This is a genomic window from Cobetia sp. SIMBA_158 (assembly GCF_046566945.1).
Lineage (GTDB): Bacteria > Pseudomonadota > Gammaproteobacteria > Pseudomonadales > Halomonadaceae > Cobetia > Cobetia amphilecti.
In genome coordinates this window covers 1-115,343 of record NZ_JAWJYL010000006.1, presented here as the reverse complement: position 1 = coordinate 115,343, position 115,343 = coordinate 1, and the positions used below count along the sequence as shown (strand labels likewise).

Sequence of the window (115,343 nt, the reverse complement as noted above, 5' to 3'; positions counted from 1 at the left end):
TGGCGCGCCATGAAGCGCACCAGATGGGCATCAACGCGCCTAAGCCAGCCCAGCTCCACCCACAGTCCGAGCGTGGCGAGCAGGGTGTCGGCAGTCGGGGCGTCAGGGGCAGCGCTGAGCTGCTGCGTTGGCACAGACATGGTGTCAGACATCGAAGGCCCCCTGCTGGCCGCTTTGCGTGAGTGGCGAGGTGTCGGTGGTGCTGAGGAGCAGGCTATCCAATGCGGAGCTGTCGCCGCCCAGCCAGAGATCCAGCGCCTCGATCAGCGCCTGTGATGGCCGGCGCTGGAACACGCCGGGCGTCGCCACGCCAGGCGTCGCCATATTGCCCAGATCATGTGCCTCATCCACCGCAAGCGCGGGTGAGTCACCGCCGGCATCCAGGCCACGCAGGAAGACATACAGCACCCCGCCCATGCAGCGCTCGTAATCGTAGTCCTCACCGAGGCGCGCCTTGAGCAGACGATGCAGCGCGAGGGTGTAGAGCACGTATTGCAGATCGTAGCGGTGCTCGACCATCGCGCGGGCCAGTGACTCGCCAAGATAATCCTCGGGGCGCTCGCCCAGATAGTTGGATTTCCAGTCCAGCACATACCAGCGCCCGCCGGACTGGAAGGTCAGATCGATGAAGCCCTTGAGCATGCCGTGCATGCGGCGTGGCGCGAGCCTGGGCCGCGAGCGCGGCAACGGTTCCAGCGCGGTGACCACGGCATCCAGCGGCAGACTGCGTGCGTGCACGGCCGGCAGCCAGAATTCCAGCTCCGGCAGCCAGGCCTCCAGCCGGTTGAGCAGGATCGGCTCGCCCTCGAAGCCCTGTAGCGGGCGGGTCAACGCCTGCTCCAGCCAGTCGGTGAGGCGCGGCTGCCAGCTGGCATCGAAGCCACCGAAATGCAGCCGCGAGCCCACCAGCCGCTCAAGCTCGCCGCGATAGTCATCCGCACCGAGGCGATCGAGATCCACCGCCTCCAGCAGGCCGTGCAGGAAGGTCCCCGGGCGCGGTCCGCGCGGGAAATCATGCAGATGGATCTCGCCCACCGTCATCGGCAGGCCGCCGGCCAGCAGCGGGCCGGATTGCCCCGCCACCTCGCGGTCCGGGCGTGTCAGGCCCTGCTCGCCTTCTTCCAGCGCGATCTCGGTGGCGCCCTCGGGCACGCGGTCATCCGCGGCATCGGCGGTGTCTTCCAGCGCCGCCGTCACCTGACGGGCATCGGTGAGCAAGGCGGTGTAGGAGGCGATCCACCAGTCATCCTCGATACCGCCCGCGAAGTGGCGCGCGCCGTGGAAGTGCTGATCGCGCTCCGCTGGGGGCTGATATTCATGGCCTGCTGGTGCGGGCAGGCCGGAAACGCGCGCCAGGCCGGCAGACTGCTGATCACACCAGCCATGCAGCGCGGCCTCGATGGCGCTGGCCTCGATATCCGGGGTGTCACTCAGGCCGAGCAGGTAGCCGACGGCGGTGGACGGCAGACTGAGCTGCTTGCTGAAACCGCCCTTGCCGATGGGCGCCAGCCCCAGCCAGCAGGCGAACTTGGGACGCGTCAGCGCCACGTAGAGTAGACGCACATCTTCCATCAGGCGTGCATGGTCGGCCGCCGCGATGGCCTCCCTGGAGGGCTTCTTGACCAGGATGCTGTCATCGAGAGCGTCATCCTCCTGATCGACTCTGTGAGCAGGCACTTCCTCGTTATCGTCTTCCTCGTCAGCGCCTCCCTCGTCATCACCTTCCACGTCAGCCGAAGCCAGCCAGCGCTGCTTGAGGGTCAGCAGGCCGAAATTTTTGTCCGGCTCGGCCGCGCGGAAGCTGGCCATGAACGGCAGCAGCACGATGGGATACTCAAGCCCCTTCGACTTGTGGATGGTGACGACACGCACCAGCCCCTCATCACTTTCCAGTCGCTGACTGAGGCTGTCGCTATCCAGCGCTTCATGGCCGGATTCCAGCGCCTGATGCCACCAGCGCAGCAACGCCTGCTCGCCATCAAGGCGCTGGGCGGCATTCTGGGCCAGCTCGCCAAGGTGCAGCACGTCCGTCAGGGCGCGCTCGCCCCCGGCGCGCGCCGCCAACCGCTCACCGACCCGGAAGTCACGCATCACGCCGCGCAGCATCGGCAGCACGCCGCGCCGCTGCCAGTCGCGGTGATAGCCATCGAAGCGCTCGACCTCACGCTCCCAGGCCAGCTCATCCACCGCGAGGCGTTCGACCAGCGAGAGATCCTCGGCCAGCAGCCGCGTCGCCAGCGCCGCGCGCAGGCGGCGGTCATCACGCGGATGGGCCACGGCCTCGAACAGCTGCAGCAGCTCGAAGGCCTCCGGCGTGTCGAATACCGAGCTCTTCTCGCTCAGATAGACGCTGCGGATGCCGCCTTCGGCCAGCGCGCCACGCACCGCCGCAGCCTCACGGCCGTTGCGCACCAGCACGGCGATATCGCTGGCGGCCACGCCACGCGGCGTCGCATCCCCTTCGTCCATGAACACCAGCCCCGGCTCGCCCGCCGCCAGACGCTGCTGCCCTTCCAGCAAGGCCTGGATCTGGGCGCGACAGGCACCACTCATGGCGCGGCGGTGGTCATCGGCGCTCAGGCGCTCACCGCTGGCCCACCACAGGTTCAGCGCGCTGGCGGCCTCTTCGCGGCCATCCGCATGACGCAGCACCAGCCGGGTGCGCGTGCCCTGGGCCTCGACCGGCTGGAAGGGAATGTCCTCACTGCCGAAGGGCGCCTGATGCTGGGCGAACAGGGCATTCACCGCGGACACCATCGCGGCGCTGGAGCGGAAGTTGCGCGGTAGAGTGAAGCGCGAGCTGGTGACCTTGCGCGCCGCCAGATAGGTGTCGATATCGGCGCCGCGGAAGGCATAGATGGCCTGCTTGGGGTCACCGATCATCAACAGCGTGCTGGGCGCTTCGCCAGCATCGTTGCCGACATCACTGCTGAAGGCATCGTCGTCGGACGGGCCATCGCCCGCCGTCTGCGGATAGATGCGCCGGAAGATGCGGTACTGGACCGGATCGGTGTCCTGGAATTCGTCGATCATCGCCACCGGCAGCTCCTGACGGATCTGGCGCGCCAGACGCTGGCTGGCCTCGCCATTGAGCGTCGGGTCCAGCGCGTGATCGAGATCATTGAGCAGGTCCGAGAATTCCCACAGCCCGAGGCGGCGCTTCTCGCAGATCAGGGCACGGGCGACGCTGTCACGCGCGTGCACGGCGACCTGATCCAGCAGCACGGCGTCCGGGGCGGGCACCTCGGCCAGCATGTCCAGCGCCGCGAAGAAGGGATGGCGCGGGGTCTGGCAGTTCTTCTTGGTGCCCTTCTCGAGCTTGGCCTGACTCAGCCAGCACAGCTTCTTGCTGTCGAGCATGTCGGCAGCGAAGTCGTGCTCGCCGCTGGCCAGCCAGGCGGCCATCGCCGCCAGGCGAGGCTCGAGCTCGGCTTCCTTGTAGCTGTTGCCGTTGAGGGCCTTGCTGGCGAAGGCCTCGCCCATCACCGCGCGGATGGCCGCCTCATCGAAGCTTTCCTCGACGGCGCGACGGGCGGCCTCCTGCTGCTGACGCCACTGTTCGGCATTGCCGAGCAGCTCGCTCAGGTCATGCGGGGCCTCAAGACATTCGCCGTCGCGGTACAGCGGGCGTGGCGTGCCATCCCGCAGCAGGCCGCGCAGCTCTTCTCCCAACGCGTCGGGCCCGGCCCAGCGCCCACGGATCAAGGCCTGCCATTCGCGGGCCAGCGGATAGAACTCGCAGCGCCAGTAATCCTCGACGCAGCGCGCCAGCAGTGACTGGCCGTCCTGCAACAGCTCGGCGCCGAAGCGTCCGCCGGCATCGAAGGCATGTCGACTGAGCATGCGCTGGCAGAAGCCGTGGATGGTGAAGATGGCGGCGTCATCCATCAGGCGCGCGGCCTGATCGAGGCGCCGTGCCGCGGCAGCCTTGAGGCGAGATGCGTCCTCGGCAGGTGATGGTGTCAGCAGCGGCGCGAGCAACTCGGCCAGCACCGGATCAGGACTGGCACGCTCCAGCAGCGCCTCACGCGCCTGCTTGAGGCGCGCTCGAATGCGGTCTCTAAGCTCCGCGGTGGCGGCTTCGGTGAAGGTCACCACCAGTATCTCCGGCGGCGTCAGCGGGCGCGGATAGCAGACGCCCGCGTCCTGGCCGGGCAAGGGCCCGAGCACCAGCCGCACGTAGAGCGCGGCGAGGGTGAAGGTCTTGCCGGTGCCGGCACTCGCCTCGATCAGATGCTGACCGAGCAGCGGCAGCGTCGGAATATCGAGGGCCTGGCCCTGCTGGCTCTGATCCATCTCGTCACACATTGCCGCTTCCTTGTCCTGAGCGATGCCACTCCTCACGCCACTCTCCACACCGCGCATGTCTTCCACTCCGGTATCGCTCATGAGGTCGCCTTCCCGGTGGCAAGCTCCACCGCGCGTTCGCCGAGAATGCCCTGCCGCACACCGATCATGCTCTCGATCAGTGGCTGATAAAGCTGCACGCTGTTGAGCACGCCGCCGGCCTGTGCAAAGGCCTCGAACTCCGGCCACAGCTCGCCCAGTGCGCCTTCCTGACGCCTGAGCGCCTGAGGGCCCTTGAAGATGTCTTCGCTGAAGCGGGTTTCCATGGCGCGCGTCAGACTCTCACCAAGCCAGGGCTTGTGAATGGCCCCGAGCGCCGTCTCAAGGTTTGCGCTGCCGTCAGCGGCCTGCGCCTTGAGCACGCCGAACAGGGCATTGCGATCCTCCTCGCCCACCACCTCCCAGAGGGTGGTCGCCAGTTCCAGCGCGGCCGCCAGCGGTGCCTGCCAGCCCTGGGCATACGCCTTGACGAGGTGGCGCAGCGCGGCCTCGGCCTGCTCGATGCGCAGCGCGGGGAACAGCAGCCAGCGGTCCTCGAACACCGCAAGCCACTGATAGCCTTCACGGCTTGCGCCCTGATCACCTGCCACTTCCCCGAGGCCGGGACGCGCATTGGCCATCAGCCAGTCGAGGTAGCCGGCCAGCAGACGATGCGGCTTGCCGAGCTTCTTGTAGCGCCCTTCCTTGCCGGGCTTGAGGGTGCCGAAGTGGGTCGCCTCCAGCGTGGCCAGCAGGCGGCTTTCGCCCTCGGCGTCATCGTGCAGCTGCTGACGGCTGATCAAGCGCGTGGTGAGGGTCACACGCAGCATCTCGCCGCCCTCATCCTGCATGATCAGCGGTACCTCGAGGGTGCGCGGCGGCAGCGAGATGGCATCGCTGAGCTGGTCACGCCAGCTGGCCAACTGCTGGTCGAGACGCTTGAGGCGCGGTTCGATCAAGGCATCGGCAAAGCCCAGTGCCGGCAGCCGCCCGGCTCGGCGCAGACGTTCGGCGGCCAGCGGCAGTGACTGCCCGGCAAGCGCGGCGTCCAGCAGCTCGCGGGTCAGGGTGAAGTTCTCCAGCCCGTCGGGGGCGAAGGGTTCGTTGTCTTCATCCGGCACCTCGGCATCGCGAAAGCGCACGCCGACGCGGTCCAGCCCCAGCTGCCAGGGGCGGCGCAGGAAGCGCGCCAGCGAATCGGCACCGAGGCGCAGATGGGACTCCGGCGCCTGCTCCACCAGCTGCCTCAAGGCAGTCATTGCCGCCGCTTTCACCTGACTGGCATTGCTGGGGTTTTCCTGAGGTGTTTCAGTCACTTGAGCCTGACCCGCCGAGCGATACAGGCTCGACCAGCTGGCGTCATAGCTGAACAGATCGACGGCCGCTGCCTGGGAGGCATGGAAATAGCGCCGCGAGAACGGCTGCAGCGGGTGCTCGGTAATCAGGCGCTCACGCAGCGCCGCCTCGCGCGAACGCTTGGCGGAGTGCGGCTGCTCGGGCTCCCAGCCCAGCTCGATGTAGTCGAGCAGTTCACCGACCAGCACCGAGGGCGGCCGCTCGCCGTTATCGCGCTGGTCACGCCCGACCCACGAGATCGACAGGCGATCCCGCGCCGCCAGCAGCGCCTCCAGGAACAGGTAGCGATCATCGTCGCGCCGCGAGCGGTCCCCCGCCTGCGGGCGGCTGGCCATCAGGTCGAAATCCTGCGGCATGCGCACCCGCGGGTAGTCGCCATCGTTCATGCCCAGCAGGTGCACTTCGCGGAAGGGGATCGCACGCATCGGCATCAGGGTGGCGAAGTTGACCCGCCCGGCGAGGAAGCGCTGGGCGAGACCGCCGCTGTCCAGCTCGCCGCGTAGTGCCTCGCGCACCACCTTGAGCGACAGGCAGCCCTCGAAACCGGCCTGCTGCCAGCCCTTGTCGAGGCGTGAGAGCGCCGCCTGCAGGCGCGCCAGAATGTCGAATTCCTCGGCGCTGTCCGGGCTGAGGCTCTCCTCCCACAGCCGCTGCAGCGTGGTGGCCCAATCCGCTGGCGTGCGCGAGGTATCCAGCCAGCGCCGCCAGCGATCCAGGCTCTCGATCAGCTCGCCGACCTTGCCTGCCAGCTCGGCCTCGAGACCGGCCACTTCATCGAAAGGCACCACGCCGTCGAAGCTCAGGCCGTTCATGTCGACAAGGCCGTCCATCAGATCATCCATCTGGCCATCCATCAGGTCGGCGCTCTGCTCATCGCCAACTCCCCCCTGCGCGGGGGCGCCGGCCGCCGGAGAGCCGGCCGCCGGGGCGCCGGTGGCGTAGCCCAGCAGCATGCGCTCGAGGCCGAAGCGCCAGCTGTTCTCGTCGAGGGGCATGAAGCCGAGCTGCTCCCGGTGCTCACCGGAGAGTCCCCAGCGCACGCCGCTGTCGGCCAGCCAGCGCCGCAGACGCTCGAGCTCGCCCTCCTCGATGGCGAAACGACGCCGGAAGGCGGCGACATCCAGCGCATCCAGCACCTCGCTGACGCCGAGGCGGCGCTCCGGCAGTTCCAGCAGCATCAGCACCAGCCCGAGCAGCGGGTTGGCCTGACTGGCCACGCGGTCGGCGATGGTGAAGGGAATATGGCGCGGATTGCCCGGCGGCAGCTGACCGAACACCGCCTCGATATAGGGGGCATATCGGTCGATGTCGGGCACCATCACCAGGATGTCGCGCGGCCGCAGCGGCTCGCCCTCGCCACGTTTCTCGGCCTCATGGGCCCGCTCGAAGGCCGCCAGCAGGCGGTCGTGGAGGATCTCGACCTCGCGCAGCGCCGAGTGAGCGCTGACCAGACTGATGGAGTCGTCATCGGCCGCGAGCACCCGCGGACTGCCCTCGGCCAGCGCACGCTCGCCGGGGTGGACCAGTTCGAGTATCTCGTCCTGGATCTGCTGCAGCAGCGGTGCCTGCTCGGGTGGCGTGTCCTCGCTGATGCGCGGCACGAAGACGTCCAGCTCGAGATCGAAGCCGCTGTCGCGCCCCGACAGCGCACTCTCGAATTCATACAGGCTGACGATGAAGTCACGCCCCTGTGCGCCAAGCCCTGCCAGCAGCGGGTTGGCCTTGAGGTGCAACTCCTCCTCCGCCAGCCCGATCAGCGCCGGCGCCTCGGGGTGACGGGCACGCTGTTGCGCGAGGCGCTCGCTGTCCATGCGCAGGCTGTCTGCTCGCGAACTGCGCCGCACGGCTTCGCGGTCGGAGACGATATCGCCCCAGTAATGGCGGCAGGGATTGGTGATCATCAGGTAGATGTCCATCACCCCGGACAGCGCATGCAGCGCATCCAGCGTCTGGCCCGGCAACGCCGAGATACCGAACACGAACAGGCGTGGCGGCAGGGGATGACGACGTGTCGAGGGCAGTGTCTCCAGCGCGCGCGCCGCCGCGACGAAGCGACCATGCAGGGCGGCGCGGTGATGCTGGCGGCTGCTGGATGGCGCATCGGCCAGCACCGCGCGCCACAGTGCCGGCTGCCACTGCTGGCTGTCCGGCAGGTTGTCGGGCAGCAGATTGGCCGGCAGCTCGCTTGCGGCCTGCTGACGCGCGAAGGCATCCCGGAAGTTGTCGTCTTCCAGCCCGCTCTCCCAACTGCGCACCCACTCGGGGCGATAGTTGAGGTACTGATCGAACAGGTCCGCCAGCTGGCAGGCCAGCTGCCACTGCTGACGCTCAGCCTCGGGGCCTTCGGGCAGCGCTGGCAATGCGTCCTCACCGACCGCCTCGATCAGCTGGCCACGCTCGTCGCGACACAGGTAATCCCTGAGCGGCGCATAGCATTCGGCCTGGGATTCATCGGCCAGCAGCCCCGGCAGCAGCCGCAGCAGACGCCAGGCAAGCGGGCCCTTGTCGAAGGGCGACAGCTCCGGAATCTCGTCGCCCTGCACGCCACCCAATACCCCGCGATAGGCGCGCCATACGAAGCTTGAGGGCAGTGGAAAATCCACCGAGGCGGCGATGCCATCGGCCTCGGCCAATGACAATCTCAGCCACTGGGCCATGCCGTTGGACTGGACGAGGAAGGTTTCCGGCACCAGCGGAGGCTGAGGCGCGGCCTTGATCACCTTGAGAGCCAGATCGCGAAGGTCCTCGAGGTGATTGGCGTGAAGAACGGTAAACATGCGGGCATCCTGCTGGGAGTGACAACCCGGCCATCGTGGCCGTGGCAAGCCGCTGCGCGGAGAGACAATGAATGGCTCTATCCTAGCGTCGCCGTGGCGCCGGCCCAAACGAAAAACGCGCACCACCCAGAGGGTGATGCGCGTTTTCAGGCAGAGGCAGGCCACAAGGGCCTGCCTCTCATCCTGCGATGCCGGATACGCAGATCAGACGATGCGCATCAGTTCGCGGCCACGCGGGCTGATCGCCAGCCACAGGCCGAGCACCACGCCCATCAGCGACAGCGCCGCCACGTACCAGGTGGGCGACAGCGGCGAGACGGTCATCATCAGCGAGACCAGAATCGGCGTGAAGCCACCGAAGATGGCGTAGGCGACATTGTAGGAGAACGACAGGCCGGTGAAGCGCACCGCCGGCGGGAAGCCGCGGATCGCGATGCTCGGCACCGCGCCGACGATGCCGACGCTGAAACCGGTCAGGCAGTAGAGCGGCACCAGCAGGCTGGGGTCTGAGTGCATGGTGGCGAGGAAGACCCAGTAGGTGATGCCCAGCAAGGCGCTCCACAGCACCAGGGTGACGCCGGCGCCGATGCGATCGACCATGTAACCGGAGACGATGCAGCCGACGCACACCGCCACGATCGCCAGACTGTTGGCGGAGAAGGCCGCGGCACGGCTCAGGCCCTCGAGGCCCGCGATCAGGCTCGGCGTCATCAGGATCACGACCACGATGGCAGCGGTCAGAATCCAGGTGACCGCCATCGCCACGGCAATCGCCGGACGCTGTTCCCGCAGGATCATCTTCAAGGGCAGCTCGGCGGCCAGCGCCTTCTTCTGCTGCATCTCGGCGAATACCGGCGTCTCGTGCAACCAGCGACGCAGATAGACCGAGAACAGCCCGAACACGCCACCGATGATGAACGGAATCCGCCAGGCGAAATCACTGACCTCTTGCGGGGTGTAGACACTGTTGATGGCGCTGGCCATCAGCGAGCCGAGCAGGATCCCCCCCACCAGCCCCATCGAGAGCGTGCCGCAGGCCAGACCATTGTGACGCGGTGCGACGTGCTCGCTGACGAACACCCAGGCACCCGGCACCTCACCGCCGACCGCAGCGCCCTGGAACAGACGCAGGATGATCAGCAGCAGCGGCGCCCACATGCCGATGACGGCATAGGTCGGCAGCATGCCCATCAGCAGGGTCGGCAGCGACATCATGAAGATGGACAGCGTGAACATCTTCTTGCGGCCGAGCGTATCGCCGAAGTGGGCCATGATGATGCCACCCAGCGGGCGCGCCAGATAACCGGCGGCAAAGATGCCGAAGGTCTGCACCTGACGCAGCCACTCGGGAATGTCGGGCGGGAAGAACAGCTGGCCGACGACGGTGGCGAAGAACACGAAGATGACGAAGTCATAGAACTCGAGGGCACCGCCGAGAGCGGACAGACCGAGTACCTTGATGTCACCACGCTTGAGCGAATTTTCGTTGGGCAAATCGTGTGCAGCGGGGGCGGAGCCCGCTGCGGGGACGGAATCGTTCATGGATCTCTGTTTAGCGGGGGCTGGTGTCCAGCGATGGTCAAGGGTGATTCACGCGTCGCACATCTTGTCTTGGAGGCTTTCAGTCGGGGAGACATCATCCTGTCGAAAGACATCATCGATCACGGAGCGGAAGTCGGGCTGATGATGACTGAAAGCGCCGGGGTTGCCCCGGAGGCGTGGCGATCATGCGGAATCCTGCCAGCGTACGACGCATCACTGTATTGCAAAAAACACAATACAGATCGATGCAATCATGCGTCTCATGTATCGCGTCCAGAGTAGCAAAGGCGACCTTGGCTGGGTAGCGTTCGCTCACTGTTTGGCAGGGGTCTTGCGGGAAATCACGCCGACCTTGCCAAGAGTTGGCATGAAAAACCCCGGCACCTCGAGAAGGCGGACCGGGGTGGTGGACGTCATCCTGTGCAGTTCAAGCAATGAGGGGCGTGGTGGGTGTCATGCGGTGAGTCATCTTCCCGCGCCTGCCGAGAAACGCCCGAGACCTGGATTCAGGTTCAGGTTCATCGACAAGCGTCAGCTGCAGTAGCCCCAGCCTTCCAGGCGCTGACGAATGTCCTCGACCCGCTGGCGGTTCTTGCCGAGATCGGAATGCCCTCTGCGCGAGACGCTGCGCACATGGCAGACCCCCTCCTCTTCATTGCAGACGATTTCCACATCATCGACGAAGCCCAGCACGGGGGTGTGGAACTCGGCGTGCAGATAGCCGCCATCTTCGCTGACGATTTCAGCATGGCCCATCGATTCTATGATGCCGTGCAACTTCTCCATCGCACTGAGGCAGCAATCCTGCGGCATCGGGAGTGGCGCGACATAATGCTTGCTGTCAGTGGCCTGGGAACTGACCCCGTTGGGGGTGCTGGGGGCCGGAGCCAGCATGCCATCATGCAGGCCGAGATTGTCGGGACGAGGTGAAGCAAAAAGACCTTGGCGCATTTCGAATCCTTCCTGTCATCTCTGGGCGTCGGTAACAGCATCCTCTGTCACCAGCCTGATTGTTATCCAAGTCAGCTTGAAGACGTTGCGAAGACTGTGCGCAAGAAAGCCCCATGCGGGCTTCTCCGCTGATGTGATTCGCTGAGGCAACTCCCACACGCTGCCATCGCGTGGGCTTGTCGGTGAATGACAAGGGCCTCGACTTTCAGCGTAGCGACTTTTGTCGATTTTGCCCGTGGAAGGCCTTGATCCAGATCATCTGCCTGATAATGCGCCGCACCTTGAGCGGCTTGAGGCCGTGCCCTCTTCCGCCCCAGCGAAGCCAGACCGTACACTGGGCAGCATTTCACCCGGCCCGGCTTGCCCCAGGCGCAGCCCCAGCCACCGGCCAGACGACTTCGCAAGGACCCCATCGTGAGCTTCCGCTTTCTGCACACTTCCGACTGGCATCTCGGCCAGAGCTTTCACGGCCAGAGCCGTCACGTCGAGCATGCTGCCTTTCTCGACTGGCTGCTCGGGCAGCTCAAGACTCTGGCGCCGGATGCGCTGCTGATCGCCGGAGACCTGTTCGATGTGGTCAACCCGAGCCTGGCCGCCCAGGAGCTGCTCTACGACTTCATCGTGCGCGCCCACGAGCAGGACGCGGCGCTGGAGATCGTGATGATCGCCGGCAATCACGATTCCGGCTCGCGCATCGAGCTGCCGGCCGCGTTGTTGGCACGTCTCAAGACCCATGCGCTGGGTCGCGTGCGCTGGGTGGATGACTCCGCCGACGGCGGCGATGCCCACAGTCTCGACTGCCAGCATCTGCTGGTGCCCCTGCATGATCGTGACGGCAAGCGCCGCGCCCTGTGCCTGGCGGTGCCCTTCCTGCGCCCGGCCGAGGTCACCGGCCTGAGCAGCGGCGAGCAAGCCGAGCAGGAAGGAGAAGCAGCAGGCAAGGCCGAACGCACCCGCAGCGAGGCCTACCGCGACGGCGTGGCCCGCGTGCACCAGCAGCTGGTCAGTGCTGCGCGCGCCGCCCGCCAGCCCGGCGAGGCGCTGATCGCCATGGGCCATGCCCATATGCGTGACGGCGAGGTGTCCGAGAACAGCGAGCGCCCGATCCTGATGGGTGGCGAAGAGGCGCTCTCGACCAGCCTGTTCCCCGACGACATCGCCTATGTGGCGCTGGGCCACCTGCATCGCCCGCAACGCGTGGGTGGCGAGGAGCGCATCCGCTATTGCGGTACGCCGCTGGCGATGGACTTCTCCGAGGTCGACTACGGTCACCGCATCCTCGATGTCACGCTCAACAATGAAAGCCTGGAGAAGGTCACGGAGCATCGCGTGCCCTGCCATGTCGCGCTCACGCGCGTCGGGCCTGCGCCCCTGGCCGAGATCACCACTCAACTCACGGCGCTGGTCGCCGAAGCGCAGGCGGATCTCGAGCCGACACGCTGGCCGTGGCTGGAAGTGACCGTGCAGCTGGAAGCCCCGCTGATCGACCTGCGCGCCCGTATCGAGGCACTGCTGGAAGGCGCGCCGCTGCGTCTGATCAAGCTGGTCACCCGCTACCCGGCGCCCAGTGCCGAGCATCGCGCGCCGAAGGGCGTGAAGCTCGATGAGCTGGGCCCGATGGGGCTGTTCGAGCGTCATTATCGCGCCACCTATGACAGTGAGCCGGACCCGGCGCTGATCGAGGATTTCGCCCAGCTGCTCGAGGAGGTCGAGGCCGCGCGCGAGACGCGCCTCGAAGGCGAGCCGGCCACCCGACCCGCTCGCAAGGCCGACAAGGCGGCTTCGATAGATAAGACAGCCTCGGCAGACAAGGCCAAGGGAGGTCAGGCATGAAGATTCTCGCCCTGCGCCTCGACAACCTGGCCTCACTGGCCGGCACGCATGAAGTCGACTTCGAGAAGGCGCCGCTGTCCGATGCCGGCTTGTTCGCCATCACCGGCCCCACCGGGGCCGGCAAGAGCACGCTGCTCGATGCCCTGTGTCTGGCGCTCTATGGCACCACGCCGCGCCTGCGCCAGACGCCGAGTGGCGGTCAGCTGGAGGATGTCGGCGAGCATCAGCTGACGCTCAAGGACCCGCGCAGCCTGCTCCGGCGTGGCTGCGGCGAAGGCAAGGCCGAGGTGGATTTCATCGGCCGCGATGGCCTGCGCTATCGCGCCAGCTGGACGGTCAGCCGCGCGCGCGGCAAGCCCGGTGGGCGCCTGCAGAATGCCAAGCAACATCTCCAGCTGCTGCCCACCGGCGATGACACCCAGCCGGCTCAGACCCTCAACACCACCAGCAATGACGCCAAGGCATTGATCATCGACAGGCTGGGGCTGAATTTCGAGCAGTTCACCCGCGCCGTACTGCTGGCGCAGAGCGAGTTCAGCGCCTTCCTGCGTGCCAATGACAATGAACGCTCGGAGTTGCTGGAAAAGCTGACCGATACCGGTCATTACTCCGAGATCTCGATGGCCGCCCATGAGCGCGAGCGCGCCGCCCGCGAGACCGTCAATGAACTGGAGCGCAAGCTGGAGGGCCAGCTACCGGCCAGCCCGCAGGAGCGCCAGGCGCTCGAGGAGGAGGTGCGCCTGCGCCAGACGGCCATGACCCGGCTCAGCGAACAGCATGATGCGCTGACGGCCTATCACCAGTGGACCACCACGGCGGGCGAGCTCGAACAGGCCCAGCGTCAGGCGCAGCAGGAGCAGACCGAGGCCCACGCCGCCAGTAATGGACTTTCCCGTCAGCGCGAGCAACTCAGCGCCCTGGAAGCCCTCGCACCGATTCGCCCTGCCCTGCTGCGCCTCAAGGCGATCGCGCCGCAGCATGCGCAGCTGGTCGCGCAACTGGCCCAGCTTGAGCAGCAGCTCGGCGCCCTGTCGCCCAGGGTTGAGCAGGCCAGAGCCGCCAGGCACACCGCCGATGAACGCATGCAGCGCTGTGATACCTGGCGTGGCGAGCAACTGCCGAAACTTGAAGAGGCACGTCAGGTGGCTTCGCGTCTGGCGCAACAACGCGAAGCACACGCCAGCCAGCAGAGTGAACAGCACCGCCTGGGCGACACGCTCGGCCAACATCAGCAGGAGCTGGAGGCACAGGATCGCCAGCGCCAGCAGCTGGAGCAGCAACTTCAGCAGCTGCAGGCGACGCTGGTCGACGAGTCAGGCCAGCCGTTGCGCGATGCCGAAGACTATCGTGACCAGCTGCAACGTCAGCGCGATGCACTACTGGAGCTCAAGCCCGTACTCAGCGAGCAGATCAGTGGCCTGGCCCGCCGTGATGAGGTGCAGCAGCGTCTTGTCGAGCTGGAGCAGCAACTGCCCCGACAGCAACAGGCGTTGCGGGATGTGGCTGGCCGGCAGGCGCAGGCATTGCAGACCCGTGACCAGGCGCGCCACGAGGAAGAGGCCGAGCGCCGCCAGCAGGAGCAGGAGCGTCTGGCACGCAGCGACAACGTGATGGCGCTGCGCCGTGGGCTGGTCCAGGGCGAGGAGTGCCCGGTGTGCGGCAGCCACGAGCACCCCGCCGCCGGCCAGGCCGCACCGGCCGAGGCGCTGATCGCTCAGCTGGAACAGCAGGCCCGCGAGCGTCTTGACCAGCGCCGCCAGGCCACGGCCACCGCGCAGCAAGCCATGGAGACGGCCAGTCACGAGCATGCGCGCCTCGAGGAGCAGCTCGGCTATCTGCAGCAGGAACAGACCCAGCTGAACACGGAGCTGCAACGCCTGCAGCAGCAGGCGCAGAGCTGCCAGACGAGCCTGACCGAGCTTCTGGCCCGGCATTCGCTGTCAGAGCAACCCCAGCTTGCACCCTTGCCGCAGCTGCCAGCTGCCCACGCACTGCAACTGATCGAGCAGCGCCTTGGGGAACTGGACGCCCGCCAGAACACGCTGGTGACGACACTGCGCCAGCTGACGCCGCTGCGCGAGCAACGCCAGGCGCTGGCAACACGCCATGCCACGCTGACGACGCAATGCCAGCATGGTGAGGCACAGCTTCATCAGTGCGAGACGCAGATCACTGCGCTGGCGCGCGAGATCGAGCAACTCAGTGACACGCTCGCCCAGCAGCTGAGCGCAGACCCCAAGCGACAGCATGCCAGCGTGAGCGACTGGTCCGACTGGATCGAGTCGCTGACCACCCGGATGCGCAACGAGCAAGAGGATGCGCGGCAGGCACTGCAGGAATTGAGCGACCAGCAACAGCAGCTGACGCAGCAGCAGGCCAACCTGCAGCAGCGCCAAGCGGAGCTGCGCGAGGAGCAAGACTCGCTCGACCGCGAACGCGCGCATTGGCAGGCAGCGAATCCCGGCCTGGATGAGGCGCGCATCGCGGAGTTGCTGGCCGTCGAGGATCACGAGCTGCAGGCACTGCGCCAGCAATTGCGCAGCGCCCACGAGCGCGTCGCACGCGCGGATGCCCTGTGTGAGGAGCGCAATGCGCGTCAGCTCAAACACTGGCAGGCCGCTCGAACCTCCAGCTGGCAGGCAGCACTCGAACAGCTGGCAGCACTCGAGCAGCTGGCAGCGCCCGCCGTGGAGACGTCAGGAGCAGGTACCGCTGGAGAAGGTCCGGCGAGAGTAAGCACGGCGGGAGAAGGCACCGCAGGAGACGGTGCTTCAGGAACTGAAGAGACGGGCGTCATCCGCGCCCAGGCCCAGCAGGCCTTGGCGCTGCATGCTCGCTTGCAGGCTCATCTGCAACCCCCGCAAGAAGATGCCGCTGGTGCGCCAAAGGATGCGCAGCCACAGCCCGAGGAAGATACACACGCGCTTGGCGAGGCGTTGGCCACTTTGATCGCGGCGCTCAAGACACCGCTCACTGCCGTGCGCAAGGCCCATCAATCGGCGCAGGCGGCGATACTCAATGATGATCAGCGCCGCAGCGGCAGCGCCGAACTTGGCGAGCAGCTGGCCCGCGCCCGCGCAGTTCATGAACGCTGGGGCGCGCTGTCGGAGCTGATCGGCAGTGCCAGTGGTGCCAAGTTCCGCACCATCGCCCAGGCCTTCAACCTCGAGCGTCTGATCGAGCATGCCAATCTGCATCTGGCCAATCTGGTTCGCCGCTATCGTCTGGCGCGCGGCGCCAGCCCGCTGGGTCTGGTGGTGGTGGATACCGAGATGGGTGACGAGCTGCGCAGCGTGCATTCGCTGTCCGGCGGCGAGACCTTCCTGGTCTCACTGGCGCTGGCGCTGGGCCTGGCGGGCATGGCCTCCGGTGAGCTGCGCATCGAATCGCTGTTCATCGATGAAGGCTTCGGTAGCCTCGACCCGGATTCACTGGCCCTGGCGATGGAGGCGCTGGATGGCCTGCAGGCCAGCGGCCGGCGCGTCGGGGTCATCTCGCATGTGGCCGAGATGCATGAACGCATTCCGGTGCGTATCGCGGTGCGCCCCTCGGGCAACGGCCAGAGCCGACTGGAGATCGAAGGCTAGCGGCGGTCAGGCGTCACGAAGCCAGGTTCAGCGTAGCCGCTTGAGGCAGCTAGGCATCGCGAAGCCGCTTGAGGCGCCGGCTGGCGAGCTGGTCCGCCAGTCGGGTCGGCTCGGGCAGCTTGGTCTTGCCCAGACAGTGCAGGGTCATCGCCAGCGCCGTATCCAGGTTCATGCGCTGGCCCGGCGAGACGAACACCGGCTTGACCTTCGCGCGTGAGCGCAGCACGGCGCCCAGCTGGCTGCGCTGTTCGCGTTTGGGCAGCTCGCTATTCTCGATGATGCCGAGCTCGCCATCCACTTCACGCACGCGATCCGTCAGCGCGACCCAGTCGCCGCGCTCATCGCCCGGTTCACCATGCTTGCCGCACAGACGCTTCTTGGCCACGCCGAAGGATGGCAGGTCACACCACAGGCCGAGATGCGCCGCCACGCCCAGGCGGCGCGGGTGCGCGATGCCATGGCCGTCCACCATCAGGCATTCGGGCGCACGCTCCAGCGACTCGAGGGCGGCGATGGCGGCGGGCAGCTCCCGAAACGACAGCAAGCCCGGAATATACGGCATGCGTGTCGGCTGACGGATCAGCTGCTGCTCGAGGGGCTCCAGCGTCGCCAGATCCAGCGTCACCACCGCCGCGCGTGTCACCTCGCCCTCATCCTCGAAACCGATATCGACACCGGTGATGGTCGCTGGCCAATCGCCGGGGCTTGCTCCCCAGGGCGGCGTCAACGTCAGTCGAGTAGCCATTTCGCGTTGCTTGGCAACGGCGGCGGCAGGGTCGAGATTCCAATCGTGCAGTGCTGTCATCCACTCACTCATGCATTCCCTCTCGGTGGTTGCGGGTCTCTCTCCACCAGATGCTATCGATCGCCCTCACCTTCAAGCTGCTTGCCCAGTGAACGCAGCACCTCCGCCGCCTGATTGCGGAAGGTGTCCAGCCCGTTGCCGACCTCCCCCATGCTGCGCTCCAGCTGGCGTGACAGGCGATTGGAAAGCGGCTGGTCCGCGCGGGCTGTCAGCTGCTCCGGCGTCATGTCGAGCACCAGGCGGTAACGGATGTCGCCGGGCGCCGCGGCTGCCAGCGGGTCACTGACCGCCTCACGGGTGAAGCGCGCGAAGTCGATGCTGGCCGCCTTGTCCCCGCCGTCAGGGCGAATCAGCAGGCGATGGATCTGACCACGGGTATCACTGAGCACATCCTCGACCTTGCCCAGCGCCTCGCCCTGCGGTGAGACCACCGGCGCCAGACGCAGGGCCTCCAGCGAGACCAGCGGGACGCGAATCTCCGGCGTGGCGCTGCTGGCGGGCATGCCGGACTCGGCGTGGGCCGCACTGAGCGACAGCCAGGGTGTCGCCAGCAGAGCGCACAGCATCAGCTGGCGGGCAGGCGTGGCCTGCAGGCCACGGCGCAAGGCGTCGAGTGAAGAGATCATGTGGGCATCCTCGGGAAATGATGAGCGGTGGAGCTATGATGAGCGGTGGACCTATGATGAGCGGTGGAGCTACGCCAGCACAGGATACCAGCCCCGGTGGTGCCTTTCGTCCAGGCACAAAAAAACCGGCACCTCGTGAGAGGTACCGGTCTTTTCAGAAGCCGTGGCCAGCACTGCGATCAGTGCCGGCCCGACTCAGGCCTGATCAGGCGCGACGACGGTCGTCGTTGCCACCTTCACGGCGCTGCGGACGAGCGCCCGCACCGTCTTCTGCCAGTTCCAGCGGACGGCCAGCGACGCGAGCACGCGCCATCTTGGACACGATGCTGGTCGGCAGACCGCTCGGCAGTTCCACGACACTGTGGGTGTTGCGGATGTCGATGCGACCGATGCGTGAACCTTCGATGCCGCCTTCGTTGGCGAGAGCGCCAACCAGCTGGCCCGGCTTGACGCCGTCACGGTGGCCGACGGCCACACGGTAGAGCTTCATGCCTTCACGCGCGACCGGCGCGGAGTTGCGACGCTCACCGCGTTCCGGACGCTCGGTGCGCTCACCGCGCTCGGAACGCTCGTTGCGACGCGCACCCGGCTTCGGCAGAGACTGGATCGGCGTCTCTTCGGCGCGAGCCATCTTGACGAAGACAGCGGCCAGCTCGACCGGATCGTGACCTTCTTCGACCAGGCTCTGGACCAGAGCGCGGTGACCGTTGGAGCTGCTGCCCAGGGCTTCGACGACGCGAGCACGGAAGGCGGCGTCACGGTGGCCACGGATCTCTTCTTCGCTCGGCAGCTGGCGTTCGGTGATGCGCTGGCCCAGGGCCTGCTCCATCCAGCGAACCTTGCGCATTTCGCGACCGCTGACGAAGGTGATGGCGCGACCTTCACGACCGGCACGGCCAGTACGGCCAGTACGGTGGACGAAGGATTCGCTGTCACCCGGCAGGTCGTAGTTGAAGACGTGGGTGATACGCGCCACGTCCAGACCACGAGCGGCGACGTCGGTCGCGACCAGCACGTCGACCTTGCCACGCTTCAGGCGAGTCACGGTGCGCTCGCGCAGGGACTGGTCCAGATCACCGGACAGCGCTGCCGCGGAGATACCGCGAGCGATCAGCTGTTCGACGACAGTGGTACAGGCGGCACGAGTACGCACGAAGACGATGGCCGCATCGACGGTCTCGACTTCCAGCAGACGGGACAGCGCTTCCAGCTTGGCGCCGCCTTCGACACGCACCATCATCTGTTCGATGGTGGAAGCGGTACGCGATTCGGACTTGATGGCAACCTTGACCGGATCAACCAGGTAGCGGTTGACGATACGCTCGATCTCGGTCGGCAGCGTCGCGGAGAAGAAGACGCGCTGCGCTTCCTTCGGGGTATCGGCGACGACGCGCTTGACGTCATCGATGAAGCCCATGCGCAGCATCTCATCGGCTTCATCCAGCACGAGGGCTTTCAGGCCGTTCAGGTTCAGGCTCTTGCGGTCCAGGTGGTCGATGACACGACCCGGGGTGCCGACGACGATCTGCGCGCCGCTCTTGAGGCTACGCATCTGCTCGCGGTAGTCCTGACCACCGCAGAGAGTGGCCACTTCCAGGCCACGCATGAACTGACCGTAACGTGTGAAGTTGACGGCGACCTGTTGGGCCAGCTCACGGGTCGGGGCCAGCACGAGAACCTGCGGTTCACGGCGGTCGAGGTCCAGACGGGTCAACAGCGGGAGTGCAAAGGCAGCGGTCTTGCCGGTACCCGTCTGTGCCTGGCCGATCATGTCACGGCCTTCGAGCAGACTCGGGATGGTCTGAGCCTGGATCGGGGACGGAGTTTCGTAGCCCAGCTTCTCGAGAGAGGTCAGGACGGCAGGCAGCAGGGCAAGATCGCTGAAGCGATCGACGACGGAAGTCGTGGTCATGTATATCTCACACCTAAATGGCTACAAGTAAGGCTTGCAGCTGAAGAATGGGTCGGGTTGAACCGACACGAAGCGTAAGGGCTCCGTCTGGCGATGCAGTCAGGCACGAGGCGCTGGCATCATCAGAAAAAACGTACGAGTGCTGGACGTCTTGGCATGGACGGGCCCGGGTTGCTCTGAAGGTGGACGCAATTCCACTTTCAGGCACAACGCTGCGGCGACCGTACAGCAACCAGAGGCTCTTCTACTCAGAGTCTCGGGGCGCTCCATCATGCACACTGTGGACAGGGACGGGTCTTGCATCGCGGCGGCCGGACATCGATCGAATCGAGGGGTCACGGATGGCTGGGGCAAGCTACGCCACGCGGTCCGGGAGGCGCGAAATACCGGCTGATGGCCACAAGAAACGGCGATCACGTCGGGCTCGGCTACTCAGGATGGTGGGTCACTACATGCGAGGAGCTGGCATTCTAGCAGCCTCTCACGCATTCTGCATCCTTTCTTTTGACCTTGGTCGCAGGCCGCCCGTCCTCGGGCAGGCATGCGCCCCGCCATCACGACTCGCTGAACAGCCACCTGACAGGAGCCTGCATGACTGACGCGCAAGACCATGACGCCCCCTCCCCACAACATCCCGCCGAGCATGTCACCACGCTGTGGGTCGACGCCGATGCCTGTCCGCGCGCCGCGCGTGACATCCTGGTGCGCGCGGCGGAACGCACCGCGACCCCCACCTGGTTCGTCGCCAATCATCAGGTGCCGCTGCCGCGCTCGCTGCACGTCAAGGCGCTGTCGGTCCCACAAGGGGCCGATGCTGCCGATCAGTTGATCGTCGAGCGCGCCCACCCCGGCGACATGGTGATCACCTCCGACCTGCCGCTGGCGCTGGAGGCAATCGAGAAAGGCGCGCTGGTGATGACGACCCGCGGCGAGGCGCTGGATGGCAACAACATTCGCGCCAAGGTGCAGATGCGCGACTTCATGGAGAGCATGCGCTCCAGCGGCGAGCACACCGGCGGCCCGTCCGCCTATGGCCAGCGCGAGCAACGCGACTTCGGCAATGCACTGGACCGCTGGCTGGCGAAGATCAGACGCCCGACACCGCGCGCCTGATCCAACCGCCGCTGCTCGCCATCAACTCGGGCGCCATCAACTCAGGCGCGATCAGCTCACACTTCAAGACCTCAGGCGTGACGGCGAATGCCCTGGCCCGGCAGACGCTCGCGGTCATGGGGAGCGTCGAGCGCCAGGCTCGGGCCGAGCGGCACGATAGCGGTGGGATTGATGGTCTGCTGACTGGCGTAATAGTGGGTCTTGATATGCGCAAGATCGCAGGTCTCGGCGATGCCCGGCCACTGATACAGCTCGCGCAGATAGTGCGAGAGATTGGGATAGTCGGCGATACGGCGCTGATTGCACTTGAAGTGCCCGAAGTAGACGGCATCGAAGCGGATCAGGGTGGTGAACAGGCGGATGTCGGCTTCGGTCAGCCATTCACCGGTGAGATAGCGCGAGTCGGCCAGCCGGTGCTCCAGTGAATCCAGGCACTCGAACAGCGCCGTGAAGTGACGCTCGTAGACCTCCTGCCGCGTGGCGAAGCCGGTCTTGTAGACGCCATTGTTGACCTTGTCATAGACCTCGGCATTGATGGCATCAATCTCGCCGCGCAGGTCTTCAGGATAGAAGTCCAGATCATTGCCGGTCAGCGAATCGAAGGCGTCATTGAAGATGCGCACCAGTTCCGCCGACTCGTTGTTGACGATGCGACCGGTCTGCTTGTCCCAGAGCGCAGGCACGGTGACACGGCCGGTGTAGTGCGGGTCGGTCAGGGTGTAAAGCTGATGGTGATAGCGCACGCCATTGATCGGGTCACCGCTGGAGCCTTCTTCCTCGAGATAGCTCCAGCCATGTTCGAGCATCAAGGGGCTGGTGTAGGACATGCCGACCAGCGGCTTGAGCCCCTTGAGAGAGCGCATGATCAGCGCGCGGTGCGCCCAGGGGCAGGCCAGCGAGACGTAGAGGTGGAAGCGGTCCGCGCTGGCGGGCACGGCCGCTTGTCCCTGCGGCCCTTCGAGCGGGGCATCGGGCGCCACGACCCAATCCCTGAGCCGCGCGCTCTCGCGCTTGAATTCACCGCCGGTGCTGTCGGTGTCATACCAGCGATCCTGCCACTTGCCGTCGACCAGTAAGCCCATCTTGCACGCTCCTTATATGGCTTGAGGGGATGCCCCCAGCCTAAGAGTCGAGCGCGACAGCGCAAGCGAATTCACTGCGTGGCAACGATCGAGTTTCTCGAACGATCACGTTGTGCGATCTCTGTGCTTTTCTCAAGCTCTCACGCTTTTCAGGAACGCCGCTCGCTTGCCTTCTGCTCGACGGCAGCGTGCAGCTGCGCCTTCATCGCCCGGACGGCGGGGCCCGCGCGATCATCGTCCGGCAGATAGAGCATCAGTGACACTTCGCGTTCGCCGCCATTGGCCAGCGGCAGTGGCAGCAGCCGCCCCCGGGCCAGAGCCTCGCTCATGCGGGTGCGGGGCAACCAGGCGAAGCCCAGTCCGCGTTCGGCAAGATCGACTGATGTGGCCAGGTGGCTCACCGTCCAGCGCGCCTCGGCCTTGAGCCAGCCGGCATCCATGCCGCTGGAACGGCTGCTGTCGCGCACCACCAGCTGGCGATGCTGCACGAGATCACGCAGATCCAGCGGCCGCCCGAGGGCATGCAGCGGGTGCCCCGGCGCTGCCACGGCGATGAAGGTTTCACGCAGCAACGGGGTGCCGAGATGGCCATCCAGCATCAGGCCGCTGATCAACAGGTCCGCTTCCTTCTCCTCGAACAGCTCGCGCCCGCCGGTCAGCGTCGTCTCGTGCAGCTGGACACGCACCTGAGGGTAGGCCGTCGAGAAGGCTTCCAGCGCCCGTGCCAGCACATCCGGCGGAAACAGCTGATCCACCGCGATGGCGATCTCGCTCTCCATGCCCGCCGACAACGCATCGGCCACATCCTCGAGTGCCCGCGCATTCTCGATCAGCTGACGCGCCCGGCGCAGCAGCAATTCACCCGCCTCGGTCAGCCGGACATTGCGCCCGACCGGCTCCAGCACCTGAACGCCCAGCAAGGCCTCCAGGCGATGCACGGCGTGATTCAGGGTCGAGGGGCTCTTGTGGATCGCGGCCGCCGCGCGCGCGAAGCTGCCGTGGTCCACCACGGCGGCCAGCATCTGCCACTGAGCCAGTGTCACGCGTGACGACATCAGGATTCCTCTTGCAGAGCGTACGGGAATGCACGGGGCAATCCTGACATGCCAGACGCAAAAAACCAGACACCTGATACTGCAACCCGACGGGAGCAAAAGAGCATTCTGTGCTGTCAGACTCCCGACATCTGGTCGCAATCCTCGGACATCAGGACGGCATCCTCTGAAATGCAGGAGGCCAAATACGCTATTTTGCGTAACTTTACAAAATTTAACACCAAGCAGGATTTACTGCCTGAACAGCGTTTCCTAAGCAAAAATGGCGCTATTTTCGCCAGACCTCATGTTGCCGGTACCGCCAATTGCGCCGTCAATGATCTAAACAGGGTTGAATTACTCATACTGGACATGCGTCCAGCCTATCGAACGATGGGAACCTTGGTTAAGGTTCGAATGCCTCATTGTTGCCATCTTTTCATTTCACATAACTTTATCGGTCACATATGCTGCGAATCCTTCATTCGCTCCCTCGCGCGCACAAGTATCTTCTTTTACCTGTTGCCACCATGGTTACCGTGCTGGGTGCTCACAAGCTTCTCGAAACATTCGATGCTCCTGATGTCTCTACGGCCTCACAGTCCATCGCCATCGACCTGGCCAGTGCAAATTCCAGCACCCCGGCCAAGCTGCCGCTGGCGATTGCTGCCGCCGACGACACTCAGTCTCCCCTGAGCCCGGCGCAGCTCGCCAATCAGGCGGCGCCCAGCTCGGCCTCCGGTGACATTCCGCTGGCAGCACTGACGCCCAGCGAGATCGTCGCCATCGATTTCGACATGCCGACGCTGCTGACGGATGCCAACTATCATCCCGACAGCCAGACGGCAGGTCCGATCGTGGCACTGGCGCCGGCGGCAGTGAAGACCGCAGAAGCCGTCATCGGCACCGCGACCGACGAACAGGCCGGCGGCACCTCCTATGACGACCTCTCCGTCGACCCGGTCGAGCTCGGCGAAAGCCCGACGCTGCAGACCGAGCTGGCGGCCGAGGAAGTCTATGTGCCCGAGTGGCAGACCTATACCGTGCAGGCCGGCGATACCTTCGCCGTGATGGCGGAGCGCTCGCTGGGCCTTGGCTACAGCGAGACCACGCGCATCCTCAAGGCGCTGCCTGACAAGCGCGTGCTGACCCATTGGCGCATCGGCGACAACTTCGATTACAAGCTGGATGAAGACGGCAACCTGCTGGCGTTGCGCATCATGAAGGATGCGCGTCGCGGCTTCATGGTCAAGCGTGAGGCCGGCGGTGAAAGCTTCAATGTCGCCAAGATCGAGAAGGCAACCCAGGCCACTCAGCGCATGTTCGCCGGTACGGTCAGTGGCAGCTTCTCCCTGTCAGCGGAAGCCACTGGCCTAGGCGTCGCGGAAGTCAGCCAGCTGACCCAGGTGCTGGGCAAGAAGATCGATTTCCGTCGCGATACGCGCAAGGGTGACAAGTTCCAGGTGCTGGTCGAGTCCGACATGATCGACGGCACCAGCATGGATTCCCGCATCCTCGCCGCACGCTACGAAGGGTCTCGCAAGTCACTGACCGTGGTGCGCAACAGCAGCGACGGCCGCTACTACACCCCCGACGGCAAGGGCCTCGACCCGGCCTTCAATCGCTATCCGCTGGCGCACAAGGCGCGCATCAGCTCGCCGTTCAACCTCAGCCGTCGCCATCCGGTGACCGGACGCATCAGCCCGCACAAGGGCACTGACTTCGCGGTGCGTATCGGCACGCCGGTGCTTTCCACCGCAGATGGCGTCGTCGAGCTGGTCGGCAATCACCCGCTGGCCGGTCGCTATCTGGTGCTGCGCATGGACAACGGCTACAAGACCCGTTATCTACACCTGTCACGCCCGCTGGTCAAGAAAGGCGAGCGCGTAACCATGGGTGAGAAGATCGCCCTGTCAGGCAACACCGGCCGCTCCACCGGCCCGCACCTGCACTATGAGGTGATGGTCAACAACCGCCAGGTCGATGCCATGCGCGTTCAGCTGCCGAACAACAAGTCTCTGTCCGGCAAGGCGCTCGCCAACTTCAAGCGTCAGTCAGAGAACATGCTGGCCAAGCTGGAAGCCGCCGACAACACTGGCGCCATCGCCAAGGCCGCCACCCCGAGCCAGGGTGACGAGAGCTAGACGCGAACCCAGGCGCGGGCCCGCAAGCACAGGGCCTGCGCCTGACATGAAATACGCCTGACATGTAATGTGCCCGACAAAAGAAAAGGCCCCTCACCTCACGGTGGGGGGCCTTTTCTTTTGTCGGTGTCTCGGCCAGAGATCAGGTCACTTCTTCATGCCCTTGTTGGACGCCTGCTCCAGCAGCTCTTCCGCTTCGCTGCTCGCGCCTTCCTCTCGCATCTTGGCCACATCGGCATACAGACAGACGTAGGTACCGCAGGATGCACAGAACACCTTGTCGTCGGGATTGTGGACCTGCGAGACGCGGACTCGCTGGCTGCCACAGTCCGGGCACGGCTTGGGAATACGCAGTTCCTCGGAAAGATCTGACATGAAGCATTCTCCTGTTCAGTGTCTGGGCCGCTCGCCTTGAGGCTGGTCGATTGGCGTCTCCCCAAGACATGGGGCCACTCACACGGCATGCAACCCCGCTGGCGGGGAGTCGCTTGTCATTCGGCTCGAGCTACCTCACCGAGATACCTCGCCCAGGCACTGCCAGGCACTACGCTGAGACGCAAAGCCCCGGCACGGTGGCCGGGGCTTGAGGAGCAGACGCGAACAGACAGATATCACGCGGCACTGATGCTGCCGGCAAGCGACTCATGGCTGGTGGCGTGGCTTGCGGTGTTGGACATGCGCGCGACGGGGCGCTCCGGCACACGGTGCTGGCCGTGTGACCTGGCGCCATCACGCGTCAGGCGGAACTCTTCCTGCAGCGCCATCTCACGTGCCGCCAGGCGAAAATCGCCCATCGAACACAACGCATGGCCGTTCGGGCACTTGAGGATGTGATCATCCGGCAGATCACGGGCAGGCCAATCCAGCGCTTCGTTGCATTCGGGACACTGAGGGCCATTACGGGTCGGGACTGATGGGGTAAACATGCGCGAACTCCTTTTCGACGCAAAAGATGACGATGTCATGACCAGATTCTCAGTACAGAAAACATCAAGACGTGGCTCGGTTTGCGTGCGCATGATGGAGACAGATAGCGACAGACTCCATTGCACTTTCGGTTAGATGCCACAATTTTATCGCTGGTCAGTCTCTGCGCTCACGGCTGCGGAAGGTATCGCGCAGAGCGCGTAACACACTTCATGGCAGCGCGACCGGCAAGAGTCTGACAGCACTATCTTACAGTCTGATAACACCTCGCGAATGACGCAGATCAAACGCATACCAGATCAGGGGGTGTCCGCCGCACCGTTCTTCAGACGGGCGTCAGACGGGCATTCATGGGCTTGAAGCCAAAAAAATCCCGGCCAAAGGCCGGGAAAACACTCTCAGGCAGAACAGGACCTATCGCGGAAGCAACACGGCTCGCCGCAGGTCGACCAGGACGCTGAACAGTCGTCAGCGGTATCACGGAAATCTCGACTCCACCTGCAGTGCCAGAAATTCAGTTTCGCTGCCCCGGGCAACAAGCCCACGACCAGGGCGAAACAGCAAATCCGACTGGCACTGAGGTAAAAATTCTTGTGCGCCCTCACACGCACTGGCGAACACTGGACCTTACAGGCGCTTGCTTCAGGCCGGGGCGTCCAGCTGCTGGACCACCTTCTGCGCCATCAGGGCCGGGTCAATCGCAGCTCGCTTGCGGGCACTGACTTCAAGGCGATCACGCAACATGAACCAGACACCCAGAAACTCATCACATTCTGCACAACTGACGATGTCATCATCTGCCGGGGAATCTTCGAGGTGAACCCGGTTGCTGCCACAGCGTGAACACTCCATGGGAACCTTGCGTACTGTGTTCATCTCGATGCCCTCCATTGGATCCATGATGAAAACCTTGTGCTCGAAACCGGTGGAGCGGGCGACATGACGATGTGAAAACTTGCGGCAACCTGACAAGGGATTGAAAAAGCGACTCTGCGGCTCCATCAATGTTGTATCAGGTGATCTCCTGCCTGCCCCGCCGTGCTTCGACAGTTGCAAAGTTAGACACTTCCAAAACCGTGTACAAGTTTTAACGCGTATCAGAACGTATCTGTATAGCTAATGTAGACGCATTGGCAGGCGTTTTCGTGTGCGCTGATCAAGCGTTTACCTCTCCCCATGCGCCCGCTGTGGCACGAGAACGCCCCGCCAGAGCCGTGTAACACTTCGCTACAAAAAAGCCTCTTTTGACGTGCAAAAACATCTTGCTTCACTCTTCAGGCAGCCAATCAGCGAGCAGAAAAAGCCTTGAACGCGCACTGATTGCGGCATATCCACGTGCCTTGTCTCGACTTCTTGCCTTGAACGGCGTGAGCATTGATATCCATGCAACCCTTCAGCACCTAACCTCCCTGCTCGCCCCCTCTACTCGAACCCTTCGTCAGGCCCTGCTGCCAGAGCGCTTGCGGGCGGCCTGTTCGCGACAGGTACGGAGCACCAGAAAGCTCACTCTCTTGGCACGACGACATTGCCCCTTTACACCTTGCATGTGACAGACAGAGGAATTCTCGTACAAGTTTTTCTTTCACCCCCTTGAAACTTGTCGGTCTCGTCAGGATCTCAATGGGTAGGGTCATGGTTCTGGCGAATCATTTGCGCCACGAGCGAGAAGGAAGCGCTTGAGGGACCGGACCAGAAGTACCGATTCAACACGCAAGGAGTACGGCATGAGCAATATGAACCGCAAACAGATTCTGGGTGCGATCACCGCGACCACGCTGCTGTCCACTACCAGCATGGCCATGGCCAGTCCGCAGGGGCTCTACTCCGCAGATGAGCTGATGGATGCCGATGTCTACCTGCAGAACGATGACAACAACGTGATCGGTGAAGTCGAGGACATCCTGCTCGACGACAACATGCAGGTCGCCGCTCTGGTCGTCGAAAGCGATGACTCCATGGGGCTGGACGAGAACCAGTACGTTGTGGAAACGGGCAAGTTCACCCTCGAGACCGAACAGGGCGATGATCTGGATGCCTTGGAATACCGCATCCACCTCGACATGGATGTGAGCGAGTTCGAGCAGCAGCCGAACTACACCACCGACTGGTGGCAGGACACGCGCAAGAGCGCCGCAGCGGCCTGGGATGAAACCAAGAACACCGCTGCCAGTGCCTGGCAGGACACTCGTCAGGCGACCGCCAATGCGCTGACCACCGCCGGCAACGCCATCAGCGGTGCCGCCAATGACACTGAGCAGGAAATGGCGGAAGAGACTCAGTGATAGCGACCCTGCAAGAGATCACCCGAATCGGATGATCCGCGCCAATGCAGAGGAAAACGCCTCATGCCCCACGGCATGGGGCGTTCGTGGTTCAGGACCACGAGAAATCACGCCAAAGATGCACTGGTGGGGACAGAAGGGAAAGAAAGAACAGCAGGAGAGACCGAAGTGACTGGCACAAAAAAAGCCGCCATTGGCGACTTGTCGGGGCACTGGAGCTTTTGAGCATCAGCTGAATGTAACCCCACTGGAAGGCATGCATGGTGGGCCCAGCAGGACTTGAACCTGCGACCAATCGATTATGAGTCGAGTGCTCTAACCAACTGAGCTATGGGCCCATGCAGCGCGCATATGATAGCGAAAGCATGAGCCTCGGGAAAGCCCGAAAACTCAACAACATAGCGATTCTCCCCTCCCGGCTGCGACGCGAGATGTGCGCTGGTCATCCCCGTCAGCCTGCGGCTGCGACGAGTGTCGCGAACCCTTGGAGCCGCCGCCTGTCCAATGTCCCATCTGCAGTATCGAATCTTTTCCAGGCGCTCATGGCGGGCCTCGCCCGATCAAGCCCCTGGCCATCAGGAGTCATGACATGTCATTGCCTTTCTCTCGCTGGACCCGCGCCCTGAGTCGCACGCTTGCGCGTCGCTCGACCGGCAAACCCGCCAGCCGCCTCACCGCCACAGCCGCCAAAAGCCGCTTCGGCGCCCCGATCAAGGCCGCGGCACTGGCCTTCGCCATGAGTGGCATCGGTGTCAGCCTGCCGACACAGGCCGCCTGGCAGCTGGTGCCCGACAGCAGCGGCGCCACCGCGACGCTGACCGCGCAGGGCAGCCAGGGCAATGTGGAGCACGTGCATCACCTCAATGGCCTGAGCGGCACCGTGGGAGATGACGGCAAGATGAGCATTCCCTTGAGCGTCGGCCAGACCGATCTGCTCGACAAGGTCGGCGAGCTGCCGCCGTGGCTGTCCGGCGTCAGTCAGATGCGCCTGGCCACGCTGACCCTGAATCTTGACCCGCTGGCCATCGCGGCGCTGGAACCCGGTCAGACGACGCGCATGCAGGTGCCCTTCTCGGCCACCGATGGCAACCGCACCCACAGCGAGACCCTGCCGCTGGAGGTCACCCGTCAGGATGCCACCCACCTGACCTTCATCAACGCCGACCCCATCTCACTGGACAGTGCAGAAGTCGCCAGGAATCAGGTCGGCAGCACCCTGCTCAACCTGCTGGGCTACGGCAAGCTGGTAGGCGACATTCCCGTCACGCTGCAGGGCGAGATGGTCGACCAGTAACCTTCAGCGCAGCGCGACGCCGCCAGGCGAGCGCGGCGATCCCGTCGCGAGCACGTTCATCGCGTCATCAGAACCGCCCCATGGGGCGGTTTTTTTGTGTCGGTAGCAGCCGAGGATGAAGCCTGCGCCAGCCAGCGAGAGCGCGCATGACGGCGATGGTCAGCCCTCATGACACCACGACATAAGAGAATGATAAAAATAATTCTCATTCATGGTTCAGAAAGCTGTCACCTGAACGTCTACCCACAGGAGAGAACGACGAACAAGAATCATTCCTATATAAATCATTCCGGATGGAACACCGCGCTCATGAAAGACTCCGCCGCACATAAAGCCACTCGCTCCCTGCTGATGACCCTGCCCAGGCACCCTCTGGCACTGGCGATTGGCCTTGGCCTGCCCTTCGCCGGTCAGGCCATGGCGGCCGACCACCGTGAGTCTCAGGACGAGACCCTCGACACCATGACGGTGACCACCACAGCGGCTACCAAGACCGACACCGGCTATCTGGAAACCCCACAGGCCGTCTCCACCATCACGCGCGACGATATCGACAAGCGCGCAGCCGAGACAGTCCAGCGTGCCGCGGACTACACGCCGGGCGTCTTCACCAACCAGATCGGTGCCTCCAACCGCTATGACTATCTGGTGCTGCGTGGCTTCTCCGATGGCAGTGTCAGCAACACCTTTCTGGATGGCCTGAAGCTGATGGGCGACTCGGGCTCCTACAGCTCGATGACCATCGACCCCTACTTCCTCGACAGCATCGAGGTGGTGAAAGGGCCATCTTCCGTCCTCTACGGTCGCTCCTCCCCGGGTGGTCTGGTCGCGATGCAGTCCAAGCGCCCCGAGTTCCAGGACTCCGGCCAGGTCCGCTTCACCGTCGGCGATGACAACGAACGCAGCGCGGCCTTCGACCTCACCGGCCCGCTGGATGACGAGCAGCGCATCGCCTATCGCCTGACCGGCCTCGCCAGTGCCGAGGACACCCAGGTCGACTCCGTCGAGGAAGAGCGTTACGCCTTCTCGCCGCAGATCACCATGGACGTCACCGACGACACCACCGTCACCCTGATGGGCTACTTCCAGAAGGACCCGGAAGGCGGTTACCACTCCGGCCTGCCCTATGAAGGCACGGTGGTCAACTACAACGGCACCAAGCTAGATAATAATTTCTTCGATGGCGACGAAGACTTTGAAAAATTCGAACGTACCGAGCGTATGTTCGGCTATGACTTCGAACACCGCTTCAATGAGAATGTCACTGCACGGCAAAAATTTCGCTATCTGAGCTCAGACGTTGATTACGAGACTGTTTACCAGACAGGCTGGGTATCAGGAACGGAACTCTCTCGTGGGTATACAGCTGCCGATGAAAGCCTTAACGCGTGGACAGTTGATAATCAGATTGAAAGTCACTTTACGACAGGAAATTTTGATCACGTACTACTGGTTGGAGCTGACTATCAAAGACGTGAAAACAATGTTAACTGGTATAGCGAGACTTACGATTACTACAATGTAAATACTGGTAGCAGCTCAGATTATGATGATGATGAATATGACTCATTCACGGATGAAAAAAGACAGCTCGAGCAGGCTGGCATCTATGTGCATGAACAAATCGGGTGGGGAAACTGGAACTTAGCAGCAGGCCTAAGGAAGGATTGGGTTAGCATACACAATGAAGGCTACAATGATTACAATGAATACAAGCAAGATGGCCAGGTAAACAATTACTACTCAGAGATAGACGACTCCCTAGATGATAGTGAAATTACCGGGCGTATCGGTCTGATCTACGGTTTCGATAACGGTATTTCACCTTACATTAGCTACTCTACTTCATTTACTCCTAATTCTTATGTAGGTGAAGATGGCGATCTTTTGGATCCAAGCACTGGTAAGCAAACTGAAGTTGGCTTGAAGTACCAACCCAACGGTACGCGTGACCACTACAGCATTTCACTATTCCGTATAAATCAAGAGAATGTTGTTTCAAAAGACCCTCTTAATGATTTTTACGAAAGTACTGGTGAAATCGAATCTCAGGGAGTTGAGCTCGAGGCTCGTAGCCAGCTGACCCGCGACTTCGCACTACAGGCCGGTTACAGCTACACCGACGTGACCTATGCCAAGGCGGAAGATGGCACCGAAGGCAACGATGCCAACCAGGTGCCCAAGCACCAGGTCAGCATCTGGGGTGACTACGCCTTCAATGAAGGCCCGCTCACGGGGCTGAATGCCGGCCTCGGCGTGCGCTACTACGCCGACATGTGGGCGGATTCCGAGAACACCGAGAAGGTGCCGAGCTACGCACTGGTCGATGCCCTGGTCGGCTACGACCTGAGCCAGATCGGCTGGAGCGGCACCAGCGTGCAGCTCAACGTCAGCAACCTGTTCGACAAGGAATACATCGCGTCCTGCTACAACACCAGCTTCTGCTACTACGGTGCCGAGCGCAGCATGACCGCGACACTGACCTATGATTTCTGATTTCGAAAACTCCGCAGTCCGTCGATTCTGAATCGACCCGCACGACCCGCCGGCGGCAAGGATGTCGCCGGCACCATCGCCCTGAACCACTCATCGTCTGATAGCCCTGGCGTGCCCAGCACATGGCACCGGGGATGCCGGCCACCGGATTTGCCCGACACAGGGCGCTCGGTGACGACTCACTCTGCCGATGCCCACGGCAGACGTGACTGACCACGCCGACCGCTTTGCCAATGGCTTGACCCATAGCTTCACCAACAGCTTCACCAACAACAACGACCGCAAACGCGGCACTTGATGAATGTCCTGACTGGTCCTCGCACCTGAGCCATCTGTCCCAGCTGGCTGCGAGTCTCTTCCAAGTCTTTATCTGCGAACATTCGCATAAGGTTATGTAATGCACAGCCTTCAAGATTCCGCCGCCACCTACGGCGCTGCCGCAGGATCCTCCGTGTCTGACGCCCAGACCGACGCCTGTGCGCGCTCACTGTCCAGCTCGCCGCGCGCCGCCTTGTTCTCGCCTGCCAACATGGATGCCTGGCAGGCAGGCATGGACCGCATCAGCCAGCTGGTGGCCGAACAGCTCGACAGTGTTCAAAAGCCGTTCAGTGGCATCACCCCGGAGGCCCTGCGTCCGGCCTTTGCCGACCTCGATCTCGAGACGCCCCTCGAGAACCTCGAAGCCGGTCTGGAGGAGCTCAAGTCGCTCTACCTGAAGGATGCCGTCTACTTCCATCATCCCCGCTACATCGCGCACCTCAACTGCCCGGTCGTGCTGCCCGGTGTATGGGCCGAGAGCCTGCTGGGCGCGATCAATTCCTCACTCGACACCTGGGACCAGAGCGCCGGCGGCACCCTGATCGAGCAGCGCCTGATCGACTGGACCACCGAGCGGCTGGGGCTGGGCCCGACCGCCGATGGCATCTTCACCAGCGGCGGCACCCAATCCAACCTGATGGCGCTGCTGCTGGCGCGTGATGCGGTCTGCGAGAAGCTGCCCAACCACCCCGGTAACCAGACCCACGGCCTGCCGCCGGAAGCCGGACGCCTGCGCGTCTTCGCCTCCGGCATCAGCCATTTCAGTCTGCAGAAGGCCTGTGCCCTGCTCGGCCTCGGCCACAATGCCGTCATCCCGGTCGCCGTGGATGAGCGCCGCCGCATGGACCCCGTGGCCCTGCGTGACGCCCTCGACAACGCCCGCGCCGAAGGCCTGATCCCGATGGCCGTCGTCGCCACCGCCGGTACCACCGACTTCGGCAGCATCGACCCGCTGCAGGCCATCGGCCGTGAGTGTCACGCCCGTGGTATCTGGTTCCATGTCGATGGCGCCTATGGCGGCGGTCTGATCACCTCGCGTCGTCACGGTCACTGGCTCAAGGGCACCGAGATGGCGGACTCCGTCACCATCGATTACCACAAGACCTTCTTCCAGCCGGTCAGCTGCAGTGCCTGTGTGGTACGTGATCGCACCCAGCTGCGCCACGTCACCTATCACGCCGACTACCTCAACCCGGAGCTTCAGGCCCGCGAAGGCACGCCGGATCAGGTCAACAAGAGTCTGCAGACCACGCGCCGTTTCGACGCCCTGAAACTGTGGATGACACTGCGCCTGATGGGCGCCGATGCCCTCGGCGACATGCTCGATTGCGTGATCGACCTCACCCGCGAGGGCTACCAACTGCTCGAGGCGGCGCCGGACATCGATGTCGTCCAGGCCCCGGAGCTCAGCACCCTGGTGTTCCGCTTCCATGACGCCAGTGAAGAGACCCTCAGCGCCGAGCAGTGGGACGCCTTGAACCGCGAGATCCGCAAGCGCCTGTCACGCAGCGGTGAAGCCATCGTTGCCGCCACCAAGGTCTCGGGCCGTCAGTACCTGAAGTTCACCCTCCTGAACCCGGAAACGCGCCAGGAAGACCTGGCCGCCGTGGTCGAGTTGATCCGTCAGCACGGCCAGGCGCTGGTCAAGGCGCATCATCTGGCCGTCAGCACTACCGCCCAACCGAACCATGGCGCACCACTGGCCGACATTCCGGCCGCCAGCCGTCGCAGCCACACCACAGAAGCCAAGGAAAGCCGTCATGCATGACACCTCGAACCCTCACGTCACAGACACTCTGGAAGCGCGCGATGATGTGCTGGATTTCGTTGCCATCGGCATCGGCCCCTTCAACCTCAGCCTTGCCTGTCTGAGCGAGCCGCTGGAAGACGTCCAGGGCGTCTTCCTCGAGCGCAAGGCCGCGTTCGACTGGCACCCGGGCATGCTGCTGGAAGATGCCAGCATGCAGACGCCCTTCATGGCGGACATGGTCTCGCTGGCTGACCCGACCAGCCACTTCAGCTTCCTCAACTATCTGAAGCTGCATGACAAGCTCTACAACTTCTACATCCGCGAAGACTTCTTCCTGCTGCGTCGTGAGTACAACCAGTACTGCCAGTGGGCGGCGCGCGAGCTGAGCTGCCTGCGCTTCGATCACGACGTCCAGGACATCCAGCATGTCGGCGACATCTATGTCGTGCGCGGCACTCGCCCCAGCACCGGCGAAGCCTTCGCCTATCGCGCACGTAAGCTGGTACTGGGCACCGGCACCCAGCCCTACCTGCCGAAAGCCGCCGACGCCGTGCGTGACGCGGTACCGGTCGCGGGCAGCCGCGTGTGCCACAACGCCCACTATCTGGCGCGCAAGGAGGAGCTGACCTCCCAGCCGGCCATCACCATCATCGGTTCCGGCCAGAGCGCCGCCGAGATCTATCTCGACCTGCTGCGCGAGATCGACCAGCATAGCTACCAGCTCAACTGGATCACGCGCTCGCCGCGCTTCTTCCCGCTGGAATACGGCAAGCTGACGCTGGAGATGACCTCGCCGGATTACATCGATTACTTCCACGCCCTGCCGCGTGAGCAGCGCAACACCCTGCTGGCGACCCAGAAGGGCCTCTACAAGGGCATCAATCTCGAGCTGATCGACGAGATCTACGACACCCTCTACGCCAAGCAGCTGCAAGGCGTGGTGCCCACCACCCTGATGACCAATACCGAACTGACCTCGCTGAACAAGCAAGAGACTGACGGCGACTTCACGCTGGGGCTCTATCAGCGCGAACAGCAGCAGGCCTGGCGTCATGACACCAGCGCCGTGGTGCTGGCCACGGGCTATCACTACGTGGCGCCGCCCTTCCTGCGCAGCATCGAATCGCGCATTCGTCGTGACGAGGAAGGCCGCTACGCCGTCGGTCGCTTCTACGCCGTCGACACGCAAAGCACCGCAGACGCTGACGGCAACGAGGGCGATCAATCACCGTTCGCCGGCGAGATCTTCGTCCAGAATGCCGAGCTGCATACCCACTCGCTGGCCGCACCGGACCTGGGCATGGCCTGCTATCGCAACAGCTGCATCCTGCGCGCCATCACCGGTCGTGAGGTCTATACCATCGAGCGCCGCATCGCCTTCCAGAGCTTCGGCGCGCCCGGCTCCGAAAAGGGCTGTGGCAATGGCTTCACACCGCTGGCCGCCGCACACCTGCCCTACGGCGAGACGGATATTCACGCCGGCACCTCTTCTACCGGCCCATCCTCTGCCGGCACCGCCTCTACCGACAGCTCCTCTGCCGGCACCGTCTCTGACACCCAGGCCGACACGACTCACACCGCTGCACCGCAACACCGGGAGACCACCGCATGAACATGCCAGTCGACATCACCAGCGCCGCAAGCGCCGAACAGTCCAGCAGCGCGGCAAGTTCTCACAGTGCAGCGACCCCGTCACAGCAGCTGTTCGGGACGACCTCACTCGCGGCGCCGGCAACGATCAATCTGCTCAGCCCGGCACCGGGAACGCGCTTCACCCGCCGCGCGGTGGAGCTGGAGCAAACCCAGGCACGCCTGCGCAAGCCGCAGGACGACAGCACGAGCGAGCGAGCCGAATTCGCGCTGCGCCCACTCGACCTTGCCGCCGACATGGCGATGGTGGATGAGTGGACCAGCGGTGATCGCGCCAGCTTCTGGGGCATGAGTGATGACCTCATCACCACCAAGTACGACTTCTACCAAGGCCTGGAAGACAGCCAGCACGCCCAGGGCTGGGTCGGTTTCTACAACGACCAGCCGGCCTTTCTGGTCGAGCTCTATGACCCGGCGCACGACCCGCTCGGCAAGCATTACAGTGTGCAGCCCGGCGACTTCGGCATGCACTTCCTCGTCGCGCCGCGCAGCGAGGACCAGGCCCCCATCAGCGGCTTCTCGCGGGCGGTGATCGAATCGATCATGGCGATGATCTTCGCCGGCCAGTTCCGCGATGAGCATGCCGATGAAGGGGAAGATGCAGTCCGTCCCGTGACCCGTGTGGTGGTGGAGCCGGACAGCCGCAATCGCGCCATTCATCCGCTGAATGCCGCGGTGGGCTTCGTCGATCATGGCCCGCTGGATCTCGACGGCAAGCCGGCCCGGCTGTGCTTCTGCACCCCGCAGGACTTCCGCGCCGCCCTGGCCAGCCGCAGCCCGCGTCTGGACAACGGCGTGACCGCCAACCCGGCCGCGGCCAGCCAGCATCTCACCGGCCCGGACTGGCAGCAGGCCAATCGCCTGCTGGTGCGCAAGGCGCTGGCCGAGTTCAGCCATGAGCGTCTGATCCACCCGCAATGCGCCGATGACTGCGGCACCCGCACCGCCTGCCAGAGCCATGACAACTGGCATCACTTCCGCCTGCCGCTGGCGGCGCAGGTCAGCGACACGCCGCCGGTCAGCCGCCGCGCGGTGGAATATCGCTTCGTGGCGCGCCGCTTCCAGCTCGATCACTGGCTGATCGATGCCGCCTCCCTCCAGCGTCTGGATGCCGACGGCAACGCCCTGCCGCTGGACGCGCGTGAGCTGATTCTGGAACTCAATGACGTGCTGGAGATTCCGCCGCGTCTGCTGCCGGTCTATCTCGAGGAAGTCAGCGCCACGCTCGCCTCCAGCGCCTGGAAGATGCAGCGCGCCATGCGCGAGAATCAGTCCGCCCGCGTGCTGGCAGGTGCCTCCTTCCAGACCCTGGAATCAGCGATGAGCGAAGGCCATCCGTGCTTCGTCGCCAACAATGGCCGCATGGGCTTCGATGCGCTGGACTATCGCGCCTACGCGCCGGAAGCCGCGCAGCAGTTCTCGCTGGTGTGGATCGCCGTGCATCGCGACAACGCCCATTACTCGGCCGTGGATGGTCTCGATCCGCGCCGTCTGCTCGAGGAAGAGCTGGGTGAAGCCGAGCTGGCACGCCTGGAACGGCAGTTGACCGAGAAGGGCCTTGCGCCCGCCGACTACCTGATGATGCCGGTGCACCCGTGGCAGTGGAGCCACAAGCTGGCGATCACCTTCGCCGCCGAGATCGCCAGCCAGCACATCGTCTGTCTCGGCCTGGGGGAGGACCGCTATCAGGCCCAGCAGTCGATCCGCACGCTCTACAACCGCAATCAGCCGAACCGTCGCTATGTGAAGGTGGCGCTGTCGATCCTCAACATGGGCTTCATGCGCGGCCTGTCGCCCTATTACATGCGTGCCACTCCGGTCATCAATCAGTGGCTGCAGGGCCTGATCGATTCGGACCCATCCTTCGAGAAGTGGGGCTTCCGCCTGCTGCGTGAAGTCGCGGCCATCGGTTATCGCGATGATGTGCTGGAAGACGCGGACCCGGCGGCCGTCGGCTATCGCAAGATGCTGGCCAGCCTGTGGCGCGAGAGCCCGGAAGACGTCAAGGACGAGGGCGAGCGCCTGATGACCATGGCCGCGCTGCTGCATGTCGACAACGATGAGAAGGCCTTGCTGCCGGCGCTGATCGAGCGCTCCGGCATCGGCGCCGAAGCGTGGATCGACAAGTGGCTGACGGCTTACATGACGCCGCTGCTGCACTGCTACTTCAAGCACGACCTGGTGTTCATGCCGCACGGCGAGAACCTGATCATGCGTCTGCGCGATGGCGTGCCGTGCGGTGCGCTGATGAAGGACATCGCCGAGGAAGCGGCGCTGTTCGCCACCGAGGAGACCCGTGCACTCGAACTGCCGGCAGGGGTCGAGCGTCTGGTGGTCGAGGTGCCGGAACCGATCCGCATCCTGTCGCTGCTCACCGATGTCTTCGACTGCATCTTCCGCTTCGCGGTACCGCTGCTGGTGCGCGAGCAGGTGATGACGGAGGAGGCCTTCTGGTCTCGCGTCGCGGCCTGCATCCATGACTATCAGGATGCCCACCCGGAGATGGCCGACAAGTTCGCGCGTCATGACCTGTTCGCGCCGCGCTTCACGCTGTCGTGCCTCAACCGCCTGCAGCTGCGCAACAACCAGCAGATGGTCGATCTCACCGATCCGTCCGGCGCCCTGCAGCTCAAGGGCGAGCTGGATAACCCCATCGCGGCCTTCGCCCGCCGCTAGGCGGTGAAGCTGTCCCTCGCCGTCACGGACCCAGGGGCAGCTTCACCGGGATGAGAGGCAGGCGAGACGCCAGCCTCTCACGCATACGCCCAAGGCCGCCCTCGAGACATTCGGGGGCGGTCCTTGGCGTGTCTGACACTCAATCATTGATAATGATTCGTAACAACAATACCATTACCCTCCCATCACGACAGATCTCATTGCGAGCCGTGGATGTCCTCTCACGCCAAGCCCCCAGTTCGGCCTCATCGCGACACGGATGAGCGAACGCCTGACGCACACGGGCCAGAAGCTGAAACGCCCGCTGAGCTGCAGGCTTGTGCTGCACAGCAATACCGCCACTCGCTGGACCAGCTGTTTGCCGAGCATCGTCACGAACTGACCGGCTTTCTGGTGCGCCAGCTGGGCTCGCATGAGCTGGCGGAAGACATCAGCCATGAGGTCTATCTGCGCCTGCGCCTGACCGGAGACTGGCCCGCCAACCCGCGCGCCTGGCTGTTTCGCATCGCACGCAATCTGATCATCGATCATCACCGCCACCAGTCCCGCGCACCGGAATTCGAATCGGTGTCCGAGGGCGATGAGCGCGTGGCGGCCGCCCATCTGGACCCGGAGAGGAGCCTGGCGCGCCGCCAGAAGCTGCAGGTCGTCGATGCGGCACTCTCCGAGCTGGCGGGCCATTTTCGCCTCGCCCTGACCTGGTATCGCCTCGAGGGTCTGACCAAGCGCGAGATCGGCGAGCGACTCGGCGTGTCCGAGCGCATGGCAGGTCGCTACGTCACCCAGGCGCAGCAGCACTGCGAGATGCGGCTGGCCGCGGCGGGCTGTTATCGCAATGAAGTCAGTCGCGACTGCGCCGCCTGCCAGCAGGACACCGCGGACTCGCCGCCAGCCGTGCGCCAAACGTCAGCCGCGCCCGGCAAGGCGCGACGACGAAGCCGGCGTGATGACATCCCGACAGCAAGAGGCGATCAGCACTGATGGCCCCGCGGAGCACGGATGGGCGAACGTCTCCGCGTCATGTCGCCCAGAATGAATCGCCCTTAGCCTGACGCCCTGACCACGGATGACGATGCTTTCATGTTCACTCTCGACCACCTGCGCTTTGACCTCGGCGAGCGCTGCCTGCTCAAGACGCAGTCTCTCGATTTCGCCCCCGGCCAGGTGCATGGCCTGATCGGCCACAATGGCTCCGGCAAGTCGACACTGCTCAAGCTGCTGGCGCGTCAGAACACGCCGACCAGTGGCAAGCTGGCGCTGGACGATCGCCCGCTCTCGCAGTTCGGCAGTCGGGAATTCGCGCGGGCGGTGGCCTACCTGCCGCAGCATCTGCCGGCGGCCGAAGCGCTGACCGGCCGCGAGCTGGTCGCCTTCGGCCGTTATCCGTGGCACGGCCTGCTCGGCCGTCCCGGCCCCAAGGATGAAGAAGCCATCGAGCGCGCCATCGCACTGACCCACACCGAAGCCTTCGCCGAACAGCAGGTCGACACCCTCTCCGGTGGCGAACGTCAGCGCGTGTGGCTGGCCATGCTGCTGGCCCAGGGCAGTCGTTATCTGCTGCTGGATGAACCGCTGGCGGCGCTGGATATCGCCCATCAGATCGAGGTGATGGAACTGGTCTCGCACCTGAGCCACACCCTCGGGCTGGGCATCATCATCGTGCTGCACGACATCAATCTGGCGGCGCGTTACTGCGATCGCCTGGTGGCGCTGCACGGCGGCCAGGTGCTGGCTGAAGGCGCGCCCGACGCGATGATGAACCCCGCCACCCTCAAGGATATCTACGGCGTCGAAATGCAGGTGATCACCCCGCCGCAGAGCCAGCAGCAGATCGCGGTGCCGCTATGAAGTGGCTGTTGGCACTGATCAGTCTGAGCCTGCTGGCGGTGGGTCCCGCCAGCGCTGCCGCAACGGACGAGGCAGCTGCGGCCGTGGCTGCGATGAAACAGACAGCGATGACCGAGACAGCCCAGCCACCGGCCGGCTTCGTCGATCGCCCCATCGTGGCACTGGACTGGACCTTGGCCGAGACCCTGACCGGAATCGGAGTGCGCGCCATGGGCGTGGGCCAGGTCGCGACCTACGCAAGCTGGGTGGCCCAACCGGCGCTGCCGCAGGGCACGCGGGATCTCGGCCTGCGCACCCAGCCGAATCTGGAGCAGCTGGCCGCGCTCGCCCCCGCCGACATCCTGATCAGCCCGATGCTGTCCAGCCTCGCGCCTCGCCTGTCGGCCATCGCGCCGGTCACCAGCATCGCCATCTATACCCCGGACGCCGACACCTGGCAGACACTGGTCAAGGCGACCCGCCAGCTGGGCAAGCTGACGCAGCGCGAGCCACAGGCTGAACAGCTGATTCGCCTGAGCACCGCTCGCCTCGCCGGTTACAACGCCGCGCTGCGCCAGCAGGCGGCACGCAAGGGTCAATCGCCCCTGCCGCTGTTGATGGTGCAATTCATGGATGATCGCCATGTGCGCATCTTCGGCGACAACAGCCTGTTCCAGGCCGTGATCGAGCGCATGGGCATCGACAACGCCTGGCAAGGGGACACCAACGCCTGGGGCTTCGCCACCGTCAGTCTCGAGAAGCTGGTGACACTGAAGGGCCGCATGGTGGTGGTGGAGCCGCTGCCGCCCGGCGGACACCAGGCACTGGCACATAACGGTCTGTGGCAGGCCATGCCCGGCGTGCGCGAGAACAGCCAGGCCTCGGCGCCGCTGTTCCTGCCGCCGGTCTGGAGCTTCGGCGCCCTGCCCTCGGCCAATCGTTTCGCCGCACTGCTCGCCAGCCATCTGATTGACGACGAGGCGACACTTGAGGGGGAGACCACCGATGGCAACCACTGAGCAGGCCATGAGCGCTCGCCCCGCATCAAACCATCGCCCGCTGCACCTCACGCCGGGCCGGGCCTGCAGCCTGTTGACCCTGGCCCTTGTGGTACTCGGCAGCCTTGCGCTCAACCGTGAAGGTCTGAGCCTGATGCAGGGCCTGACCGCACTGTGGGCCTCGCCCGACTTCAGCGCTGCGACCAGTCTCGGCCAGGCAGACAGTGCACTGCTCTCCGCGCAGCTGGTGGCCCATGTCAGCTGGTGGCCGCGTCTGGTCTGCGCGCTGCTGGCCGGTGGCGCGCTGGGCATGGCCGGCGTGCTGATGCAGCAGGTGCTGCGCAATCCACTGGCCGCGCCCACTACCCTCGGCGTCGCCAGTGGCGCGAGTCTGGCGATGATGCTGGCGACGCTGTTCGCCCCGGCACTGATGGCCGGCACGGGTCTTGGGGGAGACGGCTTCCAGCTGGGCCGTGAATGGGTCGCGCTGGCCGGTGGCCTGGCGGCCATGGGGCTGGTGTTCGCGCTGGCCTGGGCGCGTGGCATGTCGCCGACCGTGGTGGTGCTGGCGGGGCTGGTGGTCAATCTCTACATCGGCGCGCTGGGCATGGTGCTGTTGCTGTTCAATCAGGAAGCCCTGCACGGCACCCTGGTATGGGGCGCAGGCTCGCTGGCCCAGAACAGCTGGGATGGCGTGATCACGCTGCTCACCCGCCTGCTGCCGGGCATGTTGCTGGCGCTGGTGCTGATACGCCCGCTGGCGGTGCTGGACCTCGACGAGGCCAATGCCAGAAGCCTGGGCGTCTCGCTGCGCAAGCTGCGCCTGATGAGTCTGGGACTGGCGGTATTTCTCAGCGCCTGCGTGGTCAGCGTGCTGGGCATCATCGGCTTCATCGGCCTGGCCGCTCCGGCCTGCGTGCGTCTGATGGGCGCACGCCGCCTGGGCCAGCGCCTGCTGTGGGCACCATTGTTCGGGGCGCTGCTGCTGGCGGTTACGGACCAGGTGGTCGCTAGCCTCGATGGCCTGCTGCCCAACCTGATTCCGACCGGCGCGATGACGGCGGCCCTCGGCGCGCCGCTGCTGCTGTGGCTGATTCCGCGCCTCAAGATGGCCCAGGGGGCTGGCCCCGCCAGTCATCACGGCATGTCACTGACGCATCGTCATCCCCGTCCCGACCGCCTGCTCGGCTGGCTGCTGGCCGGGGTCTGCGTGGCCCTGATGCTGGCCCTGCTGGTCGGCAATGGCGCCGATGGCTGGACTCTTGGCGCTGACATGCTCCAACAGCTGATGGCCGGCCAGACCAGCGTGCTGGACTTCCGCCTGCCACGGGTACTGGCGGCGGCAGGCGCCGGCGTACTGCTGGCCCTGGCCGGCACCCTGTTGCAGCGTCTGACCAGCAACCCGATGGCCAGCCCCGAGATTCTCGGCATCAGCGGCGGCACCGCCATCGCCCTGATGCTGACGCTGCTGCTGGTCCCGTCGCCGGGGCAGCTGACCCTGCTGGGCGCAGGCATCTGCGGGGCGCTGGCCTGTCTGGCGCTGCTGGTGGTGCTCAATCATCGCAGTGGCTTCATTCCCGAACGCGTGCTGCTGTGCGGGGTGGCGATCACGGCGCTCTACGATGCGGTGCGCGGCATCATCCTCGCCGATGGCGACCCGCGCGGTCAGCAGATTCTGGCCTGGCTGTCCGGCTCCACCTATTACGTGGGCCTCTCCGCGGCGGTTGGCGTGCTCGCGCTGGCGATCATCGCGGTCCTGCTGGTGCGTCCGCTGGCACGCTGGCTGGATATCCTGCCGCTGGGCATGGCGAGCGCCAGTGCGCTGGGCATCGGCGTGACCCGCGCCCGCCTGGTGCTGCTGGGCGCGGTGGCGGTGCTGACCGCGCTGGCGACCCTGATCGTCGGCCCGCTGTCCTTCGTCGGCCTGCTGGCCCCGCATCTGGCGCGCCTGCTGGGGCTGAGCCGCGCCCGCGAGCACATGCTCGGCGCGGTGCTGTGCGGCGCGCTGTTGATGGTGCTGGCCGACTGGCTGGGCCGCCAGCTGCTCTCGCCCTACGAGATCCCCGCCGGCCTGATGGCCTCGCTGATCGGCGGCAGCTACTTCCTGTGGAGCCTGCGCAGAAGCTGACACGCATACGCACATGCATGAACGACGAAGCCCGCCACCGAAAGGTCGCGGGCTTCGTCGTTTGTGGAGTCTATGAAGTTCATGAACAGAGCGAGCTGGCGGACGCAGCCCGGGCTCAGTTGCCGAACACCACCGTGCGCTTGTCATGCAGGAAGACGCGACGCTCGAGGTGATAACGCACACCTCGCGACAGGGTCAGACACTCGATATCACGGCCCTTGGCGATCAGATCTTCGGGATAGTGGGCGTGATCCACCGTCTCGACGCCCTGGGTGATGATCGGCCCTTCATCGAGATCATCATTGATGTAGTGCGCGGTGGCACCGACCAGCTTGACGCCCTTCTCGTAGGCCTGGTGATAGGGGCGCGCGCCCTTGAAGCCCGGCAGCAGCGAGTGGTGGATGTTGATCGCCCGCCCCGAGAGCTTCTCGCACATGTCGCTCGACAGCACCTGCATGTAGCGCGCCAGAATCACCAGCTCGGCCCCGGTGTCCTGCACGATCTGCCATACCCGGGCCTCCTGCTCGGCCTTGGTCTCGGCGGTGATCGGCAGGTGGTGATACGGCAGGCCATGCCACTCGGCCAGCGGTGCCATGTCCGGATGGTTGGAGATGACGGCGGTGATGTCCATCGGCAGCTGGCCGATGCGATGCCGATAGAGCAGGTCGTTCAGGCAGTGGTCCGAGCGCGAGACCATGATGACCACCTTCATGCGCTCATCCGGCGCACTCAGGCTGACGTCCATCTCGAAGTCGGCGGCACGCGTGCCCAGGCCCTGCTCGAAACTCGCGGCATCGAAGCCGTCATCGAGGGCACCGGCCTCGGTCTGCGGACGAAATTCGGCCCGGATGAAGAAGCGCCCCGACAGGCGGTCATCGAAGGAATTGAGCTCGGTGATATAGCAGCCCTGCTCGCGCAGGTAGCGTGTCACGACGTCCACCGTGCCGATGCGGCTGGGACATTGGGCGGTCAGAATCCAGGTATCACGCATACGTAGGTGCCTGTCATGTAAGGATTATCTATTGTTGGAAGCAGCAACGTCAGGGTTGCATCCGAGGCCCTGCGCGACAAACCAATATTATTGAGGCGGGCTTCAGTATTTCTGAAGCCCGCCTCCTGGCCCGGGCAAGGCCCCTGGCAGTCGATTCAGGTCATTGCGTGCGCCTGCGACAGACCTCTCTCCAGACGCAGATCTATCTCCAGACGCAGACCTCTCTCTCCAGACGCAGAATCAGCCCTTGATGCAGACCCCGAATTCCTCGCTGGCATCCAGCAGCCAGCGGCCGAGGTAATCGGCGAAGCTTCTGCGCACCACCAGCTCGAATTCGCTCTCGCTGACGCGGCGCAGCACCAGTGTCGCCTTGGCGAACACCGCCGGCACGCCACGTCCGACCGGGAAGGCACGCGGGTGCACATCTGTCGGCGTCGACTTCATCAGCACCTGACGCGCCTGGTCGCCACTCAGCGAGATGACGGTCTGGCCACCGCTGACGTTGACTACCTGATAGCGGCCGGCCAACGCCTCATGCAGCGCCTTCTCGACAGTGAAGGCTTCCTCGCCGGGCACCAGGATCAGCCACTCATCCGGTGACAGCCACTGGATCGAGCGCCACCCCTCATTCTGATGGAGGGTCGCCGGCGTCAACGGCAGCGCCAGACCCAGCGCCGCCTCGACACCCTCGGCAAAGCCCGGCTGCGCGGGGTCACCGCGCAGCGTCAGGTGACCGAGAAACGCCTTCTCCTGAAGCACGACGCCGGCATCGCCGTCATCGCGGGCCGTGAACAGATGCGCGAGCGGCGAACGGGCGCACTGAGCGTGGACCTCGGGCGTCGGGCGCTGGTCGATCACCGACGTCTGAGAACTTGTCATGTCCTGCGGCTGCGCATCGACGGCGGCACCCGCTTGCGGGTCGAGTGTGGTGGCATCAGACATGCTGGCGCTCCCCTTTCTTGTCGTAGAACACCGGTGAGGTGATTTCGGCTTCCAGCGTCGTACCATCGGCCTGTGGCAGGAACACCGTCTCGCCGATGCGCTTGGCACCGCCCTTGACCACCGCCAGCGCGAAGCCATGTCCCAGCGTCGGGCTGTAGTAGCTGGAGGTCACGTGGCCGACCATCGGCATCGGGATGGCGTGCTCGGGGTCGAAGACGATCTGCGAGCCTTCCGGCAGCACGATGCGCTCATCGCCGGCCTTCTTGCGCGTCGGAATCAGGCCGACCATCTGCTTGCGGTCATCGCGGCGGGTATCCGGACGCGACAGCGCACGCTTGCCGATCCAGGAATACGGCTTGTTGTAGCCGACGCACCACTGCATGCCGAGATCTTCCGGGGTGATCGAGCCATCGGTGTCCTGACCGACGATGATGAAGCCCTTCTCGGCACGCAGCACGTGCATGGTCTCAGTGCCGTAGGGCGTGAGGCCGTACTTCTTGCCGCATTCGAACAGGCGCTTCCAGACATGCAGCCCGTAGTTGGCCGGCACGTTGAGCTCGTAGGACAGCTCGCCGGTGAAGGAGATACGGAAGATGCGCCCGGGAATGTCGGCAATCAGTCCTTCACGCACTTCCATGAACTTGAAGCTGTCACGGTCAAGGTCGATGTCGGTCAGCTCGCCGACCAACGCACGCGCCTCGGGGCCGGTGACGGTCAGGGTCGCCCAGTGATCGGTGACGCTGGTCATCTGCACGTCCAGTTCCGGCCATTCGGTCTGGTGCCACAGTTCCAGCCATTCCAGGATCGAGGCCGCGCCACCGGTGGTGGTGGTCATCAGGAAGTGGTCTTCGGCCAGACAGGTGGTGACACCGTCGTCCATCACCATGCCGTCGTCGTGACACATCAGGCCGTAGCGCGCCTTGCCGACGCCCAGCTTGGCCCAGGCATTGGTGTAGATGCGGTTGAGGAATTCGCGCGCATCGCGACCAGTGATGTCGATCTTGCCCAGGGTCGAGGCGTCCAGCACGCCGACCTTCTCGCGCACCGCCAGACACTCGCGCTCGACCGCGGCATGCATGTCCTCATTGCCCTGCGGGTAGTACCAGGGGCGCTTCCACTGGCCGACATCCTCGAACTTGGCGCCCTGCGCTACGTGCCATTCGTGCATCGCGGTGTAGCGGATCGGGTCGAACAGCTCGCCGCAGTGACGGCCGACGATGGCGCCGAAGGTCACCGGCGTGTAGTTGGGACGGAACACGGTGGTGCCGGTGTCGGGGATGGTCTGCCCCAGGCAGCGCGCGGCGACCGCCATGCCGTTGATGTTGCCCAGCTTGCCCTGGTCGGTGCCGAAGCCCATCGCGGTGTAGCGCTTGACGTGCTCGATGGACTCGAAGCCTTCGCGGGTGGCGAGCTCGATACCGGCGGCGGTGACGTCGTTCTGCAGGTCGACGAACTGCTTGGGCGCACGTGCGGTGGGCTTGTCATGCGGCACCTGATAGAGCGGCAGCATCGGCGTTTCTGCAAGCTCGGAGACCGCAGGCACCTCGGCCTGGGCGGTCTCGAACTCGCAGACTTCTACCGCGGCGACACCGCTGGCGTAGGCCGCGACCAGCACATCTTCCAGCGCGAAGCTGCCATTGGCGGCGCCGCAGGCATCGAAGCCCTTGAGCATCGGGGCGCCCAGCGCGGGCAGGAAGCCGTGGATCTCGTCGCTCCATACCGGACGTGCGCCGGTGTGCGCCGCCAGGTGAACCACCGGGCTGTAGCCGCCGGAGCTTGCGATGGTGTCGCAGGCGAGCTCTTCCACTGCCCCCGTCACGCTGAAGGCATCGATATCGATGGCCGCGATGCGCGCACCTGTTACGCGGCGCTCGCCCTTGGCCTCGATCACGGCGGCGCCGGCGATGATGCGGATGCCCGCAGCGCGCGCCGCCTCGACCATCACGCCGGAGGGCGCCGGACGCGCATCGGCGATCGCGACCACTTCACGACCGGCTGCCGCCCAGGCGAGTGCCGCGCGATAGGCGTGGTCGTTGTTGACCGACAGCACCAGCTTGTCACCGGCGGCGACGCCGTAACGGGTCAGATAGGTGGTGACGGCACCGGCCAGCAGGTTGCCCGGCACATCGTTGTGGCTGTAGACCAGTGGCCGCTCGTGGGCGCCGGTGGCCATGATGACGCGATGGGCGCGCACGCGGTGCAGGCGGGAGCGTGCCTGCTGGGCGCCACGTGCATTGCGCGGTGCGAGGTCGGCCTGATGCTCGGTACGGCGCTCATGCAGGGTCACGAAGTTGTGATCGTGGTAGCCATTGGCGGTGGTGCGCGGCAGCAGCTGCACATCCTCACAGGCTTCGAGTTCCGCCAGCACCGCGTCACGCCATTCGATGGCGGGCTGGCCGTCCAGGGTCTGATCGAGACAGTCCGCCGACATGGAGAGCAGCGAGCCACCCAGCTCTTCCTGCTCATCACACAGGATGACGCGCGCGCCGCTGCGAGCCGCGACCAGCGCCGCCATCAGGCCCGCCGGGCCGGAGCCGATCACCAGCACATCGGTGTGCTGATGCAGGTGATCGTAGATGTCCGGGTCCTCCTCGAGCGGAGAGCGCCCGAGACCGGCGGCCTTGCGGATGTACTTCTCATAGGTCATCCACAGCGAGGCCGGCGCCATGAAGGTCTTGTAGTAGAAGCCCGGCGGCATGAACTTGCCGCCCAGCTTGCCGACCTGCGGCAGGAAGCGGCTCATCAGGTCCTTCTGGGCCTTGACCCAGCCGCTGACGGCGTGGGCTTCCAGGCCGTCGTAGAGTGCCTGCTGGGTGGCACGCACGTTGGGCACCTGACCCGCTTCGGTGCTGCCCAGCTGCAGGATGGCGTTGGGCTCTTCGGCACCGGCGGCGACCAGGCCGCGCGGACGCGCATACTTGAAGCTGGCGTTGAGCACGTCGAGGCCGTTGGCCATCAGTGCCGAGGCGAGGGTATCGCCTGCCAGGCCCTGATAGCGCTTGCCATTGAAGGTGAAGGTCAGCGGCGTGGCGCGGTCGATGCGTCCACCCGAGGCGAGACGGCGCGGGGCAGCGGCGGTCTGGTTGTCTTGCTGGCTCATGCGCTCACCCCCTTGGCTTGCGTGGTCGGATCGGCTTTCGTCTCACCGGTGATGGTGGGCTGCTCGCCCATGCGATAGGTCTCGAGAATCTCGTAGGTCACGGTGTGGCGGGTGATGTTGAAATACTTGCGACAGCCCACGGCGTGAATCCACAGCTCGTGGTGGACGCCACGCGGGTTGTTGCGGAAGAACAGATAATCCCCCCACTCGGCATCGGAGCAGGCTTCGGGGTCCTTCGGGCGCTCGATATGCGCCTGGCCCTTGACGTGGAATTCCTCTTCCTCGCGCAGCTCGCCGCAGTAGGGACAGAAGATATGCATCATGGTCGGTCGTCTCCTGACGGCAGGTTCAGTGCGCGACGCCAGCGGCGCCGTGTTCGTCGATCAGCTTGCCCGTGTTGAAACGGTCATAGGAGAAGGGTTCTGCCAGCGGATGGGTGCGCCCCTTGGCCAGTGTCCAGGCAAAGACGTTGCCGGAACCCGGCGTGGCCTTGAAGCCACCGGTCCCCCAACCGCAGTTGAAATAGAGCCCCTTCACGGGCGTCTTGGAAATGATCGGGCAGGCGTCCGGGCAGGTGTCGACGATGCCGCCCCACTGACGGTTCATGCGCACCCGCGAGAAGATCGGGAACATCTCGACGATGGCCTGCAGGGTGTGCTCGATGGTCGGGTAGCTGCCACGCTGGCCGTAGCCCACGTAGCCGTCGATGCCGGCACCGATGACCAGGTCGCCCTTGTCCGACTGGCTGACATAACCGTGGACGTGGTTGGACATCACCACGGTGTCGAGAATCGGCTTGAGCGGTTCGGAGACCAGCGCCTGCAGCGGGTGGGATTCCAGCGGCAGACGGAAGCCGGCCTTCTCGGCCATCACGCCGGAGTTGCCGGCGGTGACCACGCCGACACGCTTGGCACCGATGAAGCCGCGCGAGGTTTCCACCCCGACGATGGCGCCATCCTGCTTGCGGAAGCCGGTGACCTCGGTCTGCTGGATCAGGTCGACGCCGAGGCTGTCGGCGCCGCGCGCGAAGCCCCAGGCCACGGCGTCGTGACGTGCCACGCCACCGCGCGGCTGCCAGGAGGCACCGAGAATCGGATAGCGTGCGCGGCTCGAGCAATCCATCGCCGGCACCAGCTCCTGCACCTGCTGGGCGTCCAACACCTCGCCATCGATGCCCTGCAGACGGTTGGCATTCACGCGGCGCTGGATGTCGCGCATGTCCTGCAGGGTATGGCCCAGGTTGAGCACGCCACGCTGGGAGAACATCACGTTGTAGTTGAGATCCTGGGACAGGCCTTCCCACAGCTTCATGGAGTGCTCGTAGAGCGCCGCCGCCTCATCCCACAGATAGTTGGAGCGCACCAGGGTAGTGTTGCGCGCGGTATTGCCGCCGCCCAACCAGCCCTTCTCGATCACCGCGACATTGGTGATGCCGTGCTCCTTGGCCAGATAGTAGGCCGTGGCCAGACCATGCCCGCCGCCACCGACGATGACGACGTCGTATTCCTTCTTGGGTTCTGGGCTACGCCAGACCTTCTGCCAGTTCTCATGGTGGCTGAGCGCATGCTTGACCAGCCCGAATCCCGAGTAACGCTGCATTTGCCACCCTCCTCACATCTTTGCCACCGCAAGCGCTGTCCGGTGCTCTCGCCCGAGTGATGTCTGTTGTTGTCACCCGAGTGATGTCTCTGCGCTTGCGGCATGTGTCGTTGTTATCGTTGTCTCTCGCCAGCGCCTTGTTCAGGCAAGCGCGGCGGGGTCGGTCACGCTGTTCGATGAGTAGACCGGGAAGCGTGCGCAGACTTCCTCGACCTTGCCGCGCACCTCGGCTTCCACCTTGGCGCTCTCGCCGGAGGACAGCGCGTCGAGCAGATCACAGATCCAGCCGGCCAGTGCCTCGCATTCCGCTTCTCCGAAGCCGCGCGTGGTGGCGGCCGGGGTGCCGATGCGCAGCCCGGATGTCACGAAGGGGCTCTGCGGGTCATTCGGCACGCTGTTCTTGTTGACGGTGATATGGGCGCGGCCCAGTGAGGCATCCGCGTCCTTGCCGGTCACGCCCTGACGGATCAGCGAGACGAGGAACAGGTGGTCATCGGTACCGCCGGAGACTACGTCATAGCCGCGCGCCATGAAGACCTCGGCCATCACGCGGGCATTGGCGATCACGCGGGCCTGATAGCTGACGAAGTCCTGGCTCATCGCTTCCTTGAAGGCCGCGGCCTTGGCGGCGATGACGTGCATCAGCGGGCCGCCCTGCTGGCCGGGGAAGACGGCGCCATTGAGCTTCTTGTGCAGCGCTTCATCACCGGTGGCGGAGAGAATCAGGCCACCGCGCGGCCCGCGCAGCGTCTTGTGCGTGGTGGTGGTGACGACATGGGCGTAGGGCAGCGGACTCGGGTAGTGACCCGCCGCGACCAGACCAGCCACGTGGGCCATGTCGACCATCAGCCAGGCGCCGATCTCGTCGGCGATATCGCGGAAGCGACGCCAGTTGACCACGCGCGAGTAGGCGGAGAAGCCGGCGATGATCATCTTCGGCTTGTGCTCACGTGCCAGACGCTCCATTTCCTCGTAGTCCAGCTCGCCGCTTTCGGTCAGGCCGTACTGGATGGCGTTGTAGTGCTTGCCGGAGAAGTTGGGCGCCGCACCGTGGGTCAGGTGGCCGCCATGCGCCAAGCTCATGCCGAGGATGGTGTCGCCCGGCGAGACGAGTGCCATGAACACGGCCGCGTTGGCCTGGGCGCCGGAGTGCGGCTGCACGTTGGCGTAGTCACAGCCGAACAGTGCACAGGCGCGCTCGATGGCCAGCGTCTCGACCTTGTCGACGAACTCGCAGCCGCCGTAGTAGCGCTTGCCCGGATAGCCTTCGGCGTACTTGTTGGTCAGCTGGCTGCCCTGAGCCTCCATCACCAGCGGGCTTGCATAGTTCTCGGAGGCGATCAGCTCGATATGCGCTTCCTGACGCGCTGTCTCTTCGAGGATGGCCTCGGCCAGTGCAGGGTCGAGTCTGGCCAGTCGGTCATCACGGGTGTAGCCATGTTGCTGAGACATTGCGCGCCTCCGGTAAGCGGATCGTTGTTGTTGGAGTGGATCGATGAAGGGTGATCAGTGATCGTCTGTTCGCTCAAATCCTGTCGAGTCAGCCGGCGCCAAGGCCTTGGGTGGCTGTCTTGACCCGATACTAGCCCTGCCCCCCTGCGGCAAACTGCTTGTCAGCGTCACCCCGCAGCGCGAATGCGACATCGGCAGGCAAAAGCGACATCTCGACGTCCCGCACAGAGCTGCTGCGAATAGTGGCTGCCCGCCACTGGCGCTACACCGAAGCCCCTGCGGGCAGGTATGCTAGACACCGATATCGTGCGATCAGGCGCCGGATGACGACTGATCCATGCAAGCGCGCGCCTGAGGAAGGGAGTTGAGAATATGCTGATGGAATTGCTGGCGGTGATGGCACCGGTACTGTGTGGCGCCGCCATCGGCTTCTTCTGGGTCAGGCTGGGCAACGACTACCCGATGGCCTTCGTCACCCGGCTGGTGCTCTACATCGGCACGCCGGCGCTGATCCTCAATGCGCTGGGTAGCGCCGAGATCGACAACTCGAGCTTTTTGCGCACGGGCCTGGCGACGCTGTCCGTGATGGCTCTGCTGCTGGCGCTGAGCTGGCCCTTCGCGCGCCTGATCGGCAAGCCCTGGAAGGTCGCGGTGGCGCCGTTGCTGTTCTCCAACGTCGGCAACATGGGCCTGCCCGTCTCGCTCTACGCCTTCGGCCAGGCCGGCTTCGCCTACGCCATCACCATCATGGTCACCATGTCACTGCTGCAGTTCACCCTCGGCGCCTGGCTTGCCAGCACCAGCGGCAACCCGCTGCGCAGCGTGGTGCGCTCGCCGACCATCTGGGCCAGCATCGTCGCCACCCTCATGCTGCTCTGCGATGTACACATGCCGCGCTTCGTCGCCAACAGCCTGGAGCTGATCTCCGGCTTCACCGTGCCGCTGATGCTGATCACCCTGGGCGTGTCGCTGGCCAGCATTCGCGTCAAGAATCTGGCGGCGGGCGTGGGCTTCAGTGTCCTGCGCATTCCCTTTGCCGCCCTGTGTGCCTGGGGGATCGGCACCCTGCTGGACCTGCCTCCGCTGGCACTTCACGTGTTGACCATGCAGATGGCCATGCCGGTGGCGGTCTACAACTACATGTTCGCCCAGAAGGCCGGGCGTGAGCCGGAGTACGTGGCCACGCTGGTGTTCTGCTCGACGCTCGCCGCCTTCCTCTATCTGCCCATGCTGCTGGCGGCGATGGGGGCGACACTGGGCTGACCCGAAGGAAGCCGCCCGAGCCTTCCCGCAGTGAATGACAGGCACAAAAAAACCACGCGAGCCTGAGCTTGCGTGGTCGTGTGACACCTTCCCGCGGAAACTGCCGTGCCGTGAAGAAGACGGTATTGCACCATCCCGATATTGAGCAGCACGGCGCTTCCTGTTGCGACGATCAGCCTTGTAGTCCTGCTGGCACCCGCTCCCGGCCTGGAGGTGGCGCACCGTTCCCTTGTGTCATCATTGCCCTTTTGACCAAACCCGTGACTGGAGTGGCAGTCGTGGACCTGACGTGAACGCTCTCCGCTCTCGACCCGCAGCTGAAGATGGCATGCAGCCCAACGGGGCCTTGTGCTTATGGCACCAGGGCGAACCCTGGCGTGGCCTGGCGGGACTTCCCGCAGAGCCCCCTGCACTGCATGCGCTCATTCACGTGGCAACATCTGAAGGGTAGCCCCGAAGTCGTCTGCACCTCCAGATGGTTTGTGCCGTCTTCCTGCGCGAGTCGACTTGCTCATGAACCTGAGCATGAAGTCTTAGAGCACTCATACCGAGCAGGCTGTCAGCGCACCTCGGGCGTGGCGGCTTGCAGTCCCGCCAGGCCCTCGGCCTGCTGCTGACGCAGCTGGGCCAGCGTTGTCACGGCATGTCCCCTGGCTTGCCATTCGGCGCGCTCGGCATCATCGGCCCGGATGATGAAGCGTCCAAGCAGGGTGTAGAGCAGCCCCAGCAACGGTGACAGCCAGCAGGCGAAGGCCAGCGGAATGTAAAGCAGCCCCTCCATGCCCGCGCCACCGGCCATCAGCCCCAGCGAACTGACCACCACCGCACCACCGGCATTCCAGGGAATCAGCGGCGAGATCAGCGTGCCGCCCTCTTCCAGTGAGCGCGACAGATTGAGCGTCGAATATCCCTCACCTCGATAGATCGGCGCGTACATGCGCCCTGGCAGGGCGATGGAGAGGTAGGGGTCGCCCGCGATGACATTGGTCAGCGCCGCCGTGGAACTGGCCGCGACCTGCAGACCGAAGATACCGCGCACCTTGACCAACACCGCGGCACACAGCGCCTCCAGACAGCCGATGATTTCCAGCAAGCCCCCGAAGGCCAGTGCGATCATCACCAGCAGGATGACCCAGGCCATCGACATGATACCGCCGCGATTGAGCAGGCTGTCGATCTCGCTCACGCCGGTGCTCAAGGCGTAGCCGCCCTGCATATAGCCGAACAGTGCCTTGACCGCCTCGCCCTGTACGCCGAATGCCACGACCGCTCCGGCCAGCACCCCGACGAACAGCGCCGGGAGTGCCGGCATGCGCGCAACGGCCAGCGTCATCACCAGCAGCGGCGGCATCAGCACCCACAGATTGAAGGTGAAGTGTCCGGAAAGTCCTTCGGTGATGGCGGTGATGCGCTCGAGATCCAGCACCTGACCGGCGGCGAGCAGGTTGCCGGCGATCAGATAGATCACCAGCGCGATCAGCATGGCGGGAATGGTGGTCGGCATCATGTTGCGGATGTGTGCGAACAGATTCACGCCCGTCACCGCCGGCGCCAGATTGGTGGTATCCGACAGCGGCGAGACCTTGTCACCGAAGAAGGCGCCGGACACCACCGCACCGGCGGTCCACCACGGCGGAATGCCGAAGCCGGCCCCGATGCCCATCAGCGCAAGCCCCACCGTGCCCACCGTGCCCCAGCTGGTACCCAGCGCTACCGAGACAACCGCGCACAGCAGCATGGCCGCCGCCAGGAAGTATTCCGGCGAGACCAGCTTGAGTCCGTAGTAGATGATCATCGGCACGCTGCCGGAGGCGATCCATACGCCGACCGTCATGCCGACCAGAATCAGGATCGCGATGGAAGGCAGGCCGACACGCACGATACGCATCATGCCCTCTTCCATCGCCGACCAGCCGTGGCCCAGCTTCCAGCCGATCAGCGCCGTGATGGCGACACCGCATACCAGCGGCACATGCGGAGTGAACTCGCCGAACACGAACAGTTGCAATGCAAGAACGGCCAGGGTGGCCACGATAGGCAGGCAGGCCATCTTGAGCGATGGCCGTAGTGGGGTCTTCACATCCCGAGTCATGTCTTGCTCCATTAGTTAGTTGTACTTTTTGTACCCCTAACGCTAATGGGACCCGGGAAGTCGCGGCTGACTGACTGCGTCATCCAACCGCGCGAATGCGACATGTCCTCTCATTTATCCAGCGCATTTATCCAGTGCCTGCGCCCGCCCGTGAATATCGCTCGCGAAAGCCAGCAGGGCGGGAGGCCAGGTTGTGGATCAGTAATCGATCACCACATCGCCATTGGGCACGCTGCAGCAAGACAGGATGAAGCCTTCGGCGACGTCTTCATCGGTGATGCCGCCGTTGTGTTCCATCTCGACCTCGCCCGAGACCTTCTGCACCCGGCAGGTGCCGCAGATGCCCATGCCGCAGGCCTTGGGAATATGCAGACCGAGCTTGGCGGCGGCAGCGTGGACGGTCTCGCCCGGGGCGATCTGCACCGACTTGCCGGTGGTGGAGAACTCGACCCGCGTGAGATCGGAGCGGTCCAGTTCGTCGGCCAGCACCTCGGCCTGTTCGGCCTGCTCGATGGCCTCTTCCTCGACATCGACCGGCGTGGCACCGAAGGATTCCTCGTGATAGCGGCTCATGTCGAAGCCGTGGCTGCGCAGCAGATGCTTGATCGCATTCATGTAGGGCGTGGGGCCACAGCAGAAGATCTCGCGCTCCATGAAGTCCGGCGCGATCATCTCGAGCATCGCGTCAGTGAGATAGCCGCGATAGCCGGACCAGGTCTGGCCGGTCTCGAAGCGCTCGCAGATGACGTGCATGTTGAACTCCGGCACGCGGGAATCCATGAACTCGAGCTGACGCCAGAAGATGATATCGCGTGGGCTGCGCGCACTGTGCACGAAGGAGATGTCCACGTTGGCGTTGGTATCGAAGTACCAGCGCGCCATCGACATCAAGGGCGTGATGCCTACGCCACCGGACAGCATCAGAATGCGCTCCGCCGGGTAGTCGATGCAGTTGAAGTTGCCGACCGGGCCGTGCACCGCCAGCACATCGCCTTCATTGAGGTTGTCGTGCAGCCAGTTGGAGACCAGCCCGCCCGGCACGCGCTTGACGGTGATCGAGAAGCTGTAGGGCACCGACGGTGAGCTGGAGATGGTGTAGGAGCGCATGATCTGCTGGGCATCGATCTCGAGCTCCAGGGTCACGAACTGCCCCGGCTTGAAGAAGAACATCACCGGCTGTTCGGCCATGAAACAGAAGGTGCGGACGTCCCAGGTTTCCTGAATGACCTTCACGCAGCGCACGCTATGTCGACCGTTGGTCCAGGTCTGTGTCGTAACCGGATTGAAGTTGCTGAGAGTGGTGCTCATGAAGGCCTCGCTGGGCATGTTGTTCTTGGAGACATGTTCTTGAAGAGACAGTGTCAGGCCACCCTGCGCTGCGTGCGCGGCCAACGGTGGGACATGCTCAGGATTGTCGAGTCAGCGCCCGGCAAGCATTTATCCGTGCACGACAGAAACATGCCCGATCACTCCAATCCCGCCCCCGCAGCGCCCTGCCCCCGCCTCATCGCTACGCCTGCCTGTGCCTCAAAGCCCCTGCGCAGACGACCGGCGTCGGAAATACGTCATTGAGCGTCGCCATCAGACATAAGTCGCGTCTTGACCTCAGCCACACTGCGATCCATGCGTGGCAATGCCCTTCAGACGTCATGCGAGCTGCCTGAACTTCCACGCTGACTATCCTGTCGAGCGAGCGGCACTCTGCCTGCGCCGCCCTCGACACCCGACCCGACCAGGACGGGATGACGCACCGCGCGATGCATCGGCACTCCCTCATGGGTGCGCCGATGTCGCCCCGCGGTGCTGCCCGGCAATGGTCTGTTCACTCGTTCCCTCTGTCCCGGCTTCACAACAACAATGATCAGCACACTCACTCAACCCAAGGCGACCCTGCTCCCGGCGCCTACCGACCGTGCGAGGACACCGCGATGAGCGACTTACTGGAACACGCTCAGGATCAGCAGCGTCAGGCGGTACGCGAGGCCGCCGCGCGGCTTCTAGAGGCCCGCAGTCCCGGCTACACCCTGCCCCAGCCCTTCTACAATGATCAGCGCCTGTTCGATCTCGACATGAAGGAGATCTTCGAGCGCGAGTGGCTGTTTGCCGGCCTCAGCAGCGAGATCCCGCTCAAGGGCAACTTCATGACCATGGATGTAGGCAACAGTCCGATCATCATCGTGCGCGGTGACAACGGGGCCATCCATGCCTTCCATAACGTCTGTCGTCATCGCGGGTCCCGCCTGTGCAGCACCGAGCGCGGCAAGGTCGCCAAGCTGGTGTGCGGCTATCACAAGTGGACCTATGAGCTGGATGGCCGCCTGCTGTTCGCCGGTTCCGACATGGGCACCACCTTCGATACCAGTGAATACGGCCTGCATCCCGTCCACGTGCGCTCAGCCGGCGGCATGCTGTTCATCAACCTCGCCGAGCAGCCCGAGAACTGCGAGCCGTTCTTCAAGACGCTGGAGTTCTACCTCAAGCCCTACGACATGGAGAACGTCAAGGTCGCGGCCAGCTCCTCCATCATCGAGGAAGGCAACTGGAAGCTGGTGATCGAGAACAATCGCGAGTGCTATCACTGCGATGGCTCCCACCCGGAGCTGCTCAACACCCTGCAGGAATTCGATGACACCGATGACCCGCGTGCCACCGAGGCCTACAAGGCGCTGGTCGCGAAGAAGCAGGCCGACTGGGATGCCGAGAAGGTGCCCTATCAGCTGGTGCGCTTCGGTCGCCGCAATCGAATGACGCGCACGCCGCTGCTGGAAGGCACCGTTTCGATGACCACGGACGGCACCCCGGCGTGCAAGAAGCTGCTGGGTCGCCTGCAAAGCCCCGACATGGGCTCGCTGCGCATCCTCAACCTGCCCAATTCCTGGAACCACTTCATGGGCGATCACGCCGTGGTCTTCCAGGTCGACCCGATCGGCCCCCTCAAGACCCGCGTGACCACCAAATGGCTGGTGCACAAGGACGCGGTGGAAGGTGTCGACTACGACCTGGCGAAGCTGCGCAAGGTGTGGGACGCCACCAATGATCAGGACCGTCAGCTGGTGGAAGAGAACCAGCGCGGCGTCAACTCCAGCGCCTATCAGCCCGGCCCCTACTCGGCGACCTTCGAGTTCGGTGTCGTCGACTTCGTCGACTGGTATGCCGAGCGCATGCAGGAAGCGCTCAAGGAACAGCAGGAGCCGCATCTGCAGCTGGCCTGAGGGTTTGTGAGCTTCTACTAAAAGACAGGCAAGAAAAAACCCGCCACCGGCAAGCCGGTGGCGGGTTTTTTGGCTTTCACCCGGGCAACACGCCGAAGGCGGGTCACCCGAGAGGTACTACGGCTGGATTACAGCTGCGTGTCCAGGCTCATCATCAGGCTGAGCGCCATGACGATGATGATGGAGAAGCCGAACAGCTTGCGTGCCCAGGAGGCATCAGGCTGATCCTTGAGGCGCCAGGCGGCCAGATACAGCCACCAGCCACCCGTGACGGTCGCGACTACCAGATACCAGATGCCGGTATATCCCCACAGTGTCAGCAACAGCGACACCGGGATGAAGCCGGCAATGTACCCCGTCACTACACGCTTGGCATGCTCCATGCCTCGCGCTACCGGGAGTACCGGAATATTGGCGGCCCGATAGTCATCGACACGAAACATGGCAATCGCATAGGAGTGCGGCATCTGCCACATGCTGAAGATGATCAACAGCAGCAGCGCCCCCATGTCCGCCTGACCGGTGACGGCCAGGTAGCCGACCACTGGCGGCGCAGCGCCGGACAGTGAGCCGATGAGGGTGCCATACACCGAACCACGCTTGAGCCACATGCTGTAGGCCCCGACGTAGATCACGAAGCCCAGTCCCACGGCGATCATCGCCATGAGATTGGTCATCGCGGCCAGAAGCCAGAAGCCTGCAAGGCCCAGCACGCTGCCGAAGACGAAGGCCCCCTTCAGCGAGATGTCGCCCTGCACCAGGGCACGGCCCTGGGTACGCGCCATGTGGCGGTCGATATCGCGATCGATGCAGTTGTTGAACACACAGCCTGAGGCCACGATCAACGCCACCCCGACCAGGGTGGCGATGAACAGCGCCCAATCCACCTCACCACCGGAAGCGAGAAAGAAGCCGCCGCTGACGGTGATCAGGTTGCCGAAGATAATGCCCGGCTTGGTGGTACGCAGGTAGTCCTTGATCATCAGGCTCACGCTATCAGATGGGCATCATGTTCTGATTCAGCTCGATCATGATCCACATGGAACCACCAACGACGATTGCCACGATCACCAGGGTGAACAGCATGGCCATGACATTCCAGCTCTGCTCCTTGGAGCCGTCCAGGTGCAGGAAGAAATACAGCTGCACGAAGACCTGAGCGATGGCGAAGCCGTAGACGGCCCAGATCACGCCGACACCCGGATCATCCATCATCATCACCATCCCGAACGGGATGATGGTCAGGATGATGGAGAGAATCAGACCGGTCACGTACTGCTTGACGCTGCCGTGATTGTCGTTGTGGTCGTTGTTGGAATGGCTCATAGCATCACTCCTGTGAGATAGACGACGGTGAAGACGCAGATCCAGATGACGTCCAGGAAGTGCCAGAACAGGCTGAGCATCATCAGACGACCGCGATGCACTTCCGTCAGGCCTTTCTGCTTGACCTGGAAGATCAGCAGCGCCATCCAGATCAGACCGACGGTCACGTGCAGACCGTGGGTGCCGACCAGGGTGAAGAAGGCAGACAGGAACGCGGACTTGTCCGGACCATGGCCGTTCACGATCAAGTGATGGAACTCATAGATTTCCATCGCGATGAAGCCTGCGCCACAGGCGAAGGTGATCATCAGCCACTTGATCACCGCGGAGCTGTCTCCGCGGTTCATGCCCAGCATCGCCAGGCCGTAGGTGAAGCTCGAGGCCAGCAGCAGCGCGGTCTCGACCAGCACGAAGTCCAGCTCGAAGATCTCGGCGCCCGTCGGGCCACCGGCATACGCCTGGCTCAGTACCACGTAGCCCGCGAACAGCATCGCGAACAGGATGCAGTCGCTCAGCAGATAGAGCCAGAAACCGAAGACCTTCAGGCCGTTGGTATCGTGATGCTCGTGATCGTCATGGGCGTCATGCGCCCCATCGTGAGATGTCATTGCATTATTCGCCATGATTACCCCTGAACCACTGTGTCGTTAGGTGTGCGGGCGCTGGGCAGGGCGCGACGCTCGCGACCCTCACGCTCGACACGCTCCACTTCCTCGACGGACACGTAGTAGTCGATGTCGTAGTTGAAGGAGCGCACGATGAAGGTGGCGATCATGCCGACCAGCCCGACCACGGCCATCCACCAGATGTGCCAGATCAGTGCGAAACCGAACACCAGGCTGAAGGCGGAGATGATGACGCCAGCAGCGGCGTTGCGCGGCATGTGGATCGGCGCATAAGGCTTCTTGGCCTCCTGCTCGATGCCACGTTCCTTCATTTCCCAGAACTCGTCGAGCTCGGAAACCTGCGGCTCGTGAGCGAAGTTGTAGAACGGTGCCGGTGAAGTGGTGCTCCACTCCAGGGTACGACCGCCCCAGATATCGCCAGTGGTGTCCTGCAGCTGCTTGCGGTTCTTGATGCTGACCGCGATCTGGATCACGGTGCACGCGATACCGATCATGATCAGGCAGGCGCCGATGAAGGCGACGACCAGGTACGGCACCCACAGCGGGTTGTCGACGTGCTGCAGACGACGGGTCATGCCCATGAAGCCGAGGATGTACAGCGGCATGAAGGCGAGGTAGAAGCCAGTGATCCAGAACCAGAAGGAACGCTTGCCCCACTTCTCGCACAGCATGAAGCCGGTCGCTTTCGGGAACCAGTAGGTGATACCGGCCATCGCACCGAAGACCACGCCGCCGATGATGACGTTGTGGAAGTGAGCGATCAGGAACAGCGAGTTGTGCAGTACGTAGTTGGCGCCCGGAACGGCCAGCAGAACGCCGGTCATGCCACCGATGGTGAAGGTGACGATGAAGCCCAGGGTCCACAGCACCGGAGAGGTCATTTCGACGCGACCGCGGTACATGGTGAACAGCCAGTTGAAGATCTTCACACCTGTCGGGATCGAGATGATCATCGTCGCGATACCGAAGAAGGCGTTCACGTCAGCGCCGGCACCCATGGTGAAGAAGTGGTGCAGCCAGACGATGAACGACAGGACGGTGATGACGAGAGTCGCCCACACCAGCGAGGTGTAACCGAACAGCTTCTTCTTGGAGAAGGTGGAGATGACTTCGGAGAACACACCGAAGACCGGCAGCACCAGGATGTACACCTCAGGATGGCCCCAGGCCCAGATGAGGTTGACGTACATCATCATGTTTCCACCAAGGTCATTGGTGAAGAAGTGGAAGTCGAGGTAGCGATCGAGCGTCAGCATCGCGATGGTAGCGGTCAGAATCGGGAAGGCCGCGACGATCAGGACGTTGGCGCACAGTGCGGTCCAGGTGAAGACCGGCATCTTCATCAGGGACATGCCCGGCGCACGCATCTTGAGGATGGTGGCGATGAAGTTGACACCTGTCAGCAGGGTACCGACACCGGAGATCTGCAATGACCAGATCCAGTAGTCCACCCCGACCCCGGGGCTGTAATTGGCCCCCGACAACGGCGGATAGGCCAGCCAGCCAGTCTTGGCGAACTCACCCAGACCCAGAGAGATGTTGACCAGCAGCGCGCCGACCACGAACAGCCAGAAGCTGAGCGAGTTCAGGAACGGGAAGGCCACGTCACGTGCGCCGATCTGCAGCGGCACGACAACGTTGATCAGACCGATGACCAGCGGCATCGCCACGAAGAAGATCATGATCACGCCGTGGGCAGTGAAGATCTGGTCGTAGTGATCCGGGGGCAGATAGCCGTGCCCGCCGGTGGATGCCAGCATCTGCTGGGAACGCATCATGATGGCGTCCGAGAAACCACGGATCAGCATCACCAACGCGACGATGATGTACATCATGCCGATCTTCTTGTGATCGACAGAGGTGAACCACTCATTCCACAGGTAGGCCCACTTTTTCTTTACCGTGATGAAGCCGGCAAGGGCTGCACCACCGAGGATTACCGCCGCAAGCACGATCATGACGATCGGCTCGTGATACGGAACAGCCTCTATTGTGAGTTTTCCAAGCATTGCTTATTCCTCGGTTGCCATCGCAGATTCAGCGTGACCAGAAGCGTCATGATCGGACATGCCGTGTTCGGCGCTGTCGTGATGCATTCCACCCTTCTTCATGTGGCGCATCTGATCATCGCTCATGCCCAGCTCCATGCCGTCCATGTAGGGCGCCATGATCTGCTCATACAGGTTCGGCTTGACCTGACCATAGAAGGTCGGGGCGACGTCCTCGCTCGGCTCCTTGAGAGCGGCAAGACCAGCGTCATCCAGCACCTTGCTGCTGCCGCGTGCCTTCTCGATCCAGGCGTCGAAGTCGCCTTCGCTCATGACATGCGCCTTGAAGTGCATGTCCGCGAAGCCGGCGCCGCTATAGCTGGCAGAGATACCGTCGTAGGTACCCACTTCACTGCCGATCAGGTGCAGACGGTTTTCCATCCCCGCCATTGCATAGATCTGGCTACCGAGCTGCGGGACGAAGAACGAGTTCATCACCGTGTCGGATGTAATGTGGAAGCGAACCTGACGATCCACCGGCATGGCCAGTTCATTGACCGTCGCGATCCCCTGCTCCGGATAGATGAACAACCACTTCCAGTCCATGGACACGACCTGCACCTCGATCGGCTCACCGCCGTCGACGATCTCGGCACGCGGGTCCAGCTCGTGCGTGCTCTTCCAGGTCAGGATGCCCAGAGCGAGGATGATCAGGCACGGAATGCCCCAGACCACGATCTCGATCTTGGTGGAATGCGCCCAGTTGGGCGTGTAGGTCGCCTTGCTCTGCTTGGTATCGCGATAGCGCCAGGCGAACCACAGCGTCATGAAGATGACCGGGATAACAACCACGAGCATCAGGTAGGTAGCAGTCAGGATCAGCGACTTTTCGGATTCACCGATAGGCCCCTTGGGATCGAAGAGTACGGCGTCACAGCCGGACAGCATCAATAATCCCGCGAGGATAGGGAGTCCCCGCAGAGCCCCCCGCATTAGGCTTTTTCTCATCTCACGACCTCGTTGGAACACGCCATGGCGTCATGACGAGCCCACATGTGGAACACAGCGTTCGAAGAAATGACCAACAGGAAGCCGTCGATCTTTCGAACGAAATCAGAAGATTTCCCGCAGGCGGGCACAGGATAGAGAAAAGACAGGGGGGCTGACTACGGGGCAGGATGACGCACCAGGGGCCACATGCGGATGACTTCGGCCATCCGGTGCGCGCCAATCATGCCTTGAGCGGCATGAGTTCTCTCACGCCCGAGGAAGGTTAAGGCAGCGGGATCGGGTGGCGAAGCCGACACTCACGGCAATGATGTCGCGACAGTGCATGCCTTGCAGGGCCAGACAGCTCGTCAATCGCCAGCCTTCTCCGCGATGCCAGCCCCCCTGCCCTGCTTGATGATGCCCGTGAGAATCACGACCTTGTCGCGCCACAATTCAGTGCATCCCCACAGATGTCCTCGCCATCGGCGCACCAGGTGGCGTCGAAGCAACCACTACCGCCACACGATACTGCGCAACAAAAACCCAATAAATGGCCACCACTTGAAATTAAATGCTAAAAATTGTGCCGATGAGCCTTTCAAAAGTTGCTGAAGTACTCCCCCAACCCGGGAGAGAGAGGCATTTTCCCGACATGATACTTGTATTAGGCCGGCGTTCATTGACGAGAAAACATGCATCATTATCGATCATGACCTGACAGGTAAATGCACCATGATGCGTCTCACATGATGCTGGCATTCCCGATCAACAGGGGACACTTTTTCGCAACCTTGGCATGCCATTCTCATGATCAACGCCGAACCAAATGGCCTGATGAGTGTCATTTTCCGCCATTCATTTACGCGGACTCACCACCTTTCTGCCAGATGACGCCCGGCCTTCCATCATAAAAAATACACAAATAAACACACCTCAGAAACCATATGGTTACCAATTTTGCACAAAAATCCGGTTTCCCGCCCCCATTGTGTGACTTGAGTCAGACAAGGAATGAACTCGACCGCGGCGTCAGGAACAACATCCTCGAAAAAGGTCAAGACCTGCGACAATTGACCACACCAAAAATAGGGACAATGATCTGGGAGAATTTCCCGGGACCTTTTCCACGCCCAGCGGCCACACAGGCCACTCTTCATCAGCACCACCGGTCTGTGGTCAGGCGCGATTCGCGTTCCACATCAGCGATGATTCGCGGCCGCCACTCGCCGCGACGGCCAGATTCTCGAGCTCTCGGTCTAGCGGGCTCTGGGCTTGCCGGGTCTCTTGGCTTGCCGGGCTCTCACTCTCTCCAATGTCAGGGCCGTGCGACATGCTGCCTGAGCGGGTCGAGAGCCATGCCCTGCAACGCCCGCTCTGCGATGACAGCTCTGCGATGACAGCTCTACAACAACAGCCCTGCGATGACAGCTCTATAACATCGGCCCTACAACCAGAGCCCTGCAATGAGACCCTCACCATGACTGCCTCCTCGACCACGCATTCCCTCATCTCCGCCGACCAGCTTCCCGCAGGCATCCTCTATCGCCTGTTCTCGGGCAGCATCGCGCCCCGGCCGATCGCCTGGGTCTCGACCATCGACGCGGCAGGCAACACCAACCTCGCGCCCTTCTCGTTCTTCACCATCGCCAGCATCAATCCGCCGGTGCTCGCCTTCAGCCCGCTGCGCAATGGCGAAGGCAAGACCAAGGACACTCTCAACAACCTCGGGCAGGTGGCGGAGTGCGTCATTCACATCGGTGGCGAGGCGATGAGCGAGGCGCTCAATCTCACCAGCGCCAGTCTCGCCGCCGACGAGGATGAGTTCACCCACGCGGGTCTGAACAAGGTGGCCATGCCGCCGCTTGCGGTTCCGCGCGTGGAAGGCGCCCCGATCGCCTTTGGCTGTCGACTGCGCGACATCATCTCGTTCGGTGATCAGCCGCTGGCAGGTTCACTGGTGCTGGCCGAGGTGGTGGTGATGCATGCCGACGAGACGATCTGGGATGGGCGGCATGTCGACAATGAGGTGCTGCGTGCCATCGGGCGCATGGCCGGCAGTGACTATGCACGCACGGATAGCCTGTTCAGCCTACAGCGCCCCGAATGACTTTCCGGCAAGGAAAATAAATCCATAAACCTTAATACAATCAATGCCTTTCAGCGCACGACAAGGATGACTCAAGGTTTGACGCCGTCATCTGCAACTGGCAGAAAGGCGCATGTTGCACAAGGCTTCAGACCAAGGTCTGAACGCTTCCACCAGGCGGGACAAGGTCCCTCATTCTGACTCGAGATGCCCACAGGAGCGGCTATCGAAAGAAAACATACGAGGTAACTCCATGTCATCGAATCCGTATGTGACGGATTACCAGATCGGTCAGGATAATGTTCAGCGACTCGGGCTGGATGTCCACAAGCCGGTCTTCACCATCAGTGCGCTGCTGATCGTAGGCTTCATCCTGTTCACGCTGCTGATGCCCGAGTCGGCCGAGTCGGCACTGGGCGGCGCCAAGGCATGGTCCATCACCCATGGTGATTGGCTGTTCATGCTCTCCAGCAACTTCTTCATCCTGTTCTGCCTGCTGCTGGTCCTGCACCCGGTCAGCCGCCTGCGTCTGGGCGGACGCGACGCCAAGCCGGAATTCAGCCGGATGGCCTGGTTCGCGATGCTGTTCGCGGCCGGCATGGGCACCGGCCTGATGTTCTGGGGGGTCGCCGAGCCAGTGGCGTACTACACCGACTGGTCAGGCACGCCATTGAACGCGCCACCGCGTACGCAGGAAGGCGCAACGGCGGCACTCTCGGCCACCGTCTTCCACTACGGGCTTCACCCCTGGGCCATGTATGCCGTGATCGGCCTGTCGCTGGCCTTCTTCGCCTACAACAAGGGCCTGCCGCTGACGCTGCGCTCGGTGTTCTACCCCTTGCTGGGTGAACGTGTATGGGGCTGGAGCGGCCATATCATCGATATCGTCGCGGTGCTGGCCACCCTGTTCGGCCTTGCCACCTCTCTGGGGCTGGGCGCGGCCCAGGCGGCCTCGGGGCTGGACCATCTGTTCGGCATCGGCGATGGGCTGGTCAGTCAGATCGGCGTGATCGTGGCGGTCACGCTCGCGGCCATCTACTCGGTGAGTCGCGGCCTGGATGGCGGTGTCAAACGCCTCTCCAATCTCAACATGATGCTGGCCGCGCTGCTGGTGGTGTTCCTGTTCATCGTCGGCCCGACCATGGACATCATCACCGGGCTCGGCACCACCAGCGTCGGCTATCTGGAATATCTGCTGCCGCTCTCCAACTGGATCGATCGCCCCGACGAAGGCTGGTTCCATAGCTGGACCATCTTCTACTGGGCCTGGTGGATTTCCTGGTCGCCGTTCGTCGGCATGTTCATCGCACGTATCTCGCGCGGACGCAGCGTGCGCGAATTCGTCACCGCCGTGCTGGTGGTACCGACCCTGGTCACCATCGTGTGGATGACCGTCTTCGGTGGCACCGCACTGGAAGAGGCGCGAGCCGCCGGCAGCGAGCTGGCCCAGGGCATCGATACTCCCTCGATGGCCATGTTCCAGATGTTCGACAGCCTGCCGCTGTCCTCCATCACCTCCTGCGTCGCCATCGTGCTGGTGCTGGTGTTCTTCGTGACCTCCTCCGACTCCGGCTCGCTGGTGATCGATTCCATCACCGCCGGTGGCAAGCAGGATGCCCCGACGCGCCAGCGCATCTTCTGGGCAGCGGCCGGCGGTCTGATCGCCTGTGCCCTGCTGTATGGCGGCGGCAGCACCGCACTGAGTGCGCTGCAGGCGGGCGCCATCTCCACGGGACTGCCCTTCACGGTGGTACTGCTGGTGATGTGCTTCTCGCTGTTCCGCGGTCTGCGCTGGGAAAAACGCGAATACGATCGCGCCAACGCATCGAGCTGAAACACTGCGCGCAGTGAAAAGAGCGCGAAGAGCGACCACGCAAAAGGGCCTGTCAGTCGACAGGCCCTTTTGTTCATCTGGCAATCAGTGTCAGTGCGCGGCGCGCAATCTTTCAGGAGTGCCGCGCCTAGCGCAGCCCCGGCAGCAGATACTTGTCCAGCGCCTGGCGCACCGATGGCAGCAGGATATCGGAGTGCATCACCAGCTCGCGCACCAGTTCCTGCAGGCCCGGCACGCCCACCTCGGCATGCTTTCTGAGTGCCATGCGCGCGCAGGTGTCCGCGCAGGCATGCTCGGAAATCTGCACGCCCAGCGCCACCAGCCGCTCACGAAAGTCTTCGTGATCAATCAGCTCCACGATCATCATCGTCATTCTCCTTGCTCGCTGACGGCGGGCATTATCATTGGTATTGACCCACTCTGTTCTGAGCATAGCCCTTGTGAGGATAGCCGAAATGCGCGGCGGGCTGTCTCCGACATTCTGGTCAGACCGGGGCGTCCTCTGCGTGCCTGCCCACGCCACTGGCGTAGGCATTTGCGTCAGGCGCGTCTGGCTCGGTTGCGGTCTATTGCCTCGATCTATCCGCTCGGTCCAGCCCGCTTGCCATGTCCACCTCACATGTCCGTCTTACATGTCTGCTTCAGCTCTCCACACCCGCCGAGGCGGGTTCGGCTCTGGCCAGACGACAGGCGGCGTACTTGAACTCGGGAATCTTGCCCACCGGGTCGAGCGCCGGATTGGTCAGCAAGTTGGCGGCGGCTTCGGCGTAGCAGAATGGCACGAAGACCATGCCGGCCGGCGTCAGCGGATCGGCGCGGGTGGCAAGAGTGATCTGGCCACGCCGCGTGGTGATCGAGAGCGGCTCGCCCGGCGTGATGCCCAGTCGCTCCAGCTCCACCGGATTGAGCGTGGCCACGGCGGCCGGCTCGAGATTGTCGAGCACCGCCGCGCGGCGCGTCATCGAGCCGGTATGCCAGTGCTCCAGCTGACGGCCGGTGGTCAACACCGTCGGATAGTCGTCATCCAGCGTCTCATCCGGCGGCGTGGGCCAGGTCGGCACGAAGCGGGCACGGCCGCTGGCGCGCGGGAAGCCCTCGCCGAACACCACATCCTCGCCCTCGCCTCCCGGCGTCAGGCACGGATAGGTCACCGAGTTCTCCTCGGACAGCCGCGCCCAATCGATGTTGTCGAGAGAATCCATGCCCTTTTGCATCTCGGTGTAGATCTCCTCCGGCCCGGCGTAATCCCAGTCAAGTCCCATGCGCCGCGCCAGCTGCTGGGTGATCCACCAGTCCGGCTTCGCCTCGCCCGGGGCACGCAGTGCCGCCCGCCCACGCTGCACCTGCCGGTTGGTATTGGTGACGCTGCCGTCCTTCTCCGGCCAGGCGTACGAAGGCAGCACCACATCGGCGAACTGCGCCGTCTCGGTGACGAAGATGTCCTGCACCACCAGGTGCTCCAGATGCGCCAGCGCGCTGCGCGCATGCTCGAGATCCGGGTCCGACATCGCCGGGTTCTCGCCGAGAATGTACATGCCGCGGATCTGATCGGCGTGGATGGCATGCATGATCTCCACCACCGTCAGGCCCGGCGTCGCCGAGAGCGGGGTCTGCCACAGCGCTTCCAGCCGCTCGCGCGCCGCCGTGTCGCCCACCGGCTGATAGTCGGGGAACACCATCGGAATCATCCCGGCATCCGAGGCACCCTGGACATTGTTCTGGCCACGCAGCGGGTGCAGGCCGGTGCCTTCACGCCCGACATGACCACACACCAGCGCCAGCGCGATCAGGCAGCGCGCATTGTCGGTGCCGTGGGTGTGCTGCGAGATGCCCATGCCCCAGAAGATCATCGCGCGCCTGGCGGTCGCGTACTCACGGGCCACGGCGCGAATCTCTTCTGCCGCCACGCCACACAGCGGCGACATCGCCTCCGGCGTCAGCGCCGCGACATGCTCCGCCAGCGCGGCGAAGTCCTCGGTGTGTGCCTCGATATAGGCCTGATTGGCCAGCCCCTCGCTGATGATGACGTTGAGCATGCCATTGAACAGCGCCACGTCTGCCCCCGGCGTGAACTGGATCGAGCGATGCGCCTGACGACGCAGCGCCAGCGCACGCGGGTCGATCACCACGATGCGCGTGCCACGCTTGGCGGCGCGCTTGAAGAAGGTGGCCGCCACCGGATGATTGACGCCCGGGTTGCAGCCGGTCAGCACGATCAGATCGGACTGCTCGGCCTGCATGAAGGAGGCGCTCACGCCTCCTGAGCCGACGCCTTCCATCAGCGCCGCCACCGAGCTTGCATGACACAGGCGCGTGCAGTGATCGACATGGTTGGAGCCGAAACCGGTGCGCACCAGCTTCTGGAACAGCCACGCCTCCTCGTTGGTGCACTTGGCGCTGCCGAAGCCCGCCAGGCTGTCGGGGCCATGCGCGCGCTTGAGGCGCATGAGCCCCTCGGCCGCGACCTCGAGGGCCTCGTCCCAGCTGGCCTCACGGAAGTGAGTCAGCGGGTGGGCGGGGTCAAAGTTCGCATCCAGCCCCTTGGCCACACCGTCACGGCGGATCAGAGGGCGGATCAGACGCTCCGGATGACGCGGATAATCGAAGCCGAAGCGCCCCTTCACGCATAACCGACCGTGGTTGGAGGGCCCGTCGCGGCCACTGACCGCGATGATGTTGTCCAGCCGCGTATCCGCGACGCGCTGCTGGCGCTTGTCAGTCTTGAGGGAGTCGCCGTCCGCCATGCCCTGCTGGGCATCCGCCAGGGTCGCGACCGGTTGACCCTCGACACTCAACGCTTCGCCGCTGCCGCGACTGACCTGATACTCCAGCTGACAGCCCACGCCGCAGTACGGGCAGATGGAGGCGACGCGCTCATCGACGGCGGCGCTGTCGCCGAAGCCCTGCTCATCCACCTGGGCGGCGGGCATCAGGGCGCCGGTCGGGCAGGCCTGCACGCACTCGCCGCAGGCGACGCAGGTGCTGTCGCCCATCGGGTCCTCGAGATCGAACACGATGCGCGTATTGCTGCCGCGCCCCGCCAGCCCGATCACATCATTGACCTGCACCTCGCGACAGGCGCGCACGCACAGGCCACAGCTGATGCAGGCGTCATGATTGACCGCCATCGCGGTATGGGAGTGATCGAGAGCGCTGGCCTGCGTCGGCAACCACTCCTCCACGGTCTCCCCCAGCCACTCGCGGACCGTCTCGCGGGCGCCGCCCAGGGTCTCGCGCGCGTGCCCGACATCCACCGCCAGCAGCTCGGCCATCGCCATGAAGTGGCTGCTGACATCGGGGTTGTGCGCCTCGGCGGGCATGTCGGCGGCGAGCAGCTCCACCACCATCGCGCGCGCCTCGCCGGCACGCCGTGAACTGGCACTGCGCACCACCATGCCCGCCCGCGCCTCGCGGATGCAGCTGGCAGCAAGGGTACGCTCGCCGTCGATCTCGACCATGCAGGCGCGACAGTTGCCATCGCCGCGATAATCCGGCGCTTCGCTGTAGCAGAGGTGGGGAATCGTCTCGCCGGCACGCTTGGCGATCTTCCACAGCGTCTCGCCGGGATAGGCCGTCACCTCGGCACCATCCAGCGTGATGGTGAAGCCATCCTCGCGCAGCGGCTGATCATCCGAGGATGAGTTGCCCAACCCTGTCAGCGCATTCATGCCTCACCTCCCGTGGCGTCAGCCGCATGGCTCGTAGCGATCAAGCGCACCCCGCTGCTGGCGAGGGTCTCCCGGAAGTCCTTGAGCAGGCCGAGCACCGGATTGGGCGCGGCCTGACCGAGCCCGCAGATCGAGGCGTTCATCATCACCTGCGACAAGCGCGTCAGCAGCGTCTCATCCCACTCATCGCCGCTGAGCGCCGCCAGCATCTGACGCGTGCCGACACGACACGGCGTGCACTGGCCGCAGGACTCGTCCATGAAGAAGCTCATCAGATTGCGCGCCACCGCCGCCAGATCATCCTTATCCGACAGCACCACCACCGCGGCCGAGCCGATGAAGCAGCCGTGGGCCTGCAGGGTGTCAAAATCCAGCGGCAGGTCCGCCTTGCTGGCCGGCAGAATGCCGCCGGAGGCCCCGCCGGGCAGATAGGCACGCAGGCGATGGCCGTCGGCCATGCCGCCGCCGTATTCCTCGACCAGCTCGCTGAGCGTGATGCCGGCCGGTGCCAGATACATGCCCGGGCGTCTGACGCGCCCGGAGAGCGAGAAGCTGCGCAGCCCCTGACGCCCCTGACGCCCAGCCGCGACGTAGTGGTCATGGCCTTCGCGATGGAGCCGCGCGATCCAATAGACCGTCTCGACGTTGTTGACCAGGGTCGGGCGACCGAACAAGCCACATTGCGCCACGAAGGGCGGGCGCTGACGCGGCTTGCCGGGCTTGCCTTCCAGCGATTCGATCAGCGCCGATTCCTCGCCACAGATATAGGCGCCGGCGCCACGCCGCAGCTGGATATAGCCCGGCGCGACGAGGCCTGCGGCTTCCAGCTCCGCAATGCACTCGCGCAGCACCTCATTCAGGGTCGGGTATTCGTCGCGCAGATAGAGGTATAGCGCCTCGGCCTCGATGGCATGCGCACTGGCCAGCGCGCCCTCGAGGAAGGTGTGCGGCTCACGCTCCAGATAGCAGCGGTCCTTGAAGGTGCCGGGTTCGCCTTCATCGGCATTGATCACGCAATAGCGCGGCCCCGCCTCGGCGCGCACGAAGCCCCACTTGCGAAACGTCGGGAAACCCGCCCCGCCCAGGCCACGCAGACCAGCCCGTTCGATCATCTGCGCCAGGTCATCGATGCTGACCTCACCGCCATCCAGCGCGGCGAGCAGCCCATAGCCGCCACTGGCGCGATATTCCGCCAGCCGCGGATAGTCGAGACTCGCAGCCGGCGCGGCATGCACATGGCCTTCGGCAAGCGCCGCCGTGACGCCTTCCACGCTGGCGTGGCCGAGATGGTAATGCCCGACCTCCGCCACCGGCGCACTGTCGCAGCGCCCCATGCAGGGCGCACGCAGCACGCGCACCTGTTCGGGGTCCAGCCCCGAGGCGAGACCGGCGCGCAAGGCTTCGGAGCCGGCCAGCTGACAGGACAGCGAATCACAGACGCGCACGGTCAGTGCCGCGGGCGGCGTCTCGCCATCGCGAACCACGGTGAAATGGGCATAGAAGGTGGCTGTCTCGTAGACCTCGGCCATCGGCAGGCGCATCCACTCGGCCAGCGCGCGCAGATGGGCCAGCGTCAGGTAGCCGACCTCATCATTGAGCACGTGCAGATATTCGAGCAGAAGGTCACGCTGCGCCGGGGCATCGCCCAGCAGGCGCTGTACCTCGGCCCAGGCCTCGGCATCCAGCGGACGGCCGCGCAACTGGCTGCGCGAACGGCGGCGAGCGACAGGTGTCGGCTCGGTCAGGGTCTCAGGCGTCATGGCGGCACCACGGTGTTGTTATTGGGCAGGAGCAGGCAAGTACTGGCGTATCGCGCGAGGAGTGAAGTCTCGGGCGCGAAAGTGGTGCGCGGTCAGGGAGTACGCACCACTTTCCTTCACTGTAGATCGCAATCTACAAAGCGGGCACACCTGCGACAACCGCTCTGAGCGCTGAATCGCCCCCTGTGTCAGTCACGCATATGCCGGCGTCGTATCCAGCTAACTCGCTCTCGCCCAGCCCTCACACAATCACCGAGGTCCGGTGGCGACCTGTCCCGCAGTCAGACTCGCCACCGCGCTCCGGATTGCCATTCCACCCCCTTCCCACATCGCAGCCCCGGGAGACACCCACGACAACACCTCGCTTCACGCCAGCTGCCCTGCCCGGCTGGCGACACCAATAACAACATGAGGTCACCAAATGTCATCGAATCCGTATGACACGGACTACGAGATCGGCCAGGACAATGTCCAGGTCATGGGTCTCGATGTTCACAACCCCGTCTTCGCGATCAGCGCCGTGCTGATCGTCAGCTTCATCCTGTTTGCCATCGTCTTCCCTGCGGGCGCGGAAAGTGCCCTGGGCGGCGCCAAGGCCTGGTCCATCGCACATGGCGACTGGCTGTTCATGCTGGCCGGCAACCTCTTCGTGCTGTTCTGCCTGCTGCTGATCGTGCATCCGGTGGGCAAACTGCGCCTGGGCGGCCAGAAGGCAAAGCCCGAGTTCTCGACACGCTCCTGGTTCGCGATGCTGTTCGCCGCTGGCATGGGCATCGGGTTGATGTTCTGGAGCGTCGCCGAACCGGTGGCCTACTACACCGACTGGTACGGCACGCCACTGAACGCACCCGCCGGGACGCCGGAAGGAGCACGCGCCGCGCTGGGCGCCACCATGTATCACTGGGGCCTGCATCCCTGGGCCATCTACGCCGTGGTCGGGCTGTCGCTGGCCTTCTTCACCTACAACAAGGGCCTGCCGCTGACCATCCGCTCGGCGTTCTACCCGCTACTCGGTGAGCGCACTTGGGGCTGGATGGGGCATATCGTCGATATTCTCGCCGTGCTGGCGACCATCTTCGGTCTGGCGACTTCGCTGGGGCTGGGCTCCGCTCAGGCAGCATCGGGGCTGGACTACCTGTTCGGCGTCGGCGATGGCCTGCCGACCCAGATCGCGATCATCATCCTGGTGACGCTGGTGGCCATCTACTCGGTCAGTCGCGGTCTGGATGGCGGCGTGAAGCTGCTCTCCAACATCAACATGATCATCGCCGCCGTCCTGATCATCTTCATCCTCATCTTCGGGCCGACACTCGCCATTCTCATGGGCCTGGGCACCACCACCCTCAGCTATGTGGAATATCTGCTTCCGCTGTCCAACTGGATCGGCCGCCCCGATGAAAGCTGGTTCCACGGTTGGACCGTCTTCTACTGGGCGTGGTGGATCTCCTGGTCACCTTTCGTCGGCATGTTCATCGCGCGAGTCTCGCGCGGCCGCACCGTACGCGAATTCGTCACCGCCGTGCTGCTGGTGCCGACCCTGGTCACCATCGTGTGGATGTCCGTCTTCGGCGGCACCGCACTGGAACAGGCCATCAATGGCGTCGGCGCGCTGGCCAATGGCATCGATTCCGTGTCGCTGGCCATGTTCCAGATGCTCGACAACCTGCCGCTGTCCGGCGTGGCATCCTTCATCGCCATCGTGCTGGTACTGGTGTTCTTCGTGACTTCGTCCGACTCGGGCTCGCTGGTGATCGACTCGATCACCGCCGGTGGCAAGATCGACGCGCCGGTCAGCCAGCGCATGTTCTGGGCTGCGATGGAAGGCCTGATCGCCGGTGCCCTGCTCTATGGCGGCGGAAGCGCTGCACTGGGCTCGCTGCAGGCGGGCGCCATCGCCACGGGGCTGCCGTTCACGCTGGTACTGCTGGTGATGTGCTATTCGCTGTTCCGTGGCCTGATGCAGGAAAAGAAGGCACAGGACATGCTCATTCGTCCGGTCGCCGGCGCCTGACATGCGGCGCTGACCAAAGCTTTACTGACCAAGGCGGTACTGACTGACAGGCCGCAAGACATGGGCACAAAAAAACGCCGCCCCCGGCAACCGGGGGCGGCGTTTTCATTGGATGACCCGAACGTCATCCAGGCGAGATCAGGAGTTTTCCTGAGCCAGCTTCTGCACCTTCTTCATCAGGTCCGGGTCGTTCTGGACCGCTTGACCGATGGAGTTGAAGGTGGCGACTTCCAGACCGGAGTCTTCGACAGCGCTGACCATCTCGTCATTGGCTTCCTGACGCACGCTCTGCTTGGCAGTCTCGTCGTCGGCTTTCTGCAGCTTGCCGGCGAATTCCTGAGAGATGCGTGCGATGTCCTGAGAGGCCGCAGCGAACTGTTCCAGCTGAGCGTCAGTGAAATCGCCAGCCTGAGCCTGTGCCGCCTGGGCAGTAGACTGACCCTGGGCCGGTGCGTCAGCAGCGAACGCCGGTGCCGACATCATGCCCGCGGAAATCAGGGCAGCCGTCATGTATGCAGTCATCCGTTTCATTGCAGCCTCCAGCAGTGATCAATAAGTGTTTGCCCTAACTCAGACGGGCCTGACGACAGGATGTTCATTTTTTCATGCAACTCTTTGAAAACATTCTGTATCGCCAGAGTTACATGAGTCGCAGATCAGCAACGTAAAAACCGCGGGGCCGCGCATGGCGGGCGTCATGACGGCTGGACGCGCATACAGCTTGCACCACGATTGTGAAAATATCTGCAGCAAGCCGCGTGAAGTCTGCCCGCCACGCACTCGACCCGCCCTCGATACAGACATGCCTCTGCGCTCGCCACGCGCTCTAGACAGGCATGCCACCTCCTGCCGCCGCTATCGGTATGTCGCCATTGGCCTTTTCACAGGCTGAATGAGGGTGGCATGTCATGAAGTACCACATAAATCGCGCGCCAACGGGCAGCAAACTCTCGGCGACTGTCTTAGTCTTGAAGGAGAGGCTGTCATCCCGGGTGTGCCATTCTCCTGTGCAACCTGCTTCTGCAGCCCAGGCTGGCTAGCCCAGCTCATAACATTCGTTGCCGGAGCACTGCCATGTCCACGCACATACCGTCCACGCAGAGACTGTCCAAGCAGAGACTGTCCTCGCAGGTACTGTCCACACAGAGACTGCCCGCGCTGCCTCGACTGCTCTCGCATCACAGGCTGACGCCGGGCCTGATGAGCCTCTTGTTGCTGGTCCTGCTGCCGGCCCTGCTGCTGAGCTCGCCGGTGCATGCCATCAGCCTGCTGGATTCGGACGCCGACCTGAACGCGCCCGCCGAGACATCCACTGGCGCACCACCGCCCCCGACCTCGCCGGACACCGCGGAGACCACCATGACCGCCGCCAATGTCGACCCCGCCGCCAACCCGCTTTTGGGCGAGACCTGGAACCGACGCTCGCTGGTGCTGATCGCGCCGGATGAGCAGGACCGGGATCTCGAGCGTCAGCGCGAGGAACTGCGCGCCACGCGTGGCGAGATGCAGCAACGCGACATGACGCTCTATACGCTGATGGGCACGCGCGGCATCCACGATGGCGTGCCGATGAGCTTCGAGGAGGTGCGTGCCCTGCGCGATGCCATGCAACTGCGCGAGGGCGCGCCCTTCACCGTCATTCTGATGGGCAAGGACGGCGGCAAGAAGATGCAGCAGGAAGGCTTCGTCTCCCCCGACCAGATCTATCAGGTGATCGACAACATGCCGATGCGCCAGCGCGAAGCCAGTCAGGCAGCGCGCAAGCCCCCCCAGGGCTCCGACGAGCACACCTCGCCCGAACCCTTGAACGATGAGGACTGGCAGTGGGAGGAGTGACCTTTCTGTAAGGAGCGACCTTCTGTGATGCATGAAAAAGCCCCTGCCAGCCGAGCTGACAGGGGCTTTTTACCGTCTGCGTGACTTCAGCGCAGCACACCTTCCTCACGCAGCAGCTTGAGGATTTCCGCCGCGCCCTCCTCGGCGCTCACGCCTTCCAGACGCTTGCCACCACCCCCTTCGGCCTTGGCGGCCGCGGCCTTGAAGCGGTCCCGCGCGCTGGTCGCCTTGATGCGCTTCAAGCGCTTGGGACGCTTGCGAGCCGGGGCCACGCTGAAGGTCTCGGCCTGCGCATCATGCACAAGCTCGCCGCTGGCCAGCGAAGAAAGCTCCCCGCGGCGCGCCGGCGCGAAGGCCGACTGACGCGCCGCCGGCGCCGCGGAATCGACACTGACAAGCGCCGGCAGCTTCACGCGCAACCGTCGCCGCTGGCCACGCGGCAGCGCCTGCAAGGCGGTGAGATGCGCGCCATCGCAGCTCTCGATCGCGACGATACCCTCCACCAGCGGCCAGCCGAGGCTCTCCGCCAGCAGATGCGGCAGCAGGCCACTGCCCTCACCGGTCTCGCCCTGGCCGCCACACACCACCAGCTGCGGTGCCGCCTGCTTGAGGCGCGTGACCAGCAGCGGCCAGACATCGATGACCGGTTGATCAATAACAGCCGCCTGCGGATCAGCAGCCTTGAGCGGGTCAGCGCCAGGAGCATTCGGCGTCACCAGCGTCAACGACTCCAGCCCCATGCCCAGATAGCCGCGTAGCGCCTGATCCTGCTCGCCGCCGGGCGCGATCTCGCTGCCACTGGCGTGCCAGGCGCTGAGGCTTACGGCACCGGGTGCCGACTGACGCTCCAGCGCCAGACACAGTTCCAGGGCGCGGGCGTCCTGCTCGGCGCGCCGCAGACGCCCCGAAACCGGGTGCTGCCCCAGCGATACCAGGCTCACGACCTCAAGCGGTGCCGAGTCCTGCTGCGCAACGGATGAACGTTCTGCCTTCATGTTCTTCTCCTTTCCCCTGTCGCGGGCGCGAGTTCAGGCCGCGTCGGCGGCAAGCGTGGCGGATGACGTACTGGGTGACGTAGCGGTCGCGGCAGGCGCCTGACCCGCCGCCGAGGCATCACCGCCGGCACTGCGTTCGGCCTCGAGCTGCTGACAGAGACTGGCGAGAATCGCTCCGGCGTCACCGATCACCGAAAGATCGGCACGCTTGACCATGTCACAGCCGCCATCGGTGTTGATGGCCACCACCTTGTCGCAGCGCTGGATGCCCTGCAGATGCTGGATGGCCCCCGAGATGCCCACCGCGACATAGACCCGCGCCGTCACCCAGGTACCGGTGGCTCCGACCTGGCGGGCACGCGGCATGAAGCCGTCATCCACCGCCACCCGCGAGGCGCCTTCGGTGGCCCCCAGCAGGCTGGCGGCACGGTGGAAGCCATCCCAGTCGCGAATGCCGTTGCCCGCCGAGAGAATGAATTCGGCCTCGCCCAGCGCGATCGCGGAGGGGTCGACGGCCACCGGGCCAAGATCTTCGATCACGTCTGGCACGGAGCGCGCGGTGCTGGCCGCCTCCCACTCGAGCGGCAGCGCGGCGTGGCGCACATCTTCTACCGGCTCGGCGCATTCCGCCTCGCACAGCACGATACGGGTCAGCGGGCGGGTCAGATCCTGCTGACCATTGCCGCTGCGCCCGGTGACGTTCACCTCGGCAAGCTCGCCACGCCCGATGGCGGCAAGCTCGCCGTCGAGCTGATAGGCATTGCCGCTGGGCCGCGCCAGCGCATCGCCCTGGCACAGCAGGCGCGCACCGAGACGTCGGCCGCGTTCGCCGCCGCCAGTGCGGGATTCCGGCAGCAACCACAGCCGTGGTGCCAGCTTGCCATCGATGGCCTCAAGCTCCGCCAACTGGGCCAGCGGCGCATAACCATCGTGGAGAGTATCGGCGAAGTGCAGCCAGCGATCGGCCCCCGCCGCACCGAGCCCGACACTGTCGGCGGCGTCACCATCCTCACGCAGCGTGCCGAAGGTGACGGCCAGTACCGCACCCTGATGGGCGGGGTCGGCATCGGCGATCTGACGCGCCAGCCCCAGCACATCGCGGTCGTGACTCGAGAGTCGCCCACCGGTCATGTCCGGCACCACCGCGATCAGGAAGGCGGGTGATGCGATCTCGACCAGCGGCAGCACGCGCGCCTTGGCCACGACCGCGGGCTGACCGGCACCCGCCGCGGCAGGCCCGGAGCGGCCACTGCGGTCGATGCGCTTGCGACCATTGGCGGCGATGAAGTGGCCGACGTGCGGGTCGCGACGCATCACGCCCTGCGGGCCCATCCAGCGTTCCTGAGGGGCTGCCGCGCCGCGGCCCAGCGCCTGCAGCGCGATGAGATGCTGCGGGTGCAGGCGATTGCGTGCCTGCTGCTCCAGACGCGGGTCACGGCGTGGCAGTGACTCGCGCTCGGATGCGTGTGGATCGACGGGAATCGTCATGCCGCCACCTCCGCGTCAGTGGGCTGCGTGGTCGACGCCGCCAAGCCTTGCGTGGACGCTTCCAGTACCAGCGCCCGCGCCATCAGTTCCGCCAGATCCAGCACCTGGGGTTCGGCTTCACCGGCCGGAGCCACCACGCCTTCCAGCATCGCGGTGCACTGCGGGCAGCCGACCGCCACCACCTCGGCGCCGGTCTCGCGCACATCGCCCATGCGCATGTCGGGGATACGCTGCTTGCCGGGGATGTCCGTCACCGGCGCGCCACCGCCGCCGCCGCAACAGCGCGAGCGGAAACCGGAGCGCTGCATCTCGCGCACTTCCAGTCCCAGCGCCGCCAACAAGCTACGCGGCGCCTCGAATTCACCGTTGTAGCGACCCAGATAGCAGGGGTCGTGCCAGGTGACCGCGCCGAGCGTGGCCAGTCTGGTGGCATCGAGGCTCAGACGACCCGCCGCCAGCAGCTCGTTCATGTAGCTGGTGTGGTGGTTGACGAGGTAGTCGCCACCGAAGGCGGCATATTCACGACCCAGCACATGGAAGCTGTGCGGATCGCAGGTGATGATGCGCGCGAAGCGATACTTCGACAGGGTGGCGATATTGCGGGTGGCCAGCGACTGGAAGGTCGCCTCATCCCCCAGACGACGCGCCACGTCGCCACTGTCACGTTCTTCCGCACCGAGGATGGCGAAATCGACCCTGGCGGCGCGCAGCACCTGCACGAAGGCGCGCAGCGTGCGCTGGTTGCGCATGTCGAAGGCGCCATCGCCCAGCCACAGCAGCGCTTCCACCGGACGCGGATCACGCGCTGCCTCGCGGGCGGCCTGCAGCTCGGCGATGCGCGGCAGGTCGAGATCCGCCGCCCAATGCAGACGCGCTTCGAGCGCGAAGCCGCCCGGGTTGTCGGTGGCGATCAGGTTGTCGAGCACCTCGACACCCTTGCCCGGCGTCGCGCCCTGTTCCAGCGTCATGTGACGGCGCATGTCGACGATGGCATCGACGTGCTCGATCATCATCGGGCACTCCTCGACGCAGGCGCGACAGGTGGTGCAGGCCCACAGGGTTTCCGGCTCGACCAGTACCTTGAATTCGTGGATCAGCTTGTCGCCATCTGTCGCCTCACCCGCAGCACCCGGTGCCGCCTTGATCTGGATCGGTCCAGAGGCAACGGTCTGGCTATCAGAGGCAACGGCCTGAGTTGCCGGGCGAGCATGCGGAGAGGCCCCGACGATGGTCTGCTGCGGGCCGCCGCCATGCTGGCCGGGCGCGCGTCTGGGCTCATCGCCCGGATAGGGCGAACCGGCATAGGCGGCATCGCTGCCACCAGCCATGCCGACCACCATGTCCTGGATCAGTTTCTTGGGATTGAGCGGCTGACCGGCCGCGAACGCCGGGCACACCGCTTCACAGCGCCCGCACTGCACGCAGGCATCGAAGCCCAGCAGCTGACGCCAGTTGAAATCGGACGGCTTGCCGACACCCAGCGGTGCCTCGGGGTTGGTCAGGTCCAGCGGCAGCAATGCGCTGTCGCGGATGCCCGCACTGTCACGAGTGCTGAAACGTGCCGGACGCCGATGGAAGGCCAGATGCAGCGCACCGGCGAAGGCATGCTTCATCGGCCCGGTGATGCGCGAGCCGCCGCCGGTCATGCCGACGATCATCTCGAGCAGTCCCCAGGCGATGCCCACTACCAGCACCAGCCCGAGGATACCGCCGGAGATCATGCCGCCGACGCCTTCCGGCAGCACCAGTGACAGACTCATCACGAACAGGCTTGCGGAGAACACCAGCAGGCTCTTGGGCAGACGCATCCACGGACCACGCGACAGGCGTGCCGGCGGGTCGAGGCGACGACGACGCACGAACAGCGCGCCACCGAACATCGCGCCACTGGCCAGCAGCAGCAAGACGCCCAGCCAGGCGGAGTCGATGCCGAAGCCGTAGACCACCACCATCAGCAGCGCCGCGGCCACGAAGCCGCCCCCGGTGGCGACGTGGGTGTTGGCCATATAGCGGTCCCGCGCGACCACGTGGTGCAGGTCCACCCCGTAACGGCGCGGCACCTTGGCAAGGCTCGCGATCAGCTCTCCCATGCTCATGGACGTGGCGTCCGCCCGCCCCTGGCGCCACAGGCCGATGCGCTTGACCGCGCCGATCGCAGCCAGCGCCAGCGCGGCGAAGATCAATACCGACAAGATCGTGTCATTCATGCTGCTCACCCTCTTTCTTCAAGCCCGCTGTCGACCGGACGACTGCCGAGCCGGCGGCATAGGCACGGCCGGCTCGGCAAATCACGTCATCAGAAGTCCTTGCACAGACGCAGGGCGTCATAGATGGCGGCGTGGGTGTTGCGCGGTGCATTGCAGTCACCGAGGCGGAACAGCAGGTAATCATTGCCCTCGGTGGCCTGGCTCAGGCACGGCTGCGGCTTGATGGCGTAGAGCGACTCGACGTCGATCTGGCCCTTGTTGAGCGAGCCGTCCTTGAAGGCGTAGTAGAGCGCCTCATCCGGACGCACGCCGTTCTCGACTACGATTTGATCGACGACGCGCTCTTCCAGCGTGCCGGTGTATTCGTTCTCGAGCACCGCCACCAGGCCCTCGCCCTCGCGATAGACCTCATGCAGCACCATGTCGGAGGTCATCACGACTTCCTTGGCATACAGGCTGCGGTAGTAGGTCGGGAAGGTGGTGCCGCCGACCGCCGCACCGGGCTTGATGTCGTCGGTGACGATCTCGACCCTGGCGCCCTTGTCGGCCAGATAGTCGGCCACCGAGACCCCGGAGAACTCGCAGATGCTGTCGTAGATCAGCACGTTGCTGCCCGGCGCGACGCGCCCGTCCAGCACGTCCCATGAGGAGACGATCAGGCTCTTGGCCGGATCTTCGTCGTAGCCCCAGGACGCGAACTGGTCCATGAACGGACGCCCCCCCACCGCAAGGATCACCACATCGCCACGCAGATCACGGATGGTGGCCTCATCGGCCCGCGTGCCCAGGCGCAGGTCGACCTTCAGGCGCGCCAGTTCCAGCTGATACCAGCGCGTGATGCCGGCGATCTGATCGCGCTGCGGCGCCTTGGCCGCGATGGTGATCTGACCGCCCAGCTCGTCACGGGCCTCGAACAGCGTCACGTCGTGGCCGCGTTCGGCGCACACGCGGGCCGCCTCCATGCCGGCCGGACCGCCGCCGACGATGACGACCTTGCGCACCGGGCCGCTGGTCTTCTCGATCTGATGCGGCAAGCCCATGTATTCGCGCGAGGTGGCGGCATTCTGGATGCACAGCACGTCGAGGCCCTGATACTGGCGGTCGATGCAGTAGTTGGCACCGACGCACTGCTTGATCTGGTCGAGCTGGCCCATCTTGATCTTGGCGATGATGTGCGGGTCGGCGATGTGGGCGCGGGTCATGCCGACCATGTCGACATAGCCGCCTTCCAGGATGCGCTCGGCCTGGTTGGGGTCCTTGATGTTCTGGGCGTGGATCACCGGAATCGAGACGACTTCCTTGATGCCGGACGCCAGGTGCAGGAAGGGTTCCGGCGGGTAGGACATGTTGGGAATGACGTTGGCGAGGCTGTTGTGGGTATCACAGCCGGAGCCGATCACGCCGAAGAAGTCGAGCAGACCGGTGGCGTCGTAATAGGCCGCGATCTGCTTCATGTCGTCGTGTGACAGGCCATCGGGATGGAATTCATCGCCACAGATGCGCATGCCGACCACGAAGTCGTCGCCGACTTCGGCACGCACCGCCTTGAGCACCTCGAGGCCGAACTTCATGCGGCCCTCGAAGCTGCCGCCCCACTCATCGGTGCGCTTGTTGACGCGCGGGCTCCAGAACTGGTCGATCAGGTGCTGGTGCACGGCGGACAGCTCGACGCCGTCCAGGCCGCCTTCCTTGGCGCGCCGCGCCGCCTGGGCGAAATCGGCGATGATGCGCTGGATCTCCTCCACCTCGATGGTCTTGCAGGTGGAGCGGTGCACCGGCTCGCGGATGCCGGACGGTGACATCAGCGAGGTCCAGTCGAAGCCGTCCCAGCGCGAGCGACGGCCCATGTGGGTAATCTGGATCATGATCTTGCCGCCGTGCTTGTGCACGGCATCGGCCAGATTCTGGAAATGCGGAATGATGCGGTCGGTCGACAGATTGACGGAGCTCCACCAGCCCTGCGGGCTGTCGATGGAGACCACCGAGGAGCCACCACAGATGCACAGGCCACACCCGCCCTTGGCCTTCTCTTCGTAGTAGCGCACGTAGCGCTCGGTGGTCATGCCGCCATCGGTGGCATACACCTCGGCGTGGGCGGTACTGACGACGCGGTTGCGGATGGTCAGCTTGCCGATCTCGATCGGCTGGAAGAGTGCGTCGAATGCCATGGTGAGAGCTCCTCGCCGGGGAGAGCGCCGCCTCGTCACGCTGGCCTGGCCTGCCCGCGCCTCGGGTCGAAACTCGTGGCGGCGGGGTCGGTGTCAGGCGTCTTGCATGTCAGGAAAGGCGGCGCTCAGGCGTTGCGTTGTCGTTGTTGTGGGTGGTGAGTGTCGTGACAGAGAGATGATCGGGCAGCCGGCCTGCGCTGTTGCCTTTTGCCTGGGCCGGGCCTGGGCCTTGACCCGAGCCATGTAATAGAGAGTGGCGGATCCGAAAACGTCACACTGTTCCGGGAGCGACCTCGAAATACCCCACGTCACAGCCTTCCTCACCGCCGCTCTGGGTCTGCACGGCGACGGTGCGCAGCTCGCTGCCACGCGCAGCCAGAATCTGGTCCATCGCGCCGGCGAACCAGCCGGTGAACATGTACTCGAGCCTGGTGCCGGTCTTGCCCTGCTGATAGACGAAGCAGGAGTGTTCCAGGCGCACCTTGCAGGTACCGCGCTCCAGATCGATCTCCTCGGTGATGAACAGACCCCAGCCACGCTGCGACAGGCGCTTCATGTAGTGCTCGAAGACTTCCACGCCGACCAGGCCATGCAGCTCGGCTTCCTTCTCGCACCAGTGCCAGGCGCTCTTGTAGCCGGCGTGATAGAGAATCTCGGCGTATTTCTCCACGCCCAGCGCCTCTTCCACCGCGACATGGTTGTTGATGAAGAAGTGGCGCGGCACGTACAGCATCGGCAGCGCATCGGACGTCCAGACGCCAGTCTCGCTATCCACTTCGATCGGCAGTTCAGGGGCCATCTTGCTCATGTCGGTGTCCTCCAAAGGGGGCTTGAGGGAATTGCAAAAAAGAGATCAGGAAAGAGAGATCAAGTAAGAGCGATCAATAAAGGGCACAGGCAGCCAGACTCAGCCGCCCCAGACATTTTCCAGCGTGCGCAGCCAGTTCTCGCCCATGATCTTGCGTACCTGATGCTCGCTCATGCCGCGACGCAGCAGCGCCTCGGTCAGATTGGGGAACTCGCCGATGGTGCGGATGCCTTCCGGATTGACGATCTTGCCGAAGTTGGTGAGACGACGGGCGTAGCCCTTGTCGTGGGTCAACCACTCGAAGAAATCCTGGCCGTGACCCTGGGTGAAGTCGGTGCCGATGCCGATGGCATCCTCGCCGACCAGGTTCATCACGTATTCGATGGCCTCGACGTAGTCGTCGACGGTGGCGTTGACGCCGGCCTTGAGGAAGGGGGTGAACATGGTGACGCCGACGAAGCCGCCGTGTTCGGCGATGAAGCGCAGCTCGGCGTCGGACTTGTTGCGCGGGTGGTCCTTGAGACCGGCCGGCGCGCAGTGGGAATAGCAGACAGGTACCTTGGACTCGAGGATGACTTCCTCGGAGGTCTTCGAGCCGACGTGGGAGAGATCACACATCACGCCGACGCGGTTCATCTCGGCGACCATCTCGCGGCCGAAGCCGGACAGGCCGCCGTCGCGCTCGTAGCAGCCGGTGCCGACCAGATTCTGGGTGTTGTAGCACATCTGCACGATGCCCACGCCGAGCTGCTTGAAGACATCGACATAGCCGATCTGGTCTTCATAGGCGTTGGCATTCTGGAAGCCGTAGATGATGCCGGTCTTGCCGGCGGCCTTGGCGGCGCGGATGTCGGCGGCCGTGCGGGCCACACAGACCAGATCACTGCTCTCGGCGATCAGCTGGTTGCTCTTGACGATGTTGTTGACGGTCGCCTGGAAGCCTTCCCAGACCGAGACAGTGCAGTTGGCAGCGGTCAGACCGCCCTTGCGCATGTCCTCGAACAGCTCGCGCTGCCACTTGGCGATCACCAGACCATCGATGACGATGCTGTCATCGTGCAGGGCGCGGGCCGCATCGGACCCACCGAAGGAGGAGGAGAATTCGGACATCATGTCGCTCCGGCGCTGGGCAGGCGGCTCTGGAAGTCAGGTCACTGCCCGTACCCGGCGGACAGGGCCTGCCGGAACACGATCTCCAGCAGGCTGTGCCAGCATAGTCCTGCCCTCTTTCCCCTCTGACGCCAGATGCGACCCGTGGCTATCGAATCGCGTCAGGGCTGTCGTTTCTGAAACGACGACGCCCCGACTCGAGAGAGCCGGGGCGTCGTGGGACAGCCGATGGTGTAGCGTCAGGCCGGTCAATGCGCGGGGGACAGCTCCTTGAGCGAAGGCAGCAGGTCCCAGCTCAGCCAGCCACGCGGCTGCTCCAGACGCTTCAAGTAGCCCATGCCGAGATTGTTCATCTGACGGCGCGTCCAGCTGGCGCGACGCTGGATATAGGCCGAGGGCTTGCCGGCATTGAAGCGGATCGGGTTGGGCAATACCGCCGCCAGCAGACTGGCCTGATAGGCGGAAAGGCTGGCGGCATCGGTATTGAAGTGATGCTCGGCCGCGGCCTCGACGCCGAAGACCCCCGGCCCCCATTCGGCGACGTTCAGGTAGACCTCGAGAATGCGCTCCTTGGGCCAGATCATCTCGATCAGGATGGTGAACCAGACCTCCAGCCCCTTGCGCACCCAGCTGCGCCCGTTCCACAGGAAGACATTCTTGGCGGTCTGCTGGCTGATGGTACTGGCGCCACGCAGACGCTCACCGGCCAGCCGTGCATCGATGGCCTTGACGATCTGATCGACATCGAAGCCGTAGTGATCGGGGAATTTCTGGTCTTCCGAGGCGATCACCGCCAGACGGGCATTGTTGGAAATCTGCTCCATCGGCACCCAGTCATGCTGCAGTGCCATCGGCTCGCCGGTGACCAGGCCATAGCCCCACTTCTCCAGCATCACCATCGACACCGGCAACGGCACGAAGCGCAGCAATACCACCAGGCCGATGCAGGCCACCATCCAGCAGGCGACGACCTTGAATGCCCACACCGCCAGCCAGCGCAGGCGCTCCATCGGGCGCATGCCGGCACGCGGCGCCGGGCGGCGTGTCGCCCCGCGCCGCACACCCGCCACACGCTCCGTGCCTTCCTGCCTGCGTTGCTGTCCTCGTGCCATCCCTTGCCGTCCCCTGTCGTGCGTGTCGTGGAGCGTCATTCCGCCGCCGAGCCATTGTCGTGTCAGCTACTGCTTCCTGGTGCCTTCGAGTGTACCAGAGCGTGCCGGTGGCTCCTGTGAAAACGACAACGCCCCTGCCGGAGCGGCAGAGGCGTTGGACATTGCGGGAGGCTGGTGTCAGTCGGCAGGCATCAGCCTTGCAGGCGCACGCTGGCGTAGGTCGGCTCACCGCGCGCATTGGCCAGTGCCAGAATCGCCGAGGAGACGGGGGACTCGCTGGCCGGTTGCAGGGGCGCATTGCCGACCATGCTCTGGCCGATCGACTGGTGCAGCAGCCCTTCCAGACTGGCGACACCGGTCAGCTGATGATCGCCATCGGCGCGACACGGCACCTCCAGCACGCTGACACTGCGCTCGCCACCGATGCGCTCGTCACGCGGCGGCATGCCGAAGTACTCGCGGTAGCACTTGGAGAAGTGCGGCGTGGACACGAAGCCGCAGGCCGAGGCCACCTCGATGATCGACAGCGCCGTCTGCTTGAGCAGCTGACGCGCGCGGGTCAGGCGCAGCTTGAGGTAGTAGCGCGACGGCGAGCAGTGCAGATACCGCTGGAACAGCCGCTCCAGCTGACGGCGCGAGACATCGACATAGTGCGCCAGCTCGTCCAGCCCGATGGGCTCTTCCAGATTGGCTTCCATCAGCGCGACGATTTCCAGCAGTTTGGGCTGGGTGGTGCCCAGCACATGCTTGAGCGGCACGCGCTGCTGGTCCTGCTCGCCACGCACGCGATCGCAGATGAACATCTCGGAGATGCCCGCCGCCAGCTCGCGGCCATGCTCGCGACCGATCATGGTCAGCATCATGTCCATCGGCGCGGTACCGCCGGAGGCCGTGGCGCGGTCCTGATCGATGGAGAACAGTCGTGTGGTCAACGGCACGCGCGGGAAGGCTTCCTGCATCGCGGCCAGACACTCCCAGTGGATGCTTGTCTCATGGCCTTCGAGCAGCCCCGCCTGGGCCAGCGCCCAGCTGCCGGTGCAGACGGCACCCAGCTTGCGGCCGGCACGCGCCTGGGCCTGCAGCCAGCTGACATGCGGACGATGCACGGAGCGCTGGATGCCGACGCCACCGCACACGATGACGATATCCAGCGGCGGGCAGGCCTCGGTGGAGGTATCGGGCGTGACCTGCAGGCCATCGCTGGCACGCACGGGGGCGCCTTCCAGCGTCACGGTATACCAGCGGTACAGCTCGCGTCCGGCCAGCTGATTGGCCATGCGCAGCGGTTCCACCGCCGAGGCCAGCGAGATGAGCGTGAAGCTGTCGAGCAGCAGGAAGCCGATGGTCTGCGGCTGGCGCGTCTCGCCGGCCATTCCTGCAGCGGATGAGTGAGCTTCGTACGGGCGGGCGAAACGGCCACTGGTCAATGCCATGAGGGGAGTCCTTCTCTATATCTGCTTGAGTGGCAGACCGGGGCCTCGTGGTGCCCTCTCCCGTGGCCTGATGAGGCCGGCAGGGGTCCGCAGTATTATCGTTATTGGGTCTCAGCAGGGAGCGAACCCGGAGGGTCGGCTCCAGCAGCGACGACATCGGCGATCGGCCCCATCAGGGGGAGGTCAATAAGCGACCTCTGCAATTCCGATAGCGTCAGGGATGTCGTGATTCACTGCCTGGACGTCGTGCGTTGTCCACCTCTCGACAGTAAACCATCGCGCCTGCCTGGCGCAGTGACTTTATCGCCGCTGTGCAGCAAATCATCGTTGCCGTACGGCACAGAATAACGCCTGAGTTGGCTACTACTGACGCAGCATAAGCAAACGCCACCAAAACGGGCCTTCATGCCTTGAGGTTCTGAAAAACTCTGCTTCTCATGACGAAAAAACGACAGTCCCGCTATCCATCAATCGATAGCGGGACTGTCGTTTCTGTCTTTCACGCAGTGTCTCTGCTCGGCGAGCGATCAGCTGCGATTGGCACACTCACACCTCAACGCCTGAGGCTCACCTCAAAGCAGGTGTTTCGCGTGCCTTTTCATTTCTACCGGCGACCACACTCACACCTCAAAGGAGGTGTTTCGCGTGGTAGGCAAGATGCTCATCGATGAAGCTGGCCATGAAGAAGTAGCTGTGGTCGTAGCCGGGCTGACGACGCAGGACCAGCGGGTGTTCCAGCTCGGCGCAGACCGCCTCCAGGCGCTCCGGCTTGAGCTGCTCCTCGAGGAACTGATCACTCTCGCCCTGCTCGACGAACAGCTCCTGACGCGCGGCGCCGCTCTTGCTCGCCTGCTTGACCAGCTCGCAGGTGTCCCACTGCGCCCACTGGGCGCGGTCATCGCCGAGATAGCCACTGAAGGCTTTCTCGCCCCACGGGCAGGCCATCGGATTGACGATCGGCGCGAAGGCCGAGACCGAACGATAGCGGCCAGGATTCTTCAGCGCGCAGATCAACGCGCCGTGGCCACCCATGGAGTGACCGGAGATCGACTCACGCTCGCCGTCCACCGGGAAGTGCCGCTTGACGAGCGCCGGCAGCTCCTCGGTGACGTAGTCATACATGCGGTAATGACGCGCCCACGGCTCGCGGATGGCATTGACGTAGAAGCCTGCGCCACTGCCGAAGTCGTAGCTGTCGTCTTCGCCGTCCAGATTGACGCCGCGCGGACTGGTGTCCGGGCAGATCAGGGCGATGCCCAGCTCCGCCGCCTTCTTCTGCGCGCCGGCCTTCTGCATGAAGTTCTCGTCGGTGCAGGTCAGCCCCGACAGCCACCACAGCATCGGCACCGGGCCCTGTTCGGCCTGGGGCGGCAGATAGATGGCGAACACCATGTCGCAATCCAGGCTGCCGCTGCGGTGACGGTAACGCTTGAGCCAGCCGCCATGCACCTTGTTGGCGCTGACCAGCTCGAGTTGTTCGGTCGCGGTCATCATGCTCTCCCTTGTGATATCGCCCATGAAAACGGCGTCGGCAAGCCGACGCCGTTTCGCGTTCCAGACCTCACCGGGCAACAGGTGTTTCCCTGTTGCCCGGCGGCAGTTCAGCCCCGGATCAGAAGCTCAGCACGGTACGGATCGACTTGCCTTCGTGCAGCAGATCGAAGGATTCGTTGATCTTCTCGAACGGCATCTGGTGAGTGATGAAGTCGTCCAGATTGATCGCGCCGTCCATGTAACGATCGACGTAGCCCGGCAGTTCGGTACGGCCCTTGACGCCACCGAAGGCGGAGCCTTTCCAGACGCGCCCGGTCACCAGCTGGAACGGACGGGTGGAGATCTCTTCACCGGCACCGGCGACGCCGATGACGATGGATTCGCCCCAGCCCTTGTGCGCGCACTCAAGCGCCGCACGCATGACATTGACGTTGCCGATGCACTCGAAGGAGTAGTCGACGCCGCCGTCAGTCATGTCGACGATGGCTTCCTGGACCGGCACGAACAGCTTGCTCGGGTTGACGAAGTCGGTGGCGCCGAACTTGCGGGCCAGGTCGAACTTGTCTTCATTGATGTCGATGGCGATGATGCGCGACGCCTTGGCCATCACCGCACCCTGGATGGCGGCCAGACCGATGGCACCGAGGCCGAAGATGGCGACGGTAGAGCCCGGCTCGACCTTGGCGGTGTTCATCACCGCGCCGATACCGGTGGTGACGCCACAGCCCAGCAGGCAGATCTTGTCCAGCGGCGCTTCCTTGGACACCTTGGCCAGCGAGACTTCCGGCACCACGGTGTATTCGGAGAAGGTAGAGGTGCCCATGTAGTGGTGCAGCATCTTGCCATCGAGGGAGAAGCGCGAGGTGCCGTCCGGCATCAGGCCGCGACCCTGGGTGGCACGCACGGCGCTGCACAGGTTGGTCTTGCCGGAGAGGCAGAACTTGCACTTGCCGCATTCCGCGGTGTAGAGCGGAATGACGTGGTCGCCCGGCACCAGGCCAGTCACGCCCTCGCCCACTTCCTCGACGATACCGGCGCCTTCGTGGCCCAGCACGGACGGGAACAGGCCTTCCGGGTCTGCGCCGGACAGGGTGAACGCATCGGTATGACAGACGGCGGTATTGACGATGCGTACCAGCACCTCACCGGCCTTCGGCCCTTCGACATCGATCTCGACCAGTTCCAGCGGCTTGCCGGCTTCCAGCGCAATCGCAGCACGTGATTTCATGAATCTCTCCTAGTGAGCATCAATAGCGGTAAACTGGCTGCCAATCTCATGCCCCCTGGTGTGGTGATGATCACCACGGAGGCCACCCTGAAAGGTAGCAGCACCTGACAGGTTGCATAGATGAGTCGCCCGAGGGACTCCCCACGCGACAGGCACTGGGCTCGTCCTTGCGGTTCATCCTTGCGGGCTTGGCATGGAGCACAGTCTACGCAGTCATGCGGGTGGGATTAAGCCGTCGGCACTCAGATGATTATTGCCACTCAACAACAATGAAAGAGGAGCCAGCATGCAGCGCTGGGACCGTATCGAAGCCTTCGTGGAAGTCGTCAGAATCGGCTCATTTTCCGGTGCCGCCCGTCATCTCGGGGTGTCCAGCTCACATGTCAGTCGTCTGATCAGCCAGCTGGAAGCCCAGCTCGATACCCAATTGCTCTACCGCACCACCCGTCAGACGCGTCTCACCGATGCCGGACAGGTGTATTTCGAGCACTGCCATCACCTCTTCGATGGCTTCCGCGCCGCCGAACAGGCCATCGGCGACTTCCACGCCCGCCCCAGCGGCGTGCTCAAGCTGACCAGCGCCACCACCTTCGGCGAGCGCTACGTCGCGCCGCTGGTCAACGACTTCCAGCTGCTGCACCCGCAACTGGAAGTGCAGATGCACTTCACCAACCGTCCGGTGGAACTGATCGACGAGGGCTTCGACGTCGCCATTCGCATGGGCGTGCTCAAGGACTCCTCGCTGATCGCAAGACGGCTGGTGGACCGCCGCGAATTCGTCGTCGCCTCGCACGACTACTTCCAGCAGGCGCCGCGCCCGCACACCCTGGCTGAGCTCTCCAGTCATCGCTGTCTGGCCGGTTCCAAGCGCGAGTGGCTGTTCGAGGTCGAGGGTCAGCGCCGTGAGGTGCGCATCACCGGCAGCTGGCAGGCCAACTCTGGCCCGGCGCTATTGGACGCCACGCTCAAGGGCCTCGGCCTTGCCCAGATTCCCGACTATTACGTCGCGCCCTATCTGGCCAGCGGCAAGCTGATCTCGGTACTGGATGAGTACCAGGTGCGCGATACCGGGGTGTGGATCGTCTATCCCCGCCACCGCCACCTCTCGCCCAAGGTGCGCCAGTTCGTCGACTTCATGGTCGAGCGCTTCGAGGGCGGCATCCCCGGCCTTGACGCATGACGCGCCGCCGCGGATGAGCTGCCGAATTGATGAACGAATAAGTTGATGAGCGGATGAGTTGATAAGCCGACGAACGACAGACGGGCTGCCAATCGGCAGCCCGTCTGTCGTTGCACTCACCATTCTCATCAGCGGCGTCAGGCGCGCTGCGCCCCGCTGCCCGGTACTGCCTCGGGCAGATGCACCGGCGGTGCCTTGACCAGCAGCTTGCTGGCCACGAAGTAGACCAGCGCCCCCAGCAGCGAGCCGGTGAACCAGCCGTAGTCGTAGAACCAGGACAGTCCGGGCTGCGAGAAGCTGATCACCGTCAGTCCCACCGGCACGAAGAAGGCGATGAAGCCCGCCGGATTGAAGGCCGGATAGGTGCTGCCATCCAGATAGAGTGCCGGCAGATCAAAGGACTGACGACGGATCACGAAGTAGTCGACGATCATGATCCCCGCGATCGGCCCCAGCAGACTCGAATAGCCCAGCAACCAGTTGGAATAGAGACTCTCGAGACTCACGTCCGAGACGATCCAGCCCATCTTCTTGATCAGCTCGAAGCCCATCAGCAGCACCCCGACCAGCCCGGTCAGCAGCACGCCGCGCGTCTGGTTGATCAACTTCGGCGCGATGTTCTGGAAGTCATTGGTCGGCGAGACGATGTTGGCCGCGGTATTGGTGGAGAGCGTCGCGATGATGATCAGCACCATGGCGATGGCGACCCAGCCGGGGCTGTCGATACGACCGATCAGGTTGACCGGGTCGGAGATGGTCTCACCCACCAGCGAGCTGGACGCCGCGGTCAGCACCACGCCGAGCGCGGCGAAGAAGAACATCGTCAGCGGCAGGCCGATGATCTGACCGACGATCTGGTCCTTCTGGCTCTTCGCGTAACGACTGAAGTCAGGGATGTTCAGCGACAGCGTCGCCCAGAAGCCGACCATCGCGGTCAGGCCGGCCATGAAGTAGCTGGCCACGCCATCGCCTTCGGGACGATTCGGCGGCTGGGCCAACAGCTCGCTGATCGAGGTATGCGGCAGCGCCCATACCATCAGGCCGACACCCACCGCCAGCAGCAAGGGCGCGGAGAGCGTCTCCAGCCACTTGATGGATTCCGCGCCGCGAATCACCACGAACAGGTTGAGCGCCCAGAACACGAAGAAGCCGATGACCTCGCCTACCCCGCCCAGCGCCTTCCAGTCGGCCGAGAGGCTCGACAGCAGCAGGTGGATCGCCAGCCCGCCGAACATCGTCTGGATACCGAACCAGCCACAGGCGACCACCGCGCGAATCATGCATGGCACGTTGGAGCCGATGATGCCGAAGGAGGAGCGCAGCACCACCGGGAAGGGAATCCCGAAGCGCGTGCCGGGGAAGGCGTTGAGGGTCAGCGGAATCAGTACCACCAGGTTGGCGACCAGAATCGTGAACAGCGCCTCGCCGACGCTCAGGCCGAAGTAGGCGGTCAGGACGCCACCCAGGGTGTAGGTCGGCACGCAGATCGACATGCCGACCCACAGTGCGGCGATGTTCCAGCGCGACCAGGTGCGCTCGGCACTCTTGGTCGGCGCGATATCCTCGTTGTAACGCGGGCTGCGGGCAACATCCTGTGCCACCACCAGCTCGATCATTTCCTCATTGCTGCGCACCATGTGCGAGCGCGTCTGTGTCGGGGCCATGAGTCCTCACCTGTTCAGCTGTTGTTATTGTTGAGGGTGATGCACTGCGCTTGCCTTGTGTCACTTGTCGTTTCTTGTCTTCCTCACCTTCTCCGTCGCTTTCCTGACTCCTCTTCGCTCCTCCCCGTTCGGCACACTTCATCAGGCTCACTTCATTCGGCACTGCATGCAGAAGATTATGATGCAGAAGATTCTGCGGCAGACGAATCTGTGGCAGGCCGTGTAGAAGAAACACCTTGCGCAGTTCATGTGCAAAACCCTGTGGCAAATCGCATGCCGCCGGCCGGATTATTGCCGACAAATCAAACCTGTCTTGCAAGACAACTTGAGATGCATTGGCGCGTATTTTCATGCATGACGCCTGTCAGGTGGCGACAAGCCGTGTTCGCACCAACTGTCAGTATGGTCAGGTTCCAAGCTGGTGCAAGGCGGTCTTGCGCAATGCCCCCGCAAACGATCACAAGCCACTGTTGTGCATCGTCTTTTGCTTTGAAAATCGCGTGAACCATGCTGATTCTCGAGGCACCACAATGGTGAAATATGGCCTTTTATTGAATAAAAACTCTTTGATAACAACAAGATAAATCCACAAGGCTTTATTTGACACTTCATCTTGCCGAACGCGGGAACACTGTCTAATGTTCATTAAGCTGACTGGTGAGACAGGATTTAAATCGGACCTTTCCTGACCCACGATGCCTGCCAGCGGCATGCAGACTCGCCAGGCAGGCGGCGTGTTTTTCCTGGGGCCATTTCGCGCTATCCCTGCTCACCCGCTCAGCCCACCAGCACTCATTGAAGACAACAACAACCGGCGCCAAGCGCCCGATGAGGAAGACATGTCGAACGATTCCCGCATCTCCTATACCGAGGATGCCGGCAAGCTGCGCTGCGCCGTCATCCAGATGGGACTCAACGTCTCCACCGACCTCGAGCCCGCGCAGATCCGTGATGCCATGAACGAGGCCCACCTGCCGCTGATCGACCAGGCCGGTGAGGCAGGCGTCAAGATCCTGTGCTTCCAGGAAGTCTTCAATCAGCCCTATTTCTGCCCGAGCCAGGATGCCAAGTGGTATGCCGCCGCCGAGCGCGTGCCCGACGGCCCCACCGTCACCCTGATGCAGCAGTACGCGAAGAAGCATCAGATGGTGATCATCGTGCCCATCTACGAGGAAGTGCAGCCGGGGGTGTACTACAACACCGCCGCCGTCATCGATGCCGACGGCAGCTATCTGGGCAAGTATCACAAGACCCACATCCCGCAGGTGGCGGGCTTCTGGGAGAAATTCTTCTTCAAGCCGGGCAAGTCCGACTGGCCGGTCTTCGACACCGCCTACGGGCGCATCGGCGTCTACATCTGCTACGACCGCCACTTCCCGGAAGGCTGGCGCGCATTGGCGCTCAACGGCGCCGAGATCATCTTCAATCCCTCCGCCACCGTCGCGGGCCTCTCCCAATATCTGTGGGAGCTGGAGCAACCTGCCTCCGCCGCTGCCAATGGCTGCTACATCGCCGCCATCAACCGCGTCGGCCATGAACAGCCCTGGGATATCGGCGAGTTCTACGGCTCCTCCTACTTCGTGAATCCACGCGGCCAGATCGAAGCCCAGGCCAGCGCCACCGAGGATGAGCTGCTGATCCACGACCTCGACATGGCGATGGTGCGCGAGGTGCGCAACAACTGGCAGTTCTTCCGCGACCGTCGCCCCGATGCCTATACCCGCCTCACCGACGGCGAGTGACGGACTGACGACCAGCACGACGACAACAAGACGACCTGACACTCAATGCCGGACAAGGCCGCGCGATGCGGCCGGGAGAGATTCATGGCAATCCTGATCAAGGGCGGCAGCATCCAGACCCACGAAGAGCGCTACACCGCCGATGTGCTGTGTGACGGCGAGACCATCACCGCCATCGGCACCGACCTGGGCGTACCGGACGACTGCGAAGTGATCGACGCCAGCGGCTGTCTGGTGATGCCCGGCGGCATCGACCCGCACACCCACATGCAGCTGCCCTTCATGGGCACCGTGGCCAGCGAAGACTTCCAGACCGGCACCGCCGCGGCGCTGGCCGGTGGCACCACCATGATCATCGATTTCGTGATCCCCTCCCCCCAGCAGCCGCTGATGGAGGCCTATCACACCTGGCGCGAATGGGCCGAGAAGTCGTGCTGCGACTACAGCTTCCACGTCGCCGTCACCTGGTGGGACGAGAGCGTCAGCCAGGACATGGCGACGCTGGTCGCCGATTACGGCGTCAACAGCTTCAAGCACTTCATGGCCTACAAGAACGCCATCATGGCGCCGGACGACACCCTCGTCTCGAGCTTCGCGCGCTGCCTGGAACTGGGCGCGATTCCCACCGTGCATGCCGAGAACGGCGAGCTGGTCTATCACCTGCAGCAGAAGCTGCTGGCCGACGGCATCACCGGCCCTGAGGCGCATCCGCTGTCGCGCCCACCGCAGGTCGAGGGCGAGGCCGCCAGCCGCGCCATCCGCATCGCCGGCACCCTGGGCACGCCGGTGTATCTGGTCCACGTCTCCACCGCCGATGCGCTGGAGGAGATCCGCTACGCCCGCGAGCACGGTCAGCCAGTCTACGGCGAGGTGCTTGCTGGCCATCTGCTGATCGATGAAGAGGTCTATCAGAACAAGAGCTGGGAATTCGCGGCCGGCCACGTGATGAGCCCGCCGTTCCGCTCGCTGGAGCACCGTCAGGCGCTGTGGGGCGGCATCCAGTCCGGTGACCTGCAGACCACCGCCACCGATCACTGCTGCTTCTGCGCCGAGCAGAAGGAGATGGGCAAGGACGACTTCTCGAAGATTCCCAACGGCACCGCCGGGGTCGAGGACCGCATGGCGATGCTGTGGCACGAAGGCGTCAATACCGGGCGCTTCTCCGCCGAGGACTTCGTGGGCCTGACCTCCACCAATGCCGCCAAGATCTTCAATCTCTATCCGCGCAAGGGCGCGATCCGCGTCGGCAGCGACGCCGACATCGTGGTCTGGGACCCCAACGCCGAACGCACCATCTCGGCCAAGACCCACCACCAGAACATCGACTTCAACATCTTCGAAGGCCGCACCGTCAAGGGCATTCCGCGCCACACCATCAGCCGCGGCGACTGGGCATGGCGCGATGGCGAACTGCATGCCAAGCGCGGCCACGGCCAGTATGTCGAGCGTCCGGCCTACCCCAGCGTGTTCGACCAGCTCAAGGCCCGCGCCGAGAGCAACGTCGTCAGCGCCGTGGATCGCAGCTGACGGTCGGCGAACGACCCACCTGAGACAACTGAGACAAGTACGGCACGACTGAACGGCGGCCTGGCGGCGCACCTGACGCGCTGCCGGTCCCTTAGCACTACTAAACAAGCCGCTGCCAACCAAGAAGCGCAACCCGACTCGCCTGCAAGACCAACAACAACGACCCCGCGCCTGAGCGCGGGCAGGAGCCACACCGTGACCACATCCTCCACTCCTTCCCACTGGGCCCCGAGCGGGCTCGCGGAAGAGGCGCTGAGTGCGCGTTTCACAGACCTGCATCCGGCGCTCAGCAAGCGCCAGGCCTTCATCGAGAGCTCGCGCTGTCTGTACTGCTACGATGCACCCTGCATCAAGGCCTGCCCGACCAGCATCGACATCCCGACCTTCATTCGCCGTATCCACGATGACAATCTCGAAGGCGCCGCCAGCGAGATTCTGGATGCCAATATCCTCGGTGGCAGCTGCGCCCGCGTCTGCCCCACCGAGATCCTCTGCGAGCAGTCCTGCGTGCGCAATCAGGGCGATGAGTGCCAGCCGGTGCTGATCGGCCTGCTGCAGCGCCATGCGCTGGACAACGCCCAGTTCGAGGCCCATCCGTTCACGCGTGGCGCCAGCACCGGTCGGCGCATCGCCGTGGTCGGCGCCGGGCCAGCCGGGCTTTCCTGCGCCCATCGTCTGGCACGTTTCGGCCACGACGTGGTGATCTTCGAGGCCGAGGAAAAGGCCGGCGGCCTCAACGAATACGGCATCGCCCGCTACAAGCTGACCGATGACTTCGCCGCCCGCGAAGTCGAGTTCCTGCTCGAGATCGGCGGCATCGAGATCCGCCACGGTCAGCGCCTCGGCGACAACCTGGCGCTGGCCTCCCTGACACGCGAATTCGACAGCGTCTTCCTGGGCCTCGGCCTTGGCACCAGCCATGCCCTCGGCCTGACCGGCGAAGATGCCAGCGGCCTGATGGCGGCCACCGACTTCATCAAGGTGCTGCGTCAGAGTGACGAACTGAACGCCCTGGCGGTGCCCAGACACGCCGTGGTGATCGGCGCCGGCAACACCGCCATCGATATCGCGGTGCAGGCCAAACGCCTCGGCGCGCAGACGGTGGACCTGGTCTACCGGCGTGGCGAGGAGCAGATGTCCGCCACCCATCACGAGCAGGAAATCGCGCGCGCCAATGGCGTGATGATCCACACCTGGGCGCGCCCGCTGGCGATCGATGTGGCAAACGATAGTGGTAGAAGCGAAGAAGGTGATGACGCCGCGCTCAGCGCGATGCAGTTCGCGCGCACGCGAGTCGAGGATGGCCGCCTCGTCGATACCGGCGAGACCTTCACGCTGGCCTGCGATGGGGTCTTCACCGCCATCGGCCAGGGCTTCGATGACGCGAACCTGAGCGACGCCCATGCCGCAGGGCTGGCCCGTGAGGGGGCCAAGATAGAGGTGGACGAGATGCTGCGCACCAGTCTGCCCGGCGTCTATGCCGGCGGCGACTGCATCGCCCGCGGGCAGGACCTCACCGTTCAAGCCGTCGCCCACGGCAAGCTGGCCGCCGAGGCCATCCATCACGATCTGATGCTCAAGGTGGAGGCCGCCTGATGACCATTCATACCCCGCTCAATGATGACAACGCCCGCCCGGCAGGTGCTGGATCAAGCGGCGATCACGTCGCCAGCTACAAGGCCGATCTGTCGGTCAACTTCGCCGGCATCCGTGCCCCCAACCCCTTCTGGCTGGCCAGCGCCCCGCCCACCGACAAGGCCTACAACGTGGTACGCGCCTTCGAGGCCGGCTGGGGTGGCGTGGTCTGGAAGACCCTCGGCGAAGACCCGGCCGCGGTGAACGTCTCCTCCCGCTACTCGGCGCACTATGGCCCGAATGGCGAGGTCAGCGGCTTCAACAACATCGAGCTGATCACCGACCGTTCGCTGGAGATCAACCTGCGCGAGATCACCCAGGTCAAGAAGGACTGGCCGGACCGCGCGCTGATCGTCTCGCTGATGGTGCCGTGCGAGGAAGAGGCCTGGAAGACCATCCTGCCGCAGGTCGAAGCCACCGGCTGTGACGGCATCGAACTCAACTTCGGCTGCCCCCACGGCATGCCGGAACGCGGCATGGGCGCGGCGGTGGGCCAGATGCCGGAGTATGTCGAGCAGGTCACGCGCTGGTGCAAGACCTACAGCTCGCTGCCGGTGATCGTCAAGCTGACGCCCAACATCACCGACGTGCGTGAACCGGCCAAGGCCGCCTGGCGTGGCGGCGCCGATGCCGTCTCGCTGATCAACACCATCAACTCCATCACCCACCTGGATCTCGACCGCATGGTCGCGCATCCCATCGTCGGCGACCGCAGCACCCACGGCGGCTATTGCGGCAGCGCCGTGAAGCCCATCGCACTGAACATGGTGGCCGAGATAGCGCGCACACCAGAAACCGCAAACCTGCCGATCTCCGGCATCGGCGGCATCTCCAACTGGGAAGATGCGGCGGAATTCATCGCCCTCGGCGCGGGCAGCGTGCAGGTGTGCACGGCGGCGATGCTGCATGGCTTCCGTATCGTCGAGGAGATGAAGGACGGCCTGGGACGCTGGATGGACAGCAAGGGCTATCAGCGTATCGACGAGTTCTCGCGCGCGGCGGTGCCCAACACCACCGACTGGAAGCAGCTGGACATGAACTATCAGGTGATCGCCCGCATCGACCAGGACAAGTGCATCGGCTGCGGACGCTGCTATATCGCCTGCGAGGACACCTCACACCAGGCCATCATGCATCTGGCCAAGGACAACGGCACCGCCCGCTATGAGGTGAAGGACGCCGACTGCGTGGGCTGCAACCTGTGCGAGATCACCTGCCCGGTCGAGGACTGCATCACCATGGAAGTGCAGGACACCGGCAAGCCGTACATGAACTGGATGGAGGACCCGCGCAATCCGCATCGCGCGGCCTGATCGTCTGGTGCTCCTCCGATCGCGGGGCGCAGCTAGCAATAGATGGGAACCAAAAAAAGGGGCTGCCAGCAATGGCAGCCCCTTCTTCATTGTCTTGATGATCCAGCAATGATGACGATGATTAGCTTCATGATAATTAAATCATGAAGCCACCTGCTGGCTCAGGCGGACAAACCGACGCCCTTCAGCAGCACCCGAGTCACGTTCTGCACCGCCTGCTCGAATTCCCGATCACTCAGCGCCTTGCCCTGATTGAGCACCGCGATCTGATGATCGAAGTCGGCGTAGTGCTGGGTGCTGGCCCAGATCATGTACAGGTAGGCGGAGGCATCGACGTTGTCGATGCGGCCCTCGCCGATCCACTGGCGCAGGCGTGACTTCTTCATCTCGGCCCACTCGTCGAGCCACACCGTCAGCTCTTCGCCCAACACCGGCGCGCCCTGCATGATCTCGCTGGCCCACACCTTGGAGCCATAGGGGCGCTGGCGCGAGTGCATCATCTTGGCGCGAATGTAGGTGGAGAGCACCAGCTGCGGGTCGTCGTAGGCCTCGAAGCACAGCGCATCTTCCTTCCACAGCGCCAACAGGCCATCGAGCACCGCGCGATACAGCGCTTCCTTGGTGCTGAAGTAGTAATGCAGATTGGACTTGGGCAGCTCTACCTCGGCGGCAATATCGACCATGCTGGCGCCGACATAGCCCTTGAGAGCGAAGATCTTTTCGGCGGCGAGCAGGATGCGGCCGACATTATCCTTGCGAATCTGAGACTTGCGAGTGGTCATGCGATCCCCTGACGCGGTGCTGGCAGTGCGATGAGAATATCACAACCGCACTGCCAACATGTCTGAGCCGTCAGGTTTGCCCTGTCATCCGGCAAAGGAGATGGCGACTTCTCTGCAAGTGCTGTGCAATCCCGCGCCAGCGCGGACCGGCAAGAACCGCGCCCGCGACATCACTCGAAGACCGCGCCATCGATGAAGCCATCCGCCGGCATCGGCACCTGGCCCGCCTCGCCGCTCAGCCACCAGGGCGCCGGATGCGTGCCTTCACTGCGCTCATCCGCCACCGGCACCACCATGCCCAGCTTGCGGGCCGCCGTGCGGTAGAGATCCGGGCGTACACAACGTGTCAGCGTCGCCTCGAGATCCTCGTCATTGAAGCCCTGCAGATGCCCCCAGCGCTGCATCTGGGCGATGTACCAGCGCGTCTGGGAACGCCACGGGAAGTTGGCCGCATAGCGATGGAAGATGGTCCAGCCGGGATTGTGCTGCTGAAACTCGTCCACCGACTGCTCGACATCGACATCTTCCAGTCCGCGCGTCACCACGCTCATCGGCACCTCCGGCATGCCCTCGTCATGCAGCCACTCGGCGGCTCTGGCCCGATTGCCGGGGCGGTCCAGCCAGGCGCAGGCATTGAGCAGCGCGCGAATCAGCGCCTGATGCGCCAGCGGATGCTGCTCCGCCCAGTCCTCGCGCACGCCCAGCACCTTTTCCTGCCCGAAGCGCCAGATATCGTGACTGCCCGCCACCACCTGCCCCATGCCCTGCGCCGCCGCCAGACTGTTCCAGGGCTCACCGACACAGAAGCCATCCAGCGCACCGCTGGCCAGCTGCGCCGCCATCAGCGGCGGCGCCACGGCGCGCATCTCGACGTCGCGGTCCGGGTTGATGCCGCCCGCCGCCAGCCAGTAGCGCAACAGATAACGATGCGAAGAGAACGGGTGCACGCTGGCCAGCTTGAGCAGTGGCTCGCCGCGCTGCTTGCGCTCGTGCACATGCGCCGCCAGCGCCTTCGCGACCTGCAACGGACTGGAGAGGTCGTGGCCGTCCTCGCCGAGGGTGGCCATCAGCGCGCGCGACAGCGTGATGGAGTTGCCACCCAGATTGAGCGTCATGGCACTGATCACCGGCGTGGCGCGGCCATCCAGGCCCAGGGTCGAGGTCAGCGGCATCAGCGCCAGCATCTGCGCACCCTGCAGCACACCGGTCTGCAGGTCATCACGCAACGCCGCCCACGAGGGTTGCCACTTGAGTGTCACCGCCAGCCCCTCCTCGCGGAAAAGCCCCAACTGCTCAGCGACCACGAAGGGCGCGGCATCATTGAGTGGCATCAGGCCCAGCGTCAGCTGATGGCCATTCAGGGGTACATCTGTGGGCATCACGCACACCTCTTGAACGATCGAGAGAGAAGGACAGTACGGCGACCGGCTCAGCGCCGACGCGCGGCCTTGAGCAGCTCATCGGCCAGCTCATGCAGGGCCAGGCGCCGGTTCATGGCGGTCTTGCGCAGGTATTGGTAGGCGGCATCTTCACTGAGCCCGCGCGTCTCCATCACCACGGCCTTGGCGCGATCGACGCTGCGCCGCTGCACCAATGTGGTCTGGGTGCGGTTGAGCTCCCCCTTGAGCGCACGGTGCGCCTCGAAGCTGGTGATGGCGACCTCGACCATGCTGCGCACCATCGCTGGCATGACGTGGTCCACCACATAGGCCGAGACACCGGCGCCGGCCGCCTCACGCACGAGGTCCGGGGCATCTTCACTGGCCAGCATGATCATCGGCTTGGGATAGCGTCGCCCCAGCTGGCCGAGATGTTCCAGGGTGTCGCGGCTGGGCAGGTCGGCGTCGATGATCACCGCATCGGGCTGATGCTGCTCGACCAGCGCGTGCAGGTCCTCGTGCTCGTCAACGCGCAGCGCCACCTCGAAGCCAGCGCTCAATAGCGCCTGCTCCAGCGCGGCGGAGCGCTCACTGCGGACATCGACGATCAGCACGGTCACGGGCATGTCAGGTTTCCTTGGGTCGGGCATGAGACTTGCCGTACACCCAAGCAGGATTCGTGCCGCAATCTGGTGCAACCCTGTGGCCAAAGGCCTTCAGAGCGGCCGAGCCGAAAGCGTCGCTGCACTGCAATGAGGCACGCGCCGTCCCGACCCTCCCAGCGCCAGTCGCGTGCGCCAGACTGGTACCTCGCGCCTTGCTGACGCACCGCCAGCGCGCATCGAGCGCGCATCCAGCCCGGGACACCGCCTGCGCGCGCCAACCCACCGCCCTCGCCAAGCCATTGATCTTCTGGGACTTGTCCCGCCCACACCCCCGCAACTGGCGCGCTACTTGCTTTGTTCCTGTCACTTGCCGCACAGACGCTCTGCTGCCGGCAACCATGGCATCACCGACTGCTGCCATCGCTATCCATGACGTGGACCAGGCTCTTCGGAGTACGAGTGCGTCGAACCAGGCCCCTCAATGACGAGGCGCCCTCGCTGTCGTTCATTCACAGCCGTTCGACCACTCGCCGAGCACACCTGACTTCGTGCCCGGCACCGACGCTGAATCAGGAGCCCACTCATGGATATCCGCAACAAGGCCAGCCGCATCCGGCTGTTCAGCTTCAACACTCCGCAAATGCGCGCCTTCCACATGTCGTGGTTCGCCTTCCACGTCTGCTTCTTCGGCTGGTTCGGCATCGCGCCGCTGATGGCCGTGGTGCGTGACGACCTTGGCCTGACCAAGACCCAGATCGGCAACACCATCATCGCCTCCGTCGCCATCACGGTGATCGTGCGCCTCGCCATCGGCGTGCTGTGTGATCGCATCGGGCCACGCAAGGCCTACACCTGGCTGCTGTGCCTCGGCTCGCTGCCGGTGATGTGCATCGGCTTCGCCGACAGCTTCGAATCCTTCTTCCTGGCCCGTCTGGCCATCGGTGCCATCGGCGCCTCCTTCGTCATCACCCAGTACCACACCTCCGTGATGTTCGGCCCCAACGTGGTCGGCACCGCCAACGCCACCACCGCGGGCTGGGGCAACCTGGGCGGCGGCACCACCCAGATGCTGATGCCGCTGGTGATGGCCGGCCTGCTGATGCTGGGCGTCGAGCAGACCCTGGGCTGGCGTCTGGCGATGGTCGTGCCGGGCATCGTGCTGTTCCTGACCGGTATCGCCTACTACTTCTTCACCCAGGATGCGCCGGACGGCAACTTCAGCGAGCTGCGTGAGCGTGGTGAGCTGCCCAAGGCCGAGAAGGAATACAGCATGCGCGCCACCTTCGGCGCGGCGGCACGCGACATTCGCGTCTGGGCCCTGTTCCTCGTCTATGGCGCCTGCTTCGGGGTCGAGCTGACCATCAACAACGTCGCCGCCATCTACTTCTTCGATCACTTCGATCTCGATCTTGCCACCGCCGGTCTCATCGCAGGGCTGTTCGGCCTGATGAACCTGTTCGCCCGCACCCTGGGCGGCGTGTTCTCCGACCTGTTCGCCCGCCAGTCCGGCCTCAAGGGCCGCGTGCGCTGGCTGTTCATCGCGCTGCTGTGTGAAGGCGTCGCGCTGGTCGGCTTCGCCCAGATGGAAACCCTCGCGGTGGCCATCGGCATCATGCTGGTCTTCAGCCTCTTCGTGCAGATGGCGGAAGGCGCGACCTTCGGCATCGTACCCTTCGTCAATCGCAAGGCGCTCGGCGCGGTCGCCGGTATCGTCGGTGCGGGCGGCAACGCGGGCGCTGTCGCCGCGGGCTTCCTGTTCCGCAGTGAGGAGCTGACCTACCAGGAAGGCCTGATGTACCTGGGCATGGGCGTGATCGTGATCTCGCTGTTCGCGCTGCTGGTGCGCTTCAGCGCTGCCACCGAAGCCGAGGAAAGCCGCGCCTACGACGCCGCCGTCGCGGACCGTAAGCAACAGAGCGAGCAGCAGCCCGCCTCGGCATAAGCGGATTTCCTTCTCCCCGAGCCAGACACAAGAAGGCCCCGCCTCATGGGAGGCGGGGCCTTCTTGTGTCTGATGACAGCTCAGGTCAGCGGGGACTCATCGCAGCGCTGACAGCCAAGCCTCAGCTATCGGTGGCGTTCTCGACGCTATCGCCGGCTTCCTCGACGGCGTTGTCCATCTTCTCACCGGCCTTCTCCATCGGGCCTTCGTCCTCGCAACCGGCGAGCGACAGGCCACCGAGACCGAGCATGGCAATCATCAGCGAACTACCCAGAGTCTTGAGCTTCATGATGTCTCTCCTTGAATCATCGGTCGGAATGACGCGACAGCTGCCATCACACACAGGCTGCCACGTGGTGTTACCCATGACATGGAGCGGGAGCCTTGCCGTTTCAAGGGTCACGCAACGCCGAGTTGCCTGTTGCTGATCAAAACCAATCGCTCAGGGCTGTTCAGGACACCCGCGCAAGGCTGCTCAGATACCCAGCTCAGAGAAGGTATCGGGAAACTGCACTTCACCGCCCAGCCCCTCCAGATAGTCCGGCAGCAGCTCGAAGGCGACGAAGGAGCCCGGCACGTCGTCATGATGGCAGTAGAGCCCGTAATGACACGCCGGATGAAAGCCCAGGTGGGTATAGAAATCTGCATGGCCTGCCGCCACCACGGCCCCCGCCCCCAGCAGCCGACAGCGCTTGACCGCCGAGATCACCAGTCGCTTGCCGATGCCGTGACGCTGATGCTGGGGCAGCACCGCCAGCGGCGCCAACGCCATCAGCACGCGGTCCGGGTAGCCGGAAAGCTCCACCCGCGACACCATCACATGCCCCAGCAGGCCGCCCTCACCTTCACTGAGGTGGCGGCCCGTCTCCGGGTCGGTGACACGCTCGGCCACCAGCGAGATCTGCGCCAGATTGCCTCGACGCAATCTATCACCCAGGCGCGCTTCACGATGGCCGGCAAAGACGGATTCATGAATGCGGTAGATGCGCTCATGATCAATGAGACGTTCTTCACGAATGCGAAGATTATCAACGGCGTTGGCAGTCATCACGAGGTACCGAATCAGCGCCCTGATGGTCAGGGACGTTACCTCAAGCTTAGCCACCGCCCGCAGCGGCTGCGAGCGTCAATCTGCTGCTCAAAAAGCACGATGCCCGCCGTGGTGGCGGGCATCGCTTGGGGTGATATCAAGGTCGCATGGCAGATGAAAAGCCTGGTTCAGTCCCTCTCAGGCTTCTCGCCGCTACCGGTCAGGCACGTCAGCGACGCTGCCCGCCTCAGCTCTTGAGACGACGCGCGCGGAAGGAGCGCCCCTTGAGCTTGCCGTTCATCAGCTGGGTGAGTGCCGACTTGGCGACATCACGCTCCACGGCGAGGAAGGTGGTCCGCGCCAGTACCTTGATCTTGCCGATCTTGCTGCCTTCCAGGCCGCCGTCACCGGTCAGCGCGCCGAGGATGTCGCCGGGACGCAGCTTGTCCTTCTTGCCACCGTCGATCTGCAGCGTCGCCATGCGCGCATGGAACGGCTCGCGCGTCAGCATGCTTTTCGAGGGCAGCGGCTCGGCTTCCAGCGTCTGCTCGAGGAATTCACCCAGCTTGGTCAGGCGATAGTCTTCCTTCTCGGTGTACAGCGTGCAGGCAATGCCGGAGCTGCCGGCACGGCCGGTACGCCCGACACGGTGCACGTGAGCGTCGAGGTCACGCGCGATCTCGTAGTTGAACACCGCATCCAGCGCTTCGATATCCAGCCCGCGCGCCGCGACGTCAGTGGCCACCAGAATCGAGGTGCTCTTGTTGGCGAACATCACCAGCGTCTGGTCACGCTCGCGCTGTTCGAGGTCACCGTGCAGCGCCATGGCACTGAAGCCGTGCTCATTGAGCGCGTCGCTGACTTCCTGCGCCTGACGCTTGGTGTTGCAGAACACCACGCTGGATTCCGGGCGGTACTTGAGCAGCAGGATACGTAGCGCCTCGAAGCGCGCCTCGTCATCGGCGACACGGTGGAACAGCTGACGGATGCTGCTGTCATCGTGGGTGGAGGCCACCTCGATGCTGACCGGATCACGCAGCATGCGCTCGGCGATCGGACGCACGCCATCGGCGAAGGTCGCGCTGAACAGCAGCGTCTGACGCTCCTCCGGGGTCTCGGCGACGATGGCATCCAGCACCTCGGCGAAGCCCATGTCGAGCATGCGGTCGGCTTCATCCAGCACCAGGGTATTGAGCTCGACCAGGCTCAGGCTGCCCTTGCGCAGATGCTCATCCACGCGCCCCGGCGTGCCGACGATGATGTGCGCGCCGTGTTCCAGCGAGCCCAGCTGCGGGCCGAAGGGCGCGCCGCCGCACAGAGTCAGCACCTTGACGTTGTGCAGGCCGCGCGCCAGACGACGGATCTCGCCGGCAACCTGATCGGCCAGCTCACGTGTCGGACACAGCACCAGTGACTGCACACGGAAGCGCGAGACCTTGAGGCGTGACAGCAGCCCCAGGCCGAAGGCAGCGGTCTTGCCGGAGCCGGTCTGGCCCTGGGCGATGACATCGCGGCCTTGCAGCATCGGCGGCAGGCTCTGCGCCTGAATCGGCGTCATGGCGTGATATTCGAGCGTGGCGAGGTTGTCGAGCAGCTCGGGCGCCAGCGCCAGAGAGGCAAAGGCAGGGGTGGCGGTGGCGTCAGTCACGGGGACATTCCTTCAATCGATGAACAGGCACGAGCCGAACGGGCTTACGCGCGGGCGCAGAGCATAGCAGAGCGTGGCCACTAACGCCTGCCACGGATGCCAGCGCCTGATACCGGCTCCCCAGGCGAGATAGCCTTTTTGAGCAACGCCCTCTCTTGCCCGCCAGACTCACCTCTCAGCACACCGTATGAGCCAGCTCGAATGTGACTCAACTCAAAGCATGATTTTCGTCACGACAGGATTCGATTCCCGCCAAATATCATTTATTAATTATCGTTAATTAAACAAAATGGCCAACGGTCAGTTGGCATGTCACGAAATACAATTTCAGTCGGTGGCTGAGTCGCTGCATATTTCACGCCGTGCATTTCCTGCAGCGCACTTCACGAAAATGGCGCCGACATTCGTGACGGGATAATCATCACGACGTTCTTGTTATCTACCTCAGACTATCAGTGCCAATGACACACCAGGATTGGCGCATACCGAGATGGGCCCACCCCCATGCCGGGTATGAGGAATGCCACCTCTCATCAGTGATGTGCTGCTGGATACCGCTCGGCTACTGCTCGGCTGCCGCAGTGGTGCCGCTGCACGCCCAGAGGCTAAACCTGAATCGATATCATGAATATCAATGACATGCAGATAGCGAAATGCTGTCTGTGTCGCACAGGCGTTTTCGATCTCGGGGTGGTCTCCCGAATTGGATCGTTGCAAGCGTACTGACAGCTCGTGCGAAGCCGGTCATCACTCTGACCATGAAGCCGGTCATGAAACCGGTCATCAAGCCCGGCGCAAGGCACAGGTCGCCGGCACTCAGAACCGGCACTCAGAACCGGCACTCAGAACCGGCAACACCATGGAAACACCATTGACGTGAATCCTGCAGCTTCATCGCCACAATTCACGTCACCACGTGTATGCAAGTTGCTGTAATAGCACGTCAAAGAGCAAATGATATCGCACGGACAGGCGATCTTTGCCACCCGCAACACCACGGTCACCGCTGCCCCGACAACAGGGGAGCAGCAATAGAGCGGCGCAGTCTTCAAGCCGCCAGCTGTCAGAGGGGATCACACCTCTCTACCGAAACAGCCACAAGATGTCACTACGACCCAGGGAGAAAAACGACATGAAGGACCTCTCAAGAATCACGGGCTACGGATGTATCGTGGCCGGTGTCGGCCCGGCAGGCATGGGATTTCTGTTCAATGCCCTCAAGACAGGCCAGATCACGACACTGGCCCGCCACGGACTGTTGATTCTCGATGCCGGCGGCACCCACGCCGGCGGCAAGCTTGGCGCAGGTCGGCTGGGCGAATATCGCATCACCGCCAATTCGGTCGGCGATGTGTTCCTCGACTGCCTGCGCGACCCGGCACTCGCCGACGTGCTGGCCCCACTCGAAGGCGAACCCTGCCTGGAGCGAATCCGCGCCGATCCCTACTCCTCCCCGCGACTCGATGAGATCGGCGAGCTGCTGGAAGCCGCCAGTGCCCTGGTATTGGCGCACATCACCGCCCTGCCAGGCGTCGAGATGTGGTGCGGCACCAGCCTGGACACGCTGCAGTACCTCGACGGCAACAGCATTCTGACCCTCTCGCATGAACCGGAAGTGGCCCAGCGCACGTCGCGGCTGCGCACCGAGAACCTGGTGCTCAATCTGGGCGGCCAGCAGTGCCCGGAGCAACTGACCCAGAGCCTCAATCGTCAGGGGCTGACGCCGTCGCGGCGCGCACGCATCTACAGCGGCGATGAGCTGTTGCGCATGCCGCCGGGGCAGCTGCGCAGCCTGCTGCTGCCGCGTCTGCGGCGTGGTGGTCGCGTCTGTGTGGTGGGTGGCTCGCACAGCGCCTTCTCGATGCTCGACGTGCTGGCCGACGCGCTGCGCAATACCCGCGTCAAGGAGATCACCCTGCTGCATCGCTCACCGATTCGGCTGTTCTTCGAGAATGCCGAAGAAGCGCGCGCCGCAGGCTATCACTACGATGCCGAGCGCGATGTGTGCCCGATCAGCGGTCGCATCAACCGCTCCGGCGGGCTGCGCTACCGGGCGCTGGCCATCGGTCAGGAAATTCTGGCCACCGGCCGCATCGAAGAGTGCGCGATGGACATCCAGCTGGTACAGACCGGCCCCGGCAGTGCCCAACGCCTGGAACTGGCCAGCGAAGTGCTCGCCGACGCGCCCATCGTGGTGCAGTGCAACGGCTATCAGCCGATTCTGCCCACCATCAGCGACGCCCATCATCAGCCCATCACATTGCGTGAAGTGAACGGCGGGCTGGATTCCGATGCCAACGGCAATCCCTGCGACATCCACGGCCAGCGTCTTGCGGGCCTCTACATGTTCGGGCTGGGCGCCGGTCTCGCCGTCGACCCGACACTGGGCAGTGAAGCCTCCTTCGATGGCCGCATCTACGGCGTCTGGCAGTTCCACAATCACGCCAGCCTGCCGGCACTCCACGCCATCATCGCGCGCAATGCCAGTGACGACGCACTCGGCAGCGACACTGCTCACTCCGTCGGTCAGGTGATCGCCAGCGATCGCGGCATGGCAAGCGAAAGCGGCAGTGGAATGACCAGCGACAAGACCCGCGACAAGACCATCGCAAACAGTGTCGTCAGTGAGAAAGCCAGCGCGGAGAGTCTCGCACAGGCGAGCGACGCCGAGGACTTCTCCAGCGCCCTCAAAGTGCTGAGTGACTCACTGGGCCTGCAGCAGAAATCCCGCATGGCGTAGCAAGGCATGACGTGACCTGAGCAAGCACAGTGCTGCCTGTGGGCCTTGCCATCAGATGATTACGTAATGCCAGTTATGGAGCACAGCAGAAACAATCATGAGCTTTGCTACCTGCACACAAGTCAACTGATTACCTTTTTGATAAACATAACAAGAAACAATACATAATGACGCTGGTGCCCCCTCACTCTCCCCGGCGCAAGCAAGCAAGGCCACACGAAGACGCACGATGGCGATACCTCCCCACACAAAAGCGCCGCCCGGGCATGTCCCGAGCGGCGCTTTTGTGTGTCATCTCAGCAAGACCCGTGGCCGAACCTTGCAGCCAGCTCGGCCACGGACACTTAGCGTGCCGCTTCTTCCTCAAGACGCGCCTGCTTGCCACCGAGGGTGAAGCAGGTATCGATCTCGCGCAGCATGAACAGCGCGACACAGGCGGCCAGCATCGGCCAGGCGGCGAAGAACAGCAGGTGATCGAACGGGTCCAGATACTGCTTGAAGGCAGAGAAGGTAGACCCGGCGTGCAGCAACAGCACCAGACCGTAGGTGAGGGTCTTCTTCACGCCGGTGACGAACAGCAGCAACAGCACCATCTCGATGACGGCAATCGCGATGACGATGCCCTCGCCCATGCCACCGATGGCATAGAACTTCTCGAAGATGGCAGCGGCGTGGCCAGGATTGAAGAACTTGTCCAGTGTCCACATCGTGATCACGAGGAAGACCCCGAGGCGCAGCAGCAACAGGGAAATGCGGATTCGATCGGCGTACTTCGTCATGTCAATTCTCTCCAGGGGGAATGGGCCAGCGCTGCAACGCAGCAGGCACGTACTGCTGTGTACGCACCAAGTGGCCGCCTGGTTGCATCGATTGATGATTTTTCTCGCAAAATTAACCACTTGGCAGCGCAAACCCGCCGCGTGACTCCTTGGCGCAAACGCCTGCTTCATCTGCGGGTTTAGCATCTGCGAGCTGCCATTGTTGGGCAAAACAGCAGCAGTGACTGCCGCACAAGAGACGCTGACTCTCCCGCCATCCAACACTCTGCCTTTCTCGCTGTCTGATTCATCAGCGGCTAGCGCCTTGGCAGCCTCGCCCTGACCTTAGACCTTAGACCCTCGCCCCTCGACCGGCCTGCCGGCTCGCCCTTCGCGCTGGAGTTTATCCACATGGCCTCCAAGACTGATCATCCATCTGCTTGCCCGCCGACAGACGCTTCAATGCCGGGCTCTTCAATCAAGCCCCCTCCTGTGCTGCGCCGCTGGCAAGCGCCCGAGCCTGGCGACACGCACCTGCCGGCACGCATTGCAAAGGCGCGCTTTCCGGCCTTGAGCGCCCAACTGCTGGCGCATGCCGCGCGCATTGCAGCAGAACGCGAGCGCGGCGAGATTCTCGACTACGCCTGTGCCATGAGTGCGGTGCCGACGGTGATTCAGGAGATCTGGCTGGCCAGTGGCGAGCTTGAGACATTCGCATTACGCGAAGGTATCCAGATCGAGAGCCTGGCGGAGCTGCTGGGTGAACACACTCCGCCTGACAGCCCCGCCACCGCTGCACAAAGTGGCGAGCCAGCGCGGGTCGTGAGGCCCCTTGATACTTTCGACTGGCTGCATCTGGCGCTGGAGCAGCTGTTGCAGATACATCAGGATAAGCAACGTTTACACTCAGACTGATGTATCTCGGCGCCAAAACTCGTATGGTGAGAGAGAGGGTCGGCCTGTCGTCGATCAAGATGACGCGCGAACCTCGAGCACGACTGTCATATGCACGACTGGAACGCATTTCTGGTACGAGCAACAAGGCACGACATCAAGCACAGCACGCGGAGCAGAACATCACGATCGATCATTGAAAACGACCAGCCGAGGAGGTTCACATGAAGGTCTACAAACCTGAATGGCGTTGCACGCTCGACGTGACGGAAGGCCCCGACCCCACCGCCCGCTGGAAAACACGGCTTGCCTGGCGCTTGCGCGCCCTCGCCGACCGCTTTGATGGCGGTAGTCGTACGATGAAGATTGACTGCAATGTCACCCCGGCGCTCACCCGCGAAGAGGTCGACACCTGCCTGGGCAAGGGCTTCGCCCTCAGCCAGAATCTGATGCTGCAACTGGCCAACCACAGCGCCTGCGAAGATGTCCTACGCGACGCCAAGGCCGAGCTCTACGAAGAAGAGCAACACCCGATGTAATGGTCTGATCTGAGTAGAACCCCGCAGATCATCCCATCGGTGAACGTAGTCCGCAAGACGCATGAAAAAGCCCTCCCGGCGATGTCGGGAGGGCTTTTTTGATGTTGTATCTCAGCGCCTTGAACAGACCTCTTCCCCAGCTCTCTCTACCTATAACAGCGCCAAAAATACTGACAACGCCGCTCTCCACCTCACCCTGTACAATGGCTCCCTCAAGCCGCTCCTCCCAACCTCAGGCCTTCCATGTCCATTTCCGCGCGTCCTTCCAAGCTGAGCCTGCCGCAGGTCAATCCCGGTGTGACGACGGTGCTGGAGTATCTGCTGCTCAAGTTTCCGGCGATTGCCGAGTCACGCTGGCGCGAGCGCATGGCCGAGGGCAAGGTACATCGCGATGATGGCTCGCTGATCACGCCAGAGTCGCCCTACCAACCACATCTGCGTGTGTTCTATTACCGCGAGGTGGCAAGCGAGCCGAGCATCCCCTTCGCGGAGCGGATTCTCTATCAGGATGAGCACATTCTGGTGGCCTACAAGCCGCACTTCCTGCCGGTGACACCCGGCGGCCTGTACGTGAACGAGTGCCTGCAACAGCGACTGCGCAAGCGCACCGGGATAGAGGCGCTGCAGGCGGTGCATCGTCTGGATAGGGTCACGGCGGGGCTGGTGCTGTGCTCCGTCAATCCCGACACGCGCCCCCTCTATCATCAGCTGTTCAAGTCGCGGAATATCCACAAGACCTACCAGGCCATCGCCGAGACACACAGCAATGAATCCCTGGTGGGCCAGCAGTGGGAGGTGAAGAATCGTCTCGAGCAGAGCGAGCAACGCTTCCGCATTCATGTCACCGACGGCGCGGCCAACAGCCACTCGGTGATTCGCTGCGTACAGCAGACAGCCAGTCAGGCATTGTTCGAGCTGCACCCTGTCACCGGCAAAACCCACCAGCTACGCGTACATATGCAGACGCTGGGCTGGCCGATTCTGAATGACCGCTACTACCCCGTGCTGCAACCGCTCTCGCCGGATGACTACGCGCGCCCCTTGCAGCTGCTCTCCAAGGGATTCGAGTTCATTGATCCCGTCACCGGCGAAGAAAGACGCTTCGAATACGACGGTGACCTGACACTGGCGTGAGCCGTGACATGGCCCGTAGCTGTCGTCGCCAGCCGACGCACAGGCCCCGGCATGTGCACAAAGAAATCATCTGGCGAAGGCTTCATGCTCGACGTCAGGCGGGCTAAGGTTTTCCTCCTGTCCCCGGAAAATAGGCCCATCGATGTCCCGACGTCTCGCAGTGACCGGAGGAGCCGCGCTGGCCGCGCTCCTGTCCTTCCCCGTCCTCGCACAACAAGGGCACGACGGGCCGCCGCCCGATCACGATGGCCCGCCGCCGATGTCAGCGGAAGACCAGGCCCTGAGCGAGGCGCTGCGCGCGCGCATGGGCGATACCAGCACCCAGATGCAGAGCGTGCCCACCCCCGAGAGCGCCGCCGAGTGCGGCGACACGCCAGGTTATGAGCGCATGCTGTGCCTGATTGATCTGCTCAAGGCGGATATCTCCGACGATGACATCCTGCAGAACCTGCAGCATGACTACTCCCTCGAAGAGGCCGAGAACTGGAGCAATCTGCCCGCTGGCGCCTTCCCGAAACGCCCCGGCGTGCTGCTGGGCGAGCTGAACATCAAGCAGCGCGGCCTCGTCAAAGCCATCATGCTGGAAGCCACCGGCCACGCGCCCGATGAAGGCTTCGACGAGATGCTCCAGACGCTCAACGCCGATGACTACATCAACACCGTCAGCACCGACTACAAGGCCGGTTACTCCTCCTACAACACCAAGTTCGCCTTCCTCGGCACGCCCGGCGAGACCGGCACCTGGGAGCTGTACTACGGCGGCCACCACATGGCCTTCGCCAACACCTACACCGACGGCAAGCTGGCCGGTGCCACACCCTCCTTCCGTGGCGTGGAACCCTTCCCCTATTTCGAGATGAACGGTCGGGTGAACGAGCCGCTGACCCAGGAGCGCGATGCCTTCGCCACCCTGTTGAGCTCGCTCTCCGATGATCAGAAGGCCAAGGCCACGCTGGAAGGCACCTACCGCGATATCCTCGCTGGCCCCCAGGCCGACGATGCCATCCCCGAAAGCTATGAAGGCCTGCCGGTCTCCGAGCTGGATGATGACCAGCAAGCGCTGCTGCTGACGGCCATCGAGACCTACGTGGAAGACATCTCCGCCCCCGAAGCCGCGGCCTACATGGAGAAGTACACCTCCGAACTTCCCGAGACCTATCTCGGCTTCTCCGGCACGCCGCAGGTCAGCGCCGAAAACGATTATGTGCGCATACACGGCCCGTCGCTGTGGATCGAATTCTCGTTGCAGTCCAACAAGTCCACCGACAAGGTCGGCAACCATCCGCACTCGGTATGGCGTGACCGCACCGACGACTACGGCGGCCAGAGCGAATGACCCGCTGCTCGCCGTGGCGCGCGGCGCTGTTCACGCTCGCGGTGATGATCGGCGGGGCCACGCTTGGCGCCAATGGTATGGGCATCAGCGGCTTTGGAATCAGCGGCATGGGTATCATCCAGTCGGCTCACGCCCATGCCCTGCCCGGCAGCACGCTCATCTTTGAGCAGCAGCCACAGCATACGCTCAAGCTCACTCTCCAGTTCCCGCGTGAAGACCTGCTGATCGCCGCGCCGGAACTGGCAGCGCTTGGTGACGCCAAGCCCGATGCACCCTTGCCGCAGGCGCTGACAGATCAACTCGGCGACTATATCAATCAGCATCTGGCGCTCTCCAAGGACGGCGACGCACTGCCGCTGACGCTCACCGAGGCGCATCTCAGCTCAACCTATCAGCCACAACTCGGCGACTACCTGCTGGTCGTCACACAATGGGATGTGAATACCGAGGAAGCCGAACCGGACTCACTGCTGCTGAAATACGACGCCGTGATGCACGAAGTCCGCAATCACCGCGCCGAAGTCGAATGGCAAACTTCCGAAGGCGACACCCGCCTGATGGCCGACTTCGGCTTCTTCCACTCCGCCCACGGCGTCCGGCTCGACCTGCGCAAGGCCAGGCAGGGACCGGTCGAGCAGGAGTGAGCCGAGCTGGAGTAAACAAGGCGGTTTGCGTTTCCTGAATCGCGCCCACAAAAAAAGCCCTTCCAGCCTGATGGCTAGAAGGGCTCTGAAGCCACCCTGCTCAATACATTAATCAAGATTCCAAGAACCTTCACGATATTGATATGTGTTATTGATAATTCCAGATAGCCATACGGGTACTGTTGCACTTTTTAATTTCCCGAATTGAACCATTTCCTCGCATTCAATATCAAGCACAGATATAGGCAATTCGGGCAACATACCAGTACCCAACCCTCCAGATGGTAATAGACCATCGAAATCTCGCTTCAACAGCAATCGAACTGTAGACTTACTTAGAGTTACAAATACATCCTTACGCACCAACCAATAACACTCCACACCTGATTCAGTGTACCGCTCTTGGCGTCGGGTAAAATCACGCAAGTGCTGATAAGAGCGTTGCAATTCAATAGCTACTTTACGACCATTAATTGAAAAAAGCACATCTGCTTGCCAGCTAGAGCCACTTGGTGAATGTCCTTGGCCGCAGATTCTGAGTGCAACACCTGAGTTTCCCTGTAAGGTATTGCGCTCATGTCATACTCAGAACTCAGCA

The 115,343-nt window shown here is 63.9% G+C and carries 83 protein-coding genes and 1 tRNA gene (1 of these 84 running past the window's edge); 33 read left to right on the top strand and 51 right to left on the bottom strand.

All coding sequences use genetic code 11. The features are described from left to right. The 5 genes from recD to R2R70_RS11265 form a co-directional block, all read right to left on the bottom strand. On the bottom strand, window positions 1–152 hold the 5' end (the start) of the coding sequence (gene recD / locus R2R70_RS11285; RefSeq protein WP_410978027.1) for an exodeoxyribonuclease V subunit alpha. It extends 2,014 nt beyond the left edge of the window; 152 of the gene's 2,166 nt are visible here — the first part of the coding sequence; it begins with the start codon at window positions 150–152; its stop codon lies off the left edge, out of view. Then, the gene (gene recB / locus R2R70_RS11280) at window positions 145–4,389 is read right to left on the bottom strand and encodes an exodeoxyribonuclease V subunit beta (protein WP_410978026.1); all 4,245 of its coding nucleotides are present in this window, start codon (window positions 4,387–4,389) and stop codon (window positions 145–147) included. The genes recD and recB overlap by 8 nt, the downstream gene beginning before the upstream one ends. Continuing rightward, entirely contained in the window at window positions 4,386–8,459 is a 4,074-nt protein-coding gene (recC, locus tag R2R70_RS11275; protein ID WP_410978025.1) for an exodeoxyribonuclease V subunit gamma, read from the bottom strand. The genes recB and recC overlap by 4 nt, the downstream gene beginning before the upstream one ends. Window positions 8,460–8,663: 204 nt before the next feature. Beyond that, the gene (locus tag R2R70_RS11270) at window positions 8,664–10,001 is read right to left on the bottom strand and encodes an MFS transporter (protein WP_107335530.1); all 1,338 of its coding nucleotides are present in this window, start codon (window positions 9,999–10,001) and stop codon (window positions 8,664–8,666) included. Between the two features lie 531 nt (window positions 10,002–10,532). Continuing rightward, window positions 10,533–10,952 carry a DUF1499 domain-containing protein gene (locus tag R2R70_RS11265; RefSeq protein ID WP_107335531.1) on the bottom strand — a complete coding sequence of 140 codons (420 nt, stop codon included), beginning with the start codon at window positions 10,950–10,952 and terminating at the stop codon, window positions 10,533–10,535. A gap of 414 nt (window positions 10,953–11,366) precedes the next feature. Between R2R70_RS11265 and R2R70_RS11260 the strand changes: the two genes are divergently transcribed. Together R2R70_RS11260 and R2R70_RS11255 are read left to right on the top strand one after the other, a co-directional pair. Next, entirely contained in the window at window positions 11,367–12,785 is a 1,419-nt protein-coding gene (locus tag R2R70_RS11260) for an exonuclease SbcCD subunit D C-terminal domain-containing protein (protein WP_410978024.1), read from the top strand. After that, window positions 12,782–16,372: an AAA family ATPase gene (locus R2R70_RS11255; protein ID WP_410978023.1), complete on the top strand. Its 3,591-nt coding sequence runs from the start codon at window positions 12,782–12,784 to the stop codon at window positions 16,370–16,372. The genes R2R70_RS11260 and R2R70_RS11255 overlap by 4 nt, the downstream gene beginning before the upstream one ends. Before the next feature lie 49 nt (window positions 16,373–16,421). Here R2R70_RS11255 and R2R70_RS11250 read toward each other — a convergent pair whose 3' ends face one another. From R2R70_RS11250 to R2R70_RS11240, 3 genes are all read right to left on the bottom strand, one after another. Beyond that, a complete protein-coding gene (locus R2R70_RS11250; protein ID WP_107335534.1) occupies window positions 16,422–17,177 on the bottom strand; it encodes an endonuclease V in 756 nt (251 codons plus the stop codon). A 53-nt stretch (window positions 17,178–17,230) separates the two neighbouring features. Beyond that, window positions 17,231–17,803 carry a hypothetical protein gene (locus R2R70_RS11245; RefSeq protein ID WP_410978022.1) on the bottom strand — a complete coding sequence of 191 codons (573 nt, stop codon included), beginning with the start codon at window positions 17,801–17,803 and terminating at the stop codon, window positions 17,231–17,233. 205 nt (window positions 17,804–18,008) lie between these two features. Next, entirely contained in the window at window positions 18,009–19,715 is a 1,707-nt protein-coding gene (locus R2R70_RS11240) for a DEAD/DEAH box helicase (RefSeq protein ID WP_043333127.1), read from the bottom strand. Between the two features lie 591 nt (window positions 19,716–20,306). Between R2R70_RS11240 and R2R70_RS11235 the strand changes: the two genes are divergently transcribed. Continuing rightward, window positions 20,307–20,828, top strand: coding sequence for a YaiI/YqxD family protein (locus tag R2R70_RS11235; protein ID WP_082388208.1), 522 nt, complete (start codon window positions 20,307–20,309; stop codon window positions 20,826–20,828). 71 nt (window positions 20,829–20,899) lie between these two features. Here R2R70_RS11235 and R2R70_RS11230 read toward each other — a convergent pair whose 3' ends face one another. Continuing rightward, window positions 20,900–21,910 carry a glutathione S-transferase family protein gene (locus R2R70_RS11230; RefSeq protein ID WP_107335537.1) on the bottom strand — a complete coding sequence of 337 codons (1,011 nt, stop codon included), beginning with the start codon at window positions 21,908–21,910 and terminating at the stop codon, window positions 20,900–20,902. Window positions 21,911–22,059: 149 nt separating this feature from the next. Next, window positions 22,060–22,965 (bottom strand): LysR family transcriptional regulator, encoded by a 906-nt coding sequence (locus R2R70_RS11225; protein ID WP_410978021.1) that lies wholly within the window; start codon window positions 22,963–22,965, stop codon window positions 22,060–22,062. Between the two features lie 509 nt (window positions 22,966–23,474). Between R2R70_RS11225 and R2R70_RS11220 the strand changes: the two genes are divergently transcribed. Continuing rightward, the gene (locus R2R70_RS11220; RefSeq protein WP_410978020.1) at window positions 23,475–25,088 is read left to right on the top strand and encodes a peptidoglycan DD-metalloendopeptidase family protein; all 1,614 of its coding nucleotides are present in this window, start codon (window positions 23,475–23,477) and stop codon (window positions 25,086–25,088) included. A 147-nt stretch (window positions 25,089–25,235) separates the two neighbouring features. Here the strand turns inward: R2R70_RS11220 and R2R70_RS11215 are convergent, their stop codons facing one another. From R2R70_RS11215 to R2R70_RS11205, 3 genes are all read right to left on the bottom strand, one after another. Next, window positions 25,236–25,463, bottom strand: a complete 228-nt coding sequence (locus R2R70_RS11215; protein ID WP_054555349.1) for a hypothetical protein — start codon at window positions 25,461–25,463, stop codon at window positions 25,236–25,238. Between the two features lie 236 nt (window positions 25,464–25,699). Next, window positions 25,700–26,014, bottom strand: a complete 315-nt coding sequence (locus tag R2R70_RS11210; RefSeq protein ID WP_215823817.1) for a hypothetical protein — start codon at window positions 26,012–26,014, stop codon at window positions 25,700–25,702. Window positions 26,015–26,657: 643 nt separating this feature from the next. Continuing rightward, a complete protein-coding gene (locus R2R70_RS11205) occupies window positions 26,658–27,071 on the bottom strand; it encodes a hypothetical protein (protein WP_410978019.1) in 414 nt (137 codons plus the stop codon). A gap of 668 nt (window positions 27,072–27,739) precedes the next feature. Here R2R70_RS11205 and R2R70_RS11200 point away from each other — a divergent pair. After that, on the top strand, window positions 27,740–28,297 hold the full coding sequence (locus R2R70_RS11200) for a PRC-barrel domain-containing protein (RefSeq protein WP_248380010.1): 558 nt from the start codon (window positions 27,740–27,742) through the stop codon (window positions 28,295–28,297). 261 nt (window positions 28,298–28,558) lie between these two features. Here the strand turns inward: R2R70_RS11200 and R2R70_RS11195 are convergent. Beyond that, window positions 28,559–28,635, bottom strand: a tRNA-Ile gene (locus R2R70_RS11195). 251 nt (window positions 28,636–28,886) lie between these two features. Between R2R70_RS11195 and R2R70_RS11190 the strand changes: the two genes are divergently transcribed. The 9 genes from R2R70_RS11190 to fhuB all read left to right on the top strand — a co-directional run bounded on the left by R2R70_RS11190 (window position 28,887) and on the right by fhuB (window position 43,434). Further along, window positions 28,887–29,591: a hypothetical protein gene (locus R2R70_RS11190; RefSeq protein WP_410978018.1), complete on the top strand. Its 705-nt coding sequence runs from the start codon at window positions 28,887–28,889 to the stop codon at window positions 29,589–29,591. Between the two features lie 309 nt (window positions 29,592–29,900). Further along, window positions 29,901–32,087 (top strand): TonB-dependent siderophore receptor, encoded by a 2,187-nt coding sequence (locus tag R2R70_RS11185; protein WP_410978017.1) that lies wholly within the window; start codon window positions 29,901–29,903, stop codon window positions 32,085–32,087. A gap of 451 nt (window positions 32,088–32,538) precedes the next feature. Continuing rightward, window positions 32,539–34,173, top strand: a complete 1,635-nt coding sequence (locus tag R2R70_RS11180; protein WP_410978016.1) for a pyridoxal phosphate-dependent decarboxylase family protein — start codon at window positions 32,539–32,541, stop codon at window positions 34,171–34,173. Further along, a complete protein-coding gene (locus tag R2R70_RS11175; RefSeq protein ID WP_410978015.1) occupies window positions 34,166–35,767 on the top strand; it encodes a lysine N(6)-hydroxylase/L-ornithine N(5)-oxygenase family protein in 1,602 nt (533 codons plus the stop codon). The genes R2R70_RS11180 and R2R70_RS11175 overlap by 8 nt, the downstream gene beginning before the upstream one ends. Next, window positions 35,764–38,481 (top strand): GNAT family N-acetyltransferase, encoded by a 2,718-nt coding sequence (locus tag R2R70_RS11170; protein WP_410978014.1) that lies wholly within the window; start codon window positions 35,764–35,766, stop codon window positions 38,479–38,481. The genes R2R70_RS11175 and R2R70_RS11170 overlap by 4 nt, the downstream gene beginning before the upstream one ends. Before the next feature lie 213 nt (window positions 38,482–38,694). Beyond that, window positions 38,695–39,462: an RNA polymerase sigma factor gene (locus tag R2R70_RS11165; RefSeq protein ID WP_410978013.1), complete on the top strand. Its 768-nt coding sequence runs from the start codon at window positions 38,695–38,697 to the stop codon at window positions 39,460–39,462. Between the two features lie 99 nt (window positions 39,463–39,561). Continuing rightward, window positions 39,562–40,329 (top strand): ABC transporter ATP-binding protein, encoded by a 768-nt coding sequence (locus tag R2R70_RS11160; protein ID WP_054555344.1) that lies wholly within the window; start codon window positions 39,562–39,564, stop codon window positions 40,327–40,329. 8 nt (window positions 40,330–40,337) lie between these two features. Further along, window positions 40,338–41,327, top strand: a complete 990-nt coding sequence (locus R2R70_RS11155) for an ABC transporter substrate-binding protein (RefSeq protein ID WP_410978012.1) — start codon at window positions 40,338–40,340, stop codon at window positions 41,325–41,327. Further along, a complete protein-coding gene (gene fhuB, locus R2R70_RS11150) occupies window positions 41,314–43,434 on the top strand; it encodes a Fe(3+)-hydroxamate ABC transporter permease FhuB (RefSeq protein ID WP_410978011.1) in 2,121 nt (706 codons plus the stop codon). Before R2R70_RS11155 ends, fhuB begins: the two co-directional genes overlap by 14 nt. A 115-nt stretch (window positions 43,435–43,549) precedes the next feature. Here fhuB and purU read toward each other — a convergent pair whose 3' ends face one another. The 6 genes from purU to glyA form a co-directional block, all read right to left on the bottom strand. Continuing rightward, on the bottom strand, window positions 43,550–44,425 hold the full coding sequence (gene purU / locus R2R70_RS11145; protein ID WP_107335546.1) for a formyltetrahydrofolate deformylase: 876 nt from the start codon (window positions 44,423–44,425) through the stop codon (window positions 43,550–43,552). Between the two features lie 240 nt (window positions 44,426–44,665). After that, window positions 44,666–45,367 carry a sarcosine oxidase subunit gamma gene (locus R2R70_RS11140; RefSeq protein WP_410978010.1) on the bottom strand — a complete coding sequence of 234 codons (702 nt, stop codon included), beginning with the start codon at window positions 45,365–45,367 and terminating at the stop codon, window positions 44,666–44,668. Further along, window positions 45,360–48,467: a sarcosine oxidase subunit alpha family protein gene (locus R2R70_RS11135; RefSeq protein ID WP_410978009.1), complete on the bottom strand. Its 3,108-nt coding sequence runs from the start codon at window positions 48,465–48,467 to the stop codon at window positions 45,360–45,362. Before R2R70_RS11135 ends, R2R70_RS11140 begins: the two co-directional genes overlap by 8 nt. Then, window positions 48,464–48,790, bottom strand: coding sequence for a sarcosine oxidase subunit delta (locus R2R70_RS11130; protein ID WP_043333138.1), 327 nt, complete (start codon window positions 48,788–48,790; stop codon window positions 48,464–48,466). The genes R2R70_RS11135 and R2R70_RS11130 overlap by 4 nt, the downstream gene beginning before the upstream one ends. Before the next feature lie 25 nt (window positions 48,791–48,815). Further along, window positions 48,816–50,066, bottom strand: coding sequence for a sarcosine oxidase subunit beta family protein (locus R2R70_RS11125; protein ID WP_043333139.1), 1,251 nt, complete (start codon window positions 50,064–50,066; stop codon window positions 48,816–48,818). 141 nt (window positions 50,067–50,207) lie between these two features. Continuing rightward, the gene (glyA, locus tag R2R70_RS11120) at window positions 50,208–51,518 is read right to left on the bottom strand and encodes a serine hydroxymethyltransferase (protein WP_410978008.1); all 1,311 of its coding nucleotides are present in this window, start codon (window positions 51,516–51,518) and stop codon (window positions 50,208–50,210) included. 372 nt (window positions 51,519–51,890) lie between these two features. Between glyA and R2R70_RS11115 the strand changes: the two genes are divergently transcribed. Continuing rightward, window positions 51,891–52,781 carry an AEC family transporter gene (locus R2R70_RS11115; protein ID WP_054555340.1) on the top strand — a complete coding sequence of 297 codons (891 nt, stop codon included), beginning with the start codon at window positions 51,891–51,893 and terminating at the stop codon, window positions 52,779–52,781. 559 nt (window positions 52,782–53,340) lie between these two features. Here the strand turns inward: R2R70_RS11115 and nhaC are convergent. Together nhaC and R2R70_RS11105 are read right to left on the bottom strand one after the other, a co-directional pair. Next, window positions 53,341–54,873 carry a Na+/H+ antiporter NhaC gene (gene nhaC / locus R2R70_RS11110; protein ID WP_339926843.1) on the bottom strand — a complete coding sequence of 511 codons (1,533 nt, stop codon included), beginning with the start codon at window positions 54,871–54,873 and terminating at the stop codon, window positions 53,341–53,343. A gap of 198 nt (window positions 54,874–55,071) precedes the next feature. After that, window positions 55,072–56,181, bottom strand: a complete 1,110-nt coding sequence (locus tag R2R70_RS11105; RefSeq protein ID WP_339926844.1) for a hybrid-cluster NAD(P)-dependent oxidoreductase — start codon at window positions 56,179–56,181, stop codon at window positions 55,072–55,074. Window positions 56,182–56,801: 620 nt separating this feature from the next. Here R2R70_RS11105 and R2R70_RS11100 point away from each other — a divergent pair. Then, on the top strand, window positions 56,802–58,085 hold the full coding sequence (locus R2R70_RS11100; protein ID WP_192838586.1) for an aromatic ring-hydroxylating oxygenase subunit alpha: 1,284 nt from the start codon (window positions 56,802–56,804) through the stop codon (window positions 58,083–58,085). Window positions 58,086–58,213: 128 nt separating this feature from the next. On the opposite strand, the gene cyoE is transcribed toward R2R70_RS11100, so the two are convergent. From cyoE to cyoA, 5 genes are read right to left on the bottom strand one after another with little or no spacing between them, the layout of a single operon-like run. After that, window positions 58,214–59,068, bottom strand: a complete 855-nt coding sequence (gene cyoE / locus R2R70_RS11095; protein WP_043333143.1) for a heme o synthase — start codon at window positions 59,066–59,068, stop codon at window positions 58,214–58,216. A gap of 13 nt (window positions 59,069–59,081) precedes the next feature. Next, window positions 59,082–59,411, bottom strand: coding sequence for a cytochrome o ubiquinol oxidase subunit IV (gene cyoD / locus R2R70_RS11090; protein WP_107335551.1), 330 nt, complete (start codon window positions 59,409–59,411; stop codon window positions 59,082–59,084). Further along, the gene (gene cyoC / locus R2R70_RS11085) at window positions 59,408–60,034 is read right to left on the bottom strand and encodes a cytochrome o ubiquinol oxidase subunit III (RefSeq protein ID WP_054555336.1); all 627 of its coding nucleotides are present in this window, start codon (window positions 60,032–60,034) and stop codon (window positions 59,408–59,410) included. The genes cyoD and cyoC overlap by 4 nt, the downstream gene beginning before the upstream one ends. 2 nt (window positions 60,035–60,036) lie before the next feature. After that, window positions 60,037–62,046, bottom strand: a complete 2,010-nt coding sequence (cyoB, locus tag R2R70_RS11080) for a cytochrome o ubiquinol oxidase subunit I (protein ID WP_410978007.1) — start codon at window positions 62,044–62,046, stop codon at window positions 60,037–60,039. Window positions 62,047–62,049: 3 nt separating this feature from the next. Then, complete coding sequence (gene cyoA / locus R2R70_RS11075) at window positions 62,050–63,018, bottom strand: ubiquinol oxidase subunit II (protein WP_082388205.1); 969 nt, start codon at window positions 63,016–63,018, stop codon at window positions 62,050–62,052. Window positions 63,019–64,492: 1,474 nt separating this feature from the next. On the opposite strand from cyoA, the gene R2R70_RS11070 reads away from it, so the two are divergent. Together R2R70_RS11070 and R2R70_RS11065 are read left to right on the top strand one after the other, a co-directional pair. Further along, window positions 64,493–65,122: a flavin reductase family protein gene (locus R2R70_RS11070; RefSeq protein ID WP_410978006.1), complete on the top strand. Its 630-nt coding sequence runs from the start codon at window positions 64,493–64,495 to the stop codon at window positions 65,120–65,122. A 232-nt stretch (window positions 65,123–65,354) separates the two neighbouring features. After that, a complete protein-coding gene (locus R2R70_RS11065) occupies window positions 65,355–66,935 on the top strand; it encodes a BCCT family transporter (RefSeq protein ID WP_410978005.1) in 1,581 nt (526 codons plus the stop codon). A 127-nt stretch (window positions 66,936–67,062) separates the two neighbouring features. Here the strand turns inward: R2R70_RS11065 and R2R70_RS11060 are convergent, their stop codons facing one another. From R2R70_RS11060 to R2R70_RS11050, 3 genes are all read right to left on the bottom strand, one after another. Then, window positions 67,063–67,302 carry a hypothetical protein gene (locus R2R70_RS11060; protein WP_043333148.1) on the bottom strand — a complete coding sequence of 80 codons (240 nt, stop codon included), beginning with the start codon at window positions 67,300–67,302 and terminating at the stop codon, window positions 67,063–67,065. A gap of 274 nt (window positions 67,303–67,576) precedes the next feature. Then, entirely contained in the window at window positions 67,577–70,603 is a 3,027-nt protein-coding gene (locus R2R70_RS11055; RefSeq protein ID WP_410978004.1) for a molybdopterin-dependent oxidoreductase, read from the bottom strand. After that, entirely contained in the window at window positions 70,600–72,363 is a 1,764-nt protein-coding gene (locus R2R70_RS11050) for an NADH-ubiquinone oxidoreductase-F iron-sulfur binding region domain-containing protein (protein WP_410978003.1), read from the bottom strand. The genes R2R70_RS11055 and R2R70_RS11050 overlap by 4 nt, the downstream gene beginning before the upstream one ends. Window positions 72,364–72,784: 421 nt before the next feature. Here R2R70_RS11050 and R2R70_RS11045 point away from each other — a divergent pair, with 421 nt between their 5' ends. Beyond that, window positions 72,785–74,374, top strand: coding sequence for a BCCT family transporter (locus R2R70_RS11045; protein ID WP_107335558.1), 1,590 nt, complete (start codon window positions 72,785–72,787; stop codon window positions 74,372–74,374). Between the two features lie 138 nt (window positions 74,375–74,512). Here the strand turns inward: R2R70_RS11045 and R2R70_RS11040 are convergent, their stop codons facing one another. Then, window positions 74,513–74,905 carry a DUF4168 domain-containing protein gene (locus tag R2R70_RS11040; RefSeq protein ID WP_043333741.1) on the bottom strand — a complete coding sequence of 131 codons (393 nt, stop codon included), beginning with the start codon at window positions 74,903–74,905 and terminating at the stop codon, window positions 74,513–74,515. A 669-nt stretch (window positions 74,906–75,574) separates the two neighbouring features. On the opposite strand from R2R70_RS11040, the gene R2R70_RS11035 reads away from it, so the two are divergent. After that, the gene (locus R2R70_RS11035) at window positions 75,575–76,210 is read left to right on the top strand and encodes a DUF4174 domain-containing protein (protein WP_410978002.1); all 636 of its coding nucleotides are present in this window, start codon (window positions 75,575–75,577) and stop codon (window positions 76,208–76,210) included. An 86-nt stretch (window positions 76,211–76,296) separates the two neighbouring features. Here the strand turns inward: R2R70_RS11035 and R2R70_RS11030 are convergent, their stop codons facing one another. The 10 genes from R2R70_RS11030 to R2R70_RS10985 form a co-directional block, all read right to left on the bottom strand. Beyond that, on the bottom strand, window positions 76,297–77,205 hold the full coding sequence (locus R2R70_RS11030) for an electron transfer flavoprotein subunit beta (RefSeq protein WP_410978001.1): 909 nt from the start codon (window positions 77,203–77,205) through the stop codon (window positions 76,297–76,299). A gap of 33 nt (window positions 77,206–77,238) precedes the next feature. After that, window positions 77,239–78,693: an electron transfer flavoprotein subunit alpha/FixB family protein gene (locus R2R70_RS11025; RefSeq protein ID WP_410978000.1), complete on the bottom strand. Its 1,455-nt coding sequence runs from the start codon at window positions 78,691–78,693 to the stop codon at window positions 77,239–77,241. Further along, complete coding sequence (locus tag R2R70_RS11020; protein ID WP_410977999.1) at window positions 78,690–80,900, bottom strand: (Fe-S)-binding protein; 2,211 nt, start codon at window positions 80,898–80,900, stop codon at window positions 78,690–78,692. The genes R2R70_RS11025 and R2R70_RS11020 overlap by 4 nt, the downstream gene beginning before the upstream one ends. An 89-nt stretch (window positions 80,901–80,989) precedes the next feature. Next, the gene (gene dgcA, locus R2R70_RS11015; protein ID WP_043333738.1) at window positions 80,990–83,068 is read right to left on the bottom strand and encodes a dimethylglycine demethylation protein DgcA; all 2,079 of its coding nucleotides are present in this window, start codon (window positions 83,066–83,068) and stop codon (window positions 80,990–80,992) included. A gap of 271 nt (window positions 83,069–83,339) precedes the next feature. Beyond that, a complete protein-coding gene (locus R2R70_RS11010; RefSeq protein WP_107335564.1) occupies window positions 83,340–83,876 on the bottom strand; it encodes a DUF5943 domain-containing protein in 537 nt (178 codons plus the stop codon). Window positions 83,877–83,975: 99 nt separating this feature from the next. Continuing rightward, entirely contained in the window at window positions 83,976–84,986 is a 1,011-nt protein-coding gene (locus R2R70_RS11005) for a dipeptidase (protein ID WP_052384560.1), read from the bottom strand. Window positions 84,987–85,234: 248 nt separating this feature from the next. Further along, window positions 85,235–85,996, bottom strand: coding sequence for a monofunctional biosynthetic peptidoglycan transglycosylase (gene mtgA / locus R2R70_RS11000; RefSeq protein ID WP_082388235.1), 762 nt, complete (start codon window positions 85,994–85,996; stop codon window positions 85,235–85,237). A 293-nt stretch (window positions 85,997–86,289) separates the two neighbouring features. Further along, window positions 86,290–87,471, bottom strand: a complete 1,182-nt coding sequence (locus R2R70_RS10995; protein WP_043333766.1) for a GlxA family transcriptional regulator — start codon at window positions 87,469–87,471, stop codon at window positions 86,290–86,292. A 687-nt stretch (window positions 87,472–88,158) separates the two neighbouring features. Next, on the bottom strand, window positions 88,159–89,022 hold the full coding sequence (gene fghA, locus R2R70_RS10990) for an S-formylglutathione hydrolase (protein ID WP_410977998.1): 864 nt from the start codon (window positions 89,020–89,022) through the stop codon (window positions 88,159–88,161). A 121-nt stretch (window positions 89,023–89,143) separates the two neighbouring features. Next, window positions 89,144–90,253, bottom strand: a complete 1,110-nt coding sequence (locus R2R70_RS10985; protein WP_410977997.1) for an S-(hydroxymethyl)glutathione dehydrogenase/class III alcohol dehydrogenase — start codon at window positions 90,251–90,253, stop codon at window positions 89,144–89,146. A gap of 286 nt (window positions 90,254–90,539) precedes the next feature. Between R2R70_RS10985 and R2R70_RS10980 the strand changes: the two genes are divergently transcribed. After that, window positions 90,540–91,433 (top strand): LysR family transcriptional regulator, encoded by an 894-nt coding sequence (locus tag R2R70_RS10980; protein WP_216060106.1) that lies wholly within the window; start codon window positions 90,540–90,542, stop codon window positions 91,431–91,433. Between the two features lie 137 nt (window positions 91,434–91,570). Here R2R70_RS10980 and R2R70_RS10975 read toward each other — a convergent pair whose 3' ends face one another. Continuing rightward, window positions 91,571–93,097: an NCS1 family nucleobase:cation symporter-1 gene (locus R2R70_RS10975; RefSeq protein WP_054555323.1), complete on the bottom strand. Its 1,527-nt coding sequence runs from the start codon at window positions 93,095–93,097 to the stop codon at window positions 91,571–91,573. Beyond that, window positions 93,054–93,449, bottom strand: a complete 396-nt coding sequence (locus R2R70_RS10970; RefSeq protein WP_410977996.1) for a hypothetical protein — start codon at window positions 93,447–93,449, stop codon at window positions 93,054–93,056. The genes R2R70_RS10975 and R2R70_RS10970 overlap by 44 nt, the downstream gene beginning before the upstream one ends. A 553-nt stretch (window positions 93,450–94,002) precedes the next feature. On the opposite strand from R2R70_RS10970, the gene R2R70_RS10965 reads away from it, so the two are divergent. The 4 genes from R2R70_RS10965 (at window position 94,003) to preA (ending at window position 99,314) form a co-directional block, all read left to right on the top strand. Then, complete coding sequence (locus R2R70_RS10965; protein ID WP_043333765.1) at window positions 94,003–94,839, top strand: nitrilase-related carbon-nitrogen hydrolase; 837 nt, start codon at window positions 94,003–94,005, stop codon at window positions 94,837–94,839. An 84-nt stretch (window positions 94,840–94,923) separates the two neighbouring features. Further along, entirely contained in the window at window positions 94,924–96,366 is a 1,443-nt protein-coding gene (hydA, locus tag R2R70_RS10960; RefSeq protein ID WP_410977995.1) for a dihydropyrimidinase, read from the top strand. Between the two features lie 195 nt (window positions 96,367–96,561). Further along, window positions 96,562–97,962: an NAD(P)-dependent oxidoreductase gene (locus R2R70_RS10955; protein WP_410977994.1), complete on the top strand. Its 1,401-nt coding sequence runs from the start codon at window positions 96,562–96,564 to the stop codon at window positions 97,960–97,962. Next, window positions 97,962–99,314: an NAD-dependent dihydropyrimidine dehydrogenase subunit PreA gene (gene preA / locus R2R70_RS10950; protein WP_410977993.1), complete on the top strand. Its 1,353-nt coding sequence runs from the start codon at window positions 97,962–97,964 to the stop codon at window positions 99,312–99,314. Before R2R70_RS10955 ends, preA begins: the two co-directional genes overlap by 1 nt. A 161-nt stretch (window positions 99,315–99,475) precedes the next feature. On the opposite strand, the gene R2R70_RS10945 is transcribed toward preA, so the two are convergent. The 3 genes from R2R70_RS10945 to R2R70_RS10935 all read right to left on the bottom strand — a co-directional run bounded on the left by R2R70_RS10945 (window position 99,476) and on the right by R2R70_RS10935 (window position 102,101). Beyond that, window positions 99,476–100,096 (bottom strand): TetR/AcrR family transcriptional regulator, encoded by a 621-nt coding sequence (locus tag R2R70_RS10945; protein WP_043333730.1) that lies wholly within the window; start codon window positions 100,094–100,096, stop codon window positions 99,476–99,478. A gap of 170 nt (window positions 100,097–100,266) precedes the next feature. Continuing rightward, window positions 100,267–101,475: a CmpA/NrtA family ABC transporter substrate-binding protein gene (locus tag R2R70_RS10940; RefSeq protein ID WP_410977992.1), complete on the bottom strand. Its 1,209-nt coding sequence runs from the start codon at window positions 101,473–101,475 to the stop codon at window positions 100,267–100,269. A gap of 50 nt (window positions 101,476–101,525) precedes the next feature. Continuing rightward, window positions 101,526–102,101 carry an ANTAR domain-containing response regulator gene (locus R2R70_RS10935; RefSeq protein WP_054555320.1) on the bottom strand — a complete coding sequence of 192 codons (576 nt, stop codon included), beginning with the start codon at window positions 102,099–102,101 and terminating at the stop codon, window positions 101,526–101,528. A 562-nt stretch (window positions 102,102–102,663) separates the two neighbouring features. On the opposite strand from R2R70_RS10935, the gene R2R70_RS10930 reads away from it, so the two are divergent. Next, the gene (locus R2R70_RS10930; RefSeq protein ID WP_043333727.1) at window positions 102,664–104,022 is read left to right on the top strand and encodes a NarK family nitrate/nitrite MFS transporter; all 1,359 of its coding nucleotides are present in this window, start codon (window positions 102,664–102,666) and stop codon (window positions 104,020–104,022) included. A 121-nt stretch (window positions 104,023–104,143) separates the two neighbouring features. On the opposite strand, the gene R2R70_RS10925 is transcribed toward R2R70_RS10930, so the two are convergent. Both R2R70_RS10925 and R2R70_RS10920 read right to left on the bottom strand, forming a co-directional pair. Then, a complete protein-coding gene (locus R2R70_RS10925) occupies window positions 104,144–104,311 on the bottom strand; it encodes a hypothetical protein (protein WP_166019763.1) in 168 nt (55 codons plus the stop codon). Between the two features lie 186 nt (window positions 104,312–104,497). Continuing rightward, window positions 104,498–104,947, bottom strand: coding sequence for a GNAT family N-acetyltransferase (locus tag R2R70_RS10920; protein WP_165873884.1), 450 nt, complete (start codon window positions 104,945–104,947; stop codon window positions 104,498–104,500). A 24-nt stretch (window positions 104,948–104,971) separates the two neighbouring features. Between R2R70_RS10920 and R2R70_RS10915 the strand changes: the two genes are divergently transcribed. After that, on the top strand, window positions 104,972–105,310 hold the full coding sequence (locus tag R2R70_RS10915; protein ID WP_410977991.1) for a hypothetical protein: 339 nt from the start codon (window positions 104,972–104,974) through the stop codon (window positions 105,308–105,310). Here R2R70_RS10915 and dbpA read toward each other — a convergent pair. Beyond that, entirely contained in the window at window positions 105,300–106,700 is a 1,401-nt protein-coding gene (gene dbpA / locus R2R70_RS10910; protein WP_410977990.1) for an ATP-dependent RNA helicase DbpA, read from the bottom strand. The genes R2R70_RS10915 and dbpA overlap by 11 nt on opposite strands. Window positions 106,701–107,832: 1,132 nt before the next feature. On the opposite strand from dbpA, the gene R2R70_RS10905 reads away from it, so the two are divergent. After that, a complete protein-coding gene (locus R2R70_RS10905; RefSeq protein WP_410977989.1) occupies window positions 107,833–109,440 on the top strand; it encodes a hypothetical protein in 1,608 nt (535 codons plus the stop codon). A 344-nt stretch (window positions 109,441–109,784) separates the two neighbouring features. Here the strand turns inward: R2R70_RS10905 and R2R70_RS10900 are convergent, their stop codons facing one another. Beyond that, window positions 109,785–110,219 (bottom strand): hypothetical protein, encoded by a 435-nt coding sequence (locus R2R70_RS10900; protein WP_043333725.1) that lies wholly within the window; start codon window positions 110,217–110,219, stop codon window positions 109,785–109,787. 441 nt (window positions 110,220–110,660) lie between these two features. Here R2R70_RS10900 and R2R70_RS10895 point away from each other — a divergent pair, with 441 nt between their 5' ends. The 5 genes from R2R70_RS10895 (at window position 110,661) to R2R70_RS10875 (ending at window position 114,745) form a co-directional block, all read left to right on the top strand. Then, complete coding sequence (locus tag R2R70_RS10895; RefSeq protein ID WP_410977988.1) at window positions 110,661–111,113, top strand: hypothetical protein; 453 nt, start codon at window positions 110,661–110,663, stop codon at window positions 111,111–111,113. A 203-nt stretch (window positions 111,114–111,316) separates the two neighbouring features. Beyond that, window positions 111,317–111,631, top strand: coding sequence for a hypothetical protein (locus R2R70_RS10890; RefSeq protein WP_043333722.1), 315 nt, complete (start codon window positions 111,317–111,319; stop codon window positions 111,629–111,631). Window positions 111,632–111,874: 243 nt separating this feature from the next. Next, window positions 111,875–112,765 (top strand): pseudouridine synthase, encoded by an 891-nt coding sequence (locus R2R70_RS10885; RefSeq protein WP_410977987.1) that lies wholly within the window; start codon window positions 111,875–111,877, stop codon window positions 112,763–112,765. Window positions 112,766–112,907: 142 nt separating this feature from the next. Beyond that, the gene (locus R2R70_RS10880; protein ID WP_410977986.1) at window positions 112,908–114,101 is read left to right on the top strand and encodes a DUF3500 domain-containing protein; all 1,194 of its coding nucleotides are present in this window, start codon (window positions 112,908–112,910) and stop codon (window positions 114,099–114,101) included. Then, entirely contained in the window at window positions 114,098–114,745 is a 648-nt protein-coding gene (locus R2R70_RS10875; protein WP_410977985.1) for a hypothetical protein, read from the top strand. The genes R2R70_RS10880 and R2R70_RS10875 overlap by 4 nt, the downstream gene beginning before the upstream one ends. Window positions 114,746–114,853: 108 nt before the next feature. Here the strand turns inward: R2R70_RS10875 and R2R70_RS10870 are convergent, their stop codons facing one another. Further along, complete coding sequence (locus R2R70_RS10870) at window positions 114,854–115,231, bottom strand: hypothetical protein (protein ID WP_410977984.1); 378 nt, start codon at window positions 115,229–115,231, stop codon at window positions 114,854–114,856. Between the last annotated feature and the right edge of the window lie 112 nt (window positions 115,232–115,343).

Coding starts and splice junctions, on each gene's coding strand:
- recB (WP_410978026.1), bottom strand. CDS start 4,389: ATGAGCGATACCGGAGTGGAAGACATGCGCGGTGTGGAGAGTGGCGTG.
- recC (WP_410978025.1), bottom strand. CDS start 8,459: ATGTTTACCGTTCTTCACGCCAATCACCTCGAGGACCTTCGCGATCTG.
- R2R70_RS11270 (WP_107335530.1), bottom strand. CDS start 10,001: ATGAACGATTCCGTCCCCGCAGCGGGCTCCGCCCCCGCTGCACACGAT.
- R2R70_RS11265 (WP_107335531.1), bottom strand. CDS start 10,952: ATGCGCCAAGGTCTTTTTGCTTCACCTCGTCCCGACAATCTCGGCCTG.
- R2R70_RS11255 (WP_410978023.1), top strand. CDS start 12,782: ATGAAGATTCTCGCCCTGCGCCTCGACAACCTGGCCTCACTGGCCGGC.
- R2R70_RS11250 (WP_107335534.1), bottom strand. CDS start 17,177: ATGACAGCACTGCACGATTGGAATCTCGACCCTGCCGCCGCCGTTGCC.
- R2R70_RS11245 (WP_410978022.1), bottom strand. CDS start 17,803: ATGATCTCTTCACTCGACGCCTTGCGCCGTGGCCTGCAGGCCACGCCT.
- R2R70_RS11240 (WP_043333127.1), bottom strand. CDS start 19,715: ATGACCACGACTTCCGTCGTCGATCGCTTCAGCGATCTTGCCCTGCTG.
- R2R70_RS11235 (WP_082388208.1), top strand. CDS start 20,307: ATGACTGACGCGCAAGACCATGACGCCCCCTCCCCACAACATCCCGCC.
- R2R70_RS11230 (WP_107335537.1), bottom strand. CDS start 21,910: ATGGGCTTACTGGTCGACGGCAAGTGGCAGGATCGCTGGTATGACACC.
- R2R70_RS11225 (WP_410978021.1), bottom strand. CDS start 22,965: ATGTCGTCACGCGTGACACTGGCTCAGTGGCAGATGCTGGCCGCCGTG.
- R2R70_RS11220 (WP_410978020.1), top strand. CDS start 23,475: ATGGTTACCGTGCTGGGTGCTCACAAGCTTCTCGAAACATTCGATGCT.
- R2R70_RS11215 (WP_054555349.1), bottom strand. CDS start 25,463: ATGTCAGATCTTTCCGAGGAACTGCGTATTCCCAAGCCGTGCCCGGAC.
- R2R70_RS11210 (WP_215823817.1), bottom strand. CDS start 26,014: ATGTTTACCCCATCAGTCCCGACCCGTAATGGCCCTCAGTGTCCCGAA.
- R2R70_RS11200 (WP_248380010.1), top strand. CDS start 27,740: ATGAGCAATATGAACCGCAAACAGATTCTGGGTGCGATCACCGCGACC.
- R2R70_RS11190 (WP_410978018.1), top strand. CDS start 28,887: ATGTCATTGCCTTTCTCTCGCTGGACCCGCGCCCTGAGTCGCACGCTT.
- R2R70_RS11185 (WP_410978017.1), top strand. CDS start 29,901: ATGAAAGACTCCGCCGCACATAAAGCCACTCGCTCCCTGCTGATGACC.
- R2R70_RS11175 (WP_410978015.1), top strand. CDS start 34,166: ATGCATGACACCTCGAACCCTCACGTCACAGACACTCTGGAAGCGCGC.
- R2R70_RS11170 (WP_410978014.1), top strand. CDS start 35,764: ATGAACATGCCAGTCGACATCACCAGCGCCGCAAGCGCCGAACAGTCC.
- R2R70_RS11165 (WP_410978013.1), top strand. CDS start 38,695: ATGTCCTCTCACGCCAAGCCCCCAGTTCGGCCTCATCGCGACACGGAT.
- R2R70_RS11160 (WP_054555344.1), top strand. CDS start 39,562: ATGTTCACTCTCGACCACCTGCGCTTTGACCTCGGCGAGCGCTGCCTG.
- fhuB (WP_410978011.1), top strand. CDS start 41,314: ATGGCAACCACTGAGCAGGCCATGAGCGCTCGCCCCGCATCAAACCAT.
- purU (WP_107335546.1), bottom strand. CDS start 44,425: ATGCGTGATACCTGGATTCTGACCGCCCAATGTCCCAGCCGCATCGGC.
- R2R70_RS11140 (WP_410978010.1), bottom strand. CDS start 45,367: ATGTCTGATGCCACCACACTCGACCCGCAAGCGGGTGCCGCCGTCGAT.
- R2R70_RS11135 (WP_410978009.1), bottom strand. CDS start 48,467: ATGAGCCAGCAAGACAACCAGACCGCCGCTGCCCCGCGCCGTCTCGCC.
- R2R70_RS11130 (WP_043333138.1), bottom strand. CDS start 48,790: ATGATGCATATCTTCTGTCCCTACTGCGGCGAGCTGCGCGAGGAAGAG.
- R2R70_RS11125 (WP_043333139.1), bottom strand. CDS start 50,066: ATGCAGCGTTACTCGGGATTCGGGCTGGTCAAGCATGCGCTCAGCCAC.
- glyA (WP_410978008.1), bottom strand. CDS start 51,518: ATGTCTCAGCAACATGGCTACACCCGTGATGACCGACTGGCCAGACTC.
- R2R70_RS11115 (WP_054555340.1), top strand. CDS start 51,891: ATGCTGATGGAATTGCTGGCGGTGATGGCACCGGTACTGTGTGGCGCC.
- nhaC (WP_339926843.1), bottom strand. CDS start 54,873: ATGACTCGGGATGTGAAGACCCCACTACGGCCATCGCTCAAGATGGCC.
- R2R70_RS11105 (WP_339926844.1), bottom strand. CDS start 56,181: ATGAGCACCACTCTCAGCAACTTCAATCCGGTTACGACACAGACCTGG.
- R2R70_RS11100 (WP_192838586.1), top strand. CDS start 56,802: ATGAGCGACTTACTGGAACACGCTCAGGATCAGCAGCGTCAGGCGGTA.
- cyoE (WP_043333143.1), bottom strand. CDS start 59,068: ATGATCAAGGACTACCTGCGTACCACCAAGCCGGGCATTATCTTCGGC.
- cyoD (WP_107335551.1), bottom strand. CDS start 59,411: ATGAGCCATTCCAACAACGACCACAACGACAATCACGGCAGCGTCAAG.
- cyoC (WP_054555336.1), bottom strand. CDS start 60,034: ATGGCGAATAATGCAATGACATCTCACGATGGGGCGCATGACGCCCAT.
- cyoB (WP_410978007.1), bottom strand. CDS start 62,046: ATGCTTGGAAAACTCACAATAGAGGCTGTTCCGTATCACGAGCCGATC.
- cyoA (WP_082388205.1), bottom strand. CDS start 63,018: ATGCGGGGGGCTCTGCGGGGACTCCCTATCCTCGCGGGATTATTGATG.
- R2R70_RS11070 (WP_410978006.1), top strand. CDS start 64,493: ATGACTGCCTCCTCGACCACGCATTCCCTCATCTCCGCCGACCAGCTT.
- R2R70_RS11065 (WP_410978005.1), top strand. CDS start 65,355: ATGTCATCGAATCCGTATGTGACGGATTACCAGATCGGTCAGGATAAT.
- R2R70_RS11060 (WP_043333148.1), bottom strand. CDS start 67,302: ATGATGATCGTGGAGCTGATTGATCACGAAGACTTTCGTGAGCGGCTG.
- R2R70_RS11055 (WP_410978004.1), bottom strand. CDS start 70,603: ATGAATGCGCTGACAGGGTTGGGCAACTCATCCTCGGATGATCAGCCG.
- R2R70_RS11050 (WP_410978003.1), bottom strand. CDS start 72,363: ATGACGCCTGAGACCCTGACCGAGCCGACACCTGTCGCTCGCCGCCGT.
- R2R70_RS11045 (WP_107335558.1), top strand. CDS start 72,785: ATGTCATCGAATCCGTATGACACGGACTACGAGATCGGCCAGGACAAT.
- R2R70_RS11040 (WP_043333741.1), bottom strand. CDS start 74,905: ATGAAACGGATGACTGCATACATGACGGCTGCCCTGATTTCCGCGGGC.
- R2R70_RS11035 (WP_410978002.1), top strand. CDS start 75,575: ATGAGCCTCTTGTTGCTGGTCCTGCTGCCGGCCCTGCTGCTGAGCTCG.
- R2R70_RS11030 (WP_410978001.1), bottom strand. CDS start 77,205: ATGAAGGCAGAACGTTCATCCGTTGCGCAGCAGGACTCGGCACCGCTT.
- R2R70_RS11025 (WP_410978000.1), bottom strand. CDS start 78,693: ATGACGATTCCCGTCGATCCACACGCATCCGAGCGCGAGTCACTGCCA.
- R2R70_RS11020 (WP_410977999.1), bottom strand. CDS start 80,900: ATGAATGACACGATCTTGTCGGTATTGATCTTCGCCGCGCTGGCGCTG.
- dgcA (WP_043333738.1), bottom strand. CDS start 83,068: ATGGCATTCGACGCACTCTTCCAGCCGATCGAGATCGGCAAGCTGACC.
- R2R70_RS11010 (WP_107335564.1), bottom strand. CDS start 83,876: ATGAGCAAGATGGCCCCTGAACTGCCGATCGAAGTGGATAGCGAGACT.
- R2R70_RS11005 (WP_052384560.1), bottom strand. CDS start 84,986: ATGTCCGAATTCTCCTCCTCCTTCGGTGGGTCCGATGCGGCCCGCGCC.
- mtgA (WP_082388235.1), bottom strand. CDS start 85,996: ATGGAGCGCCTGCGCTGGCTGGCGGTGTGGGCATTCAAGGTCGTCGCC.
- R2R70_RS10995 (WP_043333766.1), bottom strand. CDS start 87,471: ATGGCCGGCGAGACGCGCCAGCCGCAGACCATCGGCTTCCTGCTGCTC.
- fghA (WP_410977998.1), bottom strand. CDS start 89,022: ATGACCGCGACCGAACAACTCGAGCTGGTCAGCGCCAACAAGGTGCAT.
- R2R70_RS10985 (WP_410977997.1), bottom strand. CDS start 90,253: ATGAAATCACGTGCTGCGATTGCGCTGGAAGCCGGCAAGCCGCTGGAA.
- R2R70_RS10980 (WP_216060106.1), top strand. CDS start 90,540: ATGCAGCGCTGGGACCGTATCGAAGCCTTCGTGGAAGTCGTCAGAATC.
- R2R70_RS10975 (WP_054555323.1), bottom strand. CDS start 93,097: ATGGCCCCGACACAGACGCGCTCGCACATGGTGCGCAGCAATGAGGAA.
- R2R70_RS10970 (WP_410977996.1), bottom strand. CDS start 93,449: ATGAAAATACGCGCCAATGCATCTCAAGTTGTCTTGCAAGACAGGTTT.
- R2R70_RS10965 (WP_043333765.1), top strand. CDS start 94,003: ATGGGACTCAACGTCTCCACCGACCTCGAGCCCGCGCAGATCCGTGAT.
- hydA (WP_410977995.1), top strand. CDS start 94,924: ATGGCAATCCTGATCAAGGGCGGCAGCATCCAGACCCACGAAGAGCGC.
- preA (WP_410977993.1), top strand. CDS start 97,962: ATGACCATTCATACCCCGCTCAATGATGACAACGCCCGCCCGGCAGGT.
- R2R70_RS10945 (WP_043333730.1), bottom strand. CDS start 100,096: ATGACCACTCGCAAGTCTCAGATTCGCAAGGATAATGTCGGCCGCATC.
- R2R70_RS10940 (WP_410977992.1), bottom strand. CDS start 101,475: ATGCCCACAGATGTACCCCTGAATGGCCATCAGCTGACGCTGGGCCTG.
- R2R70_RS10935 (WP_054555320.1), bottom strand. CDS start 102,101: ATGCCCGTGACCGTGCTGATCGTCGATGTCCGCAGTGAGCGCTCCGCC.
- R2R70_RS10930 (WP_043333727.1), top strand. CDS start 102,664: ATGGATATCCGCAACAAGGCCAGCCGCATCCGGCTGTTCAGCTTCAAC.
- R2R70_RS10925 (WP_166019763.1), bottom strand. CDS start 104,311: ATGAAGCTCAAGACTCTGGGTAGTTCGCTGATGATTGCCATGCTCGGT.
- R2R70_RS10915 (WP_410977991.1), top strand. CDS start 104,972: ATGGCCGGCAAAGACGGATTCATGAATGCGGTAGATGCGCTCATGATC.
- R2R70_RS10905 (WP_410977989.1), top strand. CDS start 107,833: ATGAAGGACCTCTCAAGAATCACGGGCTACGGATGTATCGTGGCCGGT.
- R2R70_RS10900 (WP_043333725.1), bottom strand. CDS start 110,219: ATGACGAAGTACGCCGATCGAATCCGCATTTCCCTGTTGCTGCTGCGC.
- R2R70_RS10895 (WP_410977988.1), top strand. CDS start 110,661: ATGCCGGGCTCTTCAATCAAGCCCCCTCCTGTGCTGCGCCGCTGGCAA.
- R2R70_RS10890 (WP_043333722.1), top strand. CDS start 111,317: ATGAAGGTCTACAAACCTGAATGGCGTTGCACGCTCGACGTGACGGAA.
- R2R70_RS10885 (WP_410977987.1), top strand. CDS start 111,875: ATGTCCATTTCCGCGCGTCCTTCCAAGCTGAGCCTGCCGCAGGTCAAT.
- R2R70_RS10880 (WP_410977986.1), top strand. CDS start 112,908: ATGTCCCGACGTCTCGCAGTGACCGGAGGAGCCGCGCTGGCCGCGCTC.
- R2R70_RS10875 (WP_410977985.1), top strand. CDS start 114,098: ATGACCCGCTGCTCGCCGTGGCGCGCGGCGCTGTTCACGCTCGCGGTG.